Raw genomic sequence first — 115,343 nt, 5'->3', positions numbered from 1 at the left:
CGAGCGAGCCAAGGCCGAGGCCAAGCAGATCACCGAGGAAGCGCGGGTTGACGCCGAGCGCATCGTCGAGCAGATGCACGCCCAGGCTGACGCCGAGGTTGAGCGGATCAAAGTGCAAGGCACCCAGCAGGTTCAGCTGCTGCGCGCCCAGCTGGTTCGTCAGCTGCGCGGTGACCTCGGTGCCGAGGCTGTCCGTCGCGCAGGCGAGTTGGTCAGGAACCACGTTTCTGATGCCGATGCCCAGTCGGCCACCGTCGACCGGTTCATCGACGAACTCGACGCGATGGCGCCGTCCGAAGCGGTGATCGAAGACCGCGCGACGACACGGCTGCGCTCGGCGAGCAGGGAGTCGCTGGCGGCACTGGTCAACAAGTTCGACGAGGTGACCACCGACCTCGGTGCAGACCAATTGTCTTCGGTGGCCAACGATTTGGCGTCCGTAGCCAAACTGCTTGCGCAAGAGTCGATCCTGACCCGTCATCTCGCGGACCCGGCCGACAATCCATCAGCCAAGCTAGGCCTGGTCGACGCGCTGTTCGACGGCAAGATCGGCGACACGGCGCTGGAGATTTTGAAGGCTGCCGTGTCGGGACGTTGGTCGTCTGACGCGAACCTGATCGACGCGGTCGAGCATGTCGCGCGGCTGGCACTGCTGGTCCGCGCCGAGCGTGAGGACGTCGCGAGTGACGTCGAAGAGCAGCTCTTCCGGTTCCACCGCATTCTAGACGGGCAGCCACAGCTGAGCACGCTGCTGAGCGACTACAGCGCGCCCGCCGAGGGCCGGGTGAAGCTGTTGAAGGACGTGCTCCCCAGCGGCGCCAGCGTCAATAAAACGACCCGTCAACTTCTTTCGCAGACGATCGAGTTGCTCCGTGGCGAACGCGCCGACGAGGCGGTCCTCGATCTGGCCGAGCTTGCAGTGTCCCGTCGGGGCGAGGTGGTGGCACACGTCAGCGCCGCGGCCAGCCTCAGCGACGACCAACGCACGCGGCTGACAGAAGTGCTGACCCGCATCTACGGGCACCCGGTTTCCGTGCAGCTGTACATCAACCCCCCGCTGTTGGGTGGGTTGAACATCACCGTCGGCGACGAGGTGATCGACGGCACGCTCTCATCGAAATTGGCAGCCGCCGAAACCAAGCTGCCCGACTGACCGACAACGAACGACAAGACCCCACACCGTAAGAACAGGAACGCGAAAAGCCACCGATGAGCGCTTGCGCGAAGAGGAGTACACCATGGCAGAGTTGACCATCTCCGCTGACGACATCCAGGGTGCGATCGAGGACTACGTCTCGAGTTTCACCGCCGACACCGCGCGTGAGGAGATCGGTACGGTCATCGACGCCGGCGACGGTATCGCCCACGTCGAGGGTCTGCCCTCCGTGATGACGCAGGAGCTCCTGGAGTTCCCCGGCGGTGTGCTCGGCGTGGCCCTCAACCTCGACGAGCACAGCATCGGCGCCGTTATCCTGGGTGACTTCGAGAAGATCGAAGAGGGCCAGCAGGTCAAGCGCACCGGCGAGGTGCTCTCGGTGCCGGTCGGCGACAAGTTCCTCGGCCGCGTGGTCAACCCGCTGGGTCAGCCGATCGACGGCAAGGGTGACATCGAGCCGGAAACCCGCCGCGCACTTGAGATTCAGGCCCCCTCGGTGGTGCAGCGCCAGGGTGTGAGCGAGCCGCTGCAGACCGGTATCAAGGCCATCGACGCGATGACCCCGATCGGTCGCGGCCAACGTCAGCTGATCATCGGTGACCGCAAGACCGGCAAGACGGCGGTGTGTGTGGACACCATCCTGAACCAGCGCGAGAACTGGGAGTCGGGCGACGAGAAGAAGCAGGTCCGCTGCGTCTACGTCGCGATCGGCCAGAAGGGCACGACGATCGCTTCGGTGGCCCGCGCGCTTGAAGAGGGCGGCGCGATGGACTACACCACCATCGTCGCGGCGCCGGCTTCGGACTCCGCCGGCTTCAAATGGCTTGCGCCATACACCGGTTCGGCCATCGCGCAGCATTGGATGTACAACGGCAAGCACGTGCTGATCGTTTTCGACGACCTGTCCAAGCAGGCTGAGGCCTACCGCGCGATCTCGCTGCTGCTGCGCCGCCCGCCGGGCCGCGAGGCCTACCCGGGCGACGTGTTCTACCTGCACTCGCGGCTCCTGGAGCGTTGCGCCAAGCTTTCCGATGAGCTCGGCGGCGGCTCGATGACCGGCTTGCCGATCATCGAGACCAAGGCCAATGACATCTCGGCTTACATTCCGACGAACGTCATCTCGATCACCGATGGCCAGTGCTTCCTGGAATCCGATCTGTTCAACCAGGGTGTGCGGCCGGCCATCAACGTCGGTGTGTCGGTGTCCCGCGTCGGTGGCGCCGCACAGATCAAGGCCATGAAAGAGGTGGCCGGCTCGCTGCGGCTGGATCTGTCGCAGTACCGCGAGCTGGAGTCATTCGCTGCGTTCGCTTCCGACCTGGATGCGACCTCGAAGGCGCAGCTCGAGCGTGGCGCGCGGCTGGTCGAGCTGCTCAAGCAGCCGCAGTACCAGCCGCTGGCCGTCGAGGAGCAGGTCGTGTCCATCTTCCTCGGCACCGAGGGCCACCTCGACTCGGTTCCCGTCGAGGACGTCGGCCGGTTCGAGGCCGAGCTCCTCGACCACGTGCGGGCTTCGGAGGGCGAAATCCTCACGCAGATCCGCGAATCGGGCAAGCTCGGCGACGAGCTCAGCGAGAAGTTGGTCGAGGTGATCAACCAGTTCAAGAAGGGCTTCGCAGCCTCGGACGGCAGCTCGGTCGTCCCCGACGAGCATGTCGAGGCGCTTGATGAAGCAGACCTTGAAAAGGAATCGGTGAAGGTCCGCAAGCCGGCACCGAAGAAGAAGTAAGCAACCATGGCAGCCACACTTCGCGAATTGCGCGGGCGCATCCGCTCCGCCGGGTCGATCAAGAAAATCACCAAGGCGCAGGAGTTGATCGCTACCTCGCGTATTGGTAGGGCGCAGAACCGCCTGCAGGCGGCGCGGCCGTACGCCTTCGAGATCACCGCGATGCTGACCAACCTGGGCAATGAGGCGGCGCTCGATCATCCGTTGCTGGTCGAGCGAGAAGATCCGAAGCGGGCCGGTGTGCTAGTGGTTTCGTCCGACCGCGGGCTTTGTGGCGGGTACAACTCGAACGTGTTTCGGCGCGCCGAGGAATTGTTCTCACTGATTCGCCAGGAGGGCAAGACGCCAATCGTCTACACCGTCGGGCGAAAGGCGTTGAACTACTACCGGTTCCGCAACTGGAAGATCACCGACTCATGGAACGGGTTCTCCGAGCAGCCCACCTATGAAAATGCTCAGGAGATCGCTTCGACGTTGGTCGACGCGTTCATGGCCGGTGCCGACGACCACGGTGACGACCCGGGCCCCGACGGCATCCTGGGACTCGACGAGCTGCACATCGTCTCCACCGAATTCAAGTCGATGATGTCGCAGAATGCGGTCGCGCATCGGATCGCGCCGATGGTGGTGGAATACGTCGAGGAGGAGTCGGGTCCTCGCACGCTGTATTCGTTCGAGCCAGACGCCACAACGCTTTTCGATGCGTTGCTGCCGCGGTACCTGGCTACGCGCGTCTACGCCGCGCTGCTCGAGTCGGCCGCTTCGGAGCTGGCGTCACGTCAGCGGGCCATGAAGTCGGCAACGGACAACGCCGACGACCTCATCAAAGAGTTGACCTTGATGGCCAACCGGGAGCGCCAGGCCAACATCACCCAGGAAATCAGCGAGATCGTCGGTGGCGCGAATGCGCTCGCCGACGCCGCCGGACGTTAGCCCCTTAGAGAGAAGAAGAGATGACTGCTACCGCCGAAAAGCCCACGAAGGCAAAGAACAAGGACACCAACGGTCGCGTGGTGCGGGTTACCGGCCCCGTGGTCGACGTTGAGTTCCCGCGTGGCTCGGTGCCCGAGCTGTTCAACGCGCTGAACGCCGAGGTGACGTTCGAGGAGCTCGCGAAGACGCTCACCCTCGAGGTGGCGCAGCACCTCGGCGACAACCTGGTGCGCTGCATCTCGCTGCAGCCGACCGACGGCCTGGTCCGCGGCGTCGACGTCGTCGACACCGGCGCGTCGATCTCGGTGCCCGTCGGCGACGGTGTGAAGGGCCACGTGTGGAACGCCCTCGGCGCCTGCCTTGACGACCCGGAGTACGGAAAAGACTTCGATCGCTGGGAGATTCACCGCAAGCCGCCCGCCTTCAGTGAGCTCGAGCCCCGCACCGAGATGCTCGAGACCGGCCTCAAGGTCGTCGACCTGCTGACCCCGTACGTGCGTGGCGGCAAGATCGCCCTGTTCGGCGGCGCCGGCGTGGGCAAGACCGTGTTGATCCAGGAGATGATCAACCGTATTGCCCGCAACTTCGGCGGCACTTCGGTTTTCGCCGGTGTGGGTGAGCGCACCCGTGAGGGCAACGACCTGTGGGTCGAGCTCGCCGACGCCGACGTGCTCAAGGACACCGCGCTGGTGTTCGGTCAGATGGACGAGCCGCCCGGCACCCGTATGCGGGTGGCGCTGTCCGCGCTGACCATGGCGGAGTTCTTCCGCGATGAACAGCAACAGGACGTGCTGCTGTTCATCGACAACATCTTCCGGTTCACCCAGGCCGGTTCGGAGGTGTCGACGCTGCTCGGCCGCATGCCGTCCGCCGTGGGTTACCAGCCGACGCTGGCCGACGAGATGGGCGAGCTGCAGGAGCGCATCACCTCGACGCGCGGTCGCTCCATCACCTCGATGCAGGCCGTGTACGTGCCCGCTGACGACTACACCGACCCGGCGCCGGCGACCACGTTCGCGCACCTGGATGCCACGACGGAGTTGTCCCGCGCGGTGTTCTCGAAAGGCATCTTCCCGGCGGTGGATCCGCTGGCGTCCAGCTCGACCATCCTCGACCCAGCGGTCGTCGGCGACGAGCACTACCGCGTGGCGCAGGAAGTCATCCGAATCCTGCAGCGCTACAAGGACCTCCAGGACATCATCGCGATCCTCGGTATCGACGAGCTGTCCGAAGAGGACAAACAGCTGGTGCAGCGCGCCCGTCGTATCGAGCGCTTCCTGAGCCAGAACATGATGGCTGCCGAGCAGTTCACCGGCCAGCCCGGTTCGACGGTTCCCGTCAAGGAGACCATCGAGGCGTTCGACCGGCTCACCAAGGGCGAATTCGACCACGTGCCCGAGCAGGCGTTCTTCCTGATCGGCGGCCTGGACGATTTGGCGAAGAAGGCCAAGGGCTTTGGTGTGGAGCTCGAAGGCGGCGGCAACGGCTCCTCCAAGTCGGACGAGGACGACAAGAAGGATGCCTAGGTCCTCCTGTCCACACCGAAAGGTGATGTGAGATGGCCGAACTGAACATCGACATCGTCGCGGTCGATCGCAAGATCTGGTCGGGCCAGGGCACGTTCCTCTTCACCCGCACCACGTCGGGTGAGATCGGCATCCTGGCCAACCACATCCCGTTGGTCGCACAGTTGGTCGACGACGCGATGGTGCGGGTCGAGCGTGAAGGCGAGGACGATCTGCGTATCGCCGTTGACGGGGGCTTCCTGTCCGTCACCGAGCAAGCCGTGACCGTCCTTGCCGAGAGCGCTGAATTCGATTCGGAGATCGACGAAGCCGCCGCACAGCGCGACGCCGAATCCGACGATCCCGCTACTGCTGCCAAGGGTCGGGCGCGGTTGCGCGCCCTGGGCCAGATCGACTAGAGGTCCCGCCGATGAGCGCGTCCATGCTGTTGATGGTCGCGCTGGTCGGTGTATTGCTCTGTGTCTCCGTCGCACTCAGTTATCGGTTGTGGAAACTACGCCAGGTGGGCGGGACGGCTGCGATCCTGCGTGACGTCCCCGCTGTCGCCGGCCATGGCTGGCGCCACGGTGTAATGCGTTACCGGGGTGGGGAAGCCGGCTTCTATCGGTTGTCCAGCCTGCGTTGGTGGCCCGATCGCACGCTGAGTCGGCGCGGGTTGGAGATCGTGTCACGCCGCTCGCCTCGGGGCGACGAATTCGACATCATGACAGACGAAATCGTCGTGCTGGAACTGCGCGATACCGATCCAGAACGTCGCCGCGGATATGAAGTGGCGCTGGATCGCGGTGCGCTGACGGCGTTCTTATCGTGGCTGGAGTCGCGGCCGTCGCCACGGGCACGGCGCCGAACGTTTTGATTCAATCGATTGCCGGGCCCGGTCTTTCGGTCGTCGCGCAAGCGCTCATCCGCCTGGTTGCCACAACACGTCGCCGTCGGGGTTCGCCACCCGCGACAGGATGAACAGCAGATCTGACAGCCGGTTGAGGTACTTCGCGGGCAGCACGCTGATCGAGTCTGCGTGCGTGTCGACGGCCTGCCACGCTGACCGTTCGGCGCGGCGCGCGACCGTGCGCGCCACATGCAGCAACGCCGAGAGCGGTGTACCGCCCGGCAGCACAAACGAATTCAACGCCGGCAGCGGTTCGTTGAACTCGTCGCACCAGGACTCGAGCCTGTCGATGTAGCTCTGCGTGATCCGCAGCGGCGGGTGTTCGGGGTTCGCCACTACGGGAGTCGATAGGTCAGCGCCCGCATCGAAGAGGTCGTTCTGAATCTGCCGCAGCACCTTGCGAATTTGCTCACTGGGGTTACCCAAGGCAATCGCGACACCGATCGCGGCATTGGTCTCGTCGCAGTCGGCATACGCGGCGAGTCGCGCGTCATTCTTTGAGACCCTGCTGAAGTCGCTCAAGCCGGTGGTCCCGTCATCGCCGGTCCGCGTATATATGCGGGTCAGATGAACTGCCATGGTCAAACCGTACCGGGCGCGGTGGCCTGGGAAACTGACACCGTCGGGTGCCGCTGTTTACACTAAGCCGCGTGAGCGAGCGATTCGTGGTGACCGGGGGAAACCGGTTATCGGGCGAAGTTGCTGTCGGGGGAGCCAAAAACAGCGTCTTGAAGCTGATGGCGGCCTCGCTCCTTGCCGAGGGAACCAGCACGATCACCAACTGCCCGGACATTCTGGACGTTCCGCTGATGGCGGAGGTGCTGCGCGGTCTGGGCGCCACAGTCGAGCTCGACGGTGACACCGTTCGAATCACCTCGCCCGACGAACCCAAGTACGACGCGGATTTCGCAGCGGTCCGACAGTTCCGGGCGTCGGTGTGTGTGCTCGGCCCGTTGGTCGGACGATGCAAGCGAGCCAAGGTTGCGCTGCCGGGCGGCGACGCGATTGGGTCGCGGCCGTTGGATATGCACCAGGCCGGTCTGCGGCAGCTGGGTGCGCGCTGCAACATCGAGCACGGCTGTGTCGTGGCCGAGGCAGAGCACTTGCGCGGCGCCGAGATTCAATTGGAGTTCCCGTCGGTGGGTGCCACGGAGAACATCCTGATGGCCGCCGTGGTCGCCGAAGGGGTCACGACCATTCACAACGCCGCGCGCGAGCCAGACGTCGTCGACCTGTGCACGATGCTCAACCAGATGGGGGCCCAGATCTCGGGTGCGGGGACGCCGACGATGACGATCACAGGCGTCGACCGCCTCTATCCGACCGAGCACCGGGTGATCGGCGACCGCATCGTGGCGGCCACGTGGGGCATTGCCGCCGCAATGACCCGCGGGGATATCTCGGTGACGGGTATCGATCCGCAGCACCTTCAATTGGTGCTGCACAAGCTGCACGACGCCGGCGCCACCGTCACGCAGACCGACGACGGTTTCCGGGTGGTTCAGTACGAGCGGCCGAAAGCAGTCAACGTCGCGACGCTGCCGTTCCCGGGATTCCCGACCGACCTGCAGCCGATGGCGATCGGCCTGGCTTCGATCGCGGACGGTACGTCGATGATCACGGAGAACGTGTTCGAGGCCCGGTTCCGGTTCGTCGAAGAAATGATCCGGCTCGGTGCCGACGCCCGCACCGATGGCCACCACGCAGTGGTCAGGGGCATCCCGCAACTGTCCAGCGCGCCGGTGTGGTCGTCCGATATTCGGGCCGGCGCCGGCTTGGTGCTTGCGGGGCTGGTCGCCGATGGTGACACCGAGGTTCATGACGTGTTCCACATCGATCGCGGCTACCCGCTGTTCGTCGAGCAACTTGTGAGTCTGGGCGCCGAAATAGAGCGGGTCGTCTAGCGCTCGATGCGTTAAGTGACCCCGCTTTGGCGGGTGGGGGACAAGGGCGTATTCTTTATCGAGAAGCCCACGGCCCCAGGCCATTCGGACTGGAGGACGGGGTTTGACGTCTCTGTCCACGTGGAGTACAGTGGCAGGGTTGCCTGCAGCGCGGGTGTGTTGTTTGAGAACTCAATAGTGTGTTTGGTGGTTTTTGTTTGTTGTTGTTTTTTGGCTGCCCTCTTTTTCCCGTTTGGGGGGTGGTTGTTTTTGATGCCAGTTTTTGGTGTCTTGCTTTGGTTCAGATTTTTCTGAATGGCCTTTTTGGGTTTTGTTTGGAGAGTTTGATCCTGGCTCAGGACGAACGCTGGCGGCGTGCTTAACACATGCAAGTCGAACGGAAAGGCCCTTTCGGGGGTGCTCGAGTGGCGAACGGGTGAGTAACACGTGGGTGATCTGCCCTGCACTTTGGGATAAGCCTGGGAAACTGGGTCTAATACCGAATACACCTCGCTGGCTGCATGGTTGGTGGGGGAAAGCTTTTGCGGTGTGGGATGGGCCCGCGGCCTATCAGCTTGTTGGTGGGGTGATGGCCTACCAAGGCGACGACGGGTAGCCGGCCTGAGAGGGTGTCCGGCCACACTGGGACTGAGATACGGCCCAGACTCCTACGGGAGGCAGCAGTGGGGAATATTGCACAATGGGCGCAAGCCTGATGCAGCGACGCCGCGTGAGGGATGACGGCCTTCGGGTTGTAAACCTCTTTCAGCATCGACGAAGCGCAAGTGACGGTAGATGCAGAAGAAGCACCGGCCAACTACGTGCCAGCAGCCGCGGTAATACGTAGGGTGCGAGCGTTGTCCGGAATTACTGGGCGTAAAGAGCTCGTAGGTGGTTTGTCGCGTTGTCCGTGAAAACTCACAGCTTAACTGTGGGCGTGCGGGCGATACGGGCAGACTGGAGTACTGCAGGGGAGACTGGAATTCCTGGTGTAGCGGTGGAATGCGCAGATATCAGGAGGAACACCGGTGGCGAAGGCGGGTCTCTGGGCAGTAACTGACGCTGAGGAGCGAAAGCGTGGGGAGCGAACAGGATTAGATACCCTGGTAGTCCACGCCGTAAACGGTGGGTACTAGGTGTGGGTTTCCTTCCTTGGGATCCGTGCCGTAGCTAACGCATTAAGTACCCCGCCTGGGGAGTACGGCCGCAAGGCTAAAACTCAAAGGAATTGACGGGGGCCCGCACAAGCGGCGGAGCATGTGGATTAATTCGATGCAACGCGAAGAACCTTACCTGGGTTTGACATGCACAGGACGACTGCAGAGATGTGGTTTCCCTTGTGGCCTGTGTGCAGGTGGTGCATGGCTGTCGTCAGCTCGTGTCGTGAGATGTTGGGTTAAGTCCCGCAACGAGCGCAACCCTTGTCTCATGTTGCCAGCGCGTTATGGCGGGGACTCGTGAGAGACTGCCGGGGTCAACTCGGAGGAAGGTGGGGATGACGTCAAGTCATCATGCCCCTTATGTCCAGGGCTTCACACATGCTACAATGGCCGGTACAAAGGGCTGCGATGCCGTGAGGTGGAGCGAATCCTTTCAAAGCCGGTCTCAGTTCGGATCGGGGTCTGCAACTCGACCCCGTGAAGTCGGAGTCGCTAGTAATCGCAGATCAGCAACGCTGCGGTGAATACGTTCCCGGGCCTTGTACACACCGCCCGTCACGTCATGAAAGTCGGTAACACCCGAAGCCGGTGGCCTAACCCCTTTGTGGGAGGGAGCCGTCGAAGGTGGGATCGGCGATTGGGACGAAGTCGTAACAAGGTAGCCGTACCGGAAGGTGCGGCTGGATCACCTCCTTTCTAAGGAGCACCACGAGACCCGAGCCGGCCCGCATCGCGCGGATCACCGAGATTTGGGCGATTCGATGGATGGGCCGCACCTGTAGTGGGTGTGGTTCTGGTGCACGACAAACGTTGAGCCGGTGGGGAGACATCGGTGATGGATTGCCAGACACACTATTGGGCTTTGAGACAACAAGCCCGCTATCTCTTCGTCCCGATGGTGGGAAACCGGGGATAGGGAGTTGGTTGTTGTCGCCCCGAGTTTTGGTGGTGGGGTGTGGTGTTTGATTTGTGGATAGTGGTTGCGAGCATCTAGCACGCATGTGGGCGCTGGCCTTCCGTTGGGGGGTTGGTGTTTTTGTGTGTGTTGATGTGCAATTTTTGTTAATACAATTGGTTTTGTGTTGTAAGTGTTTAAGGGCGCATGGTGGATGCCTTGGCACTGGGAGCCGATGAAGGACGTGGGAGGCTGCGATATGCCTCGGGGAGTTGTCAACCGAGCGTGGATCCGAGGATGTCCGAATGGGGAAACCCGGCACGAGTGATGTCGTGTCACCCAACGCTGAATATATAGGCGTTGGGGGGGAACGCGGGGAAGTGAAACATCTCAGTACCCGTAGGAAGAGAAAACAAAAGTGATTCCGTGAGTAGTGGCGAGCGAAAGCGGAGGATGGCTAAACCGTATGCATGTGATACCCGGCGGGGGTTGTGTGTGCGGTGTTGTGGGGCGTTTCTTCTCTGGTCCGCCGGCCAGGGCGAAAGTGATAAACCGTTGGGTTAGGTGAAGTGGCCTGGGATGGCCTGTCCGGAGAGGGTGAGAGCCCCGTAACCGAAAATTTGACGGCTTTCGTGGAACTGTCCCCGAGTAGCAGCGGGCCCGTGGAATCTGCTGTGAATCTGCCGAGACCACTCGGTAAGCCTGAATACTTCCCAGTGACCGATAGCGGATTAGTACCGTGAGGGAATGGTGAAAAGTACCCCGGGAGGGGAGTGAAAGAGTACCTGAAACCGTGCGCTTACAATCCGTCAGAGCCCTCGACTTTGTTGTGGGGTGATGGCGTGCCTTTTGAAGAATGAGCCTGCGAGTCAGGGACATGTCGCGAGGTTAACCCGGGTGGGGTAGCCGCAGCGAAAGCGAGTCTGAATAGGGCGTATCCAATTCGTTGGGATTGGTGTAGTGGTGTGTTCTGGACCCGAAGCGGAGTGATCTACCCATGGCCAGGGTGAAGCAGCAGTAAGATGTTGTGGAGGCCCGAACCCACTTAGGTTGAAGACTGAGGGGATGAGTTGTGGGTAGGGGTGAAAGGCCAATCAAACTCCGTGATAGCTGGTTCTCCCCGAAATGCATTTAGGTGCAGCGTTACGTGTTTTTTGCCGGAGGTAGAGCTACTGGATGGCCGATGGGCCCTACTAGGTTACTGACGTCAGCCAAACTCCGAATGCCGGTAAATGAAAGCGTGGCAGTGAGACGGCGGGGGATAAGCTCCGTGCGTCGAGAGGGAAACAGCCCAGATCGCCGGCTAAGGCCCCTAAGCGTGTGCTAAGTGGAAAAGGATGTGCAGTCGCGAAGACAACCAGGAGGTTGGCTTAGAAGCAGCCACCCTTGAAAGAGTGCGTAATAGCTCACTGGTCAAGTGATTGTGCGCCGATAATGTAGCGGGGCTCAAGCACACCGCCGAAGCCGCGGCAATGGTCCGCGAGGATTGTTGGGTAGGGGAGCGTCCTGCATCCGGTGAAGCCACGAAGTGATTCAGTGGTGGAGGGTGTGGGAGTGAGAATGCAGGCATGAGTAGCGATAAGGCAAGTGAGAACCTTGCCCGCCGAAAGACCAAGGGTTCCTGGGCCAGGCCAGTCCGCCCAGGGTGAGTCGGGACCTAAGGCGAGGCCGACAGGCGTAGTCGATGGACAACGGGTTGATATTCCCGTACCCGTGTATGTGCGCCCCTGACGAATCAGAGGTACTAACCGCCCAAAACCACGACCACCGGATCCTTCGGGTGATGGGGTGGTGGGGCTGCGTGGGATCTTCTTTGGTAGTAGTCAAGCGATGGGGTGACGCAGGAAGGTAGCCGTACCAGTCAGTGGTAATACTGGGGCAAGCCGGTAGGACGACATCTAGGTAAATCCGGGTGTCATATGAGTCCGAGAGGTGATGCATAGCCGAGTGAGGTGAATTCGGTGATCCTATGCTGCCGAGAAAAGCCTCTAGCGAGCACAGACACGGCCCGTACCCCAAACCAACACAGGTGGTCAGGTAGAGAATACCGAGGCGTACGAGTGAACTATGGTTAAGGAACTCGGCAAAATACCCCCGTAACTTCGGGAGAAGGGGGACCTCACATCGTCATGGCTCTTGCAGCCGGCAGCGGTGGGGGGTGGCACAAACCAGTGAGAAGCGACTGTTTACTAAAAACACAGGTCCGTGCGAAGTCGCAAGACGATGTATACGGACTGACGCCTGCCCGGTGCTGGAAGGTTAAGAGGACCCGTTAACCCTTTCGGGGGTGAAGCGGAGAATTTAAGCCCCAGTAAACGGCGGTGGTAACTATAACCATCCTAAGGTAGCGAAATTCCTTGTCGGGTAAGTTCCGACCTGCACGAATGGCGTAACGACTTCTCAACTGTCTCAACCATAGACTCGGCGAAATTGCACTACGAGTAAAGATGCTCGTTACGCGCGGCAGGACGAAAAGACCCCGGGACCTTCACTACAACTTGGTATTGGTGCTCGATACGGTTTGTGTAGGATAGGTGGGAGACTGTGAAGCAGTCACGCCAGTGATTGTGGAGTCATCGTTGAAATACCACTCTGATCGTATTGGGCCTCTAACCTCGAACCGTCTATCCGGTTCAGGAACAGTGCCTGGTGGGTAGTTTAACTGGGGCGGTTGCCTCCTAAAATGTAACGGAGGCGCCCAAAGGTTCCCTCAACCTGGACGGCAATCAGGTGTTGAGTGTAAGTGCACAAGGGAGCTTGACTGCGAGACCTACACGTCAAGCAGGGACGAAAGTCGGGACTAGTGATCCGGCACCCCCGAGTGGAAGGGGTGTCGCTCAACGGATAAAAGGTACCCCGGGGATAACAGGCTGATCTTCCCCAAGAGTCCATATCGACGGGATGGTTTGGCACCTCGATGTCGGCTCGTCGCATCCTGGGGCTGGAGCAGGTCCCAAGGGTTGGGCTGTTCGCCCATTAAAGCGGCACGCGAGCTGGGTTTAGAACGTCGTGAGACAGTTCGGTCTCTATCCGCCGCGCGCGTCAGAAGCTTGAGGAAACCTGTCCCTAGTACGAGAGGACCGGGACGGACGAACCTCTGGTCCACCAGTTGTCCCACCAGGGGCACCGCTGGATAGCCACGTTCGGACAGGATAACCGCTGAAAGCATCTAAGCGGGAAACCCCCTCCAAGACCAGGCTTCTCACCCATTCAAGTGGGATAAGGCCCCCCGCAGACCACGGGATCGATAGACCAGACCTACACGCACAGCAATGTGTTCAGGGAACTGGCACTAACCGGCCGAAAACTTACACACACACCCGCAACCACACACACATCCACAGCAGTCAAACCACTGCACCCCACCACCAAATAACACTTCCCCACACAAAACCGTGGGGCACCGAAAAGTGAATAGAGTTACGGCGGTCCATAGCGGCAGGGAAACGCCCGGACCCATCCCGAACCCGGAAGCTAAGCCTGCCAGCGCCGATGATACTACCCAACCCGGGTGGAAAAGTAGGACACCGCCGAACACAATTTAAGTCCTTTGCCCCCCAATTCTATTGGGGGGCAAAGGCATTTGTGGAGAGACGAAAACTGCAAGGAGCCTTCAGTGGTCGAGCTGTATGTCGAGCGGACGATCGCCGCGCCTCCGCAAGCTGTGTTCGATTGGCTGGCAGAACCGGTCAATCTGACGGCCGCCCCGCTCGCGCTACGGGCAGGGTTCACGAAGGGTACGTCGGCAGCGGCGGCCGGCGTCAGACGATGGGTGATCGGGGCCGGAATGTGGTTCGAAGAGGAGATCACCGCATACGACCGGCCGCGGAGCTACTCGTACCTCATCCTTCGTTCGTTGCCGCCGTTCAACCACGAAGGCGGCACGTTGACGTTCACCCCGGCAGGTGATGGCACACATGTCGGCTGGCACACCGTATACGGCCATCCGGTCTACGCCGGCGGAAAAGTGCTGGAGGCATTGAGCTTTCGGCTACTGCGCTCCAGCTTCGCGGCGGTTCTCGCTGGCTGCGCCAAAGCGCTGGAACGTTAGTCAGAACAACGCGGGCGCAGAACGGCTCTTTTCTAAGGCGAGCAATGCCCTTTTTCGGTCGAGGCCGCCGCCGTATCCGGTGAGGCTGCCGTTTGATCCGATTACACGATGGCACGGCACGATAATGCCGATCGGGTTGTGGCCGTTCGCCAGTCCAACAGCGCGAAACGCGCCGGGCGATCCGATCTGTCGCGCGATCTCCCCGTACGACCGTGTTTCTCCATAAGGGATTGTCAGGAGCGCCTCCCACACTCGCCGCTGAAATGCAGTGCCGACCAGATTCAGGTCGAGGTCGAAGTCGATCCGGTCGCCGGCGAAATAAGCCTCGAGTTGTTCGACTGCTTCGGAGAATGCGTCGTCATCGGGTTCCCAGCCATCGTGGCTCGGCTCGTATGTCTGGTCGACCATACGCAGATGCATGAGTCGCCCAGCGGTACCCGCGAGTGTCAGCTTCCCGACCGGACTCTCCATCGACCGAAACAGCACTTGTTGCATCACTTCTCCTTCGGCGGCCATTCGTTGACCGCGTGATCGAGGGCCGTCCATAGGTGCTGAGTTGCATACGACCGCCATGGCCGCCATTGCATACTGCGCTCGGTCAGCGGGCGGGCATCGCCGGGCAGCCCCAGCTGCCTCGCCGCAAGTCGCACACCCAAGTCGCTGGCTGGGAACGCGTCGGGGTCCCCTAGACCACGCATCGCGATCACCTCGGCGGTCCAAGGGCCGATCCCCGGTAGCGCCAACAGCTGCTCGCGGGCGCGGTTCCAGTCGCAGCCGGCGTCGAGGACCATCTCTCCCTGCGCCATCCCTCTGATGAGCGTCGTCAGGGATCGCTGTCTCGACTTCGGGAACGCCAGATGCGCGGGATCGATTTCTGCAAGATGCTCGACCGCCGGAAAGGCATGCGTCAGACCGCCATTGAAATCGGTGACCGGCTGACCGTAGGCCATCACGATGCGTCGGGCGTGGGTGCGTGCGGCCTTCAACGACACCTGTTGGCCGAGCACTACTCGGATCGCCAGCTCCTGCTCGTCGACCGTGCGCGGTATCCGTTGGCCAGGCGCCTTGGCCACCAATGCAGTCAGGTCGGGGTCGGCGCTGAGTGCGTCGACGACGGCTTCGGGATCGGCGTCGAGATCCAGCAGTCGCCGACACCGGGCGATCGCGGTGGATAGATCACGGAAGTCATCCAATACCAGCTGACACTGCACATGGGCGGGTTGCGGTGTGAGACTTACGATTCCGTTGCCGTTAGGCAATCGCAGAGTGCGCCGGTAGGCGCCGTCGCGCACCTCCTCGACACCGGGTACCGCGCTTGCCGCGAGATGACCGAACAGTCCTTCGTAGGCGAATGGCGTCCGCACCGGCAGCCGCAGCGACAACGCGCCGTTGCCTCGCCCGAACCGCGTGCGGGCGCGTCGGCGCAGAGTCGTCGGTGTCAGATCGCAGACCGCACGAACAGTGTCGTTGAACTGGCGGATGCTCGAGAACCCCGCTGCGAACGCGACGTCGCCGAACGGCAGCTCCGTCGTCTCGATCAGCACCCGCGCGGTCTGGCTGCGCTGCGCCCTGGCCAGCGCCAGCGGATTGGCGCCGACCTCGGCCTGCAGCAGCCGCTCGAGCTGCCGGATGGTGTAGCCGACGCGTGCAGCGAGTCCGGTGACGCCTTCACGATCGACGGTGCCGTCGGCGATCAGGCGCATGGTCCGCGCCACCACGTCGCCGCGCACGTTCCACTCCGGCGAGCCCGGCGAGGCGTCCGGTCGGCAGCGCTTGCAGGCGCGGAAACCCGCCCGTTGCGCGGCCGCAGCCGTCGGATAAAACCGCATGTTGCGGGCGAACGGCGGCCGGACCGGGCAACTCGGTCGGCAGTAGATCTTCGTGGTCAGCACGGCAGTGACGAACCAGCCGTCGAACCGGGCGTCCTTGGACTGCACGGCCCGGTAACAGCGGTCGAAATCTTCGTGCATGCATCGACAATTACACGAGCCCACCGACATCACTGGCGGAAAAACGACATTGTCGTGGCGGCGCCAAACGTGGGACGTCTGTAGGTTCTCAAACTCGGTGTCAAATTCTCATCTGCCGTGTCACCTCGATGGCATATGTGACACGAATCTGAGACACCGTGCGGGTGTGCGCTGTAGAAGAGACACTCAGTTGCGTTATGGCTGTAGCGACCTGCTGGCGATGGGAACGGTAGCGCACCAACTTACTAATGCGCTAACTATTTAGCGATTTATGGTCTTCGACATTCTGCATCACTAACCGCCGAGGACGAGGGGCGCCGAAGGACTGAGCGAGTCACTCCTGCTGTTGGGAGCAAGACCAGGACGTATCGCCGACGGGCCCGCCTCTTTGGCCAGCATCACCCCGACAATGCGTCGAGCGCGCAGCGCGGCGGCGTCTGCCTGAAACTCCACTCCTCCTCGCCATCCGTCGTAACCCGAGTGGTTGGAGGCCATCTCAAGAATGGATGTGTCCCGTCGGCTGACCTCGGCCAGGAATGAACGCAGTCCGTTGGTCACCGCGGCGCGATCTCGGCCGTCGATACGGTAGTTGCGCGAGGCTTGCATGAACACGTGCGAGGTTGATTCCGTCTCCGGCGTGATGCCATGGGTCCGCGTCGTCGTGTACACAACACCATCCGCGGTCTCGATGTCCCAATATTGCCGGTGAACGGCCGGGGAGGCGAATGTGCCGCCCTCACGATGCTTATAGGTCAGCGCCCGGTCCAGTCCGGTCGCATCCGCTTGCCAATCAGCGAGCGGAAGTTCCTGCAACACACGGGTATAGGAAACGGTCGTTTCGCTCACTTCGACATCGTTGAACGCCGGCATGCTGTTGAGTCCCGGCGGCAGATCCCGCGCATGAACCACCGGGGCGTAGCTGAAGTCCAGATAGTGTTCGTGAACCATCATGTAATTGGCGTCCACGTGCCAAGAATCGGCGAATGTCGACCACGCGACGTCTTTGATCCACGGCATGCTCGGCGGTCGGCTGCCGAAGGCAGCGGCCGGCGGTCCGATCCAGATCCATACAAACGGGGATTCCTCCAACACCGGAAACACCGGCACGCTCATCCCCGTCGGGACCTGGGGCTGGGTCGGTGTGTAGACGCACGTGCCCTCGGTGTCATACGTGCAACCGTGGTAACCACAGACCAAGCGGTCTCCGTCGACGCGGCTGTGTGACAGCGGGAATGCCCTGTGTGCGCAACGGTTTTCGAAGGCATTGACCTGGCCGCTCGCGCCGCGCCATAGCACTACATCTTTTCCGAGTAACCGACGGCCCAACGGCGCCTCGGTTACTTCATCGCAGGTAGCCGCGACGTACCAGCACTTCTTCGGATAGTTGGTACTCACAGGTCCAGCACCAACCTTTCGCTGCGTGAGCGCGACACGCACACCAGCATCACTTCGCCGGCGGCCTTCTCAGGTTCGGTGAGCATCGAGTCGCGGTGATCCGGAGTGCCCTCCAGTACCCGCGCTTCGCAGGTGCCGCATACGCCTTCATAGCAGCTGGCCATGATCGGAACGTCGGCTTCCTCGAGGGTTTCCAGGATCGACTTGTCGGCTGTGATCTCCACAGTGATTCCCGACCGCTGGCAGACGACCTCAAATTGATCGAGCCCTTCAGCGGCCTGCTCTGCGCTCGGCGCTTTCGCGGTGAACCGTTCGATGTGAAGTGTCCCCGAAGGCCATGGGGCGCAGTGCTGCTCGACCGCCGCGAGCAATGGCTCCGGCCCGCAGCAGTACACCAACGCGTTGTCCTCGGGATCCTTGAGGAGCGAGTCGAGGTCGAGAATGCCCCGCTCGTCCTGCGGCCACACAGTTACACGGTCGGGGTAGCGCTCGACAAGTTCATCGGCGAAGGCCATGGAAGTCCTGGTCCGTCCGCCGTAAAGCAGTGTCCACTCACTGCCCGCGCATTGGACTGCCTCGATCATCGCCGCGATCGGGGTGATGCCGATACCTCCTGCGATGAAGCGGTACGTCGGTGAGTCGACCAGCGGAAAGTGATTGCGGGGGCCACGAACTCGCACCGTCGCGCCCTCGTCGAGATTGTCGTGAACGAACTGCGAACCACCGCGACTATTGGGATCGAGCAGGACCCCGACACGCCAGACCCCCCGATCGCGCGGGTTACCGCATAGTGAGTATTGGCGCGTGAGCCCGTCACCGAGAACCAAGTCGATGTGTGCCCCCGGTTCCCAAGGTGGAAGGTCTTGCGACTCTGGATGGGCAAGGTCCAGCACGACCACGCCTTCTGCGGGCGTGCTGCGGCCGCGGACGATCAGATCCGCCGTAAATTCATGGACGCTGGCGCTAGGCATGGTGATGGCAGGCGCGGACATCGGCTGTCACGCCGTGGGCGGCAGGTAAATGGTCTTGTAGACCTGGAATGCGTCCAGTCCCTCCGGACCGAGTTCGCGTCCCATTCCGCTTTGTTTGATGCCGCCGAACGGGGCGACCGGATCGTTGACGTAGTGATTGACCCCGATGGTCCCCGACTGAACGCGGCGGGCGACGCTGGCCGCGCGTTCGGGATCCGAGGACCATACCGTCCCGCCGAGACCGTAAATGCTGTCGTTCGCAATGGCGACGGCGTCGTCTTCGTCGGAGTAGGGAATCAGCGACAGCACTGGCCCGAAGATCTCTTCGCGTGCCACCGTTGCGGTGTTGTCCAGGTCGGCGAAGACGGTGGGCTCGACGAACCACCCGCGGTCCAGTCCTTCCGGTCGCGCACCTCCGGTCGTCATCCGCGCACCTTCGCTCTTGCCCTTGGCGATATACATTTCGACACGGTCACGCTGGCGCTGCGAAACCATTGGGCCGACTTTGGTTTGGGGGTCGAGCGGATCGCCTAACGTCAGTGAGCGCGCTAAATCGGTGATCGTGTCGACGATTTCGGTGTAGCGGCTTCGCGGTGCCAATACCCGGGTGTTGAGCCAGCAGATCTGGCCGTTGTTGAGCAGTGTTGCCCCGAAAAAGGGCTCGATCAAGCTGGCGAGGTCGGCATCGTCGAGGACGATGGCCGCCGACTTGCCGCCGAGTTCGAGGGTGACCGGCCGCAGCAGCCGTCCGCACGTTTCGGCGATCCAGCGGCCCGCCGCGGTGGATCCGGTGAACGACACCTTGTCGACACCGGGGTGCTCGACCAGGTAGGCACCTACCTCACGGCCGCCCGGAACCACATTCAACACGCCGTCGGGCAGGCCTGCTGCTGCGGCGGCCTCGGCCATCAGGAAGGCGTCGAGCACTGTCTCCTCGGCTGGTTTCAGGACAACGGTGCAGCCGGAGGCCAATGCGGGTGCGAGTTTGAGGAACGTGATCCCCTGGGGGACATTCCAGGGCACGATCGCGCCGACGACGCCGACGGGCTGCTTGGAGACCAGTGATGTGCCGCCGAGCATGCCGGGACGGGTCTCCTCGGCTGGCGCACTGGTCATCAGGTCGCTGTAGTAGCGCAGCAGAATCGGGGGAAAGCCAGCTTCGAACTGTTGGGCCAGCCAGATCGGCATGCCGTTCTGCATCGACACCCGTCGCGCCGTTTCGCCGCCGCGGGCTTCCAGTTCCACGGCGAATCGTTCAAGGACATCGGCGCGTTGCTTCGGATGCCAATTCGCCCATCCGTCGGGAGCGTCGAATGCGGTCCTGGCGGCGGCCACCGCGGCGTCGATATCTGCCGCGGTGCCCCTTGGCACCGAACCGACCCGCTCTTCGGTGGTCGGCGAATAGACCCCGATAGTGTCGTGACCGGCAGGCGCTGTCCAGGTGCCGGCGATGTAGAGCTGTGGGTAATCGATTGTCGTCATTGGCATCTCTTCAGCATCAGGCGAAATTGAGCTTGGCGGGCAGATGCTTTAACCCGCCGACGAAGTTGGTCTGCGTGTACTGCCCGGGTCCGAGCAGTTCGATCGACTTGATGCGGGGGAGCAGTTCTTCGAGCATCACCTTCAGCTCGAGTTTGGACAGGTGTTGTCCGATGCACATGTGAGGGCCGTGGCCGAATGCGATCTGCTTGTTGGGTTTGCGGTCGATGTCGAATTCGTAGGGGCGGTCGAAGACGTCCTCGTCGCGGTTGCCCGACTGGAACAGCAACATCAACCGGTCGCCCTTCTTGATGGTCTGCCCGCGCATCGTGTAGTCCTGCTCCGCGCGGCGCATGAAGTGTTTGACCGGTGAGACCATTCGCAACGATTCCAAGACAAGGTTGGGAATCAACTTCGGATCCGCTTGAACGCGGGCCAGTACGTCGGGGTGTTGTGACAGCAGCTGCAGCGTGCCAGCCAGGGTTGCCGACGTGGTGTCGTGCCCGGCGGTGGAAATCGCCATGTAGTAGCCGTAGGAGAAGGACTTCGGCAGATACTCGCCGTCGGGTCCCTTGGCCGTGGCGACCAATGTGGCGAGATCCTCGCGCGGATTGGCGCGGCGGTCTTCGACCAGCATGTCGAAGTAGGCGCAGATTTCCTGGTAGGCGGCCGCGAACTGTTGGGCCATCGCCTCGGGGCTGGGCTCCTCGGCGTCCTCGCGCTGGTGTTCAGGATCGGCCGTGCCAAAGAACTCCTGAGTCATCTTCATCATCGTCGGCTCGTCTTCCGGGGGCACCCCGAACAGCGTCATCATCACGTGCAGCGGGAAGCCCAGGGCCCAGTCGTCGAGAAGGTCGATCTCCCCGGTCGCGGAGAGCTTCTCGAGCTTGTCGACGGACGCCCTGGCGAGCTCGCCGATCTGCTCTGTCCACTTCTGGAGCTGGGTGGGCCGGAACCAGTCGTTGGTGATGAACTTGATTTCGGTGTGCTCGGGCGGGTCCAGGTACGGCAGGGCGTCCATAAGGCGCAGGCTTCCGCCGAGCAGGCTCTTCATGAAACCGTCACCGGCCTGGTTCTGCAGGATCGGGTTATGCGCCCCCGGCTCCTTGCCGCCGCCTGCAGAGAAGACCTCCGGCTGGCTTTCGACCTCCTGCAGGTCGGCATGCTTGCTGACCAGCCAGATAGGGTCGAAGCCCTCGACGACGGCTTGGGCCAGTGGCGCGTTGTTGCGCACCCATTTGTAGGCCTCATGCAGTGCGGCGAGGTCGCCATGGCCCTCGGGCAGCACGATCTGCCGTGCGATGCCATCGGGAATGGTGGCTGCTTGCGTGTGTTCGGCGGTCGTCATGGACGTCCTCTTCCTGCGGTATTGACTGCCCTATGTCCCTCGCCGACGAGACCTCGTTGGCGAGCGCGTCTGGTGACTCAAGTCTCACTTCGAGGCCGCAACTGCCGCGTCACCATGACGGGGGGTCATCGCTCCCGCGTTGGGGGTAAAAGCGGTGCGGAGCGGCGACGATTCGTCTGATTGGCGAAGCTTCACGCAGTCCCGGCCAGGGCGATGACCTCGTCGAAGCCCTCGCGCAGGCAGGTCGAGAACGAGGTGGCGTCGGTGATCGCTTCCGGGTCGAAGTTGATGGCGATGCAACACGTTCCGTCGTAGGTCACCATTGCGACCATGGCCGGGATGCCGGGTCGGGGACCCATCGGATAGATGCGCGTCACCTTTGCGCCCGCGAGATACAGCGGGCGGCCGATCGCCCCCAAGTTGGAGGCCTGCAGGTCGGACAGGCCGGTCATCTCGCCGGCGATACGTGTGAGCAGAATTCCCGGCAGCCGGCTCAACACCGGCGCAATGAGGTCGAGGAATCCCAGGGCGGGTTCCATGCGGGCATCGGAGATGAAGTCGTGGATAGCGGCGATGCGCGCGCTGGGATCGGGTTCACCGACCGGCGCCACGAACCGCGCGGCGGCGAACTTGTTGGCGCCCATGGGGTCAGCGTCGGTGCGCAGGCTGACCGGTATCGCCACGGCCATGATATCGACTGTGAGAGAGAGCTTTTCGTGGTAGCGACGGACCCCGCCGAGCAGCGCGGCCAGGAACGCGTCATTGACCGAGCCTCCAGCCGCCCGTCCCGCTATTTTCAGGTCGTCAAGCGCCACGTCGAAGGTGTCCAGTCGATAACCGGATCCACCGCCGGTAAGCGCAGGGGAGTGGGGCGCCTCCGGCGGCGACAGCACTCGCCGAAGTGACATCGCGAAGTTGACGGCGTCGGTCGCCGTTCCGACCGGGTCGCCCACGAAATGGCCTACAGCCGAGAACGCTTCTCGCACCGCGCTGGCGGGCGCGCTCACCGCCCTGGCGGCCAGCCGGTTTACCAGTAGACCCTCCGGCGATTCCTTACGTCGAGGTTTGGCCATCGGCCTGTCGTCGGCGGGCCCGGGCTCCCGGCTATGTCCGTGGGCCAGGTCCAGCAGTTGCAGCAGACCGATCCCGTCGCTCAGGCTGTGATGCGGCTTGAACAAGTAAGCTGCCCGCCCTCCGGTGACGCCAAGCACCAGCAGCGCCTCCCACGCCGGGCGCTCGGGATCCAGCGGGCGGGCAGCGAATTGGGCCGCCAGTGCGTGCAGCTCAGCCATTGACCCGTCGCCCGGTAGACGCACCCGCTGCAGGTGGTATTCCAGGTCGAAGTGTGGGTCAGGCGACCACGCCGGCGGAACGAGGGGCAATAGCGGCTCGACGACGCGTTCCCGTAGCCGGGGGACCCGCTGGGTGAACCGATTGTGCGCGGCCACTAGCCGATCCCAATCCGGCTCCACATCGAGCAGCTCGATCATCACGCCGGTCGAACGGGTGCGATGGTGACTGTCGGTGCGCCACATAAGTGTTTCCCACGCGCTGAGGTCGGGCCCTCCACCCCATGAGGCAAGTGCGTCATCGTTGGTTTCAGGCATTGCGTTCAAACCTTTCGGCCGGCGCCGCGCCGTCGACGCCGGCAGTTACCTGCAGGATGAGTTCGGCAACGCGGGCAGGATCGTCGGACATCGGCACATGGCCGACGCCGGGAAGCCGCACCAACTCGGCTCCGGGTATCCGCTCGAGCATCGGTGCGCCGAAACCGTTGAACGGCAGCACCCTGTCGCGGTCAGCCCAGACCAGCCGGACGGGGTAGTCACGGTCAGCCGGAAGAGGTTGCACTTGGCGAAGCGGGATTGCGCGCAGCAGTAGCGCGACGGCCGGCGCGACGGCACCGGCCCGGATATAGGCGGCCAATTCCTCAGGTGGCACCCGCTCGGGATGTGCGACCTGCGCGGCCAGCAGTGGCCAGCGCAGCAGCGTGTTTGCGGCGATGGTGTCAGCGCGCGACACACAATGGTCGAGCGCACCGACGGATAGCCGAATTGCGTTGGCCCGTAACTCGATGCTGCGCTGCGACCGCCACGCTCCCGCCGGACTGAACAACACGAGGGACAGAGCTCGGCCTCGGCGCGCAAGCTCCATTCCGAGCCATCCGCCGAGGGAATTGCCCGCGATGTGCACTCTGTGCAGGCCCAGCCGATCCAGTTCTTTCTCGATGTCGTCGGCCAGGGCGTCGACTGACGGCGCAATGTCGGGGTCTAGCGGCATCCCACCGCCGTGGCCCCGCAGTGTCGGCGCTATCACGTCATGGTGAGGCTCGAGATGTGGCAGGACTGGTGACCATGCTCGCCATATGGCGCCCACGCCGTGCAACAGGAGCAGCGGGGATCCGGTCCCGGCCCGGTGGACGGGCGTCAGCTCCAACTGTTGGACAGTGGCACGCGGACCTTCAGCGCCACGCCGGATAAGCGCGACGGCCGTCGCCGCGGCCCCGGTGGTCAGCAGCGCCGCGGCTGCAATAGCCGCTTTTCGACGCTTGTTATTCGCCATTAAAGGTTGTCTCTACAAGGTTCAGGGCGTCAGCACGGCCTTGAGGATTTCGCCGCGGTGCTGGGCCTCCACTGCCTCGTTGACGCGGGCCAGCGGCATGGTGGTGATCAGCTTGTCGAACGGAAACTTGCCCTGACTGTGCAGATCGAGCAGGTAGGGGATGAACGTTTGCGGGTCGGCATCGCCTTCGACGATGCCGCGGATGGTCAACCCGAGAAGGGGCGGTTGGAACAGCCCGACGGAGAACACGGCCGCCGGATCGGCGGGCACACCGATCAACCCCAGCGTGCCTCGTATCCCGAGGGAGGCCAGCAGCTGCTCGACGACTGGTGCCACCGCAGTGGTATCGATCGCATAATCGGCGCCCGCCGGCGCGATCTCGCGGATCTGTTCGGACAGCGGGCCGGACGTTGGGTCAATTACGTGGGTGGCGCCGAGCTCGGTCGCCAGGGTGCGCCTGCTCGCGTGCAGGTCGACGGCGATGATCGAAGCGGCGTCGCGCACCACCGATGCCAGTACGGCCGACAGGCCGACCGCGCCCGCGCCGGCGACGACCACCGTCGAGCCCGGCTGGACGTCCAGTGAGTTCATCACCGCCCCGGCCCCGGTCTGGATGCCGCAGCCCAACGGGCCGACGAGCTCGACCGGGGCACCCGGCGGCAGCTTGACCACGTTGCGTTCGTGCGCCAGCGCATGGGTCGCCAACGACGATTGGCCAAAGAAGTTGGCCCCCAATTTGGTTCCGGCCGAGGCTAAACCTGCGGATCCGTCGGGGCGCACCCCGCCGAAGTTGTATTCGAGGAAGCGGTGGCAATACGCCGGTTGACCAGACGCGCACTGGGGGCACGCCGCGCAGCTGTTGAAGCTGATCGCGACCTGGTCACCGACCGCGAAGGCCGTCACGTCAGCACCCACCTGCACGATCGTTCCGCTGCCCTCATGGCCGAGCACACCGGGCAGCGGGAACGGCAGGTGCCCGTGCTGGACAGCGATGTCGGTGTGGCAGATGCCTGCCCCAGCGATCTCCACTACTACTTCACCGGGCGCCGGGTCTTCGAGTTCGACCTCGGTGAGGACGAACGGCGCGCCCACCTCGTGGACCACCGCGGCTGAGATTTGCATCTGCTGCCCCTTCTCTACTGTGTGGCGTTGAGCCGCTGAACCGCGGCGCTTTCGGCGTGCCGACAACTGGCATCGGCTCACCGGCGGTGGTTGGGCACGCGGACGGGCCCATACGTGGACTCCTGTGCTGCGAGTGTGGCCGACGTCTGGTAGTGACGCGTCACCACATCGGGCGGTTATGCACCCCGCAGCAGAGGTATTTCGTCCCGAATACCCTTGGCTGCATGGTGTTCGAGCCTTCATAGTGGGGTCGCCAGAACTCAACGGTCGCGGTCGCAAACCACCCGCCCCGGCACCGGGCGCGCGTACCTCCCCCCAACCCAGGGAAACGACGCCGGGTGCCGGGTCCGGGCCGGCGGCGACGACGAGGGAGACGACATGAGAGTTGAGGTGGACCGCACCAAGTGCGCCGGGATGGGACTCTGCGAAGGCCTGGCACCCGAGCGCTTCCAAATCCAGCAGGACGGCACGGTCGAGGTACTCGATGCCGAGCTCGACGGTGACCAGGCCATCGACATTGCACAAGAGGCCGTGGACATGTGCCCGACGGCATCCCTGAGGATTGTCGGCTAACCCCGCGTGACGCTGCCCAATTCTGCGCGAAGGCGGTCATGACATGACCGGTAGCACGCCTTCGGTGATCGCAGTCGACGATGTCGTCGCCCAGATCAAGGCCGGTCCTAGCGGGCCCAAAGTCGCCGCGTTCTTCGATTTCGATGGAACCCTGATCCAGGGGTACTCGGCTAGCGCGCTGATCGCCCATCGGGCGCGCAACTTCGAACTGGGACCCGATGAGTTCGTGCGCACCATGCTCGCGGCGCTTGGTGGACCGCTCGACGAGGCCGCGTTCGAAGACCTGATGTTGCACGGAATTCAGAGCTGGGTGGGTCGCACCGATGACGACCTGATGGAACTCGGCGAGGAGCTGTTCGTCAACGAGATCGCCGGTGCGCTGTTCCATGGCACCTGGCGGCTGGTGCGCGCCCACCAAAACAAGGGGCACACCGTCGTCATCGCGACATCTGCCACCCGGATGCAGGTCGCGCCCATGGCCCGAGAACTGGGTATCGACCATATTTTGTGTACGGAGCTCGAGACCGAGCACGGTGTTCTCACCGGCGGTATCTCCGGGCGCCCGCCGTGGGGGGAAAGCAAGCTCGCCGCGGTCCGTGACTTCGCCAAACGACATCGAATCCCGCTGAAAAACTGCCACGCATACGCCAACGGCGACGAGGACGTGCCGTTCCTTGGTGGGGTCGGCTTTCCCCATCCGATCAACCCCGGTTCAGACCTCGCCCGTCATGCCGGAGAGCGCGGATGGCCCGTGGTGCGTTTCAAAACCAAACGGAGCCAGTTCCATCCGCTGTCGCTGGCCCGAACGACCGGTCTAATCGGTGGCTTCGCCGCGGCAGTCGGCGCGGGCGCGGTCGCTGGTGTGCTGACCCAGGATCGTCGCGGCGGCGTGGATCTGGCGACCTCGCTGTTCGGCAGGCTCGGGGGGCAGCTGGCCAACATTCGGTTCAAGGTCATCGGCGAGCAAAACACGGCGCACCGGCCTGCAGTGTTCTTCATCAACCATCAGAGCACATTGATCGACATGCTCGTAACCACCCGAGTCGTGCAGCGCGGCTTCACCGTCGTCGCCAAGGCAGAGGTGGCCCAGATACCCGTGCTCGGGCAGCTGTTCGCGATGGCTGATGTCGCGTTCGTGGATCGCAGCAACACATCAAAAGCTCTCTCAGCGTTGCAGCCCGCGGTGGACAGGCTGCGCAAGGGGCTTTCGATCACCATGTCACCCGAAGGCACCCGCTCGTTCAGCCCGAAGATCGGGGTGTTCAAGAAGGGTGGTTTCCACATGGCCCGCGACGCCGGAGTTCCGATCGTTCCGATCGTGATCCGCAACGCCGGCGAAATCATGTGGCGCAACGCCAGGGTGGCACAGGAAGGCACCATCGAAGTCGTTGTGCATGAGCCGGTTCCGACCGCCGACTGGACCAAAGCGGATCTCGACCTGTGGGTGCCGCGAATGCGCCAGCTCTACATCGACACCCTTGACGACTGGCCGGGAACGTCTGCAGGGCAACAGTGGTCAGCCGCCATTGCGCAGGCATCGGCGGTGGGCAAGTGACTGTGCTGTCTGATCGACTTACCCGGTTGCTGCATCCGAAAGGATCCGCCGCGTCGATGTCGCGCTCTGGCGACCGTCGAGAGATCGCCGCGCTGCTGGCCTCCGATGAATTTCTCAGCGCAACAGCTCAATTGGCGTCCCAGCTGTCCCGCACTGTGACCGATGTGCGGACAGAGGCGGCATCCTATGTCCGCGAGATGGCGGTCTCCCACGTTCCTCCCGTTGTGCGCGCCTGGCATGCGCTGTCGGCGTGGATGGTCCGCGGCTTCCAGGTCGTCGTCGACGACGATGACCTGGCCCGGCTGCGGGCGCTGGACCGCGATCACGCCCTCATCTTCCTCATCTCGCACCGCTCCTATCTGGATCAATTTTCCTTTCCGCCGCGCCTTGTGAAGGGAGGGATCACGCCGACGTTCGGGCTGGCAGGCGCCAACCTGAATTTCTTCCCGCTGGGCACGATTGCCAGGCGCAACGGGTTCATCCCGGTGCGGCGAGCGACGGGGGACATGCCTGCCTACCGGCTGGCCCTGCGCATCGTCGTGGGCCAGATGGTGTCTGCCGGCCGCAACCTGGTGTGGTCCATCGAGGGCGGTCGGACACGCACCGGCAAGCTGCGGCCGCCGAGATACGGATTGCTGCGATATGTGACCGACGCAGTCGAATCCGTGCGCTCCGAGCAGACCGTGGCCGTCCCCGTGTCGATCCTGTTCGACCAGCTGCCGCTGCACGAAGTCAAACTGATGGTCGAGGAGTCGCGCGGGCTTCCCAAGCGGCCGGAGAACGCGCGCTGGCTATTCAGTTACGCGCGCGGGCTGCGGCATCGCCTGGGTCGCATCTACATCAGCTTCGGCTCACCGGTCCCGCTGTATGAGCGGATCGTCGGGCTGCGCGCCGAGGGCTTGACTGATCGCCAGGTCGTTGAGCGCATTGCTCTCGACGTTTGCCATCGGCTCAACCAGGCCACGCCGGTGACGGCCACGGCGGCGGTATGCGTCGCAATGCTCGGCGAAGACCGTGCCCTGACCCTCGACGAGGTGCGCGCGACGGTCGCACCGCTGGCACGATACTTACGTGCCCGCGGCTGGCGTGTTGCCGGCGGAGCGGACCTCACCGACCGAGCGACCGTGTCGCAGACGCTGCACGACCTGGTCGGCTCCGGCGTGTTGACCTGCTACGCCGGGGGTCCGACGACGGTGTGGGGGATCGGCGACGACCAGCATCTGATCGCAGGGGTGTACCGCAACAGCGCGATTCACGTTCTGGTGACCAGAGCGATCGCCGAACTGGCCCTGCTGGCGATCGTGCAGACACCGGGGGCGACCAAGCGCTCGGGTTGGGAAAAGGCACAGGCGGTCCGCGAACTGCTCAAGTTCGACTTCTTCTTCGCCGGCCGCGAGGAGTTCGCCGGCGAGCTCTGGCGTGAGTTCGCGATCATGACCGGACGTGACCCGGACCCGAGCGCACCGCTGCCCGCCGAAGAGGCTGCGCGCATTTTGAAAGGAAGCGACCTGCTGGTGGGTCATTTGGTGCTCAGACCGTTCATCGACGCCTATCGGGTGGTGGCCGAGGAACTGGTGAACGTCGGGGCCGGACTCGAAATCGATGAACAGGATCTGCTCAAGAGGTGTCTTCGTCTGGGCCGGCAATGGTCATTGCAGCATCGCATCACTGAGGAGTCGGTGTCGGGGGAGATGTTCAGCACCGCGGTGAAAATGGCGCGGCACCGGGGCCTGCTCGATTGCGATGCGGCGGCCGATGAGGTCGCCGACCGCCGAGCGGCCCTGGTGGCCGAACTCGACGAGCTGCAGGCATCGATCGACGAGCTCGCGCAAATGCACCGGGGCTCCGCACCGGTGTGAGACGTGCATCACGCCAGCGCCTTGTTTGTCCAGGCACCGGCGTTTGGTAATATGGTATGACCATAACGGTTTGACCGCCTGTGGAGTGGCTTTCAACGAGGAGAGGCAACTGATGACCGAGTTCACCGACATCACCTATGAGGTCGACAACGGCCTGGCGTGGATCACGATCAACCGACCCGAGCGGTACAACGCATTTCGTGCGCGCACGCTCGACGAGCTGATCCGGGCATTCAAGCTGGCGTGGGGGAGCCCGGAGGTCGGCGTCATATGTTTGACAGGCGCAGGTGAGAAGGCGTTCTGCACGGGAGGCGATCAGAAGCAACGCGCCGAAACCGGCGATTACGGCCCGTCAGAGACGGGCCTGTTCGAGGTGGACACGTTGCACCGGGTGATCCGTGACGTGCCCAAGCCGGTCATCGCCGCAGTGAACGGGTTCGCGATCGGCGGAGGCCATGTGCTGCACGTGATTTGCGACCTGACCATCGCCGCCGACACCGCGGTGTTCGGACAGAACGGTCCCCGGGTCGGATCATTTGACGCCGGGTTTGGCACCGGCTTTCTCGCGCGCGTGGTCGGCGAAAAGCGAGCCCGCGAGATCTGGTTCCTGTGCCGGCGTTACTCGGCGCAGCAGGCCGCCGAGTGGGGACTGGTGAACAAGGTGGTGCCGGCCGCCGAGCTCAAGTCCGAGGTGCGGGCGTGGGCCGATGAAATTCTAATGCTTTCGCCGACGGCGTTGAAGATTCTGAAGCAGTCCTTCAACACTGACACTGAGCAGTTCGCGTCGATGGGCCAGATGGCGTACTCGAGCCTGAAGCTCTTCGGCGACACGCCCGAAGCGCAGGAGGGTGTGGCCGCGTTCAACGAAAAGCGCGTCCCCGAATTCGCTGCCTACCGGGGCAACTGAGCGGGATGTTGCGGCGATGTTCAACGCAGAACAGCGCGGGTTGGTGACTGACGAGGTCAGGCCATCGCTTGCGCCAATGGTGATCTGGCTGTTCAACGCCTACGCCGGATTGTCCACGGCAGTAGCGGGTTTCGTGCTGGACAATGCGGTGTTGGTCGGTGTCGGCTTGTTACTCGTCGTTTCCGGTTCCGCACTGGCCAATGTGATTTCCAAGGTGATGAAACGGTCCCAATCGGGGCAGCTCGACTTCTACGAGAGAGGTGAGAGGTGCGCGTTATTGCATCCATCGCTGAGGCCGTCGACGCCGTCGGTCAAGAACTCGGCGTCTCGGCGTGGACCGCTGTCGATCAGGACCGTATTGACGCTTTCGCCGACACGACGGGCGACCGTCAGTGGATACACGTCGATGTCGATCGAGCCCGAGCCGAAAGCCCTTACGGCACAACCATTGCCCACGGCTTCCTGACGCTGTCTCTCATTCCGGCGTTGAGCAAGGACAACTACCGCGTCGACAATGCCAAGATGGGCATCAACTACGGGCTCAACAAGGTGCGATTTCTGGCGCCGGTGCCTGCGGGAAGCCGCGTTCGGGTGCGATCGGATCTCATGGACGCCAGGATGGTCAACGACACCACGGTCGACCTGACCGTGCGACAGACCGTTGAGCTCGACGGCTCGGATAAGCCCGCCGCGGTCGCCGAGATCATCGCCAGGATGGTCTTCTGAAGCGGTCCAGCCCCCGCAGGCCAGACGCCGATGGTCGTTGCCCACCGAGACAACGCGGCGCGGCTTGGCGCCATCTGACGCGAGGCCAATATTCTGACCGGTACATTGGGTCTTACCTTTAGGCCGAAAAGTGTGCGGGAGGAAGCGCAATGGAACCACGATCGACTGTCTTGCTCACCCCGGTGGACGTGCCGAAGGCCTCCGATGTGTTGGCACGCGAACTTCGTGAGCGGATCCTCTCCGGAGAGTTGGTCGAGGGCACGGCGCTTCCAGCAGAACGCGAGCTCGTCAAGCAGACACAGATGAGCCGTGCCACAGTCCGGGAAGCCTTGCGCATCCTCGAGGTGCAGAACCTGGTCCGGGTCAGGGCTGGTCGGGCGGGCGGCGCCTTTGTCCAGCGTCCGACGACGAAGTCGATGGCCAACTCGGTGAGCATGATGATCCGCGGTCAGAGGATCAGGCTGGCTGATCTGATGGAGACCCGCGAAGCCCTCGAACCGTTCTGCGCCGAGCTGGCTGCGCGCAACCGCACTGATGACGACCTGGCGGTGCTCGACAAAGCGAACAAGGACATCGCCGATCCCGACGCGGACCTGCCGGCATTCCTGCAGGCCAATCTCGACTGGCATGTCGGTGTGGCCATGGCCGGCCACAACGAACTACTCATCGGATTCATGACCGCGTTGTCGCAGGCCATCTATACCGGAACCGAGAATGCCGCGTTCGTCGACGACGGTGTGCGCTCCGTCACCCAACGCGCACACAAATCGATCACAACCGCGATTCGCAACGGTGACCCGGAGGCAGCCGCGCGCCGCATGCGTCGCCATGTCCACAGCTACGCCAAGGCGGCACTTGCCGTCGACGAACGTGACGCCATCATCGTCGATGACTAAATACACGCGCCCATAAAGGTCTGAAGCGGTCCGTGCCACTTCGGCGCAGGCTACCTGGCCTTGACGTCGAGGGGTGTCGTCTGGTCTGCGACGAGTCGGCGAATCTCGCTGACGGCGTCGGGGTTCTCGGCGCCGGAGAGGTCCCCAGGATCTGTGCCGAGCGCGGCGGCTCGTATGGCGCGGCGCATGATCTTGGCCGATCGCGTCTTGGGCAGCGCGCTGACTTGCCACACCCGCGACGGCTTGAACGGCTTCCCAAGCTCGCGCGCGACCAAAGCGGCTAGCTCAGCACCCACCTGATCGGCCGTCTCGGGATCGACGTCGTCGTATCTCGAGACCCAAAATGCCCACACCGCTTCCCCTTTGGCGGAATCGGGCACACCGACCGCGGCCGCCTCGGCGACTCGCGGATGGGTGATCATCACCGATTCCACTTCTGCGGGCGCCAGCCGCTTACCGGCCACGTTCATGACATCATCGGAACGCCCGAGAATGAACCATTGACCGTCATCGTCGACCATCGCGAAGTCGCCATGCGTCCAGATGCTCGGGAACCGTGACCAGTACGCCTGAATATAGCGGTGGTCGTCTTGCCAAATCCCACGCGTCATCGACGGCCACGGCTGCCGGCACACGAGCTCGCCGACCTGCCCGCGGACGGATCGGCCGTTGTCGTCGAGGACGTCGACGTCCATGCCGAGCGATGGACCGCCTAATGAGCAACTGCGAATGGGTTCGACCGGGTATGGCGCGAGAAACGATCCGCCGACCTCGGTGCCGCCGGAGAAGTTGATCACGGGTACGCGTCCGTCGAACACGTCGCGGGCCAGCCACTCGTAGGACTCGGGGTCCCATGGTTCGCCGGTCGAGCCCAGCACATGCACCGTTGACAGGTCGGGCATCTGGGAAACGTCAGCTGAGCGCAGCGCACGCACCAGGGTGGGGGACACGCCGAGCATGGTGACTTGGTGGCGCTCTACGAGCCGCCACAGCCGAGAGTTGTCGGGTCTGTCTGGTGATCCCTCGTACAACATCAGTGTCGCGCCGTTGGCGTGGGTGCCGAATATCGACAGCGGCCCCATGATCCAGCCCATGTCGGTGATCCAGCAGAACACGCCGCCGGGTTTGACATCGAATGAGTAGGCGACCTCGCTGGCCGTCTTCACCAGGAAACCGGCGTGGGTGTGCACGGCCCCCTTGGGCTTGCCGGTGGTGCCCGATGTGTACGCGAGCAGCAGCGGGTGCATGGCGTCGAGGTCCACTGGCACCAGCGCGGCGTCGCGGTGGGTCAGCTGTGACCACAAAACCATCTGCGCGCCAACGTATTTGGGGGGTTCCTCTGCCCCGTTGGGTACTACGACCACGTGCTGCACGCTCGGGCAGTGGGCCAGTGCATCGTTAACTTGTGGTAGGAGCGGCAACGCGCGCCCGCGCCGCACGGTGGTGTCGGCCACGATGACCGCCTTGGCCGCGGCGTCTTCGACGCGCGAGGCGATCGCCGCGGAGGCGAAACCGGAGAACAGCGGGACCAGCACCGCGCCGAGGGCGGCCACCGCATAACAGGCGATGACCGCCTCGGGGATCATGGGCAGATATATCGCGACGGCGTCGCCGGGGCCGATTCCCAGCTCGCGCAATCCATTTGCGGCGCGTGCCACCTGGTCTGCCAGCTGAGCGAACGTGAGTTGGCGTACCTGGCCGGCCTCGTCTTCGTGCACGACGGCGACGCGGTGAGGAGCATCGTCGCGCCAATGCAACAGACAGGAGTCGACGATATTCAGTGTCGCGTCGACGAACCAGTCGGGATGTTCAATTCCGTTGCGCAGATCCAACACTCGGCTGTAGGGGGAGCGGAACCGCAGGCCTAGATCGGTGACGACGGCATCCCAATACCACGCCGCGTCCTGAACCGAACGCGACCGCAGTTCGTCGATGCCGGCGAGGCGGTGCGCGCGGGCTAGCCGTGTGATGTTGGCACCTTCGATGTAGGCGTTGGTCGGATTCCACTGATAACTCGTCACGTTGACCTCGGGATGTCAGCTCTTCGGCATGCCGAGAATGCGCTCGGCGACGATGTTGCGCTGGATGAACGTCGAGCCACCGGCGATGGCGGTGCCGCGGGCCTGATAGGCCAACCGCAGCCACCGCGCGGTATTGGCTGACGACGGGTCGGCGGAACCCTTTTCGGCGAGCGCGAACTGGCCGCCCATCTCGTCGAGCTCCAGCCCGAAATCTGCGATGTCCTCGACCAACGGGCAGAAGAACAGCTTGCCGATGGAGGTCACCGGACCCGGCGGCCCGTCCCCGGCCGCTCCGGTGATCACCCGCTGCCCGATCAGGTAGTGCACCAGCGCCCGCCCGTAGAGGTCGGCGATCCGTTGCCGCACCAGCGGGTCGGCGCCGAGCGGGGAGCCCTGCTCGGTGGTGCGGTTGGCGATCTCCTCGATCAGGTCGTTGACCGCGCCGGTGGTGTTGACCCGACCGGTGGCAATCGCTACCCGCTCGAAGGCCAGGGTGCCCATCGCGACTTTCCAGCCGTCGTCGACCTCCCCGAGGACACCCTCGTCGGGGACGAACACGTCGTCGAGGAAAACTTCGTTGAATTCGGCCTCGCCCAGCATGTGTGACAGAGGACGGACTTCGACGCCGGCGGCGTCCATGGGCAGCAGGAAATAGGTGATTCCGCGATGGCGCTCTCCGCCGCCGGTTCGCGCCAGCAGGATCGCGTGGGCCGCCAGCTGGGCGCGGCTGGTCCAGATCTTTTGGCCCTGGATGCGCCACCCGCCGTCCACCTTGGTGGCCGAGGTTCGCAAGGAGGCCAGGTCGGAGCCCGCCTCGGGTTCGGAGAACAGCTGACACCACAGCTCGTCGCCGGTGAGGATGGGTCGCAGGTAGCGCTGCTGCTGCTCGGGGGTGCCGAACTGGATGATCGTCGGTCCTGCGAAGTCCTCGCCGATGATGTTGAGCCGTTCGGGTGCGCCGGCCCGATCGAGTTCCTCATTGAAGATCGCGCGCAGTTTGGCGTCCGCGCCTCCGCCACCGTATTCCGTCGGCCAGGACAGGCCTGCATAGCCGGCGTCGAACAGAAGCCGCTGCCAGTTGCGCCAGTAGTCGAGCTTGTCCTCCAGGCGCGCGGGTTCGGGCCCGCCCAGCTGCGGCACCGTGTCCTGCAGCCAGGCGCGTGCTTTGGCTCGGAATTCAGCCTCGGCGGGGCTGTCTTTGAGGTCCATCAGTTGGCACTCGCAACTTGTCTGGCCTGTGCGGCTTCCTCGTGGAGGCGCCGTTCGATGTCTTTGCGCAGCTCATGTTTGAGTACCTTGCCGGTCGCCGTCATCGGCAGGGCGGGCACGGCCACAACACGTTCTGGTGTTTTTTGGATCGGCATGCCCTTCTCGAGCAGGAACTCGCGCAGTTCCTCGACAGTGGGGGCGTCATGTCCTGAAGCGGTGACCACGAAGCAGCACACTTTCTCGCCGAGGCGCTCGTCGGGCATGCCGACCACCGAGTAGGCCCGCAGTGCGGGATGGTGGGCCAGATGGTCCTCGATTTCGCGAACGCTGATGTTCATGCCGCCGCGGATGACGATGTCCTTTGTCCGGCCGGTTACCCGCACGTATCCGTCGTCGGTCATCCTGCCGAGATCGCCGGACTTGGAGAAGCCGTCCGGGGTGAACAACGCCGCGGTTTCCTCGGCGTTGTCGAGGTATTCGATCATGTGGGCGGGCCCGCGGTAAGCGATGTCGCCCTCGGCGCCGCGAGGTACCTCGCTACCGCTGTCGTCGACGATCTTGACTTCGGCACCCGGCACCGGCGTGCCGTCGGAGGTCAAGGCGCGTGTTACGTCGTCGTCTACTGAACAGGTAGTGGTGACCAGGTTTTCGCTGCGGCCGTAGAGGCTGAGCACCTTGATGTTGGGAAGCGTTGCGCCGGCCCGCTCCACGACCGCGGCGGGAATCGGGGCGCCTGCGCACGTCCACAGTCGCAGCGATGACAGATCGTGGCGTGCCGTGTCGTATTCCGACAACAGGGTCTGCAGAAACGTCGGGGCCGTCACGGCCGCGGTGCAGCCGAAGCGGGAAATCTCCTCGATGCCGCGGGCCGGATCCCACTTGGCCATAACGTGGGTCGCCGCTCCGGTGAGCATGGGCACCAACACGCTGGTGACAAGCCCGGTGGTGTGGGCGATGGGTGAGGGCCCGAATTGAACGTCGGAGTCGGTGTAGCCGAATGGCCCCACCAGGGCGCGCGCGCCTGCACAGTAGGTGTTGAACGTGTGCACACAGCCCTTTGGGCGCGAGGTGGTTCCGGAGGTGTACACGATGACGAACGGGTCGTCAGGACTGGGCGGGTCGTTCAGTTCGCGTCGGGCGCTGTCGTCGTCGGTGTCGGCCTCAAGGTCCTGCAGAGCGAACACGGCGTCGTCGGCGTCGACCACGGCCTGGGCGACGCTGTCGGGACGGGCGACGACGATGGTCAGGTCCGGGTGCTCTCGGCGCAGATCCAGATACATGTCCAGATAGCCGAATTTGCTGAAGTGCGCCGGCGTGAACACCGTCCGTATCCCAGCGTTGGACAGCACGTAGCCCACGTCCTCGTGCCGGTAGATCGGCATGATCGGGACCATGATGACGCCCAGTCGTGACAGCGCGGCCAGCACCTGGATGAACTCGACCCAGTTGGGCAACTGCACGGCGGCGGCGTCGCCGCGTCGCAAGCCCTGGCGGTGCAGACCGACGGCCAGGCGCTGACCGGCGTCGAAGAGTTCCCCGAATGTCAGCGACCGTGTGCCGTCCGTCGCGAAGACCTTGTCGGGGTTTTCCTGCGCCCGCAGGGCCAGCAGGTCATGGAAATTCTCCGCGGACCACTGGCCCGTGCGGTAGTAGTCCTCGACTTGTTGTGGACTGTAGCGGTCGGTGTACGGGCTGGGCTTCATCGCGCAATTCCTCGTTCTCGGACCGGCCTCCTGACGGCGCACCGGCGGCACCAATTCGTCCAATCGTAGAATGGTCAGACCGAACCGGCAATCACTCGAATGGGGGATAGATCGCTGTCCTCACGTGTTGCGCCACTGCGGGGGGCGCCTCTCTTTGAAGGCTCGCACGCCTTCGGTCAGGTCGTCAGTGGTGAAGGCAAGCGCGAGCTGGGCCTGAAGGTAGTCCAGCGCAGAATCCAGCGGCAGGTCCCTGCTCGCGGCCAATGCACGCTTGCCCATTCCCATCAATAACGGTGACTTGCCGGCGATGTCGGCCACCCAGGCGCGTACGGCGTCGTCGAATTCGGCGTCGGGCACCACCTTGTTGACCAGCCCGGCCGCGGCCGCCTCGGGGGCGCTGAGCAGCCGGCCGGTCATCATCAGTTCATTGGCGACAAGCCGGCCCGTGGCGCGAAAGATCAACGCCGAAATCATGAACGGGAAGGCGCCGACGTTGATTTCGGGACAGCCCAGCCGGATCGACTCCTTGGCGATGACGAGGTCGCACGCCAGGGCAATGCCCAGCGCTCCGGCCAGCACATCGCCGTTGGCTGCGCATACGATCGGTTTGCCGATGCTGGTCAGGGTGCGGTAGAGGGTGGAGAAGCGTGCCAGCCCTTCGTATTTGACGATCGTGGCCCGTTCGTCGGCAAACGCGTCGAGGTTGCCCCCGGAGGAGAAAACACGCGGGTGCGAGGAGGTGAGCACGATGACCCGGACCGCGGAATCGCACGCTGCGCGATTCAATAGCGCGCCTAGCTGATCCAGCAGGGCGTCAGACAACGCGTTGCGTCGTTGTGGGTCGTTCAGTGTCAGGTAGGCGACCCGGCCGTCGGCACCGGTTTCTGCGGGCTCGACGCGGTAGGTTACTAGCTCCGCCGTCTCGGTCACGGCGCACCTCCTAGTCGTGCGTCAGCACGCATTTTCCGAAAGTCCTTTCGTTTTCCAGGTATTCGTGCGCCTCGGCCGCTCGGTCCAACGGGAACTCGCGATCGATCACGGGCGCACGCACCTCACGACTGTCGATCATGGTCAGCAGACTGGTGAAGTCTTTGCTGCTGCCCATGGTCGTTCCGAGCAGATCGAACTGGCCGAAGTAGAAGCTGCGGATGTCCATCTCGGCGGTTTGGGCGACGTTGGCGCCCAGCACCACCAGCCGCCCACCCGCACGCAGCGCTCCCAAGGATTCCTCCCAGCGGCCCACGGGGTCTAGCACCAGGTCGAATCCGGCACCGCCAGGTGACATGGCGCGCGCATGCTCGGGCCAATCCGGGTCGCTGTGCAGCATCCCACCGCGCGCGCCGGCCGACACTGCGCGCTCGATCGTCTCGGCCGACGAGGAGGTGACCGTTATGGATGCCCCCGCAGCGACCGCGAGGTTGACCGCCATCGTCGCAATGCCTCCTCCGGCACCGATCACCAGCATCGACTCGCCCGAACGGAGCCGCCCGCGGACGAACAGCGCGCGGTAGGTGGTTAGTCCCACCAGCGGCAGCGCCGCCGCTTCGGCCCAGCTCAGGCCGGGGGGCTTCGGGGCGACACAGTCGGCCGGCACGCTGACCAGCTCGGCGTAGGTTCCCGGGGTGTGATCGCCCAGGATCTCCCAATTCTCGCCAGGCGATTCCTCGCGGTCGCCCCAGTTCAGCGACGGCAGCACCACGACGTGCTCGCCAGTGTCGGTGCGCACGCCAGCGCCGTCGGCGCCGATGATGTGCGGCAAGGGCGAGCGGTAGCGGCCCTGCCTCACAAGCACGTCATGCCAGTTCAGCGCGCTGGCCTGCAGCGCCACCGTCACCCAGCCCGGCCGCGCGGCCGGGTCGGGGAACTCGCCAGGGCGCAACACCTCGGCGGCCCCGAACTCATGCATTATCGCTGCGTGCACACCCGCCTCCTTATGGCCTGACCATTAGACCATCACCGGTATCGGGGTGCAAGAATGTCGCGTCTACCGCGGCCAGGTGAATATTGACGCCCTTGTTGGCGTCTACCTCACTTTTGTCAATACGTTGTGACGCGCGTGACACGTAGCTATACTTTTGGTCTAATGGTCTGACCGTAGGGTTGGGGATCTCAGGCGGACAGGAGGTTTGTGATGGTGGCTCCGTTGTTCATGGCGCCCAGCACGCAGGCGCCGACGTTGGATAGGCGTGTCGCGGCGGTCGTGTCGGCGGCCAGCGATGTTCTGGAGCTAACGCCCGCCGACTTGGCGCCGGCCGACGCCGAACCCCGGTTGACTGATCTGGCGCGGCGTATCGCCGAGCACAACGCGTTAGCCGAACCTTGCGACGAGTCGGTGGCAACCGGCGAACTGTTGATCTCGATCCTGAGATTGCGTTGCGAGCAGCTCGATCACGATCTGTCCCGAAAGGTCAGATCGCTGTCGGAGATTCGGAACGCTCTACGCAGTCTGCGGGGACTACCTCCCGACGAAATGATCACTGCCGCACCGATGGTCTTGAGTCGAGAGTTGGCGTTCGCGCGGACCATGATCTCCACCGTGCGAGGCTCGCTGTGGGTGCCCCAATACCTGCATATCGCAGAACGCGAAGAGGTCGATCCCAACTCGCAGCCGTTCCGTAGGTATGTCGAAGGTGCGCACATCCAGTTGGCCGACGCTCCGCTGGAGACAGATCTCGTGCGCAAGAGATGCGGCGCGTTCGTACCCAAGCCGCAGGACGACAAGCGTACCTTCAAGGAGCTCGTCGAGGTTTCCGGCTGTTTCGGGTACATTGCCGCCCCGATCACCGTGCAGGGCAGAGCAATTGGCATCCTGCACGCCGACCGTCCCGAGCCCGCCGGTGTCGTGACGAAGGAGCACCTTGAACAGCTGGAGGCCTTCGCTGAGTGTCTGGCGGTGGCGTTCGAGAGCGCGGTGCTAGAAGAAAAGGCCACCCAACAGCGCCGGGAAGTCGACAGCCTCTGTGGCAACGTCGACGAATTGCTGAGCAGGACGGGCCGATCGTCGTTGTGGTCAATGGCCGGCACTATGACCGCCCCGCGGCACCATGCTTCCCTGCGCCGCGACCATCCCGCGTCGATATCGTTGACCGCCCGGGAACGCGAAATCATGTCCCATGTGGCGACCGGGGCCACCAATGGGCAGATCGCCCGGTGCCTGGTGATTTCGGAGGGGACCGTGAAGTCGCATCTGAAACACATTGCAAAGAAACTCAATACGTCGAGTAGAGCAGCGGCGGTGGCGGTCTATGCCGGCATCGCCGCGGGGACGGACTCACGGTGAACACGCGGGTGATAATTGCGACGCTCAACGAACTCGATCGGCAGCTGTGTAGTGCGTTTGGCATCGCGCGTTCCGGTGACGCCACGACTCTCGACGAGGCGATCGCGATGTCGGCGGCTACGACGGATCGACTGCTCGCCACCGAACGCGGCGATGTCACGTCGTCGCCGCCGGAGCACAGTTCCCTCACGCCGTTTCTTCGGGCACAGGTTGAAGCGCGTGAGCTGCGGTCCGGGGGTCGCACGGGTGTGGTGCGGTCATTGACCGAGGGTGTTCGCCGCATGAAAAAGGCGGGCTCGCTGCAGGGTCTCGGACGGCAGGCGTGCAGCGAGCTTTGCGACGCGCTGGGCTTCGAGCACGCGTTCTTGTCTTTCGTCGAAGAGGACGGGTTCGTCGTCGAGGAGTCCGACCACGGCCTCGGCGGTCCCACCGTGATCCCCCGCCGGCACTGCGCGGCTGAGCGGGAGTGCATTCGCCTGCGCGACACCATCAGGACCGACGCGGACGGCGTGGCCGGCTCGCCGGGCTACCGCGAGTTGCTCAACTCCGCGAGCTACCTTGTCGCACCCGTCATTGCCGAATCGCGAGTCGTCGCCCTGATCCACGTCAGCCGCAGCGACCAATGCGTCTCCCCGGCAGACATCGACGTGCTCGACGCGTTCGCGTCGGCGTACTCGCTGCTTCACGAGCGGATGCTCAACACCGAACGGGTGCACCAGCAGCGGACATCGATCGCGCGTGCGGCGGCGCGACTAACCGAGGAGGCCGACCGTATCGCCGCAGCGGCGATCAGCCTCGATATCGAGCACGACGATGCGGTCGAGCCACCGATCATGTCGTCAGATTCCGCGTTGGCCGCGTCGCTGTCCGAGCGGGAACGGCAGGTCTTCGGAATGCTGGTGTTGGGGGCGTCCAACGCCGACATCGCCGAAGAACTTGTCATCACTGTGGAAACCGTCAAGACACACGTGAAGCGGATCCTGCGCAAGATCGGTGCGATCAACCGGTCCGAAGCGATCGCCTTGTACATGGAGGAAACGGGCAGGGGTTCACGGCGACACGGCCGTCCTCTGTGAGCGACAACCCTTTTGACCCGGCTGTGTGGGAGCCGGTGGCAGGCTTTGACGACCTGACCGACATCACTTATCACCGCCACGTCGCCGACGGTGCGTTGCAGCCGACAGCACGCGTTGCGTTCAACCGGCCGCATGTGCGCAATGCATTTCGGCCGCACGGCGTCGACGAACTGTACCGGGTGCTTGACCACGCGCGGATGTGGCCCGAGGTGGGGGTGATCCTGTTGACCGGAAACGGGCCAAGCCCCAAGGACGGTGTGTGGGCGTTTTGTTCGGGGGGAGATCAGCGCATCCGCGGCCGTAGTGGTTATCAATACGCTGCCGGCGAGACCGCCGACACGGTTGACGTCGCCCGTGCGGGTCGGTTGCACATTCTGGAGGTGCAGCGGCTGATCCGGTTTATGCCCAAAGTGGTGATCTGTTTGGTCAGCGGCTGGGCCGCCGGCGGTGGGCACAGTTTGCACGCGACGTGTGACTTGACGCTAGCCAGTCGTCAGCATGCGCGGTTCAAGCAGACCGATGCCGACGTCGGCAGCTTCGACGGTGGTTTTGGCAGTGCGTATTTGGCGAAGCAGGTCGGGCAGAAGTTCGCCCGCGAGATCTTCTTTCTCGGCAGGCCCTATACCGCCGATCAGATGCATGCGATGGGCGCGGTCAACGAGGTGGTCGAGCATGCGGATCTCGAGACCGTCGGGCTTGAGTGGGCGGCGGCGATCAACGGTAAGTCGCCGCAGGCGATCCGGATGCTCAAGTACACGTTCAACCTGGCTGACGACGGCCTGGTCGGCCAGCAGCTCTTCGCAGGCGAGGCAACGCGATTGGCCTACATGACCGACGAGGCGATCGAAGGTCGCGACGCATTCCTGCAGAAACGCGACCCGGACTACGGGAAGTTCCCGCGCTACTTCTGAGAAGGTTCTCGTCAATCATGATGTGCCCCTTGTGATTCGTGCATCACGGAGCGTCGTTACTTGCTGCAACCACTGCACAAGGTCCCCAATCACCTGTGCGCGGTTGATCTCGTTGAGGATCTCGTGTCGCCCGTCGTCGTATACCCGAACGCTGACATTGGAAAGACCTGCGGCACGGTACCGGTCAACCAACGGCCACAGCAGCACGAGATCGGCGTTAACGGGATCCTTTGAGCCGACCGCAATGTACAGCGGCAGCTCGTGCGGCATGCTCGCCAACTCGGCAGGATCGGCAAGCCGGCGGGCACCAGTGAACATGGCGATGGCGGACGCGGCGTCGATGCCGAAGCCGCAGAGCGGATCGGCGAGATAGGCGTCGACCATCGCGCCGTCCCGCGAGAGCCAGTCAAAATCCGTGCGCGCAGGCGCAAACGCGGCGTTGAATGCGGAAAGGTCCAGATCGCGCGTGAAATCCAAGGCCGGCTCAAGGAGGTCGAGGGCGGCGGTCCCAATAAGCGCGACCGCGTCGACGTCCCGGCCGTGATCGAGCAAAAACTGTTGAGTTGCAAAGGAACCCATGCTGTGCGCGACTACCGCAACCGACGCGCCGGGTTGGTCAGATTTCGCTGTGGCGATCGCTAGACCCAGATCATCGACCAAGGCGGCCCATCCATCGGTCCCGAGGTGCCCGGGTTCGTCGTCGGCGGCCAGCGAGGCACCGTGGCCTCGGTGATCGTGCCCGTACACCACATAACCCGCAGAGGCGAGCGCCTCGGCGACGTGGTCGTACCGGCGGATGTGCTCACCCATGCCGTGGAACAGCACCACGACACCCGAGGGCGCATGCCCTTCTTGAGCGTCCCAGCGATAGGCGGCAAGCTGCCGGCCGTCGGCCGACTTGTAGCTGAATCTGCCCGGGGCGATGGAGTTCACGGGGATGACATTAAAATGGTCAGACCGACATGGCAAGGCGTTTGGGTCTGCACGGGCGAGGCCACCGCCGGCGCGATCTTTGCCTCCACTCTTCGCGGATTGGTTCTCTATCAGCACATCCGGCGCATCGAGGTCATGGAGCTACCGAAGCCGACCTCGGGCAAGATCCGGCGGGTCGAATTGCGCGCTCGCGAAAACTCTTGCCAGCCAGACACTTCCGAGGGTGAGTACCGGGACCGCTGAAACGACCGCGATTCGGGATTGACGCGGACGCAAGTTTAGGTACTGTGCAGATCAATTAATCGGCGTTTGCCGCGTCGCCCGGATGTGACTCTGACGAGGGACCCTTAATCCCTCGTGGTGGAGCAGTCACAATATTGATCGTCTCGATACGGTTTCCGCCATGCCGACGGCCGACCGTGTGTATATTCCCAGCTGCGGGCGACTGGGGGAGACCTGATGACCGCATCGCGGGGGCGGGTCTAATGGCGTCGACGTATGCCGCAACCAAGCCGGTCCGTGCGCTCGGCGGCTTTTTTGCGATGTCGCTGGATACGTTGGTCCAGCTGTTCAAGCCGCCTTTCGCCTGGCATGAGTACGTCCTTCAGTCATGGTTCGTGGCGCGTGTGTCGGTGCTGCCGGCGTTGATGTTGACCATGCCGTACTCGGTGTTGCTGGTGTTCACCTTCAACATCCTGTTGACCGAGTTCGGCGCTGCGGATTTCTCCGGGACCGGCGCCGCCATCGGAACCGTGAATCAGATCGGCCCAATCGTGACCGTGCTGGTCGTCTCGGGCGCAGGCGCTACGGCAATGTGCGCCGATCTGGGGGCACGGACCATTCGGGACGAACTCGATGCGCTGCGGGTGATGGGGATCAATCCCATCCAGGCGCTGGTCGTTCCGCGCGTGCTGGCTGCTACCACCGTTTCGTTGGCGCTGTCGGCGACGGTGATCCTGGTCGGTCTCAGCGGCGCGTTCTTCTTCTGCGTGTTCATCCAGCATGTTTCGGCGGGTGCATTCGTGGCTGGTCTGACGCTGCTCACCGGCACCGCCGACGTCGTCGTCTCGATGGTCAAGGCGATGCTGTTCGGGCTCGGGGCAGGGCTGATCGCCTGCTACAAGGGCATCTCGGTCGGCGGCGGCCCGGCCGGTGTCGGCAACGCGGTCAACGAGACCGTGGTGTTCACGTTCATGGTGTTGTTCGCGATCAACGTGATCGTGACCGCCGTCGGCATCCAGTTCACGGTGTCCTGAGGTGGCCCCATGACCGCTACCGTTCCCAGCAAGCCACACGCGCGGCTGCGGCGCACCAAGAACAACATGGTCGCCGGTTGGATGAGGATCGGCGCGCAGACCCGGTTCTACGCCAAGACGCTTGGGGCGATTCCCGATGCCGTCATCAATTACCGGACCGAGTTGCTGCGGTTGATCGCCCAGATGGGGTTGGGTACCGGCGCGCTTGCGGTGGTCGGCGGAACCGTCGCCATCGTCGGCTTTCTCACGATGACCACCGGCGCGTTGGTGGCGGTGCAGGGCTACAACCAATTGGCGTCCGTCGGTGTGGAAGCCCTGACCGGATTCGCGTCGGCGTTCTTCAATGTCCGGCTAATCGTGCCCGGAACCACCTCGGTTGCGTTATCGGCCACCATCGGAGCGGGCGCCACCGCTCAGATCGGTGCGATGCGGATCAACGAAGAGGTCGACGCCCTGGAAGTGATCGGTATTCGCAGCGTCACCTACCTGGCATCCACGCGGGTGCTCGCCGGGGTGATCGTGGTGATCCCGCTCTACTGCGTTGCGGTCATGATGGCGTTCCTGGCCGCCCGCCTCGGCACCACCACCATCTACGGCCAGGGATCCGGTGTCTATGACCACTATTTCGACACCTTCCTCAACCCCACCGACCTGATCTGGTCGTTCTTCCAGTGTGTGGCGATGACCGTCGTGATCATGCTGGTGCACACCTATTACGGATACACCGCCAGCGGTGGGCCTGCCGGTGTGGGCGAGGCCGTCGGCCGGGCGGTGCGCACCTCGATGGTGATCGCCGCGGTCGAGATCGCGATGATCTCGCTGGCCGTCTACGGTCAATCCGGCAACTTCAACCTGGCTGGGTAGCGGTATGGAACCACGGCCAGGAGAACAACGCATCCCCACCGGGTGGTGGACGATCATCCTATTGGCGGCGATCGCCGCGTTCCTGTTCGCAACCTCGACGCTTTTTGCGGGCACGTTCAGGTCTTACGTCCCGGTGACTCTGACATCGGATCGCTCCGGGCTCATCTTGGAAACCAACGCCAAGGTCAAGTTGCGTGGTGTGCAGGTCGGACGGGTCAGCCAGGTGTCGACCGCCAAAGACGGCACCAGATTGACGCTGGAGATCCAGCCCGACCAGATCCGCTACATCCCGGCCAACGTGCAGGCACAGATCAGGGTCACCACGGCATTCGGCGCCAAGTTCGTCGACCTGGTCTATCCGCAGGACCCGAGCGCTGCCAGGCTTGCCGCCGGCGCGGTGCTGGTCTCGAAGAACGTCACCACCGAGGTGAACACGGTCTTCGAGAACGTCGTGGACCTGCTTGACATGGTCGATCCGGCGAAGCTGAACTCGGTGCTCAGTGCGGTGGCCGAGGGAGTGCGCGGGCAAGGCGAACGGATCGGTCAGGCCACCACCGACCTCAACGAGGTGTTGACTGCACTGAACGCACGCACTGAGACCATCCGCGCAGACTGGCGCTCATTCAAGAACTTCAACGACACCTACGCCGCGGCCGCCGACGATATTCTGACGATCCTTAACGCCGCCAGCACCACAAGCACAACCGTCGTGAATCATTCGGGTGCGCTGGATAGCTTGCTGCTCAACGTCATTGGCTTCGCAAAGTCCGGGACCGATCTGCTCGCCACGAGCAAGGACAGTCTCGTGGCATCGGTCAACACCCTCGAGCCGACGACGAACCTGTTACTCAAGTACAACCCGGAATACACCTGCTGGCTGCAAGGGGCGACGTGGTTCCTCAACAACGGCGGCTATTCGGTGTGGGGCGGCGCTGACGGTCGGACGATTCACCTCGATGTCGGCCTGCTGCTGGGCAACGACCCCTACGCCTATCCCGACAACCTCCCCATCGTGGCGGCAAAGGGCGGACCCGGCGGGAAACCCGGGTGTGGCTCGCTGCCCGACGCGACGAAGAACTTCCCGGTGCGCCAGCTCATCACAAACACCGGATTTGGAACCGGCGTCGATATCCGGCCCAACCCCGGCATCGGGCATCCCTGCTGGGGCGACTACTTCCCCGTCACCCGTGCTGCGCCTCGGCCGCCCAGCATCCGCCAGTGCCTCCCGGGGCCGGCGATCGGGCCGGTCCCATACCCCGGGGCACCGCCCTACGGTGCGCCGCTGTACGGGCCGGGCGGGGTGCCGCTGTGGCCCGGGGTGGCACCGGCAGGGCCCGCACCGGGGCCGGCGCAGCCAGACCAGAACGGCCAGACGCCGCCGTGACCGCCGACGATCTGCACAACCCGGAGGGAAGCTGATGGGAAACTTCCGAGCAGCCGCCTGGCGTCTGGCCATCTTCTTGACGGTCTGCCTGTTGGGCGCGTTTACGCTGCTGACGATCTTCGCGGAGTTCCGGTTCACCGAGGGCAAGACGTACTCCGCCGTGTTCACCAACGTGTCCAACATGCGAAAGAACAGCCTGGTGCGGATCGCCGGCGTGGAAGTCGGCAAGGTTCAGACCATCACTGTGAACCGCGATGCGACCGTGCGGGTCGACTTCACTGCGGACGATTCCGTCGTCCTCACCGAAGGAAGCCGGGCAGTGATCCGATACGACAACCTGTTCGGCGACCGCTATCTGGCCCTGGAGGAAGGCACCGGGGGAGTCAAGAAGCTCAACCCAGGCGATACGATCCCAGCCTCGCGCACCCAACCCGCGTTGGATCTAGATGCGGTGATCGGTGGCTTTCGGCCGCTGTTTCGGGCGTTGAACCCGGAGCAAGTCAATGAGTTGAGCGGGCAGCTACTGCAGGCGTTTCAGGGACAGGGTCCCACGATCGGCTCGTTCCTGGACCAGGCGGCCGCGGTGACCAACACGCTGGCCGACCGCGATCAGCTCATCGGGCAGGTCGTCGACAATCTCAACGTCGTGCTGGGCTCGTTGAGCGGTCAGAGCGACAAGCTGGATAAAGCGGTGACATCGCTGTCGGAGCTCATCGGTCGTCTGTCGCAACGCAAGACGGACATTTCAAACGCGGTGGCCTACACCAACGCCGCCGCCGGTTCGGTTGCCGACCTGATGTCCCAAGCCCGAGAGCCCTTTCAGAAGGTGGTGCACGAGACCGACCGGACCGCGGGCATTGTGGTGGCCGACCACGAGTACGTCGAGAAGATCATCGACACCCTGCCGGACAAATACCGCGCGCTGGGCCGGCAGGGCATGTACGGCGATTTCTTCAGCTTCTACCTCTGCGACGTTGTGCTGAAACTCAACGGAAAAGGCGGCCAGCCTGTCTACGTCAAGGTCGCAGGCCAGAGCACGGGACGGTGCGCGCCGAAATGAGGTCATTCTCCGAACGCAGCCCCCTGATCATCGGCACCGTCGGCGTGGTGGCAGTCCTCACCGTCGTGCTGGCCGCGCTCAACTACCAGAAGCTGCCCTTCGTGAACCAGTCCAGGGACTATTCGGCGTACTTCGCCGACGCCGGAGGACTGCGCTCGGGCGCCTCCGTCGACATATCCGGCTTTCCGGCAGGCAAGGTGTCAAGCATCGAACTCGACGGACCCGGTGTGCTGGTCAAGTTCAGTGTCGACAAGACCATCTTCCTGGGAAACCGCACCGAGGCCGCGATCAAAACCAAGAGCTTGCTGGGCAGCAAGGTGCTCGACGTCATCCCCCGAGGGGATGCCGAGCTGGCCGCCCCCATTCCGATCGACCGGACGACATCGCCCTACCAACTGCCGGACGCGCTGGGCGATTTGGCCACCACCATCAGCGGGCTGAACACCAACCTGTTGTCGGACTCGCTGGCCACGCTGTCGCAAACGTTTGCCGACACCTCACCAGATCTGCGAAATGCTGTGTCCGGGGTGGCGCGGTTCTCGCAGACACTCAACGAACGCGACGCCCAACTGCGCAACCTGCTGGACAACGCGGCCAAGGCGACGGGCGTGCTCGCCAAACGCACTGACCAGGTGGTCAGTTTGGTGCACGACACCAACGCCTTGCTGGCCCAGCTGCAGACGCAAAGCGCTGCGCTGGATCAGATCTGGGGCAACATCTCGGCCGTGTCGCGGCAGTTGAAGGGATTCATCACCGAGAACCGACAGCAGCTGCGCCCCGCGTTGGACAAGCTCAACGGGGTACTGGCCATTGTCGATGACCGTAAGGAGCGCGTGCGACAGGCCATCAAGCTGCTCAACTCCTACGCCATGTCGCTTGGCGAATCCGTGTCGTCTGGTCCGTTCTTCAAGGCATACGTGGTCAACTTGTTCCCGGGTCAGTTCGTGCAGCCGTTCGTCGATGCCGCATTCTCCGATCTGGGGCTGGACCCGTCGACGTTGCTTCCGTCGCAGCTAACCGATCCGCAGACCGGCCAGCCCGGAACTCCGGCATTGCCGGTGCCGTACCCGCGGACAGGGCAAGGAGGGGAGCCGCGTCTGACGCTGCCCGATGCCATCACCGGAAAGCCCGGCGAAGAGGGGTGCGGTCCGCCAGGCTTGCCGCTGCCCGGCCCTACAGGCTGCTATCCCTACCGCGAACCACCGCCGGCCCCGCCGCCAGGCGGCCCGCCACCGGGTCCGCCGGCGCCGTCGCCGCCGCAGCTGCAGTCCACGCCTGAACCGACACCGTCGCCGGTCTATGTTCCCGCACCCGGCGAGGTGCCGCCGCTGGCACCCGGGGGCCAACCATGATGGCGCGGCTGCGACGTCCACGCGTCCTGCTGGCGATCTTGCTCGCCCTTGTGCTCGTCGCCGGTGTGGTCGTTGTCGTGCGGGTCGCCGATCAGGTCGCAAAAACAACGGTGATCGCCTATTTCGACAACAGCACCGGAGTGTTCCCCGGCGACGACGTGCTCATCCGGGGCGTGCCGGTAGGCAAGATCGACAAGATTGAGCCGCAGCCCGAGCGGGCAAAGATCACCTTCTCGTTTGATCGCGACTACAAGGTGCCGGCCGACGTCAAAGCTGCGATCTTGTCGCCCCAGCTGGTAACGGGTAGGGCCATCCAGCTGACGCCGCCCTACACGGCTGGCCCGACGATGCAGGACGGCGCGGTCATACCGCAGGACCGCACCGCGGTGCCGGTCGAGTGGGACGACATCCGTGTCCAACTCGAGCGGGTAACCAAACTGTTGCAGCCCGACAAGCCGGGCGGCGTCAGCACGCTCGGTGAGTTCATCAACACCGCGGCCACCAACCTACGGGGGCAAGGCGCCAACATCCGCGACACCGTAATCAAGTTGTCGCAGGCCGTGTCCACGCTGGGCGACCACAGCAAGGACATCTTCGCCACCTTCAAAAATCTGTCGACCCTGGTGACCGCACTGCACGACAGCACCGATCTGCTCGAACAGCTCAACCAGAACCTGGCTTCGGTGTCCTCGGTGCTGGCCGACGACCCGAACAAGGTCGGTCAGGCGGCCCAGGACCTCAACTCGGTGGTCGGCGATGTGCAGAGCTTTGTGGCCGACAACCGCGAAGCGATCGGCACGACGTCGGACAAATTGACGTCGATCACGAAGGTGCTGGTCGACAGCCTCGATGACATCAAGCAGACACTGCATATTGCCCCGTCGACCATTCAGAACTTCAACAACATCTACGAGCCGGCCAACGGCTCACTGACCGGCGCGCTGGCAGTGAACAACTTCGCTAACCCGATCTCGTTCCTCTGCGGGGCGATACAGTCGGCCTCCCGGATGGGCGGTGAGCAAGCGGCAAAGCTCTGCGTGCAGTATCTGGCTCCGATCGTGAAAAACCGCCAGTACAACTTCCCCCCGCTCGGGGAGAACCTCTTCGTCGGCGCGGAGGCCAGACCCAATGAGGTCACCTACAGCGAGCCGTGGATGCGCCCGGACTATGTGCCACCGGCCCCCGATTCTGCGTTGCCGGCGGAGGCGGCACCGCCGCCGTCGGCTCCACCACCCGGGCCGCCACTAGCCGCCGAGGCGACCAGCGCAAACGAGCCGGCCGCACCTACCGTTGCCACGGATCCCGGGGCGGGCCTGCCCGGAATGATGGTTCTCCCCGGAGGTGGCTCATGAGACGGCACCCGTTGCGCCGCTTGGCGATACACCTGGCGATGACGATCGTGGTGTTGGCCGCGGCGTCCGGCTGCGCCAGCTGGCGCGGGCTCAACACGCTCTCGCTGCCGGGCACTCAGGGCGGCGGCCCCGGCTCCTTCGAGATCCAGGCACAGATGCCGGACATCAGCAACCTGCAGCCGAATGCACGAGTACGGGTCGCAGACGTAACGGTGGGCACCGTGACCAAGATTGAGCGCCAGGACTGGCACGCGCTGCTGACGATGAAGCTCAACGGCGGTGTCGACATGCCCGCCAATGCGACCATCAAGCTCGGCCAGACCAGCTTGCTGGGATCGTTGCACGTCGAGCTGGCACCACCGACGGACGCCCCACCGCAGGGCAAGCTGCACAACGGCTCACTGATTCCGCTGTCGCACGGCGGAGCCTTTCCGACGGTCGAGCAGACGCTTGCGGCGCTGTCAATGGTGCTCAACGGTGGCGGGCTGGGCCAGGTGCAGGACATCACCGAGGCATTCAGCACCGCGTTCCGGGGCCGGGAGAAGGACCTGAGAAGCCTGATCGAGCAACTGGACAAGTTCACCGCATACGTCAACGACCAGACCGGTGACATCATCGCGGCCACCGACAGCCTGAACCAGCTGACTGGAAAGCTCGCCGCGCGCAAACCCGTTCTGGACAAGGCGCTCAACACCATTCCCGATGCACTCGCGGTGCTCAACAACGAGCGGGACAACCTCGTCGAGGCCGCCGATCAGCTCGGCAAGTTCAGTGCCTTGACCGTCGACACGGTCAACCAAACCAAGGAAAACCTGGTCAAGGAGCTGAGACAGATCGGACCCGTGTTGGAGTCGCTGGCCAACGCCGGCCCCAGCCTCACGCGATCACTCGGCCTGATTCCCACCTACCCGTTCCCGAACGAGACGATCGAGAAATGGCAGCGAGGCGACTACGCCAATCTCACGGCGATCGTCGACCTGACGCTGAGCCGCATCGACTCGGGATTCTTCACCGGAACCCGGTGGGAATGCGATCTGACCGAGCTGGAGCTCCAGTGGGGCCGCACGATCGGCCAATATCCGAGTCCGTGCACCGCCGGGGGGCCGAACAACCCGGGCAACCCGCTGACCATCCCGTACCGCTGGGATCAGGGGCCATAAATGCATTTACCTCGACGGATGAAAATCCAACTGGCCCTCTTTGCCGTGATCGCGCTCGTTGCGATGGCCACAATGGCGCTTCACTTCATGAAATTGCCGGCCAGGGTATTCGGTGTCGGCCGCTATACGGTGACCTTGCAACTGCCGGAAACCGGCGGGCTCTACAGCACCGGCAATGTCACCTATCGCGGCACCGAGGTGGGCCGGGTCCAATCGGTGCACCTGACCGACAGCGGTGTCGAAGCGCAGTTGTCGCTGAAATCCGGGATCGACATCCCATCGGATCTCAAGGCCGAAGTGCACAGCCAGACGGCGATCGGTGAACAGTTCGTCGAGTTGCTGCCCCGCAACGGCACCTCAGCTCCGCTGAAGAACGGCGACGTGATTCCGGTAGCCGACAGCACTGTGCCGCCCGACATCAACTCGCTGCTCGACACCCTGAACAACGGTCTGAAGGCAGTGCCTCGCGAGAACCTGAAGACCGTCATCGACGAGTCCTACACCGCCGTGGGCGGTCTCGGCCCCGAACTGTCCCGCCTGGTCAAGGGCTCATCCGAGCTGGCCATCGAGGCACGCAAGAATCTGGACCCACTGATCGCACTGATCGACCAATCCAAGCCGGTCCTGGATTCGCAGACCAACACGTCCGATGCGATTCAGGCGTGGGCGTCAAACCTGGCCACCGTCACCAGTGAGTTGCAGAAGCATGACGCCGACGTCGCCGGCGTCATCGACAAGGGCGGCCCCGCCGCCGGCGAGGTACGCCAGCTGGTCGAGCGGCTAAAACCGACGTTGCCGATTCTGCTGGCGAATATAGCCAGCATTGGCCAGGTCGGGCTGACTTACCAAAACGACATCGAGCAGCTGCTGGTATTGCTGCCTCAGTCCGTCGCCTACGGCCAGGCGGGCTTGGTGGCCAACGTCAACACCAAGCAGGACTACAAAGGCCAATACCTGAGCTTCAACCTCAACCTCAACCTGCCGCCGCCATGCACCACCGGTTTCCTGCCGGCACAGCAGCAGCGGATACCCACGTTCCAGGACGCTCCCGACCGCGCACCCGGCGACCTGTATTGCAGGGTCCCGCAGGACTCGCCGTTCAATGTGCGCGGTGCCCGCAACATCCCGTGCGAAACAGTGCCGGGCAAGCGCGCACCGACGGTGAAGATGTGCGAAAGCGACGAGCAGTATGTGCCGCTCAACGACGGCTACAACTGGAAGGGCGACCCCAACGCCACGCTGTCTGGTCAGGACATCCCACAGTTGCCGCCCGGAACGCCGCCTGCAGCCGCACCCGGTCCTGCCCCGCCAACATCGGCGGGACCCGCCCCGCCGCCGATCGCCACCGCAGAATACGACCCAGCAACCGGCAAGTATGTCGGCCCCGACGGAAAGGTCTACACCCAATCCGACTTGGGCCAGCCTGCGCCAGAGGAGAAGACATGGCAGAACATGCTGCTGCCCCCGCCAGCGGGCTGAATACCGCAGCGGCGCAACGGCATTTCGTGACCACCGAGGGGCGTCCTGCGACACCTTCGTCCACGACAATGAACGGAACAACGGTATGCCGCTAGCAACTGAACGCACCGATATAGACGATGTCCTCGACATCCAGGACTACTCGGCAGAGCCCGCCACAGACAACGCAGACGGTGCGCCCGCTGCGAGGCCGAAAGCACCTGTCTCAACGGTGAGGCGAGCGATAGTGGTCGGCGCTGCAGCTGTTGTCGCCTTGGCGACACTGGCGGGGTGGTTGGGCTTTCGCGCCTACCAGGCGCACCAAAGTCTTTCTGAGCGAAGCCAATTCCTACAGGCGGCCAGGCAGGGCGCGACGAATTTGACGACGATCGACTGGCAGCAGGCCGATCGTGATGTGCAGCGCATTCTGGACGGGGCCACTGGAGGGTTCTACGACGACTTCGCCAAGCGTGCACAGCCGTTCATCGATGTGGTCAAGAAATCGCAATCGTCCACGGTCGGCACGGTCACCGACGCAGGACTGGAGTCACAGTCCGCCGACAGCGCTCAGGTATTGGTAGCCGTGACCGTGACGACGTCGAATGCCGGTGCACCGCAGCCGGATCCGCATGGATGGCGACTGCGCATCACCGTTCAGCACGTCGGCGACCAAGCGAAGGTGTCTAACGTGGAGTTCGTGCAATGAGGTGGCCGACGTCCCACCGCGCCGGCGGCCCCACAGATTCCGAATCCGTCGACGACCCGCCCACATCGACGTCAACGGCCCCTGCTGTCGACGAGATCGACGACAGCAACGACGATATCGGCGCATCCGCGACAGCTCCATACGCAGACGAAGCGCACAACGATGAGCGGCCGCCAAGCCGGCGCGATGGTTGGTCGCGGGTCGTCGCCTACGCCCTCCTACCGGCATTGGCGTTGCTTATCGCATCGGCCGCAGGCTATTTGAAGTGGCAGGAGGCCACCCTGCGCGAGGACCTGGCAGCCCACCCGCCATCCGTGCAGGCCGCGGTCGACGGCACCGTCGCCCTGCTGTCCTACCGGCCGGAGACCGTCGACAAGGACCTCGAAGCGGCCAAGAGCCGCATGACCGGAAAGTTCCTGGACGCCTACACCTCGTTGACCCGTGATGTGGTGATTCCTGGCGCTAAACAAAAGCAGATATCGGCGAAGGCCACCGTCGCGGCCGCAGCGCTGACGTCGCAGACCGCCAGCCACGCCGACGTGCTGCTGTACGTCAATCAGACCGTCATCGTCGGTCACACCGCGCCGACCAACACCGCATCCAGCGTTCGCGTCACGCTCGACAACATCGACGGCCGTTGGCTGATCTCACAATTCGCCCCCGTGTGATGTCGGGGCCGATGCGAGCGGTGATCGACCGTTCATCGACCATGTCGTCGATGGGCGTCTTGGCGGCCTGCGCGGTGGCCGGCGCCGCGATGTTGGGGCTGGCTCCATGTGCGCGTGCCGACGTAGTGGCCTACCTGGTCAATGTGCATGTGCGGCCTGGCTACAGCTTCCCCACCGCCAACGCTGCCCTTGGCTACGGGTACGGCATCTGTGACAAGGTGTCGGCCGGCCGCGCCTACGCACAGGTCATGGGTGAGGTCAAGGCCGACTTCGAAACCTCGGATGAATATCAAGCGTCGTATCTGATCAATCAGGCTGTCAACGAGCTGTGCCCGGCACAGATCTGGCAGCTGCGGAACTCGGCGGCACATTACCGGCCGCCCCCAGTCGGATGATGGAAGGGAAACCGAGATGCGGTATCGGCGCCTGACATTGGCTACCTTGGTGGCCATCGGTGCGGTGACAGTGCCGTGCACCCCAGCCGCACATGCCGACAACAAGCGCCTCAATGACGGGGTGGTTGCCAATGTTTACACCGTCCAGCACCAGGCGGGCTGCACCAACGACATCAAGATCAATCCGCAGCTGCGGTTGGCCGCACAATGGCACACCGACGACGTCCTCAACAACCGAAACCTCGACGGCGACATCGGTTCTGACGCATCGACACCACAAGATCGGGCCGCGGCGGCGGGATTTCACGGGACGGTGGCTGAGACCGTGGCGATCAATCCCGCGCTGGCGATCAGCGGCATCGAACTGATCAATCAGTGGTATTACAACCCGGCATATCTCGCGATCATGCAGAACTGTGCCTACACCAACATCGGCGTGTGGTCACAGAACAGCCTTGATCGCACCGTCGTCGTCGCCGTGTACGGACAACCGCAATAGCGCTAACAGGAAAAGGTGCGCCCACAAGGGGCGCACCTTTGCCGGAACGCATTCCGCCGCAACGTGTTCCGTGGTGTCGCGGGATTTGCCGGGCTAGGGCAGCGACGCGGCCAGCCGCGCCGCGCGCCAGTTGGCGACGGCGCGGACACCGCGGACGCTGCGGTGGACTATGCCGACGACCGCCGGGATGAGGGGAGGGGACATGACCATCAGAAGGAAGCCGATCATGGTGAAATACTGCGACACGGTTTAGCTCTCATTTCTGCGCGGTGGGCATAAGTTCTGAATTCCGACGGCGCTTCGTGCACCGCCTGCCTGATGTTGTTGTTCTCCCAGTCTCGTCACGTTCTCCCCGATGCGCGTCTCCCCATCGAGCAGTTCTCGTCTCCCCAAGGGGGCAAATCGGTCGGCGATGGCGGTGTCAAAACGACGTTGCCGTTCGAGGAGCCCGGAGTACGGTGAAACTGCCGCAGCAAAGGATGGCGATGGGAGCGCGGATACGGGTCGTACGATCCAGTTGCCCTGGCGGTCGGATCAGATCCGCACCGGCAGCGCTTGTCGGGCGAGCGGGGAGTGGCGATGAGTAGTCCCGACGACACACAGCGCAGGCTCGCTACCGGAATCGTCGCTGAGCTCGAGGCCGAGGGTTACGAAGATGCCCAGCCCGTCGGCCGAGGCGGCTTCGGTGTCGTCTATCGCTGCGAGCAGCCGTCATTGGATCGCGTCGTGGCGATCAAGGTACTCAATTCCGATCGCGACGATCTCGACCTCGAGCATTTCGCCCGCGAGCAGCGCGCGATGGGGCGGGTGTCAGGGCATCCGAACATCGTGCCGGTCCTGCACAGCGGCCTGACCTTCACGGGCCGTCCGTACATCGTGATGCCCTATCACAGTCGCGACACGCTGGGCTCCTGGATCAAGGGCCACGGGCCGCTCGAGGTCCACGAGGCGTTGACAATCGGGGTGCGATTGGCCGGTGCCCTGGAAACCGCTCACAGAGCCGGCGTTCTTCATCGGGACGTCAAGCCGCCCAACGTCCTGCTCACCAATTACGGTGAACCGCAACTCGGCGACTTCGGCATTGCGCGCATCGCGGGCAGCCGCGAGACGGCGGCGAACATCTTGGTCGGATCCCCGTCGTACACCGCGCCCGAGCTGTTCGAGGGAGGCGCCGCGTCGGTCGCCACCGACGTTTATGGGTTGGCCGCCACCCTCTTCTCACTGCTCAATGGCGAACCGCCATTCAAGTTTCGCCCCGGCGAGAACCCCATCGCCTTTGCTCGTCGCGTGCTGGCGGGCCCGATCCCGGATCTGCGTGCCAATGGCGTGCCCGACCCGGTTAGCTCGGCATTGGAACTCGCACTGGATACCGACCCCGCCCGCCGACCCGCCTCTGCCGTGGCGTTCGGGGAGATCCTGCGTGCGGCAGGCGCTCACGTCGGGCTCACCATCGCCGATGTTCCGCTCGAGTTGTCGCCCCTGCCGGCGCAGGCAGACGGGGCCGCCGCCGATATCGGCATGGCCGGACCGACAGCACTCGGACACTCGGGTCCGCGTGGACCACGGTCGCCCGGCGCGTACTCGATGCGGAGTGCGCACTATCCGCCGAGCGCGCCGACGCGGTTTCGTCCGCCCACCTTCACGCGCCCCACGGTTCGGCGGCACCGAATCCTTGAGCGCCTCGGTTCGGGACGACGACCAAAGCTGGTGCTCATTCACGCCCCCGCCGGCTACGGCAAGAGCACCCTGGCCGCGCAGTGGGGCGAAGCCCTTACCCGCGATGGTCTGAAGGGCGCGTGGTTGGCCATCGACAGCGACGACAACAATGTGGGCTGGTTTCTCGCCCATCTGATCGAGGCGATCCGGCGCACGATGCCCGACCTGGCCGACGCGCTACAGCAAGAGTTCGACGGACATGTGGACAACGCGCAGCACTATGTGCTCAACGCCTTGATCGATCACCTGCACCACGACAAAGAAACCCTCGTCTTGGTGCTCGACGACTGGCATCGCGTACAGAACACCGAAACCACCGACGCGCTGACCTACCTGCTCGAAAACAGCTGCCATCACCTCCATGTGGTTGTCGCAAGCCGAAACCGCACCGGCCTTGCGCTCAGCACGCTTCGTGTCCAGGGTGAACTCGTCGAAATCGACGCCACGCATCTACGCTTCGACACCTCCGAATCCCAGGCGATGCTGGTCGATCAATGCGGCCTGCACCTGACCGCAGCACACATAGCCGAGTTGGAGGAGTGCACAGACGGGTGGGCCGCGGCATTGCAGCTGGCGTCGCTGACGCTGCGTGAGCAGGCCGATCCGGCCGCGCTCATCGAGCATCTGTCCGGGCGCAACGAAGCTTTGGGCGAGTACCTGGCATCGAACGTCCTGGACAGCCTCGAACCGGATCTGCTCGATTTTCTGCTCGCGACCTGCATCCCCAAACAGGTCTGCAGCGGTCTTGCCACCGCGCTGACCGACAACCGCCGCAGCCGAAACCTGCTCGAAGAGATCGCGAGACGTGACCTGTTTCTGCGCAGGACCGACGTCGAGGGAACCTGGTTCGAATACCACCACCTATTCGCCGAGTACCTGCTGCACCGCCTCGAACGAGACGCAGAAGATCGGATACCACAGCTACACCGCAGAGCCGCGCAGTGGTTCGCCGAACACCAAATGCTCAGCCAGGCTGTCGATCACTTGATCCTCGGTGGTCAGGCTCGGCAGGCGGTGGACGCTGTCGAGCGCGCAGCCACCGATCTGATGGAACAGTCTCAGATGAGCACGTTGATCGGGCTTGCGGCCAAGCTGCCTGCCCAATATGCCGACGCGCGCCCGAGGCTTCAAGTCGACCTCGCGTGGGCGAATGTCGTCCTTCACCGACTGGCGGCCGTCGAGGAGGCGCTACATCTGGCCGAATTGGGCATGGACGCGGCCGCAACGGATGAAGCTGGCGACCTGCGCGCCGAGATGAACCTGATTCGCGCCGTGATCGCCGCCTTCCAGGACCGCGTCGACGGCGTCACCGTAGCCGCCGTTGAGGCGTGCGTCGACAGGTCCGACACGCTACGGCCCTTCATTCTGTGCCGCGCGGCCGACCTCGCATCCTTTCGTGCGCTTCGGGCGTCAGACTTCGATGACGCGCTGCGCTGGCAGCGGTGGGGACGCCAGTTCCACGATCGGATCTCCGGCACACTGAGCGTGAGCTACGGCTACTGTTTTGCCGCGCTTGCCGCCAACGAGCAGCTCGACATCGCTGGCGCCGAAGCCCACCTGCGGCACGCGATGCGTATCGCGCTCCTGCCGTCGGGTCGCCCCGCCTACGTCGCAAAGCTCGGCGGAGCACTGTTGGGAGAGCTGTGGTACGAACACGGCCAACTCCACGAAGCCGAAGCACTGCTCGACGACGCATATGAGTTGGGCGCCGAAGGCGGAATCGTCGACTTCATGCTTGCGAGTTTCGGGACCGGAGCGCTGCTGAAGTTTTCCCGAGGTGACGCAGCGGCCGCGCACAGCCGACTCGCCGAGGGCCTCGATATCGCCAAGCGACTGCAACTCCCGCGGTTGCAGGCCGGGTTGCTCCTTGACAGTGTCCGGATCGCCGCGCTGTCGGGTGAGCCCGTCGACGAGCTTGTCGCACAGCGAATCACGCTTTCGAGTTCCGAACGCCTCGGCGACACCGACGGCGACACAGCCGAACTCGTCGAGGCTGCACAGATCCGAATGAAGTTGATCGAGGGGACACCTTCGGCGTGTGACGAAGCCGTCGGGCGAGCCCGGGCTTGCCTTCAACGGGCCGATCAAAATGACCGCCCCCGTGCCCGCCTTCGCGCGAGACTGCTACTCGCGCACTGTCTCGATGCTGCCGGCAATCACGACGAGGCGATCCGCGTCCTAGGTCCCGCGTTGAGAACCTGTGCCGCGCTTGGGCTTAGCCAGTTGCTCATCGACGAGGGGCCGCAGATGGTTCGCCTGGCCCAGGACGCCGCCGACACCGGCGGGTCCAGTCTTGCGGATCAGGCCCAGCCAGCCAACCTTCGCGATTTCGTGTCGAATTTGGTCGAGACCTCAGATCGCTGACGCATCACAGGTTCGGCTGGGCGGTCAACTCGCGGGTGCGGGCGCGCTTGTCGAGGTAGCGCTCACGGGTGACCAGATACACCGGGAAAGCCATCGATACGCCGATGTAGGACAAGGCCACGAAGGTCCAGCCCCACTTGTACCCCAGTCCGATCCGCTTGCTGTCGGTCACGACCCACACCATGAACACCAGCCACGCTATGGCCATGTCGATGGTGAGGAAGGCGGCGGTGCCGCCGGCCGCCAGCGCGTCACCAAAGAACGCGACCGGGTTGAGGATGTTTCCGCCGGCCGCCATCCAGGAAAATGCGTGTGGCCAGGTCAGCACCAGCGCCGCGGCCCCGACAATGAGGTAGAAGGCGTGACGGACGTTCGTCGGTGTGGATGCGGCCATAGACAAGTTCCTTGAGTGACTGACTAGATGGGATGCGGCTGCGTGGGTGTTTCGACTGATCCCCTCACGGCGCCTTCCTTGTCACCCGTGGCTGATCTTTGCGGCAGAAAAGACGCCGCCGTGCGCACCAGCACGACCGCGAAGCCGATGCTGAGCCCGGTTGCCGTCGCGATCATTGGCGTCGAGGGGTGCTCGAGGTGCACGGCGATGATGGTGGGCCAGCCCGCGCCGAAGTTGGCGCCGAAGAATGTGAACGGAAACAGGACGAACAGAGTCAGCAGTTGCCACTGACTGCCGCAGCGGGCGCGCAGCCGCGATGCCGCCACGGCGAAGCAGATCACTTGAGCGGCCTCAAGTACGCCAATCACCAACGGGTACTGCAAGATCCGGAAGACGTGTGGCCCCCAGTAACTGTACGTGCCTCCGTTTATGCCGACCATTTCGAACACCATGGACATCAGCAGCTCGACGCCGGCCCAGATGTAGACTCCGTGCCGGGTAAGTGTCCCCCGCCCGATTGCGCGGGCGATGAAGATTGCTGGGCTGGCGTACAAGACCACGTAGCCACTGTGCGTCCAGATCGGCTGCGGGACGCCGAAAGCGGTGAAATGCGTGAACATGCCCTCTGTCGAGTAGAAGTAGAGCATCATCGCCACGTCGTAGAGCGGCTCGGCGAAGGCGCCGACCATGGCGGCCAACACCATGAGCGCGTAAAAAGGAGTGCGCTCTCGCGTCCCCATCCGAATGGCCAGCCCAAGGATCACAGCGGTCAGCGCCCAGCTGCCATACGTCAGGATCGCCTGCGTGGTGAGATTCAGCGCGTGATCGACCGGCGGCACACAGTCACGCTATGGGCACACGGCGAAAGTCGCGTCCCCCGACGAGGGGCTTTTGGATCCCTCTGAAGAGAGTGGCGTCACGCGCGCAGCTGGTGATACCTGGCGACCGCATCGGTTCGGTTGGCCGCGCCCAGCTTTCGCAAGATGTGTTTGACATGTGATTTCACGGTGCCCTCCGCCACGAATAAACTCAGAGCGATCTGCGCGTTGGTCCGACCGGTGGCCAGACCACGCAACACGTCGATTTCTCGGGCGGTCAGGTCGCTGAGATGGCCGCTGGCCTGGCTGAATGTCTTATGCTGCAGCGGTTCTGGTGTCTGCGACAGCCGTTCCACCGGTGCGCAGGCAGGGCCGGCGCGCTCGATCACTTCGAGTGTGAAGTCGTCGGCGAGCGCGTTCGCCGCGCGCAGGTGTGCGTCGGCGGCTCGGCGCATCGCCTGGAGGCGGTCCATCATCAGGTTCCGTTCGAATGCGATACCGAGGCCCTCGGCGAATATTCCCAGCACATCTCGATCAATCTCATACACGCCTGGACGCTCGGTGCGGTCGGCGTGCAGAAGTCCGATCGGTCTGCCCCAACCGAGCACGGGTGCCGCCACGTAGGACATCGTGTTGGTCACCGCGACCAGTTCGGGGTGAACGCGAGGGTTGGACTGTGGGTTGCGGACCAGGATGGGAACCGAACGCCGTACCATCTCGTTTTCCAGCAGCTGACCGGTCAGGCGCCGCGGATTAGCCGCACCGGCCCGGACCATGGCCTGGGCGAACTCCTCGTCCTCGCCCGCCCATGCCGAGCATGCGATCCAATTGCCCTCGCGTATAACGGAAAACAGGATTCGGCTGAATCCCATCCGGCACGCCGCCGCGGGTGCGCGCTCGGCGAGGGCGGCAGCGGACGCCATGCCACGCAATCCGCTCAGTGCTTCCTGCGCGCCGACCATCATCTGGTTGTGGCGGGCCAGGATGGCGTCCTTCAGCGATACTTGCGCCAGTTCCGACCGCAGCAGCAACGCCGCGATCTCGGCGTGGCACCCGTCGTGCTGAGCCGTAAGGGAGCCTTCGAGGTACTCGCACAGCGCCCGCCGGGCCGCGGATAGCGCCGCATCGGCGGCGTTAAGGTCATCGTCGCCGAAGCTGGGACAGAGTTCGCGTCCGTTGAGAACGTGTCGGGTCAGACGGACGATCTCACGGGCGCGATCGATGTCATCTGCAGCTTGGGTCGTGCGGTTCGCCAGCATCACTTCTCCTCTGGTGTGACGGGCACCACAAGAGTGCCTCGGCGTGGCTTAAATGTCAAACATTTGATATGGTCAGACCGAATAGCTCTGTCGTTCGACGATGAGAGGCATGGCGCCGAGATGTTCACCACCGATCAGTTGGAATTCGCCACCGCGATCGAGCAGTTCTGTGCGAGAAACTGCGCCACGGCCCAACAGCGCGAGGCGCTCACCGATGGTGGACGGCTGTCGAATAGCCCGCAGATCCTCAAACAGTTCGCCGAGCTGGGCTGGCTTGGGGTATCGCTACCCGCCGACTACGGTGGTGGGGGCGCTGGGATGGTCGAAGAGTGCATCTTCCTCGAGGAGACCGCCCGCGGTCTGGCGCCGATCCATGCCTACGGCACGGGGCTGACCGCCGCCCAGACCTATCTGCGGCACGGTGATGAGCAGCAGAAGAAAGAAGTGTTGGGCAATCTGTGCAGCGGCCACTTCGAAGCCATCGCACTCTCCGAGCCCGGTGCTGGGTCCGACCTCAGCGGCGTGGTCACCAAGGCGGTGCGTGACGGCGACCGGTTCGTCGTCAACGGCCAGAAGACCTGGATCACCGCCGCGCATCTGGCCGACCACCTGCTGGTGCTCACGCGCACCGACTCCACCGTCGGTAAGCACAACGGGCTGACGCTGCTATACCTCACGACGGACACGCCTGGCCTGGATATCCGGCCGATCGCGACGATGGACGGCCACACCGTCAACGACGTGTTCTTCACCGACGTGTCGATCCCGGTGGCCAACGTCATCGGCGGCATCGGCGATGCCTGGCACCGCTTGATGCGTGGGCTTAACGTGGAACGGCTCATCATCGCAGCGATGTCACTCGGGGCGGCACGCCGGTCGCTGGAAGACACCATCACCTACGTGCGCACTCGTGAGCAGTTCGGCAAACCCATCGGCGCCTTCCAGGCGGTCCGGCACACCATCGCCGATCTCGCCACCGAGATTGAGTATTGCCGGGCCTTCGTCTACCACGTAGCCGAACAGATCGACGCCGGCTTGGAAGACCAATTGGCCCGCGAGGGCTCGATGGCCAAACTGAAGTGCACCGAGGTAGCCAAAACGGTGGCCCTGGAAGGTCTTCAGCTGATGGGTGGGAACGGTTACACCGTGGAGTTCGGCATGGAGATGCAGGTTCGCAAGGCGTTGGCGCCGCCGATCTACGGTGGCGCCAACGGGATTCAACGCGAAATCATCGGCAAGAGCCTCGGCCTGTAGGCCGACGAGAAGGGACAGCGACCATGAGCGCAACGAAGCGCGACATCTTCGCACCTGACCTGTTGGCGGACAAAAGGATCCTGATCACCGGCGGCGGGACCGGCCTGGGCCGGGGGGTGGCGGCGCACCTGGTCAGCTACGGCGCCCAGGTGCACTTGTGGGGCAGACGCGAGGCGGTATTGGCCGAGGCCGCCGAGGAGGTCGCCGGCGGCCGTGCGGGCGCGGCACACTATCAGGCCGTCGATGTGCGCGATTCCGCGTCGGTGGACGCTGCAGTCAGCGAGATCTGGGAGCGGCACGGGCCGCTGACCGGGCTGCTCAACAACGCCGCGGCCAACTTCATCGCCCCGACTGCCACGCTGAGTCAGCGGGCTTTCGAGGCGGTGACGTCGACTGTGATGACGGGTTCGTTCAACACCACAGTGGCCGTCGGCAAGCGCTGGATCGCGGCGGGTCTGCCCGGTGCGGTGCTGTCGAACCTCACCACATGGGTGTGGTCCGGGTCGGCATTCGTGGTGCCGTCGGCCATGGCCAAGGCGGCGGTGCATGCGATGACAATGTCACTGGCGGTGGAGTGGGGGAGATACGGGATCAGGATCAACGCCCTTGCGCCCGGACCCATCCCGACCGAGTACGCCTGGGAGATGCTCAACCCGACCGACAAGAGTTCGGTGGGGGCCACGCAGGTGGATCAGATTCCGCTCGGCCGCTCCGGAACGATCGACGAGTTGGCCAACCTGACCATCTTCGCGTTCTCGGACGCCTGCGACTACCTGACCGGCGAAACCATCGCAATGGACGGTGGTCAGCGTCTGGCCGGGCCGAACACCTTCGCCGGTCTCACGGCGATGAGCGATGCCGACTGGGCCGAAGCCCGGGAGCGCAGCAAGGCCTCCTCAGCGGCCGCCAAGTCGGCACGCTCGGTATAGCACCGGCCAAACCGACCGCCGGGTCAGCGGCTTCAAGAGAGGTCAGCGACTTGCCTTGGTGGACGCGGTCAGCGCGGCGATCTTCGTCAGGTTCTGGATGTAGATCCCTTGTCTGGTCCAGGTTGTCGCTCCCTGGAGGCTGTCCACGCGGATTCGGTCCCAGCTCCTGGCCGCGCTGGATGGAGGCGGGCACAACGCTAATGGTGCCGACGCCGAGTAGCCAAGCGACGTGGATCAGTTGAGCGCGCCGGCCAGCCGTGCGCCTGCGTCCAGGAAGGACTCGACCAGTTCCGCATCGGCGTAATACGGGTCGCCCACACCGGCTTCGAAGCGCCTGCGACTGTATTCGTAGAGCGCGGCGAGTTTGAACATCGCAAGGGTCGCATACCAATTGACGTTCGACACGTCGGCGCCGCTGCGCTCGGCATAGCGGTCGAGCAGCTCGGCACGGCTCGGGTAGCCCGGCTCAAGCACGGCGGCGCCCATCGCCGCGGTCGGAACGAGCGGCTCGCCCGGCGCCGGGTATGAGGTGAGAAGGTATCCCAGGTCGGCAAGCGGATCACCGATGGTGGCAAGCTCCCAGTCCAGAACCGCCGCGACACAACCGGTTTGCAGGTCGACGATCGTGTTGCCGATGCGAAAATCATTGTGGACGATCGAGGTTGCCGACTCGGCTGGCACGTGCGCGCACAGCCAGTCATCAAGAGTAGAGAAGGCCTTCGGCACGTCGCCGTCAATCGCGACCAGCGACCGCATACGCTGCAACTGGCGCGTGTTGAATCCCTCGGGCCGACCGAAACCGTCGAGCCCGACCTCACGCCAGGGCACGGCGTGCAGGGCGGCCAACGTATCCACCAGTGATTCGCCGATGCACCGCCGCAGCCCCTGGTCATGCGGCGATGCCGGCGTTGCTTCGGTGATCACTGCCCCCTCGACGTAGTCCATGACGAACAATGGAACGTCGAGCAGCTCGCCGACGGCCGCGGTGGCCAACACGCGCGGCGCAGGGACCTCGGTGTCCGCGAGTGCCGCCAGCAGTCGGGCTTCACGCAATACGTCGTGGGCACCCGGTGGCATCGGCGGCGGTGGTGGCCGGCGCACCACCACTTGCGAATTGCCGTCTGACACCAGGAATGTCAGGTTGGAATGGCCGTCTCCGATGGCGGTGGCGGTCACCGCCGGGCCGCACAGCCCGTGTCCGGCCAAGAACCGGCCAAGGTCGTCAAGCTGGCCGTCCGACCATGTCCACATCAGGTGTGCTGCCGTATCAGATAGTCCAGATAGGCGCCATGCCAATGTGTTTCGAATTGACCCGCGCCCGGTTCGCCGTCGATGGTGGCTCGACAGGCGCCTTCGCGGATCACCGTTTGCGCCCTGTCATGGGTCGGTAACTCGATGACCCCGAAGACGTCGAGCTCCAGCTCGGTGCGGCCACCGGCAACGTCGATCAAGGTGGCCTGCAGCCGGCGCTGGTGCATCTGGTCCCCGTAGTCGGCGTGGTGTTCGATTCCGCTGACCGCGTGCGTAACCCCGTCACGCGCAACGTATCCGGCGAAACCCCAGACACCTCTGGCGATCCAGATCCACCCGTTGACTGCGCGGCCCGATTCCGTGTAAGCGACGAACCATTTCCAATGCTGGGGTACACCCCAGTCCCGAACTCCCCACGAATGATCGCGATGCCCCATCCGGTCCCACGGGATGTGTCGTCCGGCGATGTCGATCCCACCGCGCACCCGGCCGGTCTGCTCGATGCGATTCTGCGCGAACCACGACGGCAGCCCGTCGGGATTGCTGCGGTAGCTGAACGCATCGTGAATGCCGGTGAAGGCGAACTCGATTCGGACGTCGTCGCGGTCGTAGGCCATCAGGCAGGACTTCAGCGGCTCCGGCTGGGCCAGCGTTAGTCCGTCGAATGAGAAGTCGTCGAGGTCGGCGTGATCGGGTACCCGTCCGTTGTGCAGATGCATGGCCAGCGGCTGTGCATCGGGCCCCCATACGCACACGTTGTAGCCGGCTTTGCCGCTACCGGTGAGGTAGAGGTAGACCTGCACGCCGAGCTGATGCTCGGGCATGGTCAGCTGCCAGAAAAGGCTGTCGCGAGTGCGTTCCCCGGCCACGGCTCGATGCCGCAAATCATCGGCGGCCCGAAGGCCGCGGTCTTTTTGTTCAGCTGTGGTCACGGGGCACCCATCTGCACGGTCAGTGTCTGCCCGCGGCTGCTCATTTCCTGGCCAGCCCACAACGAGGTGTTCTCCATGTTGCGCACGAGCGCGTTCTTGGCTGACCGCACACCGTATTCGGGGTTGGCCGTGATGGCTTGAGCAAGCTCGATCGCGGCGTCGTACGCCGTGCCGGTCTCGGTGAGACGGTCCACCAGCCCGATGCGCTTGGCTTCGGCGGCTCGCACCGTCCGCCCGGTGTACGCCAGTTCGGCGGCACGGCCATACCCGACAAGCCGGATCAGATTCCATGACGTGCCGAGCTCACCGATCGACAGCCCGATGCGCACGAAGCCGGCGCTGAAACTCGCGGTTGCATCGGCGACCCGGATATCGGTGGCCAGCGCCAGTGACAGCCCGCCCCCGGCGGCCGGACCGCTGACGGCGGCGATCACCGGATAGGGCAGCGCTCGCAGTCCGGTGGAGCCGGCGGCCGCCGTCTCCACCAGGTCGGTGAACTCCGGGATTGACATTCGGGTCAGGACATCGACCTCAGCCAGGTCGAAACCGGTGCAGAACGCCTTACCGCCCGCGCCGTTGACGATCAGTGCCCGCAGTGGTGCATTGCGCAGAGTCGCTGCGCTCCAGGCGATCTCGCCGAACATTTCCACGGTCTGCGAGTTCCCCCTGTCGGGGCGATTGACCGACATCGCCACGATTCCGTCACCGTGGTCGGTGAAGGAGACCGTGCGGGCGGTGCCCAGTTCTTCGAGGATGTCGGCCAGTGGGCGGCGCGACACCCGGTTCCAGGCACTCATCGGCCGGAGAAGTTCGCCGGGCGCTTAGCCTTGAAGGCCTCCAATGCCTCGGTCATGTCGTCGCAGCGCGTCAAGAGCGCCTGCCCGCGGTTTTCCAGCTCCAATGCGGCTGCGAACGAGGCGATCTCCATGTTGGCCTGCAGGGCGCGCTTGGACATCCGGATCCCGCCGGGGGAGTTGGCGCAGATCTTGCGCGCCATCTCCAGCGTCTGCTCGAGCAGGTCGTCGGGTCCGGTGACGCGGTTGAGCAAGCCGAGCTGTTCGGCCTCGTCAGCCTCGACAATGCGTCCGGTGAAACCGATTTCGGCGGCCGCCGAGGGGCCGATCAGTCGGGGAAGTAACCACGAGGCGCCCAGGTCGCCTGCGGACAGCCCGATCCGGACGAACGCGGCGTTGAACTTCGCCGCGGGGGAACCCAGCCGGATGTCGGCCATCAGGGTCAGCGACATGCCGCCGCCCGCTGCAGGCCCGTTGACCGCGGCGATAACCGGAACCGGGATTGCCCGCACCGCGCTCAGCGCCCGGGCGGCGCGCTCCTGGAGGTCGAGCATGCCCAGGGCCCCAAGGGTTGGCAGTTTTTCTGCTTCGTCGAGGTCATAGCCCGCGCAGAATGCTTTTCCTGCTCCGGTCAAGATCATTGCCCGGACCTCGCGGTCCTCGCCGATCGCGCGCGCCAGCGATTCCAGCTCGTCGAACATCGGAACCGTCATCGCGTTGAGCCGCTCGGGCCGGTTCAGCGTCACCTGGACCACACCATCGGCGGGCGATTCGACTGCCAGGGTCTGATACTGGCGTTCGCGATCGATCATCAAACAATCTCCGTTCGTTGCCCGTTGCCGTTCAGCACCGGTGACGACGAACCGCTGAGCACGGCCCGAATTCCCGCCAGGATCTGGTGGGTGGCCGCCAGCGTCTGTTCGTCGGAAAGCCCCCACGGCGGTGCGGTCGCGTCGACATGGTCGAATCCCTGCGAGGCCGCTTGCAGGCGCGCGGGGAAGTCTTGCGGTGTGCACGCGACGGCGATCGCGTCGACGGCCGCATCCGGGACCGCCGCGATCAGGGCGGCGCTGTCACGATCCCGTGCCGCTTCGCGGATCTCTAGCTGGGCGCCCGACCAGCCGTGCAGAGCGAACAGTCGGTCATAGACCCTCGATGCGGCGTACTGGCCGATCGCGAAGGCCGCCCGCCGTCTTGCCGCTTCCTCGTCGTCGTCGATCGCGCACATCCGGATTCCGGTGACGACGATCTGGTCGGCGGCGCGACCGGCCTGGCTTGCGCCTGCGGCGATTTCGGGGCGCACCACCTGTTCGACGTAGTCGGCGGTGAACATCGGATGCCCGATGATCCCGTCGGCCACCTGCCCTGCTGTGCGCAGCATCAAAGGGTTGACACCGGCGATCCAGATGGGCAGATGATCGCGCAGCGGAGGCGACATATCGGCACCGGGCACGACGTGCACGGTGTAGAACTGGCCGTCGTGGTGCACCGGCCCTTCGTGCAGCCGCCAGAGCTTGCGCAGCACGACGATCAGTTCGGCCATCCGAGCCGCGGGCGCCTGCCCGCTGGTGCCGTGCCAGTTCTGCATCATCGTGGCGGTGCCGTTGCCAAGCCCCAGGATTAGCCGGCCACCGGATAACTCGTCGAGATCGCGCGCCTCGGCCGTCCACATCAGCGGCGATCGGCCCACACCGTAGGCGATGTTCGACCCGATGAGCACTCGGCGCGTCGTGGCGGCCAGCACCGCCATCGGTATCGTCGCCGAGCGGCTGTACAGCTCACTGGACCACACCGCAGCGCATCCCACCGCCTCGGCCTCGCGGCCGAGTTCGGTTATCGTGTCGAACCGCTGCCGCCCGCTACCGCAACCGAATGCGTTGATACCGTACGACGTTCGCGACGGGCCACCGACATGTGGCGCGATATCCATCTAAAGTCCCTTGTTTTCAGACGAATTCAGGAGTGCGTTTGGCGATAAATGCGCGGATACCCTCGACGGCTTCGCCCCGCTCGAAAAGCTCTTGGATCTGCTCGACCTCGAAGCGCAATCCGTCGTGCAGGGGTCGGTCGTAGGCGGCATCGACGGTGCGCACCACGGCGAGCTGAGCAGGTGTCGACACAGCCGATAACTCATGGGCGAGTCGTAGCGCTGCCGAGCGGGCGGTTTCGCCCGGCTCGGCGAGCCGGTCGACGAGTCCGATCCAGTACGCTTCGTCCGCCTCGACCTGACGCCCGGTGAGCATGATGTCCAGGGCGCGGCCGCGGCCGACCAGGCGGGGCAGCCGCTGGGTACCTCCGGCGCCGGGGATCAGACCGAGTTTGACCTCGGGAAGTCCCAACCGGGCACCTGCCGCGGCGACGCGCATCGTGCATGCCATCGCCAGCTCGAGACCGCCGCCTAGGGCCACGCCGTCGATGGCGGCGACGGAGACCAAGGGCAGGGAGGCGAGGCGTTCAACAGCGCCGCGTAGACCGTCGCCGTAGGCGCGGAACGATGTCGCGTCTACTGAAGACATGTGCTTGATGTCCGCGCCTGCGGCGAAGAAGTCTTCCACCGCCGAACTCAACACGACGACTTTGGCGTGGGTAACCTCATCGGAATCCATCGCGGCGTGCAGACCCTTGACGATGTCTGGACTCAGGGCATTGGCTGGGGCCCCGTTCAACACGATCTCGACGATCGCCCCATTGCGTTTCCAGTCCACAGGAAGTGGTTGTCCGGTCACGGTAAACTCCTTGTGCGGCTGGTGGATTGGCTCACGCCATGGTCAGGCCGCCGCTGACGGACAGCGTCTGGCCGGTGATGTACTCCGCGGCGTCGGAGGCGAAGAACGCGACGGCGGCGGCAATGTCGGACGGCTGGGCCAGCCGCTTCATCGGCACCGCGCGGGTCATGCCGCCGATCACTTTCTCGGCGTCCTGCCCGGAAGTGTCGGCGAATTTGCGCAGTGCCGGGGTGTCGGTTGGGCCGGGGCACACGGTGTTGACGGTGACGCCTTTGGTGGCGATCTCGCGGGCCAGGGTCTTGGTGAACGCGATGATGCCGCCCTTGGCCCCGGAGTAGACGGCCTCCAGCGACGAGCCGACGCGGCCGGCGTCCGAGCCGATGTTGATCACGCGCCCGAAGCCGCGTTCGATCATGCCGGGGACGGTGGCCTGGGTGACGCGCAGAGCGCCCTTGAAGTTGATGTCGAGAATCTTGTCCCAGAAGTCTTCTGAGGTTTTCAGAAACGGCATGAAGTCGTCCCAGCCGGCGTTGTTGACCACGATCTCGATCTCGCCGAGCGCGGCTACGACCGTCTTCACAGCGGTGCGCACCGACTCGGTGTCGGTGACGTCGACAGGCACGGCGATGGCTTCACCACCGGCATCGGTGATGCGCTTGACGGTGGCTTCTGCCGCCTCCACGTTGAGGTCGGCGACGGCGACCCGGAACCCGTTGGCGCCCAATGTCTCTGAGATGCCTTGGCCGATGCCTTGGGCTCCGCCGGTGACGAGTGCGACGCGGTTGCTCATGTGTTCTCTCCTTTGAGATGACTGATGGGGTGCTCTAGTGGCAGGTCGGAGCGTCTGGGTCCGGTGTCCAGTCGATGGGTCCCGCGATGATGGAGTGGCTGGTCAGTTTTCGACCGAGGACGCTCTGGGCCGCGCGGGCGGCGTCGATGATCGCTGGCAGCGACACCCCGGTGGACACGCCCATCTCCTCGAACATGCTGATCAGATCCTCCGAGGCGATGTTTCCGGTCGAGCCGGCGGGCACTGGGCAGCCGCCGAGTTCGCCGAAGCTGGATTCGAAGCTGGTGCATCCGGCCCGAAGCGCGGCGTAGGCGTTGGCCAATCCCTGGCCGCGGGTGTTGTGGAAGTGCGCGGTGACCTCGACCCCGGGCAGTCGCTCGATGGCGGCGGCGAAGAACTCCTCCACATACGCGGGGTTGGCCATGCCGGTGGTGTCGCCGAACCCCACCTCGGTGGCGCCCGCGGCGGCGAACTGCTCAGCGATTGCGAGCACTCGATTCATCGGCACTTCGCCCTCGAACGGACAACCGTACGACGTGGCGATGACTGCGGCGCAGCGCAGATCTTCGGCAACGATGCGTTTGGCGATGATCTCGTTGTCGGCCATGGATTCGGCGATGGTCCGATTCACGTTCTTCTTATTGTGCGTCTCCGAGGCGCTGACGAAGATGGCGACCTCGGAGAACGTCTCGCGGACCCGTAGCGCGTTGTCGAGCCCTTTGCTATTGGGCACCAGCACCATCAACGACACGGCGTCGGGCAGATCGATGCCACGCAGCACCTCGACACCGTCGGACAGCTGCGGGATGACGTCGGGTCGTACAAAGCTGGCGACCTCGATGCGTTTCAGGCCGCTGCGGGCGAGCTTGTTGATCAGCGCGATCTTGTCGGCGGTGGCGATGGTTTCGGGTTCGTTCTGAAATCCGTCGCGCGGGCCGACTTCGCGGATCTCGACGTGGTTCGGAAGGTTCACGGACCTGTCCTCTCTTGGTCGAGCTGGTCTCGAAACTCTGGGGCGGCGATCGCGATCATCCGTTGAACCCGCTCCCCGATGCTGCAGCCGCGAAGATGTGCGACGCCGTGCTCGGTCACCACGGCGTCGACGTCGGAGCGCGACGTGGTCACCGACCCGCCATCGAGTGCGGTCTTGATCGTGGACTGACCGCCGGATGTGGCACGCAGCGCAATGATCGACCGCTTGCCCGTTAGCGCGGCAGCCCTTGCGAAGTCGACCTGTCCGCCGACTGCGCCGACGTACACGCCGCGGCTGACCTCGGCGCCCACCTGTCCGGTCAGGTCGACCTCAACGGCGAAATTCACTGACACAAGCGAACGCAGCTGCCAAAGCACCTGCGGGCTATGGGTGTAACTCGTCGGCAGGAACCTGGCCGGCAACTCGGGGACGCGGTTGTACAGCTCGGCCGAACCCAGTGCAGTACCGGCGACGATCAGCCCGGGGTCGATCTCCTTGCGCTTGCCGGTCGCCACGCCCTTGTCGACAAGCCGGACCAGACCGTCGGTCACCATGCCGGTGTGGAATCCCAAATCCTCGTGTCCGGCTAGCGCGTCGAGCACTGCCGCGCCGAGCGAACCGACCCCCAGCTGCACGGTGTCGCCGTCGTCGACGAGTTCGGCGATGTGCGCGGCGATGCTCTGTTCGGTGACGCCCGGTGCGCGGGTGGGATCTTCGGGCAGCGGCCGGTCGGTGGTAATGGTCGCCGCGAACCGGTCGAGCGGAATCCGTGGCGTGCCAACGGTAACCGGCATCCGCTGGTTGACCTCGGCGATGAGGACAGGTGTGTGCCGCAGTGCATCGGCGACATAGTCGACACCGATGCCTAGCGAACACTTCCCGTGTTCGTCGGGCGGCGAGACCTGCAGCAGGCCCACGTCACTGGGCAGCCGGCCTTCGGCGAACATCCGCGGCAGCGCCGAGTAATGGCACGGGACTACCTGCAGGCGTCCGGACCGGCTGAGTTCCCGAAGCTCGCCGAGCCCGCCGTAGGAGACCATCGACACCCGGCTGGGCATCGTGACAGCGAGCTGGTCGTTCCAGCTCAGCCCGGTGAAGGTGCGGATCGGGCCGATGCGGGGGTTCTGGGCGATCAGCGCGTCGACGAGTGGGCGGGGTTCGGCTGCTGCCTGACCCCACCAGACGCCTGCGCCCGGGCCCAAGTACTGGCTGAAGTCGATCACCTCGGCACCCGCTGGATCAGCGTCGCTGTGCCCAGACCCCCGCCGCAACACATCGTCACCAGTCCGAGATCGCCTTCGCGGCGTTCGAGTTCGGCCACCAAGGATGCGATGAGCCGGGCGCCGGTTGCGCCGACGGCGTGGCCCAGTGCGATGGCTCCGCCGTTGACATTCACGCGGTCGGCGTCGGGAAGCAGTTCGCGTTGCCATGCCAGTACCACCGAGGAGAATGCCTCGTTGACCTCGAACAGATCGATGTCGTCGATGCCCAGGTCGTTGCGCTGCAACAGCTTCCAGCTCGCGGGGATCGGCCCGGTCAGCATGATGATCGGATCCACACCGACGGTGGTCTGGTCGACAACGCGGGCGCGCACCCGCAGGTCGAGCCGACGCGCGGCACCACCGGAGCACAGCAGCACCGCCGCGGCGCCGTCGCTGATCGGCGACGAGGATCCGGCGGTGATCCGCCCGCCTTCCTTACGGAATACCGGCTTCAGATTGGCCAGCGTCTCCACGGTGGTGTCCGGGCGCACACACTGGTCGGCGTGGCGCAGTTGACCGTCGAGGGTCATCGGGACCATCTCGGCCATGAACCGGCCGTCGGCGATCGCCTTGGCGGCGTTCTGGTGGGACCGCGCCGCGAAAGCGTCCATCTCGTCGCGGCCCAGCTGCCAGCGGTCGGCGATAAGCTCGGCGCTTTCACCCTGATGGACGAAGCTGTACTGGTCGCGCAGCTCAGCGGGCCACGGGTCGCCGTACAGTTCGGAGATCTTGCCAGGGGAGTCGATGGGCACGTGGCCCATGTGTTCGACGCCGCCGGCGATCACCACGTCATGGGTGCCCGAGGCTACCAGCGCCGCAGCCATCTCAACCGCGGTCTGCGCCGACCCGCAGCGCCGGTCGAGCGTGGTGGCCGGCACCTCGGCCGGATAGCCGGCCTGTAGCCAGGCGTTGCGGGCGATGTTGCGCGACTGTTCACCGAACGGGGCGGTGCAGCCGATCACCAGATCCTCGACCAGTGCGGGTTCGATCCCGCTGCGCGCGATCAGCTCGGAGTAGCAGGCCGCCAGCATCGCGTTGGGGTGGATATCGCGGTACCAGCCTCGCTCCGGATGCGACTTGCCGGTGGGCGTGCGTACGGCCTCGGCTATGTAGACCGCGCGGCCCGTCGCGGCGAAGGGTCCGGTGATGGTGTGGGCCATCAGATCACCGTCCCGCCGTCAACAGGCAAGACCTGCCCAGTGATGTAGGACGCAGCGTCAGAGGCGAGGAACACGAACGTTGGAGCGATCTCGTCGGGGAAGGCCCAGCGCCCCAGGGGGATTCGCGCGAGAGTCTTTGCGGCCAGCTTTTCGTTGCTGCGGATGTTCGCGGTCATCGGCGTTGCCGCCAGCGGAGCGACCGCGTTGACGGTGATGGCCTTGCGCGCGAGCTCGCGGGCCAACGACTTCGTCAGACCTACGATGCCCGCCTTGGCCGCCCCATAGTTGGCCTGCCCGATCGTTCCTGTCAGACCCGCCGCAGACGTGACGTTGATGATCCGCCCGGTGCCGTCGACCGGCAGGTGCGGCAGCGCCGCCTGGCTGCAGACGAAACTGCCGCCGAGGTGGATGTCGACGATGCGGCGGAAGTCGTCGGCCGACATGTCGGCGAACATCGCAGGCGCAATAGCTCCAGCGTTGTTGACCAAGATATGAAGGGTTCCGTTACCCAATTCGGCGGCCGCCGCAGCCGCTTCAGTCGCCGCGGCGGAATCTCGCACGTCGAGGACGAAGGGCTGCGCGGCACCTCCGTCGGAGGTGATGGCCGCTGCGGTAGTCACCGCCGCGTCCTTGTCGATGTCGGTGACGAGGACCGTGGCGCCGGCTGCGGAGAACGCACGGGCGATCGCCTGACCGACTCCGCTACCCGCCCCGGTCACCAGCGCCGAGCGCCCGTCCAGCCGGAACACGTCGCGTTGCGGGGTCATCAGTAGCTCCTCGGCAGGCCGAGCACGTGGGATCCGAGGTAGTTGAGGATCATTTCCTGGCTGATGGGGGCGATCCGCGTCAGCCGCGCCTCGCGGAAGTACCGGGCCACGTGGTACTCCTCCGAGTAGCCCATGCCTCCGTGTGTTTGCAGCGCGCGATCCGCGGCGTCGAATCCGGCGTCGGCGCACAGGTACTTGGCCGTATTGGCCTCGCGTGCACAGGGTTTCCCGTTGTCGTAGAGCCAGGTGGCCTTGCGCAAAACGAGTTCGGCTGCGTCCAGGCGGGCCAGCGAGTCGGCCAGCGGAAACTGAATCCCCTGGTTCATTCCGATCGGCCTGCCGAACACCTCACGTTCGTTGCCGTAGCGGACCGCCGTGCGCAGCGCCGCCCGGCCGATTCCCAGCGCCTCCGCCGCGATGAGGCACCGTTCCGGGTTCAGGCCGTCGAGGATGTACTTGAAGCCCTGGCCCTCCTCGCCGACGCGGTCCTCGACGGGAATCTCGAGTCCGTCGATGAACAGTTCGTTGGAGGTGACGGCGTTGCGGCCCATCTTGGCGATCGGCTTGATGTCGACCTTGCTGCGGTCCAGGTCGGTCATGAACAGCGTCAGGCCATCGGTCTTGCGCGCGACGTCCTCGAACTTGGTGGTGCGGGTCAGCAGCAGGATCTTCTCTGATTCAACGGCTTTGGAGATCCAGACCTTGCGGCCGTTGACGATGTAGCGATCGCCCTCGCGCCGTGCGAACGTGGTAATCCGGGTGGTGTCCAGGCCCGCGCCCGGTTCGGTGACGCCGAAGCACACGTGCAGCTCACCGGTGACTATTCGGGGCAGTGTGCGGGCCTTGAGTTCCTCGGACCCGTGCACGATCACCGGATGCATACCGAAGATCGACATGTGCATCGAGCTGGCGCCGTTCATGCCTGCGCCGCTGGCGGCGACCTCTTCCAACAGGATTGAGGCCTCGGTGATACCGAAGCCGTGGCCGCCGTACTGCTCCGGTGTGGTGATTCCGAGCCAGCCGCCCTCGGCGAACGCGTCGTAGAACTCGGTGGGGAACTCGTGACGCTGGTCTTTGGTCATCCAGTAGTGGTCATCGAACTTCGCTGCCAGCTCAGCGACGGCCGCGCGGATCGTCTGCTGATCCTCGTTCAACTCGAAGTCCACATTGATCTCCGCTCGACGTTACAGGGATAGACAACCTATGTGTCGAATTATACTAATGGACAGACCAAAATGGAAGTGGCTGACGCTCGGGCTTCGGGCCCCTGGTCAGGCTGGGACGGGAACGAGTGGCAGTGCGTCGGCGATACGTTCGTTCCATGCCGCGGGTGTGCCGAACAACACGCGGTCGAGCTTGGCACGCTTGTAGAACAGGTGCAGGTCGTGCTCCCACGTGTAGCCGATGGCGCCGTGAAGGGTCAGCGCGCTGTCGGCAAGTTCGGCGGCGTGACCGGTGACTTGGGCCTTGGCCACTGCGGCGTGTGTGGCGCATTCGGCAAGAGCTTCTTGGACCGATTGCGCCGCGTAGAACGCGATGGACATCGAGGACTCCACGGTGACAAGCATCTGGGCGGCGGCGTGCTTGACGGCTTGGAAGGAGCCGATCGGCTGGCCGAACTGTTGGCGTTGCTTGCTGTAGTCGACGGTCAGTTGGAGCATGCGTTCGCAGGCGCCCAGCGCGTCGGCGGCGACGAGAACAGCTGCTCTGCTTGTCATTTCGTTCATCGCGGCGTGCCCGTCGACATTCAACCGGTGTGCTGCGACTTCGTCGAGGCTGACGTCAGCGACGTCTCGTGAGCGATCCAGCAGTGGCCGCGGGTGAACTCCCACGCCGGCGGCTGCGTTGTCCACGAGCCAAAGCTGCGTCTCCTCGCCCTGGCGTACGGGTACCACGAATCGCCGGGCCCTGGCGCCACCGAGCACGCAGGGTATCCGTCCGTGCAACTGATCGCCGCGGGCGTGCACGGATGTCGTTGCCGGCATCCGGTCAGCTTGAATGGCCAGCGCGGTGACTTCACCGGCCTCCACTGTGGCCCGCAGCACGTCTGCCTCCTCTGCGAGCACCGGTGCGACGATGGCCGATTGCAGCCAGCCGGCCGACGGCGCCGCGGCACGGCCTAGTTCGCGTGCCGTGAGCGCGAGCTCCAACACGCCGCCGCCCTGGCCGCCGAGGTCTTCGGCGAAACCGACTCCGGCCCAGCCCTCCTCGACGAAGAGGCGCTCGAAGCGCGCAAGATCGCCGGTTTCCAGCCAATCGCGGACCGCCGAGGGTTGGGCGCGCTCGTGGACCCATTCCCGCAGCGAGGCAACAAAAAGTTCCTGTTCTTCGGAAAGCTCCCAGTGCATCGGCGTTGCTCCTATCGCACGCAAACCCGTTCGGCGCACGGGCCGACCAAATAAATGGTATCTTAGGTCTGACCATAATCCATGAGGTGGACGCGATGGAAGCACCAGAACCCGCCACACACGTACGATCCGACCTCAAGCTGAGCCCGGTCGCCGTCCCCAAAGCGTCCGATGTACTCGCCGGCCAGCTGCGCGAACGGATCCTCAACGGCGAACTCCTAGAGGGTGCCCCGCTTCCAGCGGAGCGTGAGTTGGTCAAACAGACCCAGATGAGCCGGGCCACGGTACGGGAGGCGCTGCGCATCCTCGAGGTGCAAAACCTCGTTCGCGTGAAGGCGGGGCGCGCGGGCGGAGCGTTCGTCCAGCGGCCCACGACCAAATCGATCGCGAACTCGGTGAGCATGCTCATCCGTGGCCGCCACATCAAGTTGATCGACCTGATGGAGACCCGAGAGGCGTTGGAGCCGTTCTGCGCCGAACTTGCCGCGCGCAACCGAACGAGTGATGACCTCGCCGTGCTGGACCGGGCCAACGAGGAAATCGCAGATCCCGACGCCGACCTCGAGCAGTTTCTGCGCTCCAATCTGGATTGGCATGTGGGTGTCGCGGTCGCCAGCCATAACGAGCTGCTGATCGGCTTCATGATCGCGTTGTCCGAGGCGATCTATGCCGGCACCGAGGATGAAGGCTTCGTCGATATTCAAGTGCGCGCGGTGACCACCACTGCACACCGGATGATCACCAGCGCGATCCGTGATCGCGACACCGAGGCGGCCGAACGGCGCATGCGCAAGCACGTGCACGGCTACGCCGACGCATTGGCCGAATCCGACGAGCGCGAAGCAATCGTCGTCGGCGACGCCGCCGCCGTAGGCGAATAGCTCCCGGCCGCAGGGCGTCGGGCGATGACCCGACACGGAGACCAAAAGGCGCTCCTTCGCGGGAAGCCCGGCTGCGCCGCATCGGCCACGATGGCGAATGACTTGGAAGCCGCGAGGTATCCCGTGTGAGCCCTGCTGAACCGCCAGACTTGACTATCGACGATCTTGGCCCGTGCACGATCGCCTCGACAACGACATCTCGTTCATCGACATGTCGTTCGGATTCGACACAGCTGTCGAGGCCGCCCGACAAGCCACCCGGGCGGCATACGTGGAGGCGTCGTGCCATCGGTCCGGCATCGGTCTGGTGAAGTTGATGGGCCTCGACTCCGGCTTCATCGCCAGCTTCGCCACGCTGGCAGATACCCAGGTCGGTTTGTGTCTCATCCCCGAAGTCGCCTTCACCATCGACGGCGTCGTGCGTGCGGCCGCAGAGCACATCGTCCGAGATGGATACGTGGTGATCGTCGTAGCTGAAGGAGCGGGCCAAGACCTGTTGGCGCAGACGGCCGAGCGCGATGCGTCGGGCAACCGCCACCAGGCGGATATCGGCGCGCACCTGCGAGACATACTTCCGGAAGCCTTTCGGGCGCGCGGGATGTCGGCGAGCCTGAAATACATCGACCCGAGCTACATGATCCGCAGCCTGCCTGCCAATGCGCGGGATTCCAACTTCTGCCTTCGCCTGGGGCATGCCGCCGTCCACGCCGGTATGGCAGGTAAGACCGACGTTGTCGTCGGCTCGTGGCGACGTCGGTTGACTCATGTGCCGATTCCGACGGCGATCTCGTCCCGCAAGAAGGTCGACACTAATGGTTACCTGTGGCAGACGGTGCTGTCGGTGACGGGGCAGGCCGACGACCTGCTCTCCGATGTCCCAGGTTGACGCGGTGCCATCTGCACCCGGCGAGATGCTCGGAAGACCCCCAAGGGGGAGAGCAAAGTGTGCTCATTAGGGGGTAGCTGCCGGCGCTGGAACGGGCGACGATGGGTTTCTGACTCAGAAGCCAGCAGGGACTTCGATCGTCAATCCCCTCGCACACGATGAAAAGGAGCAGGTCCGATGGCAACACATGCCGAACCCGCCATCTCGGCCCACGCGCGTGACTTGTCGCCGTACCCGACCGACTACAGGTCGTGGAAGATTCTGGCGTGGACCGGCCCGGTTTTCCTGTTCGCGGTCTTCGTTCTCTGGGGGATTCTCGCTGACAACATGCCGCCGTTCCCGGCCAGTGCGACGCCGATCGAGGTCAAGGAGCACTTCCTGGACCTCAGGCCCCGTCTGTTGATTGCGTTGAGCCTCTGTCTCACGATGACCGCCTTGTACATGTCGTTTAGCGTGGCGGTCGCGCGGGTGATGGAACGGATCGAGGGTCCCGGCGGTCTGTTGTCCAAGCTCGAGATGATGGGCGGAACGATAACCTGTGCGCCCGTCATGTTGACCATGGCGATCTGGTTGACCGCCGCGCACGAGGTCAACAACCTCAGCCCCGAGATCATGCACATGCTCTACTGGTTTGGCTGGCTCACGTTCGATTTGGCGTACTTCGTCACGTCATTCCAGATCGCCGCCATCAGCATCGTGTTCATGCGGGACAAGCGGGAGAAAAAGCTGGTCCCCGACGCCGTTAGCTGGTGGGGCTGGGTCACCTTCGCGTCGTTCTTCGCGGTCAGTGCGATCCCGTTCGTCACCACCGGTCCATTGGCCTTCAACGGCGTGATCAGCTTCTGGATCGCGTTCTTCACATGGTTCTTTTGGATCCCGAGCCTGTCCTTCTTCATCATCAAGGCCATCCCCCGGCTGAAGGCCGAGGACGAGGCCGCGGGGCGCGTGAACGCTTAGCCCGTCGGCGTGGAGGTCCTTACGACCGACCGTGTGAAACCCAGGCGCCTTCCCGGTGTGGACGGCATCTGGGTCTTCATCGGCGCGGACTCGGTCATATTCGCGATCCTGTTCTTGAGCTTCATGCAGGATCGGCTCAAGAATCCGGCCACCTTCGAGGCCTCCCGGCAGACGCTCAACATGAACTTGGGCGGAATCGACACGATCATTCTGCTGACCAGCTCCTGGTCGGTCGCCCTTGCCGTGCAGGCCATGAAACGTGATCAGATCGACCGCGAGCCTCGCCTGCTGCTCGGGGGAGCGGTCACCGGTCTGATGTTCGTGGCGTCCAAGTCGATCGAGTATTTCGAGAAGTTCGCCCACGACATCACCCCCGGCACCAACCCGTTCTACATGTGGTACTTCACGCTGACCGGGATCCACCTCATACACGTCGTCGTTGGCACCAGCCTGCTTACCTATCTGTGGGTCAGGTCCCGGCGCGGTACCTACGACCACTTGCACCGGGCCGTGCCGGAAAGTGTGGCGTCCTACTGGCACCTGGTCGACCTGTTGTGGATCGTGCTGTTTCCCCTCCTCTACCTGATGAAGGCAGTCTGATGTCGGTATTGCGCGAGCGGGTCACCTGGGTGTGGTTGGGCTTGGTGGCGTTGACGTGCGTGACGACGTGGGGGCTGTCCAAGGACATGTTCACCCCCGCGGTCGCGGTCGTCGGGACCTTCATCATCGCTGCGGTGAAGGTCAGGTACGTGATGCTGGACTTCATGGAGCTGCGATATGCGCCGATCCCGGTTCGTATCGCGTTCGAGGCCTGGCCCTTCGCCGTGGCCGCGATGATCCTCGGCTTCTGGTTTGCAACGCCCTAGCGCCGAACCCGTCATGGACTCGCCAAGCCGCGGTCGCTCGCCTGAGTGCTGAACCGGTTGCAAACTAGCGGTTTCAACTCCCAGGTCCAGGTTCATGTGCGACGAAATGGAATCGCATTATGGCCTGACCATAATAACTATTGACTGACACCCATTGGCATGCCAATCTATTTGCGAGCAGGCCGTTAGCTGACGGCGCGAGACCCAAAGGAGGAACAGGCCGCAGCAGACGGAGTCGGCGACGCGCGTGGGATACGGGGAGTGCCTGCACGCTCAGTTGAGTCCTGATCGGCGAAAGGGTGCGCAGCAGCCTGTAATTCGTCAAGTCCACACGGTGGCAACGCCGCCGAGATCAGCGCATGCGGTCCAGGGGGAGGTGCGCTGTTGGCGTGCCTGGCGCGTCGAGAGGACGGCGATAATGATCTTGGCAGTGATCCGGGGCCAGCGGACGCCGCCGTACAAGACGGCCGGCTTGGTGCTTTCGGTGCAGCTTGGCATCATCGCCAAAGTGGCCGACGACAGTGGGGCGTCGGCCATGCCGACGTATGGCGACGTTATCGGCGCGGCAGAATGCCCGGCGCGTTTCCCACAGCGGTCCCAGCCCCTCCTCAAGGCATACCGCGTTGTGCACGATGAGTGCGCTGAGCCGTTCCGGCCGACGCAGTGCCAGACGCATGCCGACGGGCCCGCCGTAGTCCTGCACGACGAGCGCGTAGCGGTCCAGCGACATCTCGTCGGCGAACCGTTCGATGTAGTCGGCGATGCGGTCGAACGTGTAGCTGAAGCTATCCGCGGGCGGCGCATCGCTGTGGCCGAACCCAGGGTAGTCAGGAGCGACCATCCGGTAACGCTCCGCGAGTCGGTCGATCAGCGGCTGCCACATCCTCGATGACGACGGGAAGCCATGCAGCAGCAATACCGCAGGCGCACCGGGTGGGCCAGCCTCGCGATAGAACACATTCAGGCCGTCAATCGTGACGGTCCGGTAGCGCGTCCGCATTATGCGAGCTCGAACCCCCATCCCCGGCAGCCAACGCTCACCAGCTTGGCAGCACCTTCCCAGGAGGCTTGCAGCACAACGTAGCTCGGGCGAAGGCGTTTCACGCCTCTCTGTGGTACTTGGAGAGCGCCAGCGCGAGAAGGACCGACGTCACGAGGTTGTAGGCGCTCAATACGCCGTACAGAAAGCTGTCACGCGGGTCGAAGCCCAGAACGCCCGGCGCGTGATGTGCGACATTGCTCGCGCAGACGAACGTCAACGCCGCCCACCCAAAACCTGTGAGTGTGCTGAAGATTAGCGCTGCCCGTCGACCAAGGCAGGCAAGAAGCGCCATGGTGCCGACGATCAACAGTAGGCCGGCATGCAGCGGCGTTACCTTGAGCCCCAGCATGGGGATGCCGTCCGCGCCGAAGCTGCTGTATCCCATCGACCAGGCCAACGCGACGCCACCGAGCACGCCGATCACCAGTCCCTCGACCATCAACAACCCTTGCCCCGCACGGGAGCTCAGTCCATCTTTTTCTGTGGGCTGCATCGCGTCGCCAGCGGCGAGCCGTACCCGCGGCTCGCCGACTGTCGTCGTGTGGCGGACAATGCCTCCAACCTTTCCCACGTTCCCAAGCTTGCCCCGAAGCGATGGTTTATGGAATCAACGCAAGCCAATTGGCAGGGGATGTGACGCAAGTCCACAACATGACATGCCGTTGTGAGTTTCATTCGCTGGAGCTGAATCGGTATGGTCATGACCGATGCGCGGCCGATTCAAGCGAACTATGGCAGCCGGGATTCTGTTGGTGATCACGGCAAGTGGCTGCGACGCGCAATCGCACCCCGCCCCGACAACGTCGATCACGGTGTACGCGTCGTCGGCGATGATCAAGAGTCTTACTGCGATTGGTAAGCAGTTCGAGGCTCAAAACCCTGGTGTCTCAGTCGAGTTCATCTTTGCGGGCTCATCGGGACTGTCGGCAGAGTTGGCAAACGGTGGCGGCGCGGACGTCTTCGTATCCGGCGACCACGAAAACATGGCCGCTGTCGCCAACGCCGGCCTTGTCGCTTCGACGCCAATGCCGATCGCGGCGAACGACCTGGTTATCGCCACCGCCCCCGCAAACCCCGGCCATCTTGTCTCACTCGCGGACTTGGCCCGACCAGGAGTCCGTGTGGCGGTTTGCGGTGGCCCTGACGCCTGCGGGTCGGCGGTCCGGCAGCTTGAAGACCGCTCAGGCATCCGGCTCAACCCTGTGAACATCGATACGACGGACACTGATGTTCTCAAGGACGTCACGGCAGGGAAAGTCGACGCCGGTCTGGTGTTCAAGACCGAGGCGCTGAACGACGGCCATGATGTGTCGTGGTTCGCATTTCCGGAGGCCGCCGACGCGACGGTGACCTCGTGGATTGCGCCGTTGAAAGACTCCGATCAGGCCGGACTCGCGAAGAAGTTCGTGCAGGACGTCACGGATGCTGCCAGCCGAAAAATCTTCGCCGAGGCCGGCTTTGCCGAACCAAACGAAAAATTTGAAGGCTAGCGCTAATCTGAGCGCGCCGAAGCGGGCCACCGCGGCGTGGTGACCCGCCTCGAAATGCGCTGATTTACAGCGGGATCCATTGACCCAGGAACCAGAAGCCCCAGCCGTGTCCATCGCCGGCGGGCACCGGGTACACCTGCTGGCCCATCCAGTTGAATGGCTGGTGATCACCTCGGCCCTGGTCGATGCCGCGGCCGTGCCAGTCGACTGGGCCGGGACCCCCACGGTCGTCTCGGTGGTCACCACACGCTGGTTGCCCTGGACGGTCACATCCCCACGGATCTGCGCTTGCCGTTCCAAGGCCAACGCCGAAGAGTCCGGCAACTCCGATGCCGGCGGCCAGAGCCGATGCAGACAATGCACGCTTGTAAGACATTTCCTCACTCCGTTTCTCGTTCATGCGGCAATCGCTGCCACGTGACAAGACGGTATGAGGCCGACTTTGGTTGGCTCTGTGTTGACGATGTGCGCCCGCTGTGCAACCGATTACAGATTGACAACTACACCGGCAGCGCAAGCCTGGTCGGCTCGTCGTGGCCGCGCAACGTCACCGTGTCCCCGAAAGTCCAATGACGGCATTCGCTTTCGCTGGCATTGCGAACGGTGTCCGACGATGCCAGCAAGTGTCCGGGTGTCTCCTTGGACAGTTCGCAGAGTCTGGCGGCCTCGTTGACCGGCTCACCGATGACGGTGTACTCGAAACGTTCTTTCGCGCCGACGTTTCCGGCGACGGCTTCACCTGAGGCAACGCCGATACCGGCTTCGAAGTCGGGCACCTCATCGCGGATCCGGCGTGCGATGGCGCGACTGGCCGCGAGCGCTTCGTCTTCGGGACAGTCCAGGTGATTCGGGGCGCCGAAGACAGCCAATGCCGCATCGCCCTCGAACTTGTTCACGAACCCGTGGTGGCGGTCGACCTCCTCGACGATCACGGCGAAAAACCGGTTCAGCAGGTCGACGACTTCCGTCGCAGGCCTGCCCGTCACCAGCTGCGTCGAGCCAATGATGTCGACGAAAATCATTGCGACATGGCGTTCTTCGCCGCCGAGCTTGGGGCGCTGCTGTTCGGCGGCGGCCGCTACGTCGCGGCCTACGTGGCGGCCGAACAGGTCGCGAACCCGTTCACGTTCACGCAGTCCGTGCACCATGTTGTTGAATCCGCGCTGCAGCTCGCCGAGCTCGGTGCCGTCGAACACCACCACGTTGCAGTCGAGGTCGCCCTGCTCGACGTTTTTGAGCGCCGCGCGCACGACGCGCACCGGCGTTGCGGTGAGCCACGCCACGATCCACATCAACACGAACCCGACTAGCAGCGCAACGATCGCCAAAATCCACACGGCGACGGCGAATTGCGTCTCGGTGAGGTTCTTCAAATAAAGCGCGAACACCGCAAGCAACGCGATTCCGACGACAGGTAGCGAGCCAAGGAACCACACGATCATCAGCCTGCCCATGATTCCGGCGGTTAGCCGGCGCGGTGGCGGGCCGGCTTCCAGCGCCTGCGCCGCAACTGGACGCAACGCGAACTCGGTCAGCAGATAGCACGCGGTCGCGATGATCGCGCCGGCGAAGCTGATTGTGAAGAGGAACCGTGGGATGAACGTTGTGTTCTGCAATCCGTACAGCGTCGTGAAGAGTGCCGCACCGACGCCCCACAGGATCAGGTGCGCCCTCGCCACCCGCCAGGGTGCGAGGAACGCGTTGAGTTGGTCCTGGTGCGTGGGAATGTGCTCCTCGATTGCCCATCGCAGCGCTTTGACCGTTCGACGGGTGATCCAGAAGGTACCAATCAGCAGCGCCAGCAGGATGTACGCCGGGCACACCACATACGTCACCCAAAACGGCGCATCGCTGAAGACGCTCGGCACGGGAAACGCCACAGTGACCAGGAGCAGCGCAGCGCCGATGCCGATCATGTTTGCGACCAAAATGAACGCCGTCAGGATCACCTGGATGCGGACCCGTCGCCGCGCCTGGCTTTCGGTGGATTTGCCAAGCACCCAGGCCCCGTAATCAGGCGTATCGGGCAGCCGACCGCTCTGCCGGGTGACCTTTTCCAGGACCCGTCCCAGTCTGCGCGCAACGCTCATCGTGCCTCAGCCTAATTTGGCGGTCCTCCCGCATATGGTGTTCGGGTGCGTCTCGTGATCGCCCAATGCACTGTCGACTATGTCGGGCGGCTGACCGCCCACCTGCCATCTGCCCGCAGACTGCTGTTGTTCAAGGCTGACGGATCGGTGAGCGTGCACGCCGACGACCGGGCCTACAAGCCGCTGAACTGGATGAGCCCGCCCTGCTGGGTTTCCGAAGAGCTCGATGGGCCGGTGCCCATGTGGGTCGTCGAGAACAAAGCCGGCGAGCAGTTGCGAATCACCGTCGAGGACATCGAGCACGACTCCAGCCACGAGCTTGGCGTCGATCCCGGTTTGGTCAAGGACGGCGTCGAGGCGCACCTACAGGCGCTGCTGGCCGAGCACGTCGAGCTGCTCGGTAGTGGTTACACCCTGGTGCGACGCGAGTACATGACCGCTATCGGACCGGTCGATCTGTTGTGCCGCGACGAACAGGGTCGTTCCGTGGCCGTCGAGATCAAACGACGCGGCGAGATCGACGGCGTTGAGCAGCTCACCCGATACCTCGAGCTACTCAACCGCGACACCGTGCTCGCGCCGGTGGCCGGGGTCTTCGCCGCGCAACAGATCAAGCCGCAGGCCCGAACGCTCGCTACCGACCGCGGAATCCGTTGTGTGACTTTGGACTACGACGCGATGCGTGGCATGGACAGCGACGAGTTCCGGCTGTTCTGACAGACTGGTGAAATGCCGCGGCGCCGCTCGTCACCTCGCAGGCAACGCCCGCTAGCGCCGTTGCCCGAGAGTCGCCGCATCGAGACCGGACCGGACGGATACGAGTACGTGGTCAGGGCGATCGCGGCGGCGCGCGCCACAAAGGTCTATCGCTGCCCGGGATGTGATCACGAGATCCGCTCGGGCACTGCGCATTTGGTGGTATGGCCAGCCGACGGGGGTGAGCATGCGGCCGATGACAGGCGACACTGGCATACGTCGTGCTGGAAGAACCGGGCTACCCGAAGCCCGACGCGGAAGTGGTCTTAGTCGGACGACTATCAAGCGGCCTTCGGCCGCCTTGAGGAGTCCGACGGTTGCCTTAGTGCTCTTCGGCCGGCTCGACGAGCTCGATGAGCACCCCGCCGGCGTCCTTGGGATGAATGAAGTTGATCCGCGAATTTGCCGTGCCACGTCGGGGCGCGTCGTACAGGAGTCGCACACCCTCAGCGCGCAGCCGCTCGCTGAGCAGGTCGATGTTGCTGGTGCGGTAGGCGAGCTGCTGCAGGCCGGGGCCGCGCTTGTCGAGGAACTTGGCGATGGTCGATGTCTCGTCGAGCGGTGACATCAGCTGAATCTCGGCGCTGCCCTTGGGGGCGCCGCGCACCGACAGCATGGCCTCGCGGACGCCCTGCTCCTCGTTGATCTCCTCGTGCAGCACGATCATCCCGAGGTGATCGTGATACCACTTGATCGCAGCATCGAGATCGGGGACAGCGATGCCGACATGGTCGATCGCCGTCACGAGGGCACTCGCAAGCGCTGGACGTGCCTCTACGTGCTCGGTGCTCATAACGTAACGGTAACCTTGAGACAGATGTTTGCGGAATGTGTCATGGGCCACATCTCCGAATACCCACTCCTTGGAGGTAACAAATGACGACGTCGGTGATTGTTGCTGGAGCTCGCACTCCCGTAGGCAAGCTCATGGGTTCGCTGAAAGACTTTTCGGGCAGCGACCTAGGCGCGATCGCCATTGCTGGTGCGCTGGAGAAGGCCAGAGTGCCAGCGTCGCTCGTCGAGTACGTGATCATGGGCCAGGTGCTGACGGCAGGCGCGGGCCAGATGCCTGCCCGGCAGGCCGCCGTCGGCGCCGGGATCGGTTGGGACGTGCCTTCGCTGACTATCAACAAGATGTGCCTGTCGGGCATCGACGCGATTGCGCTTGCTGATCAACTCATTCGGGCAGGCGAGTTCGACGTGGTGGTGGCCGGTGGTCAGGAATCGATGACCAAGGCACCGCACCTCTTGATGGACAGCCGTTCGGGCTACAAGTACGGCGACGTCACGGTGCTCGACCACATGGCCTATGACGGACTGCACGACGTCTTCACCGACCAGCCGATGGGTGCGTTGACCGAGCAGCGCAATGATGTCGACCAGTTCACCCGCGCGGAGCAGGATGCCGTCGCCGCGCAGTCGCACCAAAAGGCCGCTGCCGCATGGAAAGACGGCGTGTTCGCCGACGAGGTGGTGCCGGTGACGATCCCGCAGCGCAAGGGCGATCCGATCGAGTTCACCGAGGACGAGGGCATCCGGGCCAACACGACGGCCGAATCGTTGGCCGGGCTGAAGCCGGCATTCCGCAAGGACGGCACGATCACCGCGGGGTCGGCGTCGCAGATCTCCGACGGCGCCGCTGCCGTCGTCGTGATGAACAAGGCCAAGGCGCAGGAGCTGGGCCTGACGTGGCTGTGCGAGATCGGTGCCCACGGCGTCGTCGCAGGCCCCGACTCCACCCTGCAGTCGCAGCCGGCCAACGCCATCAAGAAAGCCATTGCGCGCGAAGGCATTTCGGTGGACCAGCTCGACGTCATCGAGATCAACGAGGCGTTCGCGGCGGTCGCGCTGGCGTCGACGAAGGAACTCGGTGTCGACCCGCAAAAGGTCAACGTCAACGGCGGTGCCATCGCGATCGGTCATCCGATCGGCATGTCCGGTGCGCGCATCACCCTGCACGCCGCCCTTGAGCTGGCCCGACGCGGTTCCGGCTACGCGGTGGCCGCGCTGTGCGGGGCGGGTGGCCAGGGCGACGCATTGGTCCTGCGCGCAGGCTGATCGTCTACGACGCGATGTAGTAGCTAGGGTGTTTTTCGGGCACAATGGCGCCCATGACACCCGCATTTGACCTTCGGTCCGCAACCGGCTGGTTCCGGCTGGTCGCGCTGGCGGAAGCCGTCAGCTGGGTCGGTCTGCTGGTCGGCATGTACTTCAAGTACCTGGGCACGCCCCGCACGGAGATCGGCGTCAAGGTCTTCGGGATGGCCCACGGGCTGGTCTTCATCGCTTTTGTGGTGACGGGTCTGCTGGTCGGAATCGCGTACAAATGGGCGGCGCGCACGTGGTTGCTGGCGTTGCTGGCGAGCATTGTGCCATTGGCCAGTGTGATCTTCCTCATATGGGCCGATAGGACGGGCCGACTGGAGCCTGCGGAGGCCATCTCGGCCGTCGCGCAACCGGGACGGCACGCATCAGAAACGACGTGACAGACTTGGGGGCGTGAGTCGTCCACGACCTCCCATCGCTGCCTCCATGGCCGGTGCGGTTGATCTGTCTGCCCTCAAACAACGAACGTCACCCGCTGGTGAAGGCGGCGCCACGGCCCCGCCGAACGGTGTGGAGATCACCGAGGCCAACCTCGAAGCCGAGGTGCTGGTCCGGTCCAGCCAGGTGCCCGTTGTCGTCCTGCTGTGGTCGCCCCGCAGTGAAGCCAGCGCGCAACTCGGCGATGTGCTCGGCCAACTAGCGACCTCTGACGGCGGCAAATGGTCGTTGGCGACGGTGAACGTCGACTCCGTGCCGCGGGTTGCACAGATGTTCGGCGTGCAGGCCGTCCCGACGGTGGTGGCATTGGCTGCGGGCCAGCCGATCTCGAGCTTCCAGGGTGTGCAGCCACTGGAGCAGTTGCGGCGGTGGGTTGACTCGCTGCTGAACGCGACGGCGGGCAAGCTCGAAGGCGGGGAAGGCGAGGAGCCCGAGCGTGTCGATCCCGAACTCGCTCAAGCGCGCGCGCATTTGGATGCGGGTGATTTCGATGCCGCATTGACGGCGTATCAGGCGCTGCTCAATGCGAACCCGAACCACGAAGAGGCCAAGGGAGCGGTGCGTCAGATCGGCTTCCTGCAGCGCGCGACCTCCCGCGCGCCCGGTGCCGTCGTCGCTGCCGACTCCAAGCCCGATGACATCGAATTGGCTTTCGCTGCAGCCGATGTCGAGATCCTGCAGCAGGACGTCGCCTCGGCGTTCAACCGGCTGATCGCACTGATCAAGCGGACCGCAGGCGACGACCGCACCAAGGTACGCACGCGGCTGATCGAGCTGTTCGATTTGTTCGACCCGGCCGACCCCGAGGTGATAGCGGGCCGGCGTAACCTCGCCAACGCGCTGTATTAGTCGCCGAGATCGACACAATGGCGAGATCCGCCTCGCACTTTTGCGCCCGTATGTCCGTCTTGGGCGTAGTTAGGCCGGCTCGAACCACAGCGCGGCCAGCGGCGGCAGCACCATGACCGCTGAGGCGGGACGGCCATGCCACGGCTCGTCGGTGGCCTCCACGGCGCCGTAGTTACCGATGCCTGTGCCGTTGTAGATGTCGGCATCGGTGTTCAGCACTTCACGCCACGTGCCAGCGTGGGGCAGACCCAGCCGGTAGCGGGCGTGCTCGGAACCGGAGAAGTTGAACACGCACGCCAACATCGACCCGTCGTCACCGAAACGCATGAAGCTCAACACATTGTTGGCCGAGTCGTTGGCGTCGATCCACGAATAGCCCTCCGGCCGGGTGTCCTGTGACCACAGCGCGCGACGGCTGCGGTAGATGCCGTTCATGTCCTGCATCATCCGCTGAATCCCGTTGGAGAAGCTGCTCTCATCGAGCTGATACCAGTCGACGCCCCGTTCCTCCGACCACTCCGCGCGCTGGCCGAACTCCTGACCCATGAACAGCAGTTGCTTGCCCGGGTGTGCCCACTGGTAAGCCAGCAATCCGCGCATGCCCGCGGCCTTTACGTGGTCATTACCAGGCATCCGGCCCCACAGCGTGCCCTTGCCGTGCACCACTTCGTCGTGGCTGATCGGCAACACGAAGTTCTCGCTGTACGCGTACAGCATCGAGAACGTGATCTCGTGGTGGTGGTAACTGCGGTGAATCGGGTCGCGCTTGATGAACTCTAGCGTGTCGTTCATCCAACCCATGTTCCACTTCATCGAAAAGCCAAGGCCGCCAAGGTTGGTCGCCCGCGTAACGCCGGGCCACGACGTCGACTCCTCGGCCACGGTGACGATGCCGGGCGCCAACTTGTGCACCGTGGCGTTCATCTCCTGCAGGAACTGCACGGCCTCGAGGTTCTCCCGGCCACCGTAGATATTCGGCGTCCAGCCGCCTTCCGGTCGCGAGTAGTCGAGATAGAGCATTGATGCGACGGCGTCGACCCGCAGCCCGTCGATGTGGAACTCCTGCAGCCAGTACAACGCATTGGCGACAAGGAAGTTGCGCACCTCGGCCCTGCCGAAGTCGAACACATAAGTACCCCAATCCAATTGCTCACCGCGGCGCGGATCGGAGTGCTCGTACAGAGCGGTGCCGTCGAAGCGGCCGAGCGCCCACGCGTCCTTCGGGAAGTGCGCGGGCACCCAGTCCATGATCACGCCGATGCCGGCCTGATGCAGCTTGTCGACGAGGTACCGGAAATCGTCGGGGGTGCCGAGCCGCGACGTCGGTGCGTAGTAAGAGGTGACCTGGTAGCCCCATGACCCGCCGAACGGATGCTCGGCCACCGGCATCAGCTCAACGTGTGTGAAGCCCTGACCGACAACGTATTCCGTCAACTCATCGGCCAGCTGCCGATAGCTCAGTCCTGGCCGCCATGACATCAGATGGACTTCATAGGTGCTCATCGGCTCGAACACCGGGTTCTGCGTCGCCCGCTTTGTCATCCAGTGTGCGTCATCCCAGGTGTAGTCGCTCTTGGTCACCTTCGACGCCGTCTGCGGCGGCACCTCCGTTGCGAACGCCATCGGGTCGGCTCGCTCGGTCACCGCGCCGTCTGCCCCGTGCACGCGGAACTTGTACAGTCCGCCGATCTCGAAGCCAGGCCAGAACAACTCCCAGACGCCGGTCGAGCCAAGCACCCGCAGCTGTGCCTCGTTGCCATCCCAGTGGTTGAACTCACCGATCAGGCTGACGCCCTTGGCATTCGGCGCCCACACCGCGAACGACACACCATCGACGACGCCATCGGGGGTGGTGAACCGCCGCGGGTGCGCGCCCAGGATCTCCCACAGCCGCTCGTGTCGGCCCTCGGCGAAGAGGTGCAGATCGATCTCGCCGAGGGTCGGCAGGAAGCGGTAGGCGTCGGCCACAGTGTGCAGATGCGGGGATTCGCCGCCCGTGTCGTAGGCGACCTCGAGCCGGTAATCCACCAGATCGGTGAACGGCACTGCGACCGCGAAGATCCCGGCCTCGATGTGCTGGAACACGTAGCGCTCACCGCCGATGAGCGCCGCCACCTCGACGGCATGCGGCCGGTAGGCGCGAATTACGGTGTGATCGCCGTATTCGTGGGCACCCAGAACCGAATGCGGGTCGTGGTGCTCGCCGGCAAGCAGCCGTGTCAGGTCTGCCGTGTGCGGCCGCAAATGCGGGCTCGTGAGTTGGTTGGTCTGCGTCATCAGTCACTCCCTACGCAGTAGGTTGAGTCGTTGGTCGGGTGGTACCTGGGGCATGTTCAGCACGTGGGCCACTGCTCGCGCCGGATCGATGCGAACGTAATTCGCTTGCCCCCATTGATATTCGTCACCGGTGATCTCGTCGCGCACCCAGAAGCGATCGTAGGGCTCCATGCCCAGCGCGGCCATGTCGAGCCATAGCGTTGCCTCTTCCGGGCCGAACGGGTTGAGTGTCACGACCACCAGCACCTGATCGCCCGTCACCGGGTCGAACTTGCTGTACGCCAAAATCGCGTCGTTGTCGGGATGGTGGAACTCGATGGTGCGCAACTCGTGCAACGCCGGATGGACGCGACGAATCTCGTTGAGCCGGGTCAAGAATGGCTCCAGTGATTCTCCGTCGGCCAGCGCGGCATCGAAATCGCGTGGGCGCAGTTCGTACTTCTCGGAGTTGAGGTACTCCTCGCTGCCCTCGCGTACCGGCCGGTGCTCGTACAGTTCATAACCCGAGTACACGCCCCACGTCGAACTCATGGTCGACGCCAGCACGGCCCGGATCGCGAACATGCCGGGGCCGCCGTGCTGCAGGCTCTCGTGCAGGATGTCGGGCGTGTTGACGAACAGATTCGGCCTGGCCTCGTCGGCGTGCTCGGCGATCTGCTCGCCGAATTCGGTCAACTCCCACTTCGCCGTCCGCCAGGTGAAATAGGTATACGACTGCGTGAAGCCGAGCTTGGCCAGCCCGTACAGCCGCGCCGGCCGGGTGAACGCCTCCGCCAGGAACAGCACGTCGGGATCCTCGTTCTTCACCTCGCCGATCAGCCATGCCCAGAAGTTCGGCGGTTTGGTATGCGGGTTGTCGACCCGAAACACCTTGACGCCGTGAGAGATCCAGAAGCGCACCACCCGCAGCACTTCTTCGTAGAGCCCGGCGGGGTCGTTGTCGAAGTTCAGCGGGTAGATGTCCTGGTATTTCTTGGGCGGGTTCTCCGCGTAGGCGATGGTGCCGTCGGGCAGCACGGTGAACCATTCCGGGTGTTTGCGCGCCCACGGGTGGTCGGGCGCGCACTGCAGCGCCAGATCGAGTGCCACTTCCATGCCTTCGTCACGGGCGGCGGCGACGAAGTCGTCGAAGTCCTCGACGGTGCCCAGCTTCGGATGGATCGCGTCGTGGCCGCCTTCGTCGCTGCCGATCGCCCATGGTGAGCCGACGTCGTTGGGCGCGGCGGTGACGCTGTTGTTGCGGCCCTTGCGATGCACCTTGCCGATCGGGTGGATCGGCGGCAGATAGACCACATCGAAGCCCATCCTCGCGATGCGGGAGAGATCCTTGGTGGCCGTGGCGAACGTGCCGTGGACGGGATTGCCCTTGGCGTCCCAGCCGCCGGTCGACCGCGGAAACATTTCGTACCACGAGCTGAACCGGGCCAGTGGCCGGTCCACCCAGACACCGTACTGCTCTCCGCGCGTGATCAATTCGCGCAGCGGGTATTGATCGAGCACCTCGGCTACTTCGGACGAAAGGGCGGCGCCCGCGCGGCTGAACGGATCCCCGGGGGAACGGAGCCGTGCCACGGCATCGAGAAGGGGATAGCGGTGTTGGCGGGGCGCGCCGGTCGCCGCGCGCTCCAGGAGCTTCGCGCCGACGAGCAGGTCGTTGGACAGCTCGCTTTCACTCTGACCGGCGTCCAGCTTCGCGGTGACGTTCTTGCGCCACGTCGCGAAGGGATCGCCCCAGCCGTCGACACGGAAGGTCCACAGTCCGACGCTGCTGGGACTGAACTGCCCGTGGAACACATCGGGCGTGCGCCCCGGCGACATCGGCAGCTGCTGCGGTTTGATCCGTGCTGCGGGGGTGACTACCTGTTCGATCGGCACGGCTTCCGGCCGTTTGGCTCGGCCCGGCGGGTCCTCGGCGAGCTTCGGATACGCCGTGCCGTGGTAGCGCACCACGAGCGTGGCCGATACCGCGTCGTGGCCTTCGCGCCACACCGTTGCCCGGACGGGGACGATCTCACCTACGACCGCCTTGGCCGGATACCGGCCTGTCGAAACTACGGGTGCGACGTCATCGATCTCGATACGACCGGCCACCCCATCACTCCTTACGCTGGCTGTGCTCGTGGTTTGGTCTCGAAATCAAAACTGTTAAAACATCCTGGGCGCCCTATACCCACCGTAGTGGTCGGCCCAACCCAACGCGGGTGAAGCGATCGCCACACCGCGCTGCGGCGAGCCGATTTGTCAGTAAGGTTGACTCGCGTGAAAGCTCTCCGTCGATTCACCGTCCGTGCGCATCTACCCGATCGTCTGACCGCGCTCGAACGCCTTTCGATCAACCTGCGCTGGTCATGGGATAAACCCACACAGGACCTCTTCGCGGCCATCGATCCGGAGCTGTGGAAGCAAGTCGGATGCGATCCTGTCGCGCTGCTCGGGCAGGTCGCACCCAAACGGTTGGACGACCTGGCCGTCGATGAATCCTTCCTGCGGCGCCTCGACGGGCTGGCCGCTGAGCTGGACAACTATCTCACCAGGCCGCTGTGGTACCAGCAGGAACAAAACGAGGGCGCGCAATTGCCCCATGGCATCGCCTACTTCTCGATGGAGTTCGGCGTCGCCGAGGTGCTGCCGAACTACTCCGGCGGCCTGGGAATCCTGGCAGGCGATCACCTCAAGTCCGCATCGGATCTCGGTCTTCCGTTGATCGCTGTCGGCCTGCTGTACCGCTCGGGATACTTCCGCCAGTCGTTGACTGCCGACGGCTGGCAGCGCGAGGACTACCCGTCGCTGGATCCACAGGGCCTGCCGCTGCGGCTGCTCACCGACAAGGCGGGCGACCCGGTGTTGGTGGAGCTGGCCGTGCCGGACGCCAGCCAGCTGCGCGCACGGGTCTGGATCGCACAGGTGGGCCGAATTCCGTTGCTGCTGTTGGATTCTGACATTCCGGAGAACGAGCACGAGCTGCGCGGCGTCACCGACCGGCTGTACGGCGGCGACCAAGAGCACCGGATCAAGCAGGAGATCCTGGCCGGTATCGGCGGGGTGCGCGCAATCAGGGCCTACACCGAGGTGGAGGGTCTGCCCGCACCCGAGGTGTTCCACATGAATGAGGGCCACGCAGGCTTTCTGGGCGTCGAACGCATCCGCGAACTGATCGACGCAGGACTGGACTTCGACACCGCGCTGACAGTCGTGCGTTCGTCGACGGTGTTCACCACGCACACCCCGGTGCCTGCCGGCATCGACCGGTTCCCGGTCGAGATGGTCAAGCGTTACTTCGGTGGCTCGACGGACGGCCCGTTGGGCGCGATGTCTCGGCTGCTGCCCGGGGTGCCGCTGGACCGGATAATCGCGTTCGGCGCCGAGGACGACCCGTCGAAATTCAACATGGCCCACATGGGCCTGCGGCTCGCGCAGCGCGCAAACGGGGTGTCGCTGCTGCACGGGCAGGTCAGCCGCTACATGTTCAACGACCTATGGCAGGGCTTCGATGCCGCCGAGGTGCCCATCGGCTCGATCACCAACGGTGTACACGGACCGACGTGGGCGGCGCCGCAGTGGCTCGAGCTCGGACGCGAGCTGCTGGGCACCGACGACCTGGGCTCGCTGACCGAACCCGAAACGTGGCAGCGGCTGCAACAGGTCGACCCGGGACACATGTGGTGGATCCGCTCGCAGCTGCGCGAGGCGCTCGTCGAGGACGTGCGGGCCAGGCTTCGCCGCTCATGGCACGACCGTGGCGCATCGGATGCCGAATTAGGTTGGATTGCAACGGCATTCGATCCCAATGTGCTCACCATCGGATTCGCCCGGCGGGTGCCGACGTACAAGCGGCTGACGCTGATGCTGCGCGACCCCGAGCGGCTGGAGAAGCTGCTGCTCGACCCGAAGCGGCCGATTCAGCTGATCGTGGCCGGCAAGTCGCACCCGGCAGACGACGGCGGCAAGGCGCTGATCCAGCAGATAGTGAAGTTCGCTGACCGGCCGGAGGTGCGGCATCGCATCGCGTTCTTGCCCGACTACGACATGTCGATGGCCCGGCAGCTGTATTACGGCTGCGACGTCTGGCTGAACAACCCGCTGCGACCGCTGGAAGCGTGTGGCACGTCGGGGATGAAGAGCGCGCTCAACGGTGGGCTGAACTTGTCCATCCGCGACGGCTGGTGGGATGAGTGGTACGACGGCGAGAACGGGTGGGAGATCCCGACGGCCGACGGCCTGCTCGATGAGGGCCGCCGCGACGACATCGAAGCGGCCGCCCTGTATGACCTGCTCGAGAAGTCGGTCGCGCCGAAGTTCTACGACCGCGACGAGCAAGGCGTCCCGACGCGATGGGTGGAGATGGTGCGCCACACCCTGATGGAGCTCGGGCCAAAGGTGCTCGCGTCGCGGATGGTGACTGACTACACCCAGAAGTACTACGCGCCAGCGGCGGCGTCGCTACGCAAGACCGTCGAACCCGGCGCGGATGGGGAGCCGTTCGGCGCGGCGCGCGAGCTGGCCGCCTACCGGCAGCGAGCCCAGGAGGCGTGGCCGAAGATCCAGATCACCGACGTCGACAGCTACGGCCTTCCTGACACACCGCTGCTGGGCTCCGAGCTGACGCTGACCGCGACCGTGCAACTGGCCGGGCTACGAGCCGACGAGGTGGTGGTTCAGGCGGTGCTGGGCCGCGTCAACGGCAGCGACGTGCTGGTAGATCCCGTGACGGTGCAGATGACGCACAGTGGCACGGCCGACGGCGGCAACGAGGTGTTCTCCTCGACGACGCCGTTGCCAGTGGCGGGTCCCGTCGGGTACACCGTGCGTGTCCTGCCGCATCACCCGCTGCTGGCCGGGGACAACGAGCTCGGCCTCGTCACGTTGGCGTGAGCGCTCTCAAGGTTTCGCTGGACGGCGGGCCGTACGCGCTGGCGGCAGGCCCGGATCGGGCGATGTGGGTGACGCTGGTGCACAGCGGCGCGATCGCGCGGGTGACACCGTCCGGTGACGTCACCGTGTATCCGGTGGACCCGCAGTCGCGGCCGTCGATCATCACCGCGGGCCCGGACGGCGCGATGTGGTTCACCCGCACCGGCGACGATCGCATCGGCCGCATCACGACGGCCGGCGAGTTGAGCGCGTTCGAGCTGGCCGAGGACACCGGGCCGTACGGCATCACCGCGGGAGCCGATGGCGCGCTGTGGTTTACGGCGATGACATCAGGTGAGGTCGGAAGGATCTCGGTCGACGGCGAGCTCTCGAGTGGAACCTCCGTAGGCGGTGCACCGTCGATGATCACGATGGGCCCTGACAACGCGTTGTGGTTTACGCTCAATCAGGGCAACGCAATTGGCAGGTTCACGCCGACCGACGGGCTGACGGTACGCGAAGTACCAACTGCGGGAGCGGGTCCCGTCGGCATCGCGGCGACTCACGACGACTCGGTGTGGTTCACCGAGATCCTCGCTGAGAAGATCGGCCGCATCCCGATGGACGACGCCATCCAGGAAATGGAGCTTCCAGGCGAACCGCACGCAGTGGTCGCGGATCCCGACGACGGCGTGTGGGTGAGCCTGTGGGGCGCCAGCCAGATAGCGCGCATCAGTGGTGACGGCTCCGACGTCATCACGATCGACCTTCCGCCGGGCAGCGAGCCGCACGGTATGGCAATCGACCACGAAGGCGCGCCGTGGGTCGCGCTGGAGTCGGGGTTTGTGCTGCGCATGCCCATCTGAATTCGGCTCGCAACCCGAAGGGGTCGATCTAGTTGTTCTGGGCGAGCGACCGTGCTTGCCCGCTGACACGCCGCATTTGCATGGCATTTCGCGGTCGCTCGGCGCGTCAGGGGAAACGCTTGAAGCAGCGGTCCTGATCGCCGAGCACACCGACGCGGAACGCGTCGATCCGCGAGAATCCCGACGGCACCGATTCGCCGTTGACATCGCTGGCGGCAAGGCCGTTGGTCAAGATGCCCGACACCGCCTCGTCGACGTCGCCGGCCGTCAACGCAATGGTGTTGCCGTCGGGAGTTGTGATGGTCTTCGACATCTTCACGGTGGCCACGCCGGTTAGGCACGCGGTGCGCAGCGCGGCCTCGGCGTTGTCGAGCAGCACGCCGCCGCGCCCATGCTGCAGCGCCTGCATGTAGCGGGAGACCAACACCGAGTAGGCGGTGTTGTCTCCGCTCGCCAGGCCGCCGCCGTCGGAATTGTCGGATTGGGTGCCCATCGCCTGCAGCTCCGGCAGGTCGATGACAATCGTGTTGGTGGCCGGGCAGAACGACGCAGGCGGGCTGGGCCTGGCGTCCGGACACTTCTCGGCGTCAGATGCCTTGAAGCTCAGTTTCGGCGGGTTGGCCGGTGAGAACACAATGCCCATCGCGTCGATGATCGAGCGCGTCGACTCCTCGGTGACTGGCAGTTCGCCGGTCTGATCCTCGGGCAGCAGCACAGGCAGATCGCCACGACGCTGGCCGATTTCGCGCATGTCGATCGCCGCACAGGCCGACGGCCCGTCGGTGAATCCGAACTGGAACGCCGACAGTCGTTCGAACGCCGAGCCGTGTTCGTCGACACCGGCTTCCGGATCGTTTTCTGCCAGAAGCGGATCGCGGAACGCGATTACGGCGGCGAGCACATTGTTGAGTCCGTCGCCGGTGGACAGCGTGAAGCGCGGCGACTTGTCTTCGGCCACCCAGCGCATGTAGGTACCTGCGAAACAGTCGGCCTGTTGTTCGGCGACCAGCGTCGGCGTTTTCTTGTTGGTCAGCCCCGCCTGATGCTGGATTGCGTGGCCGTATTCGTGGGCCAGAACCATCGCGACGCCCATGTCCCCGTTCGCCTTTCGCAGCGACGGCAGCAGCTCGCCGCGGTCCCAGCCGATGGTCTCGTCGTCGAAGCAGAACGCCGCGTTGACAAGTCCGTAGGTGTCGTCACCGCAGAACGTGGTGCCCTCGAAACCGTTGGCGTCCCACGAAATCAGCGCTTCGACGGGCTTGAACTGGCCGTCGAACGTGTCGCTGTACACCTGCCCCCAGTATTCCTCGATGTCGCTCACCGCGTTCGCCGCCAGTTTGTCGATCTGGCCGTGGTCGGTGCCCTCGACGTCGCGGACGTCGCCGTGGGCATCGGGCCGCAGGCCCGTAGGCCCGTCGCTGGCTGGCATGCCTGCGACGTGGAACGGGTCGTCGAACACCGAGACCGCTTTGCCCTGAAGGGTTGTGGTGCATGCGGGCACCAGCAGCGCCGAGCAGGTCGCGATCACGGCGGCAACAACGCGGCGTCGGCTCATGGAGGCAGGATATGAAAGCTGTCAGCCGGCGCGCAGACGTTCGAGTGCTTCCCGCACCCGATTCGAGTCCGTCGTCGCCCAAAACGGCGGCAACGACGCGCGCAAGTAGCCGCCGTAGCGCGCGGTGGCCATCCGCGAGTCGAGTACCGCGACCACGCCGCGGTCGTCGATCCGGCGCAGCAGGCGGCCCGCGCCCTGCGCCAACAGCAGCGCCGCATGGCTGGCTGCCACTGCCATGAACCCGTTACCGCCGCGGGCCGCCACCGCGCGCTGCCGCGCGGTCAGCAGCGGATCGTCGGGCCTGGGAAACGGAATGCGGTCGATGAGCACCAGCGACAGCGACGGGCCGGGCACATCCACGCCCTGCCACAGTGACAGGGTGCCGAACAGTGACGTCTCGGGGTCGTCGGCGAACCGCTGCACCAATGCCGATGTGGTGTCCTCGCCCTGACACAGCACAGGCGTGTCGAGCCGGTCACGCATGATCTCGGCGGCGGCCTTGGCCGCGCGCATCGACGAGAACAGGCCAAGCGTGCGCCCTCCGGCCGCGGTGATGAGCGCCTGGATCTCGTCGAGCTGCTCGGCCGAACCGGTGCCGTCGCGGCCCGGCGGGGGAAGGTGCGCGGCGACGTAGAGGATGCCCGACTTCGCGTGCTCGAACGGAGAGCCGACGTCGAGGTCGCGCCACTTCGCGCCGTCCTCACCGGCCAACCCCCACGCCGACGCCATCGCCTCGAAATTGCCGCCGATGGTCAGCGTCGCGGAGGTGAGAACCGACGTCGTGTGCTCAAACAGCCTGGCGCGCAACAACCCTGCCACCGACAGCGGCGCCACCCGCAGCACCGCGCGAATGCTGCCGCGGTTGTCCTCATGGTCCAGCCACACTACGTCCGTGCGGTCGGCGAGGGCGGGGACGAACGACGACAAGATGCGGGTCGCGGTATCGCTGATGTCGGTCAGTGCCGTCACGGCTTCGGCGCGTGCCGACGCTGTCTGCGGATCGCTCGGTGCGGTGTCGATGGCGGAGCGGGCCTTGGCAGCGGCGTCACGCAGCGCGGTCAGGTAAGTGGCCATCTCGTCGTCGAGGACGTCGATGCGGCCTGGCGTGGCGTCGTGGATCGCCGACGACAGAATCGCGGTCGTTGCCTCGAGGCGCTCCGCGAGCTCGGGGTCGATCAGTCTGCTGACGCGCCGATGTGCAACGCCAAGCGAGGTGGCCGACAGTTCACCGGTGGCCACTCCGGTCACCCGGTCGACGAGTTCGTGCGCCTCGTCGACCACCAGTAGGTGGTGCTCAGGAAGCACTGCGGCGTCGGTCATCGCGTCGATTGCAAGCAGCGCGTGATTGGTGACGACGACGTCGGCGTGCCCGGCCTTGTCGCGGGCGCGCTCGGCGAAGCAGTCGGTTCCGAACGGGCAGCGCGCCACGCCGATGCACTCCCTGGCCGAGACGGACACCTGAGACCACGACCGGTCGGGTACGCCAGGCGTCAGCTCGTCGCGGTCGCCGGTGTCGGTGTCCGACGACCAGGCGATCAGCCGCTGCACGTCGCGGCCAAGCGCGCTGGCGGCCATCGGTTCGAACAGCTTCTCCTGCGGTCTATCTTCGGGTTCGGCCGCCGAGCCATTGTGAATCTTGTTGAGGCACAAGTAGTTTCCTCGCCCCTTCAGCAACGCGAACTCTGGTCGACGGGGCAGCGCGTCGGCCAGCGAGTCAGCGAGCCGCGGAAGATCGCGGTCCACGAGTTGGCGCTGCAGCGCGATGGTCGCGGTTGATACCACCACCGGCTCTTCGGCCTCGAGGGCCCGCGCGATCGCGGGCACCAGGTAGGCCAACGACTTGCCGGTCCCTGTTCCCGCCTGCACGGCCAGGTGCTCGCCGGTGTCGAACGCGCGCGCGACGGCCTCAGCCATCTCGATCTGTCCGCTACGCTCGCTACCACCCAGCGCGGCGACTGCCTTGCCTAGCAGCTCAGTGACGTCAGACGTGTTCACTCCTCGCGGCTGGGGGGATCATCCGGGTCGGGATCGCCGGTTCTCCCTTAGACAGTTTGAGGCCGTCCCAGGGCAGGCTGTGCAGACCTTCCTTCACCCGACGCCGGGCCGCGTCCATCGACAGGTCACCGACCGGTTCGCCGTCGCGCACCAGGTCGACCGTCAGCGCGCGACCGGACTCATCCGGTGGGTGGCCATAGGGGTGGACGATCTCCTCGAGGATGGTGCCGGTGGGTTTGCACGTCCGCAGCGCCTGCTTGCGTCCGCCGTGGGATTCCTTGTGGCTGCTGCGTTTCTCGACGGGCATGCCGTCGACCTCGACCAGCTTGTAGACCATGCTGGCGGTCGGGGCACCCGAGCCGGTCACCACCGACGTGCCGACGCCGAAAATGTCGGCGGGTTCCGCGCGCAGCGCCGCGATCGAGTATTCGTCGAGATCGCCCGACACCACGATGCGGGTTTTGGTGGCACCGAGCCCGTCGAGTTGCTCGCGGACTTGGCGGGCCATCACGCCGAGGTCGCCGGAGTCGATGCGCACCGCTCCCAGTTCGGTGCCTGCCACCTCGATGGCGTTCGCCACCCCCTGTGTGATGTCGTAGGTGTCGACCAGCAGCGTGGTGCCGACGCCGAGGGCGTCGACTTGAGCCTTGAACGCGGCCTTTTCGTCTGGCCCGCCTTCGGTGGCGTGCAGCAGCGTGAACGCGTGTGCGCTGGTGCCCAGCGCAGGCACTGCGTAGCGGCGCTGCGCCTCGAGATTCGACGACGCCGTGAACCCGGCGATATAGGCGGCGCGCGCCGCGGCGACGGCGGCCTGCTCGTGTGTGCGCCGCGAGCCCATCTCGATCAGCGGCCGGTCCTTGGCGGCGCTGACCATGCGCGCGGCGGCCGAGGCGATCGCCGTGTCGTGATTGAAGATCGACAGCGCGAGCGTCTCCAGCAGGACGCATTCGCCGAACGTGCCATGGACCGACAGGACCGGGGAGCCGGGGAAGTAGAGCTCGCCTTCCGCGTACCCGTCGACGTCGCCGCTGAACCGGTAGTCGGCGAGGTACGCGAGCGTCTCACGGTCAAGAAACCCCTCGAGTGACGCCAGCGCGATGTCGTCGAATCTGAACTGCGCCAACGTTTCCACAAAACGCGCGGTGCCCGCGACGATGCCGTAGCGCCTGCCCTCGGGCAGTCGGCGCGCGAAGATCTCGAAGCTGGCGCGGCGGTGTGCGCTGCCGTCATGCAGCGCCGCCGCGAGCATGGTGAGCTCGTATTTGTCGGTCAACAACGCTGGAAACGACGAAGCCACACCGCAACGGTATCGGTTTGTTCGCCTCGGTATCCTTACCCACATGGTGACTCCGGCGAAGACCCGACCGGGAACCCGCGAGGAAACGGGCGTCAGTCCGCTTCGAGAAGACAAAGACGCCACCGACTCGCCATGGGTGACCATCGTCTGGGACGACCCCGTCAACCTGATGACATACGTGACGTACGTCTTCCAGAAGCTGTTCGGCTACAGCGAGCCGCACGCAACCAAGCTCATGCTGCAGGTGCACAACGAAGGTAAGGCCGTGGTCTCCGCAGGCAGCCGGGAATCCATGGAGGTCGACGTGTCCAAGCTCCATGCCGCCGGCCTATGGGCGACCCTGCAGCAGGACCGCTGATCCGGCTGTGCGTAAGTGGAAGCGGGTCGACACCGCCGACGGCCCGCGATTTCGATCCGCGCTGGCTGCGCATGAGGCCGGGCTGCTCAACAGCCTGGTGACGTCGATGTTGGGCATGCTCGAGGAACGCGAATCATCTGCACCCGCAGACGAACTCGAAGAAATCACGGGCATGAAGACTGGCAACTCTCAGCCGCCGGAGGATGACACGATGAAGCGGCTGCTGCCGGACTTTTACCGCTCGCGACGCGATCATCCCGCCGGCTCCGGCACCACGGAGAGCCTCAATAGCGCGCTGCGCAGCCTGCACGAGCCGGACATCATTGACGCGAAACGTCAAGCGGCGCAACGGTTGTTGGACACCTGCCCGCAGGGCGGCGGCAAGTTCGAACTCAACGAGGATGACGCGCACGCCTGGGCGGCCGCCGTCAACGACGTCAGGTTAGCGCTCGGGACGATGCTCGACATCGGTCCGAATGGACCAGATGCGTTGCCCACTGACCATCCGATGGCCGGACACCTCGACGTCTATCAATGGCTGACCGTGCTGCAGGAGTACCTCGTGCTGGGGCTGATGGGCAAGAAATGAGCTCCATCACCGATGTCAGCGGCATTCTCGTCGGCCAGCATCACCGCCTCGACCCCGATGTCACGCTCGGCAGTGGCTGGGCCAGCGGTACCACCGTCGTGCTGACACCGCCCGGCACTGTCGGCGCGGTCGACGGCCGCGGCGGTGCCCCTGGCACGCGGGAAACCGATCTGCTCGATCCGATGAACTCTGTGTGTCACGTCGACGCGATCGTGTTGAGCGGTGGCAGCGCGTTCGGGCTCGCGGCCGCCGACGGCGTGATGACCTTCCTGGAGGGACAAGCCCGCGGTGTGGCGATGGAGGGCGGCGTGGTGCCGATCGTGCCGGCCGCGGTGATCTTTGATCTGCCCGTCGGCGGGTGGCAGTGCCGGCCGACCGCCGAGTTCGGCTACGCCGCCGCTGAGAGCGCCGGCACTGAGGTTGCCGTCGGGACCGTCGGCGCGGGCACGGGAGCACGGGTGGGCGTGCTCAAGGGCGGCGTGGGAACCGCGTCAATGCGGTTGGACTCCGGGGTGACGGTCGGCGCGATCGTGGTGGTCAACGCCGCGGGTGACGTCGTGGACACCGAGACCGGGTTGCCCTGGCTGGCGTATCAGATCGAGGAGTTCGGCCTGGCGGCGCCGCCACCCGAGCAGATCGCTGCATACGCGGCCCGGCGCGCGGAGTTCAGCCCGCTGAACACCACGATCGCGGTGGTGGCCACAGACGCCGCGTTGAGCCCGGCGGGCTGCCGTCGGGTGGCGGTGGCCGCGCACAGTGGCCTGTCGCGCACCATCCGGCCGTGTCACACCCCGCTGGACGGCGACACGGTGTTCGCGCTGGCCACCGGCGCCATCGAGGTGCCCCCGGACCCGTTGACACCTGCGTCGATGTCGCCGGAGACGCCGCTGATCACCGATGTCGGCGCGGCCGCGGCCGACTGCCTGGCGCGCGCGGTGCTGGTGGGGGTATTGGCAGCACAGTCGGTCGCCGGAATACCGTCGTATCGGGACATGTTGCCCGGAGCGTTCGAATGAGAGGGAAACAAGCGTGTTGGTGATCCGTGCCGACCTGGTCGACGCCATGGTCGCGCATGCGCGCGCCGACCATCCCGATGAGGCGTGCGGGGTCATCGCGGGGCCCGAGGGAGCCGATCGTCCCGAGCGGTTCATCGCGATGCTCAATGCCGAGCGGTCGCCGACGTTCTACCGGTTCGACTCCGGTGAGCAGCTCAAGGTGTGGCGGTCTTTAGAAGATGCAGGCGAAGCTCCGATTGTCATCTATCACTCGCACACCGCGACCGAGGCGTATCCGAGCCGCACGGACATCTCTTATGCGTCAGAACCCGACGCCCACTACGTGCTGGTGTCGACGCGCGATCCCGACGAGCACGAGCTGCGCAGCTACCGCATCGTCGACGGCGTCGTCACCGAAGAACCCGTCAAAATCGTTGAGCAGTACTGAGAAAGGCCTAATTCATGTCCGTTGAGGTTTCGATCCCGACCATCCTGCGCACGCACACCGGCGGCGAGAAGCGCGTCTCCGCAACCGGTGCAACGCTGCAGGCTGTCATCAGCGACCTGGAGTCGAATTACTCGGGCATCTCCGAGCGTTTGGTCGACAACGGCAAGCTGCACCGCTTCGTGAACATCTACGTCAACGACGAGGACGTGCGGTTCTCGGGCGGGCTGGACACCGAGATCTCCGACGGCGATTCGGTGACGATCCTGCCTGCCGTCGCAGGCGGCTGAACATGGCACCACGGCGTTCCGCGAGATTGCAGTTATCGCGCTCTCTACTCGCATTTCCGCGCGATAACTGCAATCTCGGCGTGTCCGTCTGGGTGGATGTCACGTGACCTGGGTGGATGTCACGTGACGCGTTACGACTCGCTGCTGCAGGCGCTGGGCGACACGCCTTTGGTTGGGCTGCAACGGCTTTCGCCCAGGTGGAATGACGACCCGCACGTGCGGTTGTGGGCCAAGCTCGAGGACCGCAATCCGACCGGGTCCATCAAGGACCGGCCCGCGCTGCGGATGATCGAGGACGCCGAGCGCAGCGGTGCGTTGCAGCCCGGTGCGACGATCCTGGAACCGACGAGCGGCAACACCGGCATCTCGCTGGCGATGGCCGCGCTGCTCAAGGGCTACCGGATGATCTGCGTGATGCCGGAGAACACGTCGATCGAGCGTCGTCAACTGCTTGAGTTGTACGGCGCCAAAATCATCTACTCCCCGGCCGAGGGTGGGTCGAACACGGCGGTCGCACATGCGAAAGAGCTTGCGGCCCAGAATGCTTCGTGGGTGATGCTGTATCAGTACGGCAACGAGTCCAACACGTTGGCGCACTACGAGGGCACCGGTCCTGAGCTGCTTGCCGACTTGCCGCAGATCACGCACTTCGTCGCCGGCCTCGGCACCACAGGGACGTTGATGGGGACGGGCCGGTACCTGCGCGAGCAGGTGCCCGATGTCCAGATCGTGGCCGCCGAACCCCGTTACGGTGAGGGCGTTTACGCGCTTCGCAACATCGATGAGGGGTTCATCCCGGAGCTATACGACCCCGACGTGCTGACCACCCGCTACTCCGTCGGCTCCTACGACGCGGTCAAGCGGACACGTGAGCTGGTTCAGGTAGAAGGCATCTTCGCCGGAATCTCCACCGGTGCCGTGTTGCACGCCGCGCTGGGGATGGCTGCGAAGGCGGTCAAGGCCGGTGAGCGTGCAGATATCGCGTTCGTCGTGGCCGACGCCGGTTGGAAGTATCTGTCGACCGGTGCATACGCCGGTAGCCTGGATGACGCAGAAGATGCGTTGGAAGGGCAGCTATGGGCTTAACCGGACCCGGCTATACAACCCAGCCGCCGCAGCCGAAGAAGCGGCCGGCGTGGATCGTCGGCGGGGTCACGATCGTCACGTTCGTCGCGGTGCTGTGGATCATCGAGCTTTTCGACTCGCTGTCGAACCATCGCCTGGACGACAACGGCATCCGGCCCCTGGAGAGCGACGGCCTGCTGGGAATTCTCTTCGCGCCGCTACTGCACTCGAACTGGGATCACTTGATCGCCAACACCATTCCGGCGCTGATCCTCGGCTTTCTGATGACGCTCGCGGGGATGTCCCGCTTCATCTTCGCCACCGTGATCATCTGGATCCTCGGCGGTTTGGGCACATGGCTGATCGGCAACGTGGGCGCCCACTGCCCCTACGTCAACGTGCAATGCGAAACGAACCACATCGGGGCGTCGGGGCTGATCTTCGGCTGGCTGGCGTTCCTGATCGTGTTCGGATTCTTCACCCGCAAGGTGTGGGAGATCGTCGTCGGCGTCATCGTTTTGCTCGTCTACGGCAGCGTGCTGCTCGGTGTGCTGCCCGGCACGCCCGGAGTGTCGTGGCAGGGCCACTTCTGCGGGGCGGTTGCCGGCGTACTCGCCGCATATCTGCTGTCCGGTCCCGAACGTAAGGCGCGTGAGCAACGAAAGCGCAAAGCGGCGAACCCATATCTGACTACATGACGCCTGGCGCGCTCAGCCCTATTGGCATCTTCGATTCCGGCGTCGGCGGCCTCACGGTGGCGCGGGCGATCATCGACCAGCTGCCCGACGAAGACATCATCTACGTCGGCGATACCGCGAACGGTCCGTACGGACCGCTGACCATTCCCGAGATTCGCGCGCACGCGTTGGCGATCGGCGACGACCTCGTCTCGCGCGGCGTCAAGGCTTTGGTGATCGCATGCAACACCGCGTCGTCGGCGATGCTGCGCGATGCGCGCGAGCGATATGCGCCCGTGCCCGTCGTCGAGGTGATCCTGCCCGCGGTGCGCCGCGCGGTGGCCGCAACGCGCAACGGCCGGATCGGTGTCATCGGCACGTCGGCGACTATCGCGTCGCGCGCCTATCAGGATGCGTTCGCCGCGGCTCGCGACACGGAGGTGATCGGCGTGGCGTGCCCGCGGTTCGTCGACTTCGTCGAGCGCGGGGTGACAAGCGGGCGACAGGTGCTGGGTCTCGCGGAGGGATACCTGGAACCACTGCAGCGCGCCGAGGTCGACACGTTGGTGCTGGGCTGCACGCACTACCCGATGCTGTCCGGACTGATCCAGTTGGCAATGGGCGACCAGGTCACTTTGGTGTCCAGCGCGGAGGAGACCGCGAAGGACTTGCTGAGAGTGCTCACCGAGCTCGATTTGCTGCGCCCGCATGAGGCTCCACAGGCGCGTCGGCTGTTCGAGTCGACCGGTGACCCTGAGGCGTTCACCACACTTGCAGCCCGATTCCTCGGCCCAACGCTGGATGGCGTTCGGCCTGTTCAGCGTCACGTTGCGGCCCAGACATGATTTCCGTCGCCCAAACGGGCGATGTTTTCGTCAAGCGGATAGCGGGCATGGCAAGCTAGTGAGCGTGCGAATCACCGTACTCGGTTGCTCCGGCAGTGTTGTCGGGCCAGATTCGCCAGCTTCCGGGTACCTTTTGACCGCCCCTGACACCCCGCCATTGGTGATCGATTTCGGGGGCGGCGTGCTCGGCGCGCTGCAGCGCCACGCCGATCCCAACGCGGTGCACGTGCTGCTCTCGCACCTGCATGCCGACCACTGCTTGGACTTGCCCGGCCTGTTCGTCTGGCGGCGCTATCACCCGACGCCCGCCGCGGACCGCGGCTTGATGTACGGCCCGGCGAACACGTGGGCGCGGCTTGGCGCGGCGTCGTCACCCGAGGGCGGGGAGATCGACGACTTCTCAGACATCTTCGACATCCGGCATTGGGTCGACAGCGAAGCGGTTCAGATCGGATCGCTTTCGGTGATCCCGAAACTGGTGTGCCATCCGACCGAGTCCTACGGACTGCGGATCAGTGACCCGTCGGGCGCGACGCTGGTCTACAGCGGTGACACCGGCTACTGCGATCAGCTCATCGATCTGGCCCGCGGCGCCGATGTGTTCCTGTGCGAGGCGTCGTGGACGCACTCATCGGCGCGGCCGCCCAAGTTGCATCTTTCGGGCACCGAGGCTGGGCGGGCCGCCAAGGAGGCAGGTGTTGGCGAGCTGCTGCTGACCCACATTCCGCCATGGACGTCGCGCGAGGACGTCATCAGCGAGGCGAAGGCGGAGTTCGACGGGCCCGTGCACGCGGTTGTGTGCAACGAGGCCTTTGATGTTGCGCGCTCCTGAGCGCGGCTGACCTCACGCGCTCCTGAGGGTCAGACCGACCGGTTAGGGTTGGCGCGTGTCCAGACGAGAAGACGGCCGACTCGACGACGAGCTTCGTCCGGTCCGCATCACCCGTGGTTTTACCTCGCATCCCGCCGGCTCGGTGTTGGTGGAATTCGGCCAGACCCGCGTGATGTGCACAGCCAGCGTCAACGAGGGCGTGCCACGCTGGCGTAAGGGGTCGGGGCTGGGCTGGTTGACGGCCGAGTACGCGATGCTGCCCGCGGCGACCCACGAGCGGTCGGACCGCGAGTCGGTCAAGGGCCGCGTCGGGGGGCGCACGCAGGAGATCAGCCGGCTCGTCGGCCGGTCGCTGCGCGCGTGCATCGACCTGGCGGCGCTGGGGGAGAACACCATCGCGCTCGACTGCGACGTGCTGCAGGCCGACGGCGGTACTCGAACGGCGGCGATCACTGGTGCGTATGTGGCGCTCGCCGATGCGGTGACATATCTGGGGGCCGCCGGTCGGCTGTCGGATCCGCGGCCGCTGTCGTGTGCGATCGCGGCGGTCAGCGTCGGTGTTGTCGACGGACGCGTCCGCGTTGACCTGCCGTACTCGGAGGACTCGCGGGCGGAGGTCGACATGAACGTCGTCGCGACCGATACCGGCACGCTCGTCGAGATCCAAGGCACCGGGGAGGGCGCGACGTTTCCGCGCACGACGCTGGACAAGATGCTCGACGCGGCGATGACGGCATGCGAGCAGTTGTTCGCGATCCAGCGCGAGGCGTTGGAGTTGCCCTATCCCGGTGTGCTGCCTGAGTCTTCCGAGCCGGGCAAGAAGGCGTTCGGAAGCTGATCGAGTTACTGGTGGCCAGCCGCAACCGCAAGAAGCTGGCCGAGCTGCGGCGCGTGCTCGATAGCGCCGGCGTGGCGTTGACGCTGTTGTCCTTAGAAGACGTCGCGCCGTTCGACGAAGCGCCCGAGACGGGCGCGACATTCGAGGAGAACGCATTGGCCAAGGCGCGCGACGCATTTCGCGCGTCCGGGCTGCCGTCGGTGGCCGACGATTCCGGGCTGGAAGTCGATGCGTTGAACGGGATGCCGGGGGTTTTGAGCGCCAGGTGGTCGGGGCGGCACGGCGACGACGCGGCCAACACCGCGCTGCTGCTGGCTCAGTTGGCAGATGTCCCCGACTCGGGTCGGGGCGCGGCGTTCGTCTCGGCGTGCGCGTTGGTTTCGGAGTCGCGGGAGGTCGTGGTGCGCGGACAGTGGCCGGGCAGCATCGTGCGCGAGCCGCGCGGCGGGAATGGCTTCGGCTATGACCCGGTGTTTCTGCCTCAGGGTTGGTATCGCACCGCCGCCGAGCTCAGTGCAGACGAGAAAAACTCGGTGTCACACCGGGGTCGTGCGCTGTCGGCACTGCTTCCGGCGTTGCGGGAGTTGGCTTCCGGCTGACAGTGCGGCGGTGCAGCGTCCAAGCCGACGACGAGCAGGGCCGCGACGGCCCGGAGGCCCGTCAAGGCAGGAACACGTGATGGGGAAGTGGTCGCTGTCACACCGCTCGCCGGGGTGCGGCTACAGCACACCCCAGGGCTGGCTGACACTGCAACGACTGTACCGATGCGATGACGATGCTTTTAGAACCCGAACTGCGACTTGATGTTTCGCGTCTGGAAGTGCTCGACGATGATGCCGACGAGCGGGATGGTGCCGGCCAACAGCACGCCGATGGTCTTAGCGATCGGCCAGCGGACCTTGACCGCGAGATTGGCCGTGGCAATCAGGTAGATGAAGTACACCCAGCCGTGCACGACGCCGATCCAGGTCGGTGGGTTGTCGACTTTGACCACGTAGCGGATGTAGATCTCGTAGCACAGCGCGATGAGCCAGATGCCGGTTGTCCAGGCCATGACGCGATAGGCGAGCAGCGCCTTGCGGATGGATTCGACGGTGGTCGGGGTGGGGGCTTCCGTCATGGGGTCTTGTGTTCCTTGTCTTTGTCGGCGAGCTCGGCAAGGTAAGCGTTGTACTCGCGGAGTGTGGGGTCGTCATCGGAAGGCATTGCGGCCTTGGGTCTTTCGGGCAGGAGCCCGGAGGGGATCTCAGTCACGGTGTCGTGCTTGCGAGGCTCGGGCGGGGCGTCCTCGTAGCGGACGAACTTGTAGTAGGCATAGAAACAGAACCCGGCGAACATCGGCCATTGCAGGGCGTAGCCGAGGTTCTGGAATGTGCCAGAGGTGGACTCGAAGCGGGTCCACTGCCACCAGGCCAGGGCCAGGCAACCTGCGGCGGCGACGATGACCAACGCGATCAGCGCTGGTCTCCTACGCCGTGTAGTGGACACCATCCAACGGTACCGCGCGGTCCTTGGGGCCGATAAATGTGTCGAGGCGGGCGGTGGCGCCTTTGCGGTAGATGGAGAAGATGTGCTTCGTCGACCGTGTCCATGGGATCTCCAGGGAGTCGAGAGCGGCAGTGAACAGGCCGAGGATGTCCTCGGACCGGTTGGAGAAGTGATAGCGGATGCTCATGACGCCGCGATCATTGGCAACGACGCGACAGCCATTGCTGTGGATCAGGCCGAGGACGAACTCCTCGGTGGCCTGATCAACGAGCGTCTGCTGCCATGGTTCAAGCGCGATTCGCCGTGTGTGCTTCTTGCCAGGGCCGTGTTGTGGCAGGAGGCATGGCCAATATTTGGAAGTGAGCGAAACGTCGACGCATCCGGCTCGTTGGACTAACCCGGCGCGCTGGCCTGGCATCAATAAATCGATGGCTTGCCGGCAGCGGTTGATGATCGCTGGGCACTGCTTGTCAAGCGTGACTCTGAGGTGCCAGACGCGTGTGTTGCGAGAAATGCAGCCATCGCCCAGGTATAAGCCGAGAACGTAGCAATATGCGGCGGCCGGCAGATTCGAAAAGTCATGGGCGACTCTGCATGTGGAGGATCCGCGCAACAATCGCGACCGTACCTGCGGCCTGCATCACCAGTCCTTTATCGTGCCCCGAGGTACGCCCAGCTGTCGCGCGATCGCACAGTCGTTCATCCCCGCTGCGATCAGACGATTAGCTGCATCGAATTCCTCTGCTGACCGCATTCCTCCAAGCTATGCGGTTGCGCCGACAGATTTGTTGCTGAGCTGGGCGGTACGATCGGCAAGCCGCGCGAGTGTCGGAACTGGCAGACGAGATGGATTTAGGTTCCATTGCCCTATGGGCGTGGGGGTTCGAGTCCCCCCTCGCGCACCACTAGTGCTTCCACAGACTGTCAAAAAAACTATGACGGTCTCGAATCGTCGTATTCCTCCCGCACCGCTCAGATTTCGGCGTCGGGTCAGCACGGGTTCGCCTGCGCCAACCGACTCGCAACGCGGAAGGAGATGCTTCGCGACCCCAGGCGGTTGGCCGGCCGCTGGTGTTTAACCGTTAAGTGGCTGGCACGAAACTTGCCAGCACGCCGCATCGGTGACATCGCACGACAATTCGTCTTTGGCCGTTGGGCTCGTCGGTCAGATCCTCGCGCCGTGTGCCCGGCGTCCGTTATTCGGCGGTTTCGCGGCCAGGGGCATGGGCGGCGGCCGCCTGGGTGCGGTTCTGGACGCCGAGTTTGGTGAGAATCGCGCTGACGTGGTTGCTTACGGTCTTTGGTCGGATGAACAGGATGGCAGCGATGTCGGCGTCGCGGTGCCCCTTAGCAAGCAGTTCGAGGACGTCGCGTTCGCGGCGAGTCAGCCCGTGGGGGTCGGCGCGAGTGTCGGCGCGGCGCGAGTGGGGGGCGCGGCCGCCGGTCATTGCGAGGCGCTGGCGGGCTCGGCGGGCTGCGGCGCGGGCGCCGAGCCGGCGAAAGGTAGCCAAGGCCTGCTTGACGGCGGCAATGTCGCCGCCGAGCTGGGCCAGGGCGGCGTCGTATGGGCAGCCGAGGGCGGTCCACGCGTCGGCGGCGGCGCGCCAGTCACCGTCGGTCTCCAGCCGGTAGGGCGTCACCGGTTCGTTGGCGGGGGCGCTCACACTTGGTCCGCCGGACAGGCGCAGCCAGCGGTGCAGGGGCCCGACTAGCCACGGGTCGGCGCCGGTGGCGGGTGCGGTGGCCAGCCCCGCTTGAGCTTCGGCGCGGGCTGTGTCGTCTTCGCCGCGAAGCCAGGCAGCCTCGGCGCGCGCGGCCCACAACGGGCCGAGGCGGAACAGGTCGACCGGTTCGACGCCGGTGCGGGCCTCGTCGAGCAGGGGAACGACCGGCTGGTCGCCGCGGCGGGCTCGAATGAGCGCCACGGTAACCAACGGCATGGCCCGATTCATTGGGCTGATCCCGGGCCGGGTCAACAACTCATGGGCGGCCGCATCGGCGTCTGCCCATTCCCCGCGGTAACACGCGACCAGCGCGGCGGCGCCGTCGGCAGCTGGTTGGAATGCGCCTAGGTCATGGTCACGACAGAAAGCAGTCGTTTCGACGATGTAGCGATCGGCTCGTTCGAAATCGTGATGCAGCACGGCGGTCCAGCACATGATCGCACCGGCGATGCCGGCGTGTTCGGCCGGCGCGTTGCTGTCCATCAGCGTTCGCCATACCCCGTCCAGTTCGTCCCAACCGGTGTCGGTGCGCAGCACGGTGGCCAGCGCGATACAGCCGCGGGCCCGGAGCACCACTGCTGCTTCGCCCAATTCGGTGCCGAGTTCGATCGCCCTGGCCGCGTACTGTGCGGCGGTCGGGTCGTACCTGAAGGCGGCTAGTGCCGCCAGGTTGACCAACGACCAGGCCAGTTGCGGGCCCGGAGCAAGGACTTCCAACAGCTGCAAGGACGCTTGAGCGGCGGCGGTGGCCTCGGTGGAGCGACCCAGCGGCCACAACATCTGTGAGAGCCAGCGGAGATCTTCGCCCTCGCCGAGCCGGTCGCCCAGATCGTGGCGGAGCGCGATCGCCTCGCGCCAGGACCGCGTCGCTGCCTCGGCGAGCCCACTCAAGTAGCTTTCGAACGCGTGCGCCTCCAGCCACTTCGCATTCTGTTGCTTCGGAATGTGATCGGCGTGCCGCAGCGCCAACGCGTACAGCTCCGCGGCCTCTCGGTGAGCGCCCACCGCCGCGGCCCGCTGGGCGGCGGCCGGCCCGAAACGCGCTGCCGCAGCGGCGTCGCCGGCCTGTTCTGCGTGAAACGCCAACGCCGACAACGTATCCGGCGGGACCGGTGATTGCGACAGCGCGGCCAACGCGCCCTTATGGAGCTCCCGCCGCCGATAGGCGGGGATCTGTTCAAGCACGGCCCGCCGTGCCAACTCATGGCGAAATGCCACCGCCGCACCGTCGGCGCGAAGCACTCCGGCGTCAAGACATTCATCCAGCGCCGCCGCGCCCGGGCACACCTGTTCCAGCAGCCGGGCATCGGCGTGCGGGCCGCAGATCGCTGCTGCGTGGGCGGCGTCTCGCGCGGGCGCTGACAGCCGGGCCAGTCTGCCCCGCACCGCCTCGGAAACGCTGCGCGGTAGCGCGCTGCCTCCCAACGCATCCCGGCCGGCGGCTAGGATCTCGGTGACAAAGAACGGGTTGCCGCCGGTGAGCCGGTGCAACTCATCGGCGTTGAGCTCACTACCGGCGGCCAACACTGCGACTGCGTCGCGACTGAGCGGGGTTAACCCGATCCGCGTCAGAGCTTCATAGGTCGCCACGTCGCCCAACGCCACCGCCAACGGATGCTGCGTGCCGACCTCATCGTCGCGGTAAGACACCAGCAACAGCACCGGCAGCGAGCCCACCCGCCGTGCGAGGAATCGCAGCAAATCTAATGTCGCGCCATCGACCCACTGCACGTCCTCAATTGCGCAGACCCACGTGTCGCCGTCAGTGAACAACGCCAGCAGGTTGGCGTAGATTGCCTCGGCGTCACCGCGGTCGATCGCCGCGGCCAACTCGCCGGCTTGTGGGCCCGCCAACTGGGCCAGCATGTCGATCAGCGGGCCCAACGGTCGTGGCGTCGCCAGCGGATCACAGGCGCCGCGCAGCACCTGCACCCGCTTGTCCAGGCCGGCGAGAAACCGACGGATCACCGCGGTCTTGCCGATCCCTGCCTCCCCGCGCAGCAGCACCACTTGCCCGTCGCCGCGCCCAGCCCGCTGCACCAACTCACCCAACTGGATGAGCACCGACTCCCGCTCCAGCAGGATCTCCGTCGGCGTCCGCATCGCCCTCACTTCCCTTGATGTGCCATGCTCCGATGCCACGGCGCGGGCACGGGGCCAATCAAAGATACGGTCCGGGGCAAATCAAAGATATAGGGAAAATTCCCTATGAGTTGGTAGCTGGCGCAGGCGCATTCGGCATTCAACAATCCACCGACGTCGGTTCCATCCGTCGAAGGAACGGGCAGTTCGGTGAGGAGTTCCGCCCTCACGACAAGATCACTGTTGTCCCGCCGATTGGTGTGATCGTGGTCCGCGGCAGGCGGCTACTTAGGCGACTCCCGGGACCGTCGGCAAACCCGGTCGGCACGGCGGGGGTTTTGGAAAGCCCGAAGAGACGGCTAGCTACCGGTGGCGCATGCGCGACCTGAATGCGCGCTGCCTGACTTGACGCTTCGCGCGGCGCCACCGCAAACGCCCGGGCGCGCAGACCTCATCATCGCGGTGCGGGATCGGCAACACGACCGTGTCGGCGGGAGCCGATCAAAGACAGGGAATGCTCCTCATGAATTCAGACCCGTCGCACGTGCACACTGCATTTGCACCCATCCACCGTTATCTCGTCCTTCGGACGGATGGGCAGTTCGGTGAGGAGACACGTCGCAGTGCTGTACTGCCGCAATGAGGCTCAGTTCCGGCTGTCGAGCGACAGGCGTGCCAGGGCCTCTGCGCGGCCTCACTGCGAGCCAGCCTCATCTAATCCATCGTGTGTTTCACGATGTCCTTTGGATTGTCGGCGTCGGAGGGGTTCGCCGCCACCCGGGACGAGCTCGCCGGGTGTAGGCGAGTGAGCAGGTAGGAGTCGTGGGGGAGCTCCTACCTGTCTCTCGCGCGCCGAATCAGCGGGCGCGTACGGCCCGCCTGTTAGTCGTCCCTCGGTCAAATCGACGCGGTGACCTAGTCGTTTGAGCCTTCACGCTTTTCGGATTGGATATCCGGCGTGCCTGCGGGCTGACGGGCCAGGTAACTCCAATGGCGTGCCTGCGGGCTGCTACGACGACGATGGCGTGCTCGTTGCACCCTGGCCGTGTCATGTGGTGGTCGATCCCGATGGGTCTTCTGACGTGTTCACGGGCTTGGGGTGAGCGGCATGAAGTGCTATGACGTGACATTGCTCGATGGCATGGTCTGCGACAACGAGGGCACGATCTGGATTGCGGGCGATGACGACCGCTGGTCGTATATCGGGGACCACGGTGCCTGTACTTGGGATGCTCGCGATGAACTGCCCGTCGAATATGAGCCGTACGTGAAGCTGGACAAACAAGCCCAGCTCGTCATTCGGC

At 64.6% G+C, this 115,343-nt stretch carries 105 protein-coding genes, 1 tRNA gene, 3 rRNA genes and 3 pseudogenes (2 of these 112 cut by a window edge); 64 read left to right on the top strand and 48 right to left on the bottom strand.

From position 1 onward, the window contains the following. From MYCSM_RS22735 to MYCSM_RS22710, 6 genes are all read left to right on the top strand, one after another. Positions 1-1,153 carry the 3' portion of a F0F1 ATP synthase subunit B/delta gene (locus MYCSM_RS22735; RefSeq protein ID WP_015308517.1) on the top strand. It extends 185 nt beyond the left edge of the window, so only the last 1,153 of its 1,338 coding nucleotides appear in the window; its start codon lies off the left edge, out of view; the stop codon is at positions 1,151-1,153. A gap of 85 nt (positions 1,154-1,238) precedes the next feature. Then, the gene (atpA, locus tag MYCSM_RS22730; protein WP_015308516.1) at positions 1,239-2,885 is read left to right on the top strand and encodes a F0F1 ATP synthase subunit alpha; all 1,647 of its coding nucleotides are present in this window, start codon (positions 1,239-1,241) and stop codon (positions 2,883-2,885) included. Between the two features lie 6 nt (positions 2,886-2,891). Further along, the gene (locus MYCSM_RS22725; protein ID WP_015308515.1) at positions 2,892-3,818 is read left to right on the top strand and encodes a F0F1 ATP synthase subunit gamma; all 927 of its coding nucleotides are present in this window, start codon (positions 2,892-2,894) and stop codon (positions 3,816-3,818) included. A gap of 20 nt (positions 3,819-3,838) precedes the next feature. Continuing rightward, positions 3,839-5,344 carry a F0F1 ATP synthase subunit beta gene (atpD, locus tag MYCSM_RS22720; protein WP_015308514.1) on the top strand — a complete coding sequence of 502 codons (1,506 nt, stop codon included), beginning with the start codon at positions 3,839-3,841 and terminating at the stop codon, positions 5,342-5,344. A gap of 32 nt (positions 5,345-5,376) precedes the next feature. Further along, a complete protein-coding gene (locus MYCSM_RS22715) occupies positions 5,377-5,742 on the top strand; it encodes a F0F1 ATP synthase subunit epsilon (protein WP_015308513.1) in 366 nt (121 codons plus the stop codon). An 11-nt stretch (positions 5,743-5,753) separates the two neighbouring features. Next, a complete protein-coding gene (locus tag MYCSM_RS22710; RefSeq protein ID WP_015308512.1) occupies positions 5,754-6,200 on the top strand; it encodes a DUF2550 domain-containing protein in 447 nt (148 codons plus the stop codon). A 45-nt stretch (positions 6,201-6,245) separates the two neighbouring features. Here MYCSM_RS22710 and MYCSM_RS22705 read toward each other — a convergent pair whose 3' ends face one another. Then, positions 6,246-6,812: a cob(I)yrinic acid a,c-diamide adenosyltransferase gene (locus tag MYCSM_RS22705; RefSeq protein ID WP_015308511.1), complete on the bottom strand. Its 567-nt coding sequence runs from the start codon at positions 6,810-6,812 to the stop codon at positions 6,246-6,248. Between the two features lie 71 nt (positions 6,813-6,883). Here MYCSM_RS22705 and murA point away from each other — a divergent pair, with 71 nt between their 5' ends. From murA to MYCSM_RS22675, 5 genes are all read left to right on the top strand, one after another. Beyond that, positions 6,884-8,137 (top strand): UDP-N-acetylglucosamine 1-carboxyvinyltransferase, encoded by a 1,254-nt coding sequence (murA, locus tag MYCSM_RS22700; RefSeq protein ID WP_015308510.1) that lies wholly within the window; start codon positions 6,884-6,886, stop codon positions 8,135-8,137. A gap of 311 nt (positions 8,138-8,448) precedes the next feature. Continuing rightward, positions 8,449-9,972: ribosomal RNA gene (locus tag MYCSM_RS22690) — 16S ribosomal RNA — on the top strand. Positions 9,973-10,358: 386 nt separating this feature from the next. Beyond that, positions 10,359-13,487 (top strand): 23S ribosomal RNA (locus MYCSM_RS22685). A gap of 105 nt (positions 13,488-13,592) precedes the next feature. Further along, positions 13,593-13,707 (top strand): 5S ribosomal RNA (gene rrf, locus MYCSM_RS22680). Together the 16S, 23S and 5S rRNA genes form the textbook arrangement of a ribosomal RNA operon. An 80-nt stretch (positions 13,708-13,787) precedes the next feature. Next, positions 13,788-14,222: an SRPBCC family protein gene (locus MYCSM_RS22675; protein ID WP_015308509.1), complete on the top strand. Its 435-nt coding sequence runs from the start codon at positions 13,788-13,790 to the stop codon at positions 14,220-14,222. Here the strand turns inward: MYCSM_RS22675 and MYCSM_RS22670 are convergent, their stop codons facing one another. The 3 genes from MYCSM_RS22670 to MYCSM_RS38390 all read right to left on the bottom strand — a co-directional run bounded on the left by MYCSM_RS22670 (position 14,223) and on the right by MYCSM_RS38390 (position 17,158). Beyond that, entirely contained in the window at positions 14,223-14,717 is a 495-nt protein-coding gene (locus tag MYCSM_RS22670) for a methylated-DNA--[protein]-cysteine S-methyltransferase (protein ID WP_015308508.1), read from the bottom strand. Further along, a complete protein-coding gene (locus tag MYCSM_RS22665) occupies positions 14,717-16,192 on the bottom strand; it encodes a DNA-3-methyladenine glycosylase 2 family protein (protein WP_015308507.1) in 1,476 nt (491 codons plus the stop codon). The genes MYCSM_RS22670 and MYCSM_RS22665 overlap by 1 nt, the downstream gene beginning before the upstream one ends. A 294-nt stretch (positions 16,193-16,486) precedes the next feature. Next, positions 16,487-17,158 carry a hypothetical protein gene (locus MYCSM_RS38390; protein WP_232425830.1) on the bottom strand — a complete coding sequence of 224 codons (672 nt, stop codon included), beginning with the start codon at positions 17,156-17,158 and terminating at the stop codon, positions 16,487-16,489. Here MYCSM_RS38390 and MYCSM_RS38385 point away from each other — a divergent pair. Next, positions 17,148-17,339: a hypothetical protein gene (locus MYCSM_RS38385; protein WP_232425871.1), complete on the top strand. Its 192-nt coding sequence runs from the start codon at positions 17,148-17,150 to the stop codon at positions 17,337-17,339. The genes MYCSM_RS38390 and MYCSM_RS38385 overlap by 11 nt on opposite strands. A 29-nt stretch (positions 17,340-17,368) precedes the next feature. Here the strand turns inward: MYCSM_RS38385 and MYCSM_RS38380 are convergent. The 7 genes and pseudogenes from MYCSM_RS38380 to MYCSM_RS22630 all read right to left on the bottom strand — a co-directional run. Next, positions 17,369-17,587 (bottom strand): annotated as a pseudogene (locus MYCSM_RS38380) (Rieske 2Fe-2S domain-containing protein); the annotation flags it as partial. Continuing rightward, a complete protein-coding gene (locus MYCSM_RS22655) occupies positions 17,584-18,579 on the bottom strand; it encodes a PDR/VanB family oxidoreductase (RefSeq protein WP_015308505.1) in 996 nt (331 codons plus the stop codon). The pseudogene MYCSM_RS38380 and the gene MYCSM_RS22655, both read right to left, overlap by 4 nt. Positions 18,580-18,585: 6 nt before the next feature. Further along, the gene (locus tag MYCSM_RS22650; RefSeq protein WP_015308504.1) at positions 18,586-20,040 is read right to left on the bottom strand and encodes an aldehyde dehydrogenase; all 1,455 of its coding nucleotides are present in this window, start codon (positions 20,038-20,040) and stop codon (positions 18,586-18,588) included. 16 nt (positions 20,041-20,056) lie between these two features. Then, positions 20,057-21,385 (bottom strand): cytochrome P450, encoded by a 1,329-nt coding sequence (locus MYCSM_RS22645; protein WP_015308503.1) that lies wholly within the window; start codon positions 21,383-21,385, stop codon positions 20,057-20,059. Positions 21,386-21,576: 191 nt separating this feature from the next. Further along, positions 21,577-22,992, bottom strand: a complete 1,416-nt coding sequence (locus tag MYCSM_RS22640) for a wax ester/triacylglycerol synthase domain-containing protein (RefSeq protein WP_015308502.1) — start codon at positions 22,990-22,992, stop codon at positions 21,577-21,579. Continuing rightward, complete coding sequence (locus tag MYCSM_RS22635) at positions 22,985-23,947, bottom strand: alpha/beta fold hydrolase (RefSeq protein ID WP_015308501.1); 963 nt, start codon at positions 23,945-23,947, stop codon at positions 22,985-22,987. Before MYCSM_RS22635 ends, MYCSM_RS22640 begins: the two co-directional genes overlap by 8 nt. Positions 23,948-23,968: 21 nt before the next feature. Next, the gene (locus tag MYCSM_RS22630) at positions 23,969-25,069 is read right to left on the bottom strand and encodes an NAD(P)-dependent alcohol dehydrogenase (RefSeq protein ID WP_015308500.1); all 1,101 of its coding nucleotides are present in this window, start codon (positions 25,067-25,069) and stop codon (positions 23,969-23,971) included. A gap of 378 nt (positions 25,070-25,447) precedes the next feature. Between MYCSM_RS22630 and MYCSM_RS22625 the strand changes: the two genes are divergently transcribed. The 7 genes and pseudogenes from MYCSM_RS22625 (at position 25,448) to MYCSM_RS22600 (ending at position 31,585) form a co-directional block, all read left to right on the top strand. Next, a complete protein-coding gene (locus MYCSM_RS22625; RefSeq protein WP_015308499.1) occupies positions 25,448-25,642 on the top strand; it encodes a ferredoxin in 195 nt (64 codons plus the stop codon). Positions 25,643-25,685: 43 nt separating this feature from the next. Continuing rightward, the gene (locus MYCSM_RS22620) at positions 25,686-27,197 is read left to right on the top strand and encodes an HAD-IB family hydrolase (protein ID WP_015308498.1); all 1,512 of its coding nucleotides are present in this window, start codon (positions 25,686-25,688) and stop codon (positions 27,195-27,197) included. Then, positions 27,194-29,056 carry a 1-acyl-sn-glycerol-3-phosphate acyltransferase gene (locus MYCSM_RS22615; RefSeq protein ID WP_015308497.1) on the top strand — a complete coding sequence of 621 codons (1,863 nt, stop codon included), beginning with the start codon at positions 27,194-27,196 and terminating at the stop codon, positions 29,054-29,056. Before MYCSM_RS22620 ends, MYCSM_RS22615 begins: the two co-directional genes overlap by 4 nt. 112 nt (positions 29,057-29,168) lie before the next feature. After that, the gene (locus MYCSM_RS22610) at positions 29,169-29,963 is read left to right on the top strand and encodes an enoyl-CoA hydratase-related protein (protein WP_015308496.1); all 795 of its coding nucleotides are present in this window, start codon (positions 29,169-29,171) and stop codon (positions 29,961-29,963) included. Between the two features lie 16 nt (positions 29,964-29,979). Further along, positions 29,980-30,180, top strand: a pseudogene (locus tag MYCSM_RS39120) (NAD(P)(+) transhydrogenase (Re/Si-specific) subunit beta); the annotation flags it as partial. Between the two features lie 50 nt (positions 30,181-30,230). Continuing rightward, positions 30,231-30,689, top strand: a complete 459-nt coding sequence (locus tag MYCSM_RS22605; RefSeq protein ID WP_015308495.1) for a MaoC family dehydratase — start codon at positions 30,231-30,233, stop codon at positions 30,687-30,689. A gap of 149 nt (positions 30,690-30,838) precedes the next feature. Continuing rightward, on the top strand, positions 30,839-31,585 hold the full coding sequence (locus MYCSM_RS22600) for a FadR/GntR family transcriptional regulator (RefSeq protein WP_015308494.1): 747 nt from the start codon (positions 30,839-30,841) through the stop codon (positions 31,583-31,585). Positions 31,586-31,635: 50 nt separating this feature from the next. On the opposite strand, the gene MYCSM_RS22595 is transcribed toward MYCSM_RS22600, so the two are convergent. The 5 genes from MYCSM_RS22595 to MYCSM_RS22575 all read right to left on the bottom strand — a co-directional run bounded on the left by MYCSM_RS22595 (position 31,636) and on the right by MYCSM_RS22575 (position 38,439). Further along, complete coding sequence (locus MYCSM_RS22595; protein ID WP_015308493.1) at positions 31,636-33,606, bottom strand: AMP-binding protein; 1,971 nt, start codon at positions 33,604-33,606, stop codon at positions 31,636-31,638. Positions 33,607-33,621: 15 nt separating this feature from the next. Then, complete coding sequence (locus MYCSM_RS22590) at positions 33,622-34,815, bottom strand: acyl-CoA dehydrogenase family protein (protein ID WP_015308492.1); 1,194 nt, start codon at positions 34,813-34,815, stop codon at positions 33,622-33,624. After that, complete coding sequence (locus MYCSM_RS22585) at positions 34,815-36,518, bottom strand: AMP-binding protein (protein WP_015308491.1); 1,704 nt, start codon at positions 36,516-36,518, stop codon at positions 34,815-34,817. The genes MYCSM_RS22590 and MYCSM_RS22585 overlap by 1 nt, the downstream gene beginning before the upstream one ends. A gap of 120 nt (positions 36,519-36,638) precedes the next feature. Continuing rightward, positions 36,639-37,448: an enoyl-CoA hydratase/isomerase family protein gene (locus MYCSM_RS22580; protein ID WP_015308490.1), complete on the bottom strand. Its 810-nt coding sequence runs from the start codon at positions 37,446-37,448 to the stop codon at positions 36,639-36,641. Positions 37,449-37,458: 10 nt separating this feature from the next. Next, positions 37,459-38,439 carry a quinone oxidoreductase family protein gene (locus tag MYCSM_RS22575; protein WP_015308489.1) on the bottom strand — a complete coding sequence of 327 codons (981 nt, stop codon included), beginning with the start codon at positions 38,437-38,439 and terminating at the stop codon, positions 37,459-37,461. Positions 38,440-38,649: 210 nt separating this feature from the next. On the opposite strand from MYCSM_RS22575, the gene MYCSM_RS22570 reads away from it, so the two are divergent. The 3 genes from MYCSM_RS22570 to MYCSM_RS22560 are packed head-to-tail and all read left to right on the top strand — an operon-like array spanning position 38,650 to position 41,785. Next, positions 38,650-39,798 carry a LuxR C-terminal-related transcriptional regulator gene (locus MYCSM_RS22570; RefSeq protein WP_015308488.1) on the top strand — a complete coding sequence of 383 codons (1,149 nt, stop codon included), beginning with the start codon at positions 38,650-38,652 and terminating at the stop codon, positions 39,796-39,798. Continuing rightward, a complete protein-coding gene (locus MYCSM_RS22565) occupies positions 39,795-40,874 on the top strand; it encodes a LuxR C-terminal-related transcriptional regulator (protein ID WP_015308487.1) in 1,080 nt (359 codons plus the stop codon). Before MYCSM_RS22570 ends, MYCSM_RS22565 begins: the two co-directional genes overlap by 4 nt. After that, positions 40,871-41,785 (top strand): 1,4-dihydroxy-2-naphthoyl-CoA synthase, encoded by a 915-nt coding sequence (locus MYCSM_RS22560; RefSeq protein WP_015308486.1) that lies wholly within the window; start codon positions 40,871-40,873, stop codon positions 41,783-41,785. Before MYCSM_RS22565 ends, MYCSM_RS22560 begins: the two co-directional genes overlap by 4 nt. A gap of 15 nt (positions 41,786-41,800) precedes the next feature. Here the strand turns inward: MYCSM_RS22560 and MYCSM_RS22555 are convergent, their stop codons facing one another. Beyond that, positions 41,801-42,718 (bottom strand): alpha/beta fold hydrolase, encoded by a 918-nt coding sequence (locus MYCSM_RS22555; RefSeq protein ID WP_015308485.1) that lies wholly within the window; start codon positions 42,716-42,718, stop codon positions 41,801-41,803. A gap of 485 nt (positions 42,719-43,203) precedes the next feature. Between MYCSM_RS22555 and MYCSM_RS22545 the strand changes: the two genes are divergently transcribed. The 12 genes and pseudogenes from MYCSM_RS22545 to MYCSM_RS22490 all read left to right on the top strand — a co-directional run. Next, the gene (locus MYCSM_RS22545) at positions 43,204-43,974 is read left to right on the top strand and encodes an MlaE family ABC transporter permease (protein WP_015308484.1); all 771 of its coding nucleotides are present in this window, start codon (positions 43,204-43,206) and stop codon (positions 43,972-43,974) included. A 9-nt stretch (positions 43,975-43,983) separates the two neighbouring features. Next, a complete protein-coding gene (locus MYCSM_RS22540) occupies positions 43,984-44,838 on the top strand; it encodes an ABC transporter permease (RefSeq protein WP_015308483.1) in 855 nt (284 codons plus the stop codon). A 4-nt stretch (positions 44,839-44,842) separates the two neighbouring features. After that, positions 44,843-46,222, top strand: a complete 1,380-nt coding sequence (locus tag MYCSM_RS22535; protein ID WP_015308482.1) for an MCE family protein — start codon at positions 44,843-44,845, stop codon at positions 46,220-46,222. A 34-nt stretch (positions 46,223-46,256) separates the two neighbouring features. Next, the gene (locus MYCSM_RS22530) at positions 46,257-47,282 is read left to right on the top strand and encodes a virulence factor Mce family protein (protein WP_015308481.1); all 1,026 of its coding nucleotides are present in this window, start codon (positions 46,257-46,259) and stop codon (positions 47,280-47,282) included. Further along, the gene (locus MYCSM_RS22525; RefSeq protein ID WP_015308480.1) at positions 47,279-48,634 is read left to right on the top strand and encodes a virulence factor Mce family protein; all 1,356 of its coding nucleotides are present in this window, start codon (positions 47,279-47,281) and stop codon (positions 48,632-48,634) included. Before MYCSM_RS22530 ends, MYCSM_RS22525 begins: the two co-directional genes overlap by 4 nt. Continuing rightward, positions 48,631-49,986 (top strand): virulence factor Mce family protein, encoded by a 1,356-nt coding sequence (locus tag MYCSM_RS22520; RefSeq protein WP_015308479.1) that lies wholly within the window; start codon positions 48,631-48,633, stop codon positions 49,984-49,986. The genes MYCSM_RS22525 and MYCSM_RS22520 overlap by 4 nt, the downstream gene beginning before the upstream one ends. Before the next feature lie 38 nt (positions 49,987-50,024). Continuing rightward, complete coding sequence (locus tag MYCSM_RS22515; RefSeq protein WP_442928538.1) at positions 50,025-51,146, top strand: virulence factor Mce family protein; 1,122 nt, start codon at positions 50,025-50,027, stop codon at positions 51,144-51,146. Next, a complete protein-coding gene (locus MYCSM_RS22510) occupies positions 51,147-52,625 on the top strand; it encodes an MCE family protein (protein WP_015308477.1) in 1,479 nt (492 codons plus the stop codon). An 85-nt stretch (positions 52,626-52,710) separates the two neighbouring features. Beyond that, on the top strand, positions 52,711-53,310 hold the full coding sequence (locus MYCSM_RS22505; protein ID WP_051073800.1) for a hypothetical protein: 600 nt from the start codon (positions 52,711-52,713) through the stop codon (positions 53,308-53,310). 227 nt (positions 53,311-53,537) lie between these two features. Continuing rightward, positions 53,538-53,978 carry a hypothetical protein gene (locus tag MYCSM_RS22500; RefSeq protein WP_157681516.1) on the top strand — a complete coding sequence of 147 codons (441 nt, stop codon included), beginning with the start codon at positions 53,538-53,540 and terminating at the stop codon, positions 53,976-53,978. Between the two features lie 50 nt (positions 53,979-54,028). Further along, positions 54,029-54,373: a DUF732 domain-containing protein gene (locus tag MYCSM_RS22495; RefSeq protein ID WP_041314694.1), complete on the top strand. Its 345-nt coding sequence runs from the start codon at positions 54,029-54,031 to the stop codon at positions 54,371-54,373. Between the two features lie 31 nt (positions 54,374-54,404). Further along, a pseudogene (locus MYCSM_RS22490) lies at positions 54,405-54,866 on the top strand (CAP domain-containing protein); the annotation flags it as partial. Positions 54,867-54,965: 99 nt separating this feature from the next. On the opposite strand, the gene MYCSM_RS38745 reads toward MYCSM_RS22490, so the two are convergent. Continuing rightward, positions 54,966-55,100, bottom strand: a complete 135-nt coding sequence (locus MYCSM_RS38745; RefSeq protein ID WP_257720767.1) for a hypothetical protein — start codon at positions 55,098-55,100, stop codon at positions 54,966-54,968. A 351-nt stretch (positions 55,101-55,451) separates the two neighbouring features. Between MYCSM_RS38745 and MYCSM_RS22485 the strand changes: the two genes are divergently transcribed. Then, complete coding sequence (locus MYCSM_RS22485; RefSeq protein ID WP_015308471.1) at positions 55,452-58,952, top strand: serine/threonine-protein kinase; 3,501 nt, start codon at positions 55,452-55,454, stop codon at positions 58,950-58,952. A gap of 4 nt (positions 58,953-58,956) precedes the next feature. Here the strand turns inward: MYCSM_RS22485 and MYCSM_RS22480 are convergent, their stop codons facing one another. The 3 genes from MYCSM_RS22480 to MYCSM_RS22470 form a co-directional block, all read right to left on the bottom strand. Continuing rightward, positions 58,957-59,346: a DUF2834 domain-containing protein gene (locus MYCSM_RS22480; RefSeq protein WP_015308470.1), complete on the bottom strand. Its 390-nt coding sequence runs from the start codon at positions 59,344-59,346 to the stop codon at positions 58,957-58,959. A 23-nt stretch (positions 59,347-59,369) separates the two neighbouring features. Further along, positions 59,370-60,185, bottom strand: coding sequence for a hypothetical protein (locus tag MYCSM_RS22475; protein WP_015308469.1), 816 nt, complete (start codon positions 60,183-60,185; stop codon positions 59,370-59,372). Positions 60,186-60,262: 77 nt separating this feature from the next. After that, positions 60,263-61,423, bottom strand: coding sequence for a LuxR C-terminal-related transcriptional regulator (locus tag MYCSM_RS22470; RefSeq protein WP_015308468.1), 1,161 nt, complete (start codon positions 61,421-61,423; stop codon positions 60,263-60,265). 120 nt (positions 61,424-61,543) lie between these two features. Between MYCSM_RS22470 and MYCSM_RS22465 the strand changes: the two genes are divergently transcribed. Continuing rightward, positions 61,544-62,677: an acyl-CoA dehydrogenase family protein gene (locus MYCSM_RS22465; RefSeq protein WP_015308467.1), complete on the top strand. Its 1,134-nt coding sequence runs from the start codon at positions 61,544-61,546 to the stop codon at positions 62,675-62,677. A gap of 23 nt (positions 62,678-62,700) precedes the next feature. After that, a complete protein-coding gene (locus MYCSM_RS22460; RefSeq protein ID WP_015308466.1) occupies positions 62,701-63,606 on the top strand; it encodes an SDR family oxidoreductase in 906 nt (301 codons plus the stop codon). A gap of 234 nt (positions 63,607-63,840) precedes the next feature. On the opposite strand, the gene MYCSM_RS22455 is transcribed toward MYCSM_RS22460, so the two are convergent. The 13 genes from MYCSM_RS22455 to MYCSM_RS22395 form a co-directional block, all read right to left on the bottom strand. After that, positions 63,841-64,857, bottom strand: a complete 1,017-nt coding sequence (locus MYCSM_RS22455) for a phosphotransferase family protein (protein WP_015308465.1) — start codon at positions 64,855-64,857, stop codon at positions 63,841-63,843. Then, positions 64,857-65,789, bottom strand: a complete 933-nt coding sequence (locus MYCSM_RS22450; RefSeq protein ID WP_015308464.1) for a DUF7064 domain-containing protein — start codon at positions 65,787-65,789, stop codon at positions 64,857-64,859. Before MYCSM_RS22450 ends, MYCSM_RS22455 begins: the two co-directional genes overlap by 1 nt. Beyond that, positions 65,786-66,586 (bottom strand): enoyl-CoA hydratase/isomerase family protein, encoded by an 801-nt coding sequence (locus MYCSM_RS22445; RefSeq protein WP_015308463.1) that lies wholly within the window; start codon positions 66,584-66,586, stop codon positions 65,786-65,788. The genes MYCSM_RS22450 and MYCSM_RS22445 overlap by 4 nt, the downstream gene beginning before the upstream one ends. Next, positions 66,583-67,395: an enoyl-CoA hydratase/isomerase family protein gene (locus tag MYCSM_RS22440; protein ID WP_015308462.1), complete on the bottom strand. Its 813-nt coding sequence runs from the start codon at positions 67,393-67,395 to the stop codon at positions 66,583-66,585. The genes MYCSM_RS22445 and MYCSM_RS22440 overlap by 4 nt, the downstream gene beginning before the upstream one ends. Further along, on the bottom strand, positions 67,395-68,513 hold the full coding sequence (locus MYCSM_RS22435; protein ID WP_015308461.1) for an LLM class flavin-dependent oxidoreductase: 1,119 nt from the start codon (positions 68,511-68,513) through the stop codon (positions 67,395-67,397). Before MYCSM_RS22435 ends, MYCSM_RS22440 begins: the two co-directional genes overlap by 1 nt. A 16-nt stretch (positions 68,514-68,529) precedes the next feature. Beyond that, entirely contained in the window at positions 68,530-69,309 is a 780-nt protein-coding gene (locus MYCSM_RS22430; RefSeq protein ID WP_015308460.1) for an enoyl-CoA hydratase/isomerase family protein, read from the bottom strand. Positions 69,310-69,340: 31 nt separating this feature from the next. Further along, a complete protein-coding gene (locus tag MYCSM_RS22425; protein ID WP_015308459.1) occupies positions 69,341-70,099 on the bottom strand; it encodes an SDR family NAD(P)-dependent oxidoreductase in 759 nt (252 codons plus the stop codon). 34 nt (positions 70,100-70,133) lie between these two features. Beyond that, positions 70,134-71,072 (bottom strand): hydroxymethylglutaryl-CoA lyase, encoded by a 939-nt coding sequence (locus tag MYCSM_RS22420; protein ID WP_015308458.1) that lies wholly within the window; start codon positions 71,070-71,072, stop codon positions 70,134-70,136. Beyond that, positions 71,069-72,295 (bottom strand): acetyl-CoA hydrolase/transferase family protein, encoded by a 1,227-nt coding sequence (locus tag MYCSM_RS22415; protein WP_015308457.1) that lies wholly within the window; start codon positions 72,293-72,295, stop codon positions 71,069-71,071. Before MYCSM_RS22415 ends, MYCSM_RS22420 begins: the two co-directional genes overlap by 4 nt. After that, positions 72,292-73,494 (bottom strand): thiolase family protein, encoded by a 1,203-nt coding sequence (locus MYCSM_RS22410; protein ID WP_015308456.1) that lies wholly within the window; start codon positions 73,492-73,494, stop codon positions 72,292-72,294. The genes MYCSM_RS22415 and MYCSM_RS22410 overlap by 4 nt, the downstream gene beginning before the upstream one ends. Further along, positions 73,494-74,261, bottom strand: a complete 768-nt coding sequence (locus tag MYCSM_RS22405) for an SDR family NAD(P)-dependent oxidoreductase (RefSeq protein WP_015308455.1) — start codon at positions 74,259-74,261, stop codon at positions 73,494-73,496. The genes MYCSM_RS22410 and MYCSM_RS22405 overlap by 1 nt, the downstream gene beginning before the upstream one ends. Next, positions 74,261-75,427 (bottom strand): acyl-CoA dehydrogenase family protein, encoded by a 1,167-nt coding sequence (locus MYCSM_RS22400; RefSeq protein ID WP_015308454.1) that lies wholly within the window; start codon positions 75,425-75,427, stop codon positions 74,261-74,263. The genes MYCSM_RS22405 and MYCSM_RS22400 overlap by 1 nt, the downstream gene beginning before the upstream one ends. Before the next feature lie 105 nt (positions 75,428-75,532). Continuing rightward, entirely contained in the window at positions 75,533-76,609 is a 1,077-nt protein-coding gene (locus MYCSM_RS22395; protein ID WP_015308453.1) for an acyl-CoA dehydrogenase family protein, read from the bottom strand. Between the two features lie 95 nt (positions 76,610-76,704). Here MYCSM_RS22395 and MYCSM_RS22390 point away from each other — a divergent pair, with 95 nt between their 5' ends. From MYCSM_RS22390 to MYCSM_RS22370, 5 genes are all read left to right on the top strand, one after another. After that, on the top strand, positions 76,705-77,490 hold the full coding sequence (locus MYCSM_RS22390) for a FadR/GntR family transcriptional regulator (protein WP_015308452.1): 786 nt from the start codon (positions 76,705-76,707) through the stop codon (positions 77,488-77,490). Positions 77,491-77,662: 172 nt separating this feature from the next. Next, complete coding sequence (locus MYCSM_RS22385; protein ID WP_051073799.1) at positions 77,663-78,376, top strand: 6-phosphofructokinase; 714 nt, start codon at positions 77,663-77,665, stop codon at positions 78,374-78,376. A 177-nt stretch (positions 78,377-78,553) separates the two neighbouring features. Continuing rightward, complete coding sequence (locus tag MYCSM_RS22380) at positions 78,554-79,333, top strand: hypothetical protein (RefSeq protein WP_015308451.1); 780 nt, start codon at positions 78,554-78,556, stop codon at positions 79,331-79,333. A 33-nt stretch (positions 79,334-79,366) separates the two neighbouring features. Beyond that, positions 79,367-79,933: a cytochrome c oxidase subunit 3 gene (locus MYCSM_RS22375; protein ID WP_157681378.1), complete on the top strand. Its 567-nt coding sequence runs from the start codon at positions 79,367-79,369 to the stop codon at positions 79,931-79,933. Continuing rightward, positions 79,933-80,199 carry a cytochrome C oxidase subunit IV family protein gene (locus MYCSM_RS22370; protein ID WP_015308449.1) on the top strand — a complete coding sequence of 89 codons (267 nt, stop codon included), beginning with the start codon at positions 79,933-79,935 and terminating at the stop codon, positions 80,197-80,199. The genes MYCSM_RS22375 and MYCSM_RS22370 overlap by 1 nt, the downstream gene beginning before the upstream one ends. Positions 80,200-80,551: 352 nt before the next feature. On the opposite strand, the gene MYCSM_RS22365 is transcribed toward MYCSM_RS22370, so the two are convergent. Both MYCSM_RS22365 and MYCSM_RS22360 read right to left on the bottom strand, forming a co-directional pair. Next, a complete protein-coding gene (locus MYCSM_RS22365) occupies positions 80,552-81,199 on the bottom strand; it encodes an alpha/beta fold hydrolase (RefSeq protein ID WP_015308448.1) in 648 nt (215 codons plus the stop codon). Positions 81,200-81,299: 100 nt separating this feature from the next. Further along, positions 81,300-81,812, bottom strand: a complete 513-nt coding sequence (locus tag MYCSM_RS22360; RefSeq protein WP_041312550.1) for a hypothetical protein — start codon at positions 81,810-81,812, stop codon at positions 81,300-81,302. Between the two features lie 136 nt (positions 81,813-81,948). Between MYCSM_RS22360 and modA the strand changes: the two genes are divergently transcribed. Beyond that, the gene (gene modA, locus MYCSM_RS22355; protein ID WP_015308446.1) at positions 81,949-82,731 is read left to right on the top strand and encodes a molybdate ABC transporter substrate-binding protein; all 783 of its coding nucleotides are present in this window, start codon (positions 81,949-81,951) and stop codon (positions 82,729-82,731) included. A 64-nt stretch (positions 82,732-82,795) separates the two neighbouring features. On the opposite strand, the gene MYCSM_RS22350 is transcribed toward modA, so the two are convergent. After that, positions 82,796-83,107 (bottom strand): hypothetical protein, encoded by a 312-nt coding sequence (locus tag MYCSM_RS22350; protein ID WP_015308445.1) that lies wholly within the window; start codon positions 83,105-83,107, stop codon positions 82,796-82,798. Positions 83,108-83,231: 124 nt separating this feature from the next. Then, positions 83,232-84,821, bottom strand: coding sequence for an adenylate/guanylate cyclase domain-containing protein (locus tag MYCSM_RS22345; RefSeq protein WP_015308444.1), 1,590 nt, complete (start codon positions 84,819-84,821; stop codon positions 83,232-83,234). A 45-nt stretch (positions 84,822-84,866) separates the two neighbouring features. Here MYCSM_RS22345 and nucS point away from each other — a divergent pair, with 45 nt between their 5' ends. Together nucS and MYCSM_RS38375 are read left to right on the top strand one after the other, a co-directional pair. After that, positions 84,867-85,538 (top strand): endonuclease NucS, encoded by a 672-nt coding sequence (gene nucS / locus MYCSM_RS22340; protein ID WP_041312548.1) that lies wholly within the window; start codon positions 84,867-84,869, stop codon positions 85,536-85,538. A 12-nt stretch (positions 85,539-85,550) separates the two neighbouring features. After that, entirely contained in the window at positions 85,551-85,847 is a 297-nt protein-coding gene (locus MYCSM_RS38375; RefSeq protein ID WP_083906326.1) for a hypothetical protein, read from the top strand. A 52-nt stretch (positions 85,848-85,899) separates the two neighbouring features. Here the strand turns inward: MYCSM_RS38375 and mce are convergent, their stop codons facing one another. Further along, positions 85,900-86,370 carry a methylmalonyl-CoA epimerase gene (mce, locus tag MYCSM_RS22335; RefSeq protein WP_015308441.1) on the bottom strand — a complete coding sequence of 157 codons (471 nt, stop codon included), beginning with the start codon at positions 86,368-86,370 and terminating at the stop codon, positions 85,900-85,902. A gap of 83 nt (positions 86,371-86,453) precedes the next feature. Here mce and MYCSM_RS22330 point away from each other — a divergent pair, with 83 nt between their 5' ends. From MYCSM_RS22330 to MYCSM_RS22320, 3 genes are read left to right on the top strand one after another with little or no spacing between them, the layout of a single operon-like run. Further along, positions 86,454-87,635 carry an acetyl-CoA C-acetyltransferase gene (locus MYCSM_RS22330; RefSeq protein ID WP_015308440.1) on the top strand — a complete coding sequence of 394 codons (1,182 nt, stop codon included), beginning with the start codon at positions 86,454-86,456 and terminating at the stop codon, positions 87,633-87,635. A 44-nt stretch (positions 87,636-87,679) separates the two neighbouring features. Beyond that, on the top strand, positions 87,680-88,063 hold the full coding sequence (locus MYCSM_RS22325) for a DUF3817 domain-containing protein (RefSeq protein ID WP_015308439.1): 384 nt from the start codon (positions 87,680-87,682) through the stop codon (positions 88,061-88,063). A 13-nt stretch (positions 88,064-88,076) separates the two neighbouring features. Beyond that, positions 88,077-88,970 (top strand): tetratricopeptide repeat protein, encoded by an 894-nt coding sequence (locus tag MYCSM_RS22320; protein WP_015308438.1) that lies wholly within the window; start codon positions 88,077-88,079, stop codon positions 88,968-88,970. A 69-nt stretch (positions 88,971-89,039) separates the two neighbouring features. Here the strand turns inward: MYCSM_RS22320 and glgB are convergent, their stop codons facing one another. Both glgB and MYCSM_RS22310 read right to left on the bottom strand, forming a co-directional pair. Then, positions 89,040-91,247, bottom strand: coding sequence for a 1,4-alpha-glucan branching protein GlgB (glgB, locus tag MYCSM_RS22315; RefSeq protein ID WP_015308437.1), 2,208 nt, complete (start codon positions 91,245-91,247; stop codon positions 89,040-89,042). 3 nt (positions 91,248-91,250) lie between these two features. After that, positions 91,251-93,338: an alpha-1,4-glucan--maltose-1-phosphate maltosyltransferase gene (locus MYCSM_RS22310; RefSeq protein ID WP_015308436.1), complete on the bottom strand. Its 2,088-nt coding sequence runs from the start codon at positions 93,336-93,338 to the stop codon at positions 91,251-91,253. A 168-nt stretch (positions 93,339-93,506) separates the two neighbouring features. Between MYCSM_RS22310 and glgP the strand changes: the two genes are divergently transcribed. Together glgP and MYCSM_RS22300 are read left to right on the top strand one after the other, a co-directional pair. Continuing rightward, positions 93,507-96,119, top strand: a complete 2,613-nt coding sequence (glgP, locus tag MYCSM_RS22305; RefSeq protein ID WP_015308435.1) for an alpha-glucan family phosphorylase — start codon at positions 93,507-93,509, stop codon at positions 96,117-96,119. Next, the gene (locus MYCSM_RS22300; RefSeq protein WP_015308434.1) at positions 96,116-96,964 is read left to right on the top strand and encodes a virginiamycin B lyase family protein; all 849 of its coding nucleotides are present in this window, start codon (positions 96,116-96,118) and stop codon (positions 96,962-96,964) included. The genes glgP and MYCSM_RS22300 overlap by 4 nt, the downstream gene beginning before the upstream one ends. 106 nt (positions 96,965-97,070) lie before the next feature. Here the strand turns inward: MYCSM_RS22300 and MYCSM_RS22295 are convergent, their stop codons facing one another. From MYCSM_RS22295 to MYCSM_RS22285, 3 genes are read right to left on the bottom strand one after another with little or no spacing between them, the layout of a single operon-like run. Next, complete coding sequence (locus tag MYCSM_RS22295) at positions 97,071-98,519, bottom strand: neutral zinc metallopeptidase (RefSeq protein ID WP_015308433.1); 1,449 nt, start codon at positions 98,517-98,519, stop codon at positions 97,071-97,073. A 21-nt stretch (positions 98,520-98,540) separates the two neighbouring features. Further along, positions 98,541-100,514, bottom strand: coding sequence for an ATP-dependent DNA helicase (locus MYCSM_RS22290; protein ID WP_015308432.1), 1,974 nt, complete (start codon positions 100,512-100,514; stop codon positions 98,541-98,543). Then, on the bottom strand, positions 100,501-101,856 hold the full coding sequence (locus MYCSM_RS22285; protein ID WP_015308431.1) for a nicotinate phosphoribosyltransferase: 1,356 nt from the start codon (positions 101,854-101,856) through the stop codon (positions 100,501-100,503). The genes MYCSM_RS22290 and MYCSM_RS22285 overlap by 14 nt, the downstream gene beginning before the upstream one ends. Here MYCSM_RS22285 and clpS point away from each other — a divergent pair. From clpS to rdgB, 11 genes are all read left to right on the top strand, one after another. Next, positions 101,855-102,169, top strand: a complete 315-nt coding sequence (clpS, locus tag MYCSM_RS22280) for an ATP-dependent Clp protease adapter ClpS (protein WP_041312542.1) — start codon at positions 101,855-101,857, stop codon at positions 102,167-102,169. The two genes, MYCSM_RS22285 and clpS, sit on opposite strands and share 2 nt — an antisense overlap. Before the next feature lie 7 nt (positions 102,170-102,176). Continuing rightward, complete coding sequence (aosR, locus tag MYCSM_RS22275) at positions 102,177-102,758, top strand: oxidative stress transcriptional regulator AosR (protein WP_015308429.1); 582 nt, start codon at positions 102,177-102,179, stop codon at positions 102,756-102,758. Then, positions 102,755-103,774, top strand: coding sequence for a P1 family peptidase (locus MYCSM_RS22270; protein ID WP_015308428.1), 1,020 nt, complete (start codon positions 102,755-102,757; stop codon positions 103,772-103,774). Before aosR ends, MYCSM_RS22270 begins: the two co-directional genes overlap by 4 nt. A gap of 13 nt (positions 103,775-103,787) precedes the next feature. Continuing rightward, positions 103,788-104,201 (top strand): Mov34/MPN/PAD-1 family protein, encoded by a 414-nt coding sequence (locus MYCSM_RS22265; RefSeq protein WP_015308427.1) that lies wholly within the window; start codon positions 103,788-103,790, stop codon positions 104,199-104,201. 14 nt (positions 104,202-104,215) lie between these two features. Next, positions 104,216-104,488 carry a MoaD/ThiS family protein gene (locus MYCSM_RS22260; RefSeq protein WP_015308426.1) on the top strand — a complete coding sequence of 91 codons (273 nt, stop codon included), beginning with the start codon at positions 104,216-104,218 and terminating at the stop codon, positions 104,486-104,488. Positions 104,489-104,611: 123 nt separating this feature from the next. Next, complete coding sequence (locus MYCSM_RS22255; protein WP_015308425.1) at positions 104,612-105,574, top strand: cysteine synthase; 963 nt, start codon at positions 104,612-104,614, stop codon at positions 105,572-105,574. Further along, the gene (locus MYCSM_RS22250) at positions 105,565-106,251 is read left to right on the top strand and encodes a rhomboid family intramembrane serine protease (RefSeq protein ID WP_015308424.1); all 687 of its coding nucleotides are present in this window, start codon (positions 105,565-105,567) and stop codon (positions 106,249-106,251) included. Before MYCSM_RS22255 ends, MYCSM_RS22250 begins: the two co-directional genes overlap by 10 nt. Continuing rightward, the gene (gene murI / locus MYCSM_RS22245) at positions 106,248-107,075 is read left to right on the top strand and encodes a glutamate racemase (RefSeq protein WP_015308423.1); all 828 of its coding nucleotides are present in this window, start codon (positions 106,248-106,250) and stop codon (positions 107,073-107,075) included. The genes MYCSM_RS22250 and murI overlap by 4 nt, the downstream gene beginning before the upstream one ends. 58 nt (positions 107,076-107,133) lie before the next feature. Continuing rightward, positions 107,134-107,907, top strand: a complete 774-nt coding sequence (locus tag MYCSM_RS22240; RefSeq protein WP_015308422.1) for a cyclic nucleotide-degrading phosphodiesterase — start codon at positions 107,134-107,136, stop codon at positions 107,905-107,907. A 55-nt stretch (positions 107,908-107,962) separates the two neighbouring features. Next, positions 107,963-108,745 carry a ribonuclease PH gene (rph, locus tag MYCSM_RS22235; protein ID WP_015308421.1) on the top strand — a complete coding sequence of 261 codons (783 nt, stop codon included), beginning with the start codon at positions 107,963-107,965 and terminating at the stop codon, positions 108,743-108,745. After that, complete coding sequence (rdgB, locus tag MYCSM_RS22230) at positions 108,742-109,344, top strand: RdgB/HAM1 family non-canonical purine NTP pyrophosphatase (protein WP_041312540.1); 603 nt, start codon at positions 108,742-108,744, stop codon at positions 109,342-109,344. The genes rph and rdgB overlap by 4 nt, the downstream gene beginning before the upstream one ends. Before the next feature lie 182 nt (positions 109,345-109,526). On the opposite strand, the gene MYCSM_RS22225 is transcribed toward rdgB, so the two are convergent. The 3 genes from MYCSM_RS22225 to MYCSM_RS38370 are packed head-to-tail and all read right to left on the bottom strand — an operon-like array spanning position 109,527 to position 110,420. Then, positions 109,527-109,865 (bottom strand): DUF3817 domain-containing protein, encoded by a 339-nt coding sequence (locus MYCSM_RS22225; protein ID WP_015308419.1) that lies wholly within the window; start codon positions 109,863-109,865, stop codon positions 109,527-109,529. Further along, positions 109,862-110,233 (bottom strand): hypothetical protein, encoded by a 372-nt coding sequence (locus MYCSM_RS22220; protein ID WP_041314677.1) that lies wholly within the window; start codon positions 110,231-110,233, stop codon positions 109,862-109,864. The genes MYCSM_RS22225 and MYCSM_RS22220 overlap by 4 nt, the downstream gene beginning before the upstream one ends. Beyond that, positions 110,214-110,420 (bottom strand): hypothetical protein, encoded by a 207-nt coding sequence (locus tag MYCSM_RS38370; RefSeq protein ID WP_232425652.1) that lies wholly within the window; start codon positions 110,418-110,420, stop codon positions 110,214-110,216. The genes MYCSM_RS22220 and MYCSM_RS38370 overlap by 20 nt, the downstream gene beginning before the upstream one ends. A 39-nt stretch (positions 110,421-110,459) precedes the next feature. Here MYCSM_RS38370 and MYCSM_RS38365 point away from each other — a divergent pair, with 39 nt between their 5' ends. Together MYCSM_RS38365 and MYCSM_RS22210 are read left to right on the top strand one after the other, a co-directional pair. After that, positions 110,460-110,630 (top strand): hypothetical protein, encoded by a 171-nt coding sequence (locus tag MYCSM_RS38365; RefSeq protein ID WP_232425651.1) that lies wholly within the window; start codon positions 110,460-110,462, stop codon positions 110,628-110,630. 422 nt (positions 110,631-111,052) lie between these two features. Next, positions 111,053-111,138, top strand: a tRNA-Leu gene (locus tag MYCSM_RS22210). Positions 111,139-111,429: 291 nt separating this feature from the next. On the opposite strand, the gene MYCSM_RS22205 is transcribed toward MYCSM_RS22210, so the two are convergent. Continuing rightward, positions 111,430-114,060 carry an ATP-binding protein gene (locus MYCSM_RS22205; RefSeq protein WP_015308417.1) on the bottom strand — a complete coding sequence of 877 codons (2,631 nt, stop codon included), beginning with the start codon at positions 114,058-114,060 and terminating at the stop codon, positions 111,430-111,432. 1,087 nt (positions 114,061-115,147) lie between these two features. On the opposite strand from MYCSM_RS22205, the gene MYCSM_RS22200 reads away from it, so the two are divergent. After that, on the top strand, positions 115,148-115,343 hold the 5' portion of the coding sequence (locus MYCSM_RS22200) for a hypothetical protein (protein WP_015308416.1). The gene runs 35 nt beyond the window's last position; only the first 196 of its 231 coding nucleotides appear in the window; the start codon lies at positions 115,148-115,150; its stop codon lies beyond the right edge, outside the window.

It is taken from the genome of Mycobacterium sp. JS623 (assembly GCF_000328565.1).
GTDB lineage: Bacteria > Actinomycetota > Actinomycetes > Mycobacteriales > Mycobacteriaceae > Mycobacterium.
Note: the sequence above shows the minus strand (reverse complement) of the source record. Positions and strands in the feature narration are given on the sequence as shown.

Coding starts and splice junctions, on each gene's coding strand:
- MYCSM_RS22445 (WP_015308463.1), bottom strand. CDS start 66,586: ATGAGTGCCTGGAACCGGGTGTCGCGCCGCCCACTGGCCGACATCCTC.
- MYCSM_RS22260 (WP_015308426.1), top strand. CDS start 104,216: ATGTCCGTTGAGGTTTCGATCCCGACCATCCTGCGCACGCACACCGGC.
- MYCSM_RS22370 (WP_015308449.1), top strand. CDS start 79,933: ATGTCGGTATTGCGCGAGCGGGTCACCTGGGTGTGGTTGGGCTTGGTG.
- MYCSM_RS22480 (WP_015308470.1), bottom strand. CDS start 59,346: ATGGCCGCATCCACACCGACGAACGTCCGTCACGCCTTCTACCTCATT.
- MYCSM_RS22435 (WP_015308461.1), bottom strand. CDS start 68,513: ATGGATATCGCGCCACATGTCGGTGGCCCGTCGCGAACGTCGTACGGT.
- MYCSM_RS22535 (WP_015308482.1), top strand. CDS start 44,843: ATGGAACCACGGCCAGGAGAACAACGCATCCCCACCGGGTGGTGGACG.
- MYCSM_RS22365 (WP_015308448.1), bottom strand. CDS start 81,199: ATGCGGACGCGCTACCGGACCGTCACGATTGACGGCCTGAATGTGTTC.
- MYCSM_RS22665 (WP_015308507.1), bottom strand. CDS start 16,192: ATGCACGAAGATTTCGACCGCTGTTACCGGGCCGTGCAGTCCAAGGAC.
- MYCSM_RS22530 (WP_015308481.1), top strand. CDS start 46,257: ATGGGAAACTTCCGAGCAGCCGCCTGGCGTCTGGCCATCTTCTTGACG.
- murI (WP_015308423.1), top strand. CDS start 106,248: ATGACGCCTGGCGCGCTCAGCCCTATTGGCATCTTCGATTCCGGCGTC.
- atpA (WP_015308516.1), top strand. CDS start 1,239: ATGGCAGAGTTGACCATCTCCGCTGACGACATCCAGGGTGCGATCGAG.
- MYCSM_RS22455 (WP_015308465.1), bottom strand. CDS start 64,857: ATGTGGACATGGTCGGACGGCCAGCTTGACGACCTTGGCCGGTTCTTG.
- atpD (WP_015308514.1), top strand. CDS start 3,839: ATGACTGCTACCGCCGAAAAGCCCACGAAGGCAAAGAACAAGGACACC.
- MYCSM_RS22515 (WP_442928538.1), top strand. CDS start 50,025: ATGACGATCGTGGTGTTGGCCGCGGCGTCCGGCTGCGCCAGCTGGCGC.
- MYCSM_RS22610 (WP_015308496.1), top strand. CDS start 29,169: ATGACCGAGTTCACCGACATCACCTATGAGGTCGACAACGGCCTGGCG.
- MYCSM_RS22495 (WP_041314694.1), top strand. CDS start 54,029: ATGGGCGTCTTGGCGGCCTGCGCGGTGGCCGGCGCCGCGATGTTGGGG.
- MYCSM_RS22585 (WP_015308491.1), bottom strand. CDS start 36,518: ATGAAGCCCAGCCCGTACACCGACCGCTACAGTCCACAACAAGTCGAG.
- modA (WP_015308446.1), top strand. CDS start 81,949: ATGCGCGGCCGATTCAAGCGAACTATGGCAGCCGGGATTCTGTTGGTG.
- MYCSM_RS22285 (WP_015308431.1), bottom strand. CDS start 101,856: ATGTGGGTAAGGATACCGAGGCGAACAAACCGATACCGTTGCGGTGTG.
- MYCSM_RS22405 (WP_015308455.1), bottom strand. CDS start 74,261: ATGACCCCGCAACGCGACGTGTTCCGGCTGGACGGGCGCTCGGCGCTG.
- MYCSM_RS22425 (WP_015308459.1), bottom strand. CDS start 70,099: ATGAGCAACCGCGTCGCACTCGTCACCGGCGGAGCCCAAGGCATCGGC.
- MYCSM_RS38745 (WP_257720767.1), bottom strand. CDS start 55,100: ATGATCGGCTTCCTTCTGATGGTCATGTCCCCTCCCCTCATCCCGGCG.
- MYCSM_RS38370 (WP_232425652.1), bottom strand. CDS start 110,420: ATGAGCATCCGCTATCACTTCTCCAACCGGTCCGAGGACATCCTCGGC.
- MYCSM_RS22715 (WP_015308513.1), top strand. CDS start 5,377: ATGGCCGAACTGAACATCGACATCGTCGCGGTCGATCGCAAGATCTGG.
- MYCSM_RS22630 (WP_015308500.1), bottom strand. CDS start 25,069: ATGCAAATCTCAGCCGCGGTGGTCCACGAGGTGGGCGCGCCGTTCGTC.
- MYCSM_RS22330 (WP_015308440.1), top strand. CDS start 86,454: ATGACGACGTCGGTGATTGTTGCTGGAGCTCGCACTCCCGTAGGCAAG.
- MYCSM_RS22670 (WP_015308508.1), bottom strand. CDS start 14,717: ATGCAACAAGTGCTGTTTCGGTCGATGGAGAGTCCGGTCGGGAAGCTG.
- MYCSM_RS22350 (WP_015308445.1), bottom strand. CDS start 83,107: ATGTCTTACAAGCGTGCATTGTCTGCATCGGCTCTGGCCGCCGGCATC.
- MYCSM_RS38375 (WP_083906326.1), top strand. CDS start 85,551: ATGCCGCGGCGCCGCTCGTCACCTCGCAGGCAACGCCCGCTAGCGCCG.
- MYCSM_RS22345 (WP_015308444.1), bottom strand. CDS start 84,821: ATGAGCGTTGCGCGCAGACTGGGACGGGTCCTGGAAAAGGTCACCCGG.
- glgB (WP_015308437.1), bottom strand. CDS start 91,247: ATGACGCAGACCAACCAACTCACGAGCCCGCATTTGCGGCCGCACACG.
- mce (WP_015308441.1), bottom strand. CDS start 86,370: ATGAGCACCGAGCACGTAGAGGCACGTCCAGCGCTTGCGAGTGCCCTC.
- MYCSM_RS22540 (WP_015308483.1), top strand. CDS start 43,984: ATGACCGCTACCGTTCCCAGCAAGCCACACGCGCGGCTGCGGCGCACC.
- MYCSM_RS22600 (WP_015308494.1), top strand. CDS start 30,839: ATGGAACCACGATCGACTGTCTTGCTCACCCCGGTGGACGTGCCGAAG.
- MYCSM_RS22225 (WP_015308419.1), bottom strand. CDS start 109,865: ATGACGGAAGCCCCCACCCCGACCACCGTCGAATCCATCCGCAAGGCG.
- MYCSM_RS22710 (WP_015308512.1), top strand. CDS start 5,754: ATGAGCGCGTCCATGCTGTTGATGGTCGCGCTGGTCGGTGTATTGCTC.
- MYCSM_RS22625 (WP_015308499.1), top strand. CDS start 25,448: ATGAGAGTTGAGGTGGACCGCACCAAGTGCGCCGGGATGGGACTCTGC.
- MYCSM_RS22395 (WP_015308453.1), bottom strand. CDS start 76,609: ATGCACTGGGAGCTTTCCGAAGAACAGGAACTTTTTGTTGCCTCGCTG.
- MYCSM_RS22650 (WP_015308504.1), bottom strand. CDS start 20,040: ATGACGACAATCGATTACCCACAGCTCTACATCGCCGGCACCTGGACA.
- MYCSM_RS22485 (WP_015308471.1), top strand. CDS start 55,452: ATGAGTAGTCCCGACGACACACAGCGCAGGCTCGCTACCGGAATCGTC.
- MYCSM_RS22465 (WP_015308467.1), top strand. CDS start 61,544: ATGTTCACCACCGATCAGTTGGAATTCGCCACCGCGATCGAGCAGTTC.
- MYCSM_RS22525 (WP_015308480.1), top strand. CDS start 47,279: ATGAGGTCATTCTCCGAACGCAGCCCCCTGATCATCGGCACCGTCGGC.
- MYCSM_RS22655 (WP_015308505.1), bottom strand. CDS start 18,579: ATGTCCGCGCCTGCCATCACCATGCCTAGCGCCAGCGTCCATGAATTT.
- clpS (WP_041312542.1), top strand. CDS start 101,855: ATGGTGACTCCGGCGAAGACCCGACCGGGAACCCGCGAGGAAACGGGC.
- MYCSM_RS22295 (WP_015308433.1), bottom strand. CDS start 98,519: ATGAGCCGACGCCGCGTTGTTGCCGCCGTGATCGCGACCTGCTCGGCG.
- MYCSM_RS22645 (WP_015308503.1), bottom strand. CDS start 21,385: ATGACGACCGCCGAACACACGCAAGCAGCCACCATTCCCGATGGCATC.
- MYCSM_RS22705 (WP_015308511.1), bottom strand. CDS start 6,812: ATGGCAGTTCATCTGACCCGCATATATACGCGGACCGGCGATGACGGG.
- MYCSM_RS22470 (WP_015308468.1), bottom strand. CDS start 61,423: ATGCTGGCGAACCGCACGACCCAAGCTGCAGATGACATCGATCGCGCC.
- MYCSM_RS22205 (WP_015308417.1), bottom strand. CDS start 114,060: ATGCGGACGCCGACGGAGATCCTGCTGGAGCGGGAGTCGGTGCTCATC.
- MYCSM_RS22250 (WP_015308424.1), top strand. CDS start 105,565: ATGGGCTTAACCGGACCCGGCTATACAACCCAGCCGCCGCAGCCGAAG.
- MYCSM_RS22520 (WP_015308479.1), top strand. CDS start 48,631: ATGATGGCGCGGCTGCGACGTCCACGCGTCCTGCTGGCGATCTTGCTC.
- MYCSM_RS22325 (WP_015308439.1), top strand. CDS start 87,680: ATGGCGCCCATGACACCCGCATTTGACCTTCGGTCCGCAACCGGCTGG.
- MYCSM_RS22460 (WP_015308466.1), top strand. CDS start 62,701: ATGAGCGCAACGAAGCGCGACATCTTCGCACCTGACCTGTTGGCGGAC.
- MYCSM_RS22510 (WP_015308477.1), top strand. CDS start 51,147: ATGCATTTACCTCGACGGATGAAAATCCAACTGGCCCTCTTTGCCGTG.
- MYCSM_RS22570 (WP_015308488.1), top strand. CDS start 38,650: ATGGTGGCTCCGTTGTTCATGGCGCCCAGCACGCAGGCGCCGACGTTG.
- MYCSM_RS22620 (WP_015308498.1), top strand. CDS start 25,686: ATGACCGGTAGCACGCCTTCGGTGATCGCAGTCGACGATGTCGTCGCC.
- MYCSM_RS22505 (WP_051073800.1), top strand. CDS start 52,711: ATGCCGCTAGCAACTGAACGCACCGATATAGACGATGTCCTCGACATC.
- MYCSM_RS22270 (WP_015308428.1), top strand. CDS start 102,755: ATGAGCTCCATCACCGATGTCAGCGGCATTCTCGTCGGCCAGCATCAC.
- MYCSM_RS22390 (WP_015308452.1), top strand. CDS start 76,705: ATGGAAGCACCAGAACCCGCCACACACGTACGATCCGACCTCAAGCTG.
- MYCSM_RS22725 (WP_015308515.1), top strand. CDS start 2,892: ATGGCAGCCACACTTCGCGAATTGCGCGGGCGCATCCGCTCCGCCGGG.
- MYCSM_RS22635 (WP_015308501.1), bottom strand. CDS start 23,947: ATGGCGAATAACAAGCGTCGAAAAGCGGCTATTGCAGCCGCGGCGCTG.
- MYCSM_RS22410 (WP_015308456.1), bottom strand. CDS start 73,494: ATGGCCCACACCATCACCGGACCCTTCGCCGCGACGGGCCGCGCGGTC.
- MYCSM_RS22545 (WP_015308484.1), top strand. CDS start 43,204: ATGGCGTCGACGTATGCCGCAACCAAGCCGGTCCGTGCGCTCGGCGGC.
- MYCSM_RS22440 (WP_015308462.1), bottom strand. CDS start 67,395: ATGATCGATCGCGAACGCCAGTATCAGACCCTGGCAGTCGAATCGCCC.
- MYCSM_RS22380 (WP_015308451.1), top strand. CDS start 78,554: ATGGCAACACATGCCGAACCCGCCATCTCGGCCCACGCGCGTGACTTG.
- MYCSM_RS22640 (WP_015308502.1), bottom strand. CDS start 22,992: ATGCCTGAAACCAACGATGACGCACTTGCCTCATGGGGTGGAGGGCCC.
- MYCSM_RS22590 (WP_015308492.1), bottom strand. CDS start 34,815: ATGGACCTCAAAGACAGCCCCGCCGAGGCTGAATTCCGAGCCAAAGCA.